This window comes from Pseudomonas sp. SJZ074, assembly GCF_007828215.1.
In the GTDB taxonomy this organism is placed as follows: Bacteria; Pseudomonadota; Gammaproteobacteria; order Pseudomonadales; family Pseudomonadaceae; genus Aquipseudomonas.
On record NZ_VIUE01000002.1, the window covers coordinates 1 to 115,343 of the forward strand.

92 protein-coding genes, 3 tRNA genes and 3 pseudogenes (1 of these 98 running past the window's edge) are annotated in these 115,343 nt (G+C 60.7%); 38 read left to right on the forward strand and 60 right to left on the reverse strand.

Going from position 1 to position 115,343, the window contains the following annotated elements:
• Positions 1–158, forward strand: a 158-nt coding sequence (locus FBX99_RS02405) for a YbdD/YjiX family protein (RefSeq protein ID WP_145130514.1), incomplete at its 5' end; no start/stop codon positions are given.
• Positions 159–337: 179 nt separating this feature from the next.
• Here the strand turns inward: FBX99_RS02405 and FBX99_RS02410 are convergent.
• Positions 338–2,134: a methyl-accepting chemotaxis protein gene (locus tag FBX99_RS02410; protein WP_144921510.1), complete on the reverse strand. Its 1,797-nt coding sequence runs from the start codon at positions 2,132–2,134 to the stop codon at positions 338–340.
• A 272-nt stretch (positions 2,135–2,406) separates the two neighbouring features.
• Here FBX99_RS02410 and FBX99_RS02420 point away from each other — a divergent pair, with 272 nt between their 5' ends.
• Complete coding sequence (locus FBX99_RS02420) at positions 2,407–4,530, forward strand: TonB-dependent siderophore receptor (RefSeq protein WP_144921513.1); 2,124 nt, start codon at positions 2,407–2,409, stop codon at positions 4,528–4,530.
• Positions 4,531–4,717: 187 nt separating this feature from the next.
• Here the strand turns inward: FBX99_RS02420 and FBX99_RS02425 are convergent, their stop codons facing one another.
• The 7 genes from FBX99_RS02425 to ribBA form a co-directional block, all read right to left on the reverse strand.
• Complete coding sequence (locus tag FBX99_RS02425) at positions 4,718–5,761, reverse strand: LLM class flavin-dependent oxidoreductase (protein WP_144921516.1); 1,044 nt, start codon at positions 5,759–5,761, stop codon at positions 4,718–4,720.
• Positions 5,762–5,791: 30 nt separating this feature from the next.
• On the reverse strand, positions 5,792–6,277 hold the full coding sequence (locus FBX99_RS02430; RefSeq protein WP_144921519.1) for a flavin reductase family protein: 486 nt from the start codon (positions 6,275–6,277) through the stop codon (positions 5,792–5,794).
• A 40-nt stretch (positions 6,278–6,317) separates the two neighbouring features.
• Positions 6,318–7,469, reverse strand: coding sequence for an ABC transporter ATP-binding protein (locus tag FBX99_RS02435; RefSeq protein ID WP_144921522.1), 1,152 nt, complete (start codon positions 7,467–7,469; stop codon positions 6,318–6,320).
• A gap of 17 nt (positions 7,470–7,486) precedes the next feature.
• Positions 7,487–8,296, reverse strand: coding sequence for an ABC transporter permease (locus tag FBX99_RS02440; RefSeq protein ID WP_041022978.1), 810 nt, complete (start codon positions 8,294–8,296; stop codon positions 7,487–7,489).
• 6 nt (positions 8,297–8,302) lie between these two features.
• Positions 8,303–9,229 carry an ABC transporter permease gene (locus FBX99_RS02445; protein WP_144921525.1) on the reverse strand — a complete coding sequence of 309 codons (927 nt, stop codon included), beginning with the start codon at positions 9,227–9,229 and terminating at the stop codon, positions 8,303–8,305.
• A complete protein-coding gene (locus FBX99_RS02450) occupies positions 9,226–10,251 on the reverse strand; it encodes an ABC transporter substrate-binding protein (protein ID WP_144921528.1) in 1,026 nt (341 codons plus the stop codon). Before FBX99_RS02450 ends, FBX99_RS02445 begins: the two co-directional genes overlap by 4 nt.
• A gap of 276 nt (positions 10,252–10,527) precedes the next feature.
• A complete protein-coding gene (gene ribBA / locus FBX99_RS02455; RefSeq protein ID WP_144921531.1) occupies positions 10,528–11,637 on the reverse strand; it encodes a bifunctional 3,4-dihydroxy-2-butanone-4-phosphate synthase/GTP cyclohydrolase II in 1,110 nt (369 codons plus the stop codon).
• 83 nt (positions 11,638–11,720) lie between these two features.
• On the opposite strand from ribBA, the gene FBX99_RS02460 reads away from it, so the two are divergent.
• Positions 11,721–12,017, forward strand: coding sequence for a DUF1330 domain-containing protein (locus tag FBX99_RS02460; RefSeq protein WP_144921534.1), 297 nt, complete (start codon positions 11,721–11,723; stop codon positions 12,015–12,017).
• Between the two features lie 154 nt (positions 12,018–12,171).
• Here FBX99_RS02460 and FBX99_RS02465 read toward each other — a convergent pair whose 3' ends face one another.
• From FBX99_RS02465 to FBX99_RS02500, 8 genes and pseudogenes are all read right to left on the reverse strand, one after another.
• Entirely contained in the window at positions 12,172–12,735 is a 564-nt protein-coding gene (locus tag FBX99_RS02465; protein ID WP_144921538.1) for an NUDIX hydrolase, read from the reverse strand.
• A 1-nt stretch (position 12,736) separates the two neighbouring features.
• Positions 12,737–13,489, reverse strand: a complete 753-nt coding sequence (locus FBX99_RS02470) for a GntR family transcriptional regulator (RefSeq protein ID WP_047698815.1) — start codon at positions 13,487–13,489, stop codon at positions 12,737–12,739.
• Between the two features lie 81 nt (positions 13,490–13,570).
• Positions 13,571–13,960 (reverse strand): carboxymuconolactone decarboxylase family protein, encoded by a 390-nt coding sequence (locus tag FBX99_RS02475; protein ID WP_145130516.1) that lies wholly within the window; start codon positions 13,958–13,960, stop codon positions 13,571–13,573.
• 33 nt (positions 13,961–13,993) lie between these two features.
• Positions 13,994–14,347, reverse strand: a pseudogene (locus tag FBX99_RS02480) (aldehyde dehydrogenase family protein); the annotation flags it as partial.
• Between the two features lie 234 nt (positions 14,348–14,581).
• Positions 14,582–15,067, reverse strand: a complete 486-nt coding sequence (locus FBX99_RS02485) for a flavin reductase family protein (protein ID WP_144921543.1) — start codon at positions 15,065–15,067, stop codon at positions 14,582–14,584.
• A 12-nt stretch (positions 15,068–15,079) separates the two neighbouring features.
• Positions 15,080–16,561: an aldehyde dehydrogenase gene (locus FBX99_RS02490; protein ID WP_144921547.1), complete on the reverse strand. Its 1,482-nt coding sequence runs from the start codon at positions 16,559–16,561 to the stop codon at positions 15,080–15,082.
• Positions 16,558–17,391, reverse strand: a complete 834-nt coding sequence (locus tag FBX99_RS02495) for an alpha/beta fold hydrolase (RefSeq protein ID WP_144921550.1) — start codon at positions 17,389–17,391, stop codon at positions 16,558–16,560. Before FBX99_RS02495 ends, FBX99_RS02490 begins: the two co-directional genes overlap by 4 nt.
• Before the next feature lie 45 nt (positions 17,392–17,436).
• Positions 17,437–18,027 carry an amino acid synthesis family protein gene (locus FBX99_RS02500; RefSeq protein ID WP_144921553.1) on the reverse strand — a complete coding sequence of 197 codons (591 nt, stop codon included), beginning with the start codon at positions 18,025–18,027 and terminating at the stop codon, positions 17,437–17,439.
• Between the two features lie 362 nt (positions 18,028–18,389).
• Between FBX99_RS02500 and FBX99_RS02505 the strand changes: the two genes are divergently transcribed.
• The 8 genes from FBX99_RS02505 to FBX99_RS02540 all read left to right on the forward strand — a co-directional run bounded on the left by FBX99_RS02505 (position 18,390) and on the right by FBX99_RS02540 (position 33,318).
• Positions 18,390–19,250, forward strand: coding sequence for a DMT family transporter (locus FBX99_RS02505; RefSeq protein WP_178111858.1), 861 nt, complete (start codon positions 18,390–18,392; stop codon positions 19,248–19,250).
• Between the two features lie 135 nt (positions 19,251–19,385).
• On the forward strand, positions 19,386–22,412 hold the full coding sequence (locus FBX99_RS02510) for an AMP-binding protein (RefSeq protein WP_178111857.1): 3,027 nt from the start codon (positions 19,386–19,388) through the stop codon (positions 22,410–22,412).
• 43 nt (positions 22,413–22,455) lie between these two features.
• Positions 22,456–27,819 carry a type I polyketide synthase gene (locus FBX99_RS02515; protein ID WP_144921561.1) on the forward strand — a complete coding sequence of 1,788 codons (5,364 nt, stop codon included), beginning with the start codon at positions 22,456–22,458 and terminating at the stop codon, positions 27,817–27,819.
• Between the two features lie 10 nt (positions 27,820–27,829).
• A complete protein-coding gene (locus tag FBX99_RS02520; RefSeq protein WP_144921564.1) occupies positions 27,830–28,861 on the forward strand; it encodes a glycine betaine ABC transporter substrate-binding protein in 1,032 nt (343 codons plus the stop codon).
• 591 nt (positions 28,862–29,452) lie between these two features.
• A complete protein-coding gene (locus FBX99_RS02525) occupies positions 29,453–30,862 on the forward strand; it encodes a circularly permuted type 2 ATP-grasp protein (protein WP_145130519.1) in 1,410 nt (469 codons plus the stop codon).
• 3 nt (positions 30,863–30,865) lie between these two features.
• Positions 30,866–31,816: an alpha-E domain-containing protein gene (locus tag FBX99_RS02530; protein WP_144921570.1), complete on the forward strand. Its 951-nt coding sequence runs from the start codon at positions 30,866–30,868 to the stop codon at positions 31,814–31,816.
• Complete coding sequence (locus tag FBX99_RS02535) at positions 31,813–32,610, forward strand: transglutaminase family protein (protein WP_144921574.1); 798 nt, start codon at positions 31,813–31,815, stop codon at positions 32,608–32,610. The genes FBX99_RS02530 and FBX99_RS02535 overlap by 4 nt, the downstream gene beginning before the upstream one ends.
• 210 nt (positions 32,611–32,820) lie before the next feature.
• The gene (locus FBX99_RS02540; protein ID WP_144921577.1) at positions 32,821–33,318 is read left to right on the forward strand and encodes a GNAT family N-acetyltransferase; all 498 of its coding nucleotides are present in this window, start codon (positions 32,821–32,823) and stop codon (positions 33,316–33,318) included.
• 39 nt (positions 33,319–33,357) lie between these two features.
• Here FBX99_RS02540 and FBX99_RS02545 read toward each other — a convergent pair whose 3' ends face one another.
• From FBX99_RS02545 to FBX99_RS02560, 4 genes are all read right to left on the reverse strand, one after another.
• Positions 33,358–34,050: an aspartate/glutamate racemase family protein gene (locus FBX99_RS02545; RefSeq protein ID WP_145130521.1), complete on the reverse strand. Its 693-nt coding sequence runs from the start codon at positions 34,048–34,050 to the stop codon at positions 33,358–33,360.
• A gap of 212 nt (positions 34,051–34,262) precedes the next feature.
• Complete coding sequence (locus tag FBX99_RS02550; RefSeq protein WP_256662442.1) at positions 34,263–35,222, reverse strand: halovibrin HvnC; 960 nt, start codon at positions 35,220–35,222, stop codon at positions 34,263–34,265.
• Between the two features lie 110 nt (positions 35,223–35,332).
• Positions 35,333–36,256 carry a halovibrin HvnC gene (locus FBX99_RS02555; RefSeq protein ID WP_144921583.1) on the reverse strand — a complete coding sequence of 308 codons (924 nt, stop codon included), beginning with the start codon at positions 36,254–36,256 and terminating at the stop codon, positions 35,333–35,335.
• Positions 36,257–36,326: 70 nt separating this feature from the next.
• Entirely contained in the window at positions 36,327–37,715 is a 1,389-nt protein-coding gene (locus FBX99_RS02560; protein ID WP_145130523.1) for a hypothetical protein, read from the reverse strand.
• Between the two features lie 246 nt (positions 37,716–37,961).
• Here FBX99_RS02560 and FBX99_RS02565 point away from each other — a divergent pair, with 246 nt between their 5' ends.
• From FBX99_RS02565 to nudC, 8 genes are all read left to right on the forward strand, one after another.
• Entirely contained in the window at positions 37,962–38,633 is a 672-nt protein-coding gene (locus FBX99_RS02565; RefSeq protein ID WP_144921587.1) for a DUF3313 domain-containing protein, read from the forward strand.
• A gap of 114 nt (positions 38,634–38,747) precedes the next feature.
• Entirely contained in the window at positions 38,748–39,248 is a 501-nt protein-coding gene (gene tpx, locus FBX99_RS02570; RefSeq protein ID WP_024779993.1) for a thiol peroxidase, read from the forward strand.
• 190 nt (positions 39,249–39,438) lie between these two features.
• Positions 39,439–40,755: an MdtA/MuxA family multidrug efflux RND transporter periplasmic adaptor subunit gene (locus FBX99_RS02575; RefSeq protein ID WP_145130525.1), complete on the forward strand. Its 1,317-nt coding sequence runs from the start codon at positions 39,439–39,441 to the stop codon at positions 40,753–40,755.
• The gene (locus FBX99_RS02580; protein WP_145130527.1) at positions 40,752–43,847 is read left to right on the forward strand and encodes an MdtB/MuxB family multidrug efflux RND transporter permease subunit; all 3,096 of its coding nucleotides are present in this window, start codon (positions 40,752–40,754) and stop codon (positions 43,845–43,847) included. Before FBX99_RS02575 ends, FBX99_RS02580 begins: the two co-directional genes overlap by 4 nt.
• 103 nt (positions 43,848–43,950) lie before the next feature.
• Positions 43,951–47,055, forward strand: coding sequence for an efflux RND transporter permease subunit (locus FBX99_RS02585; protein ID WP_145130529.1), 3,105 nt, complete (start codon positions 43,951–43,953; stop codon positions 47,053–47,055).
• Positions 47,052–48,527: an efflux transporter outer membrane subunit gene (locus tag FBX99_RS02590; RefSeq protein WP_144921599.1), complete on the forward strand. Its 1,476-nt coding sequence runs from the start codon at positions 47,052–47,054 to the stop codon at positions 48,525–48,527. The genes FBX99_RS02585 and FBX99_RS02590 overlap by 4 nt, the downstream gene beginning before the upstream one ends.
• A 192-nt stretch (positions 48,528–48,719) precedes the next feature.
• Positions 48,720–49,532, forward strand: coding sequence for a crotonase/enoyl-CoA hydratase family protein (locus FBX99_RS02595; protein WP_144921602.1), 813 nt, complete (start codon positions 48,720–48,722; stop codon positions 49,530–49,532).
• Positions 49,533–49,538: 6 nt separating this feature from the next.
• Positions 49,539–50,369: an NAD(+) diphosphatase gene (gene nudC / locus FBX99_RS02600; RefSeq protein ID WP_144921605.1), complete on the forward strand. Its 831-nt coding sequence runs from the start codon at positions 49,539–49,541 to the stop codon at positions 50,367–50,369.
• On the opposite strand, the gene FBX99_RS02605 is transcribed toward nudC, so the two are convergent.
• The 3 genes from FBX99_RS02605 to FBX99_RS02615 form a co-directional block, all read right to left on the reverse strand.
• Complete coding sequence (locus FBX99_RS02605; protein WP_047698766.1) at positions 50,337–51,116, reverse strand: TSUP family transporter; 780 nt, start codon at positions 51,114–51,116, stop codon at positions 50,337–50,339. The two genes, nudC and FBX99_RS02605, sit on opposite strands and share 33 nt — an antisense overlap.
• 162 nt (positions 51,117–51,278) lie before the next feature.
• Positions 51,279–52,451, reverse strand: coding sequence for a zinc-dependent alcohol dehydrogenase (locus FBX99_RS02610; RefSeq protein WP_145130531.1), 1,173 nt, complete (start codon positions 52,449–52,451; stop codon positions 51,279–51,281).
• Positions 52,451–53,281, reverse strand: a complete 831-nt coding sequence (locus tag FBX99_RS02615; protein ID WP_178111856.1) for an SRPBCC family protein — start codon at positions 53,279–53,281, stop codon at positions 52,451–52,453. Before FBX99_RS02615 ends, FBX99_RS02610 begins: the two co-directional genes overlap by 1 nt.
• A gap of 329 nt (positions 53,282–53,610) precedes the next feature.
• Between FBX99_RS02615 and FBX99_RS02620 the strand changes: the two genes are divergently transcribed.
• Positions 53,611–53,684 (forward strand) — tRNA-Cys (locus FBX99_RS02620).
• A 195-nt stretch (positions 53,685–53,879) separates the two neighbouring features.
• Positions 53,880–53,966 (forward strand) — tRNA-Leu (locus tag FBX99_RS02625).
• A gap of 81 nt (positions 53,967–54,047) precedes the next feature.
• On the opposite strand, the gene FBX99_RS02630 is transcribed toward FBX99_RS02625, so the two are convergent.
• Positions 54,048–54,410, reverse strand: coding sequence for an NUDIX hydrolase (locus tag FBX99_RS02630; RefSeq protein WP_144921615.1), 363 nt, complete (start codon positions 54,408–54,410; stop codon positions 54,048–54,050).
• Between the two features lie 281 nt (positions 54,411–54,691).
• On the opposite strand from FBX99_RS02630, the gene FBX99_RS02635 reads away from it, so the two are divergent.
• Both FBX99_RS02635 and FBX99_RS02640 read left to right on the forward strand, forming a co-directional pair.
• On the forward strand, positions 54,692–54,877 hold the full coding sequence (locus FBX99_RS02635; protein WP_144921618.1) for a hypothetical protein: 186 nt from the start codon (positions 54,692–54,694) through the stop codon (positions 54,875–54,877).
• A 104-nt stretch (positions 54,878–54,981) separates the two neighbouring features.
• Positions 54,982–55,209, forward strand: coding sequence for a PLD nuclease N-terminal domain-containing protein (locus FBX99_RS02640; protein ID WP_144921621.1), 228 nt, complete (start codon positions 54,982–54,984; stop codon positions 55,207–55,209).
• Here FBX99_RS02640 and FBX99_RS02645 read toward each other — a convergent pair.
• From FBX99_RS02645 to FBX99_RS02655, 3 genes are all read right to left on the reverse strand, one after another.
• Entirely contained in the window at positions 55,206–55,631 is a 426-nt protein-coding gene (locus FBX99_RS02645) for a hypothetical protein (RefSeq protein ID WP_144921624.1), read from the reverse strand. The two genes, FBX99_RS02640 and FBX99_RS02645, sit on opposite strands and share 4 nt — an antisense overlap.
• Positions 55,632–55,748: 117 nt before the next feature.
• Positions 55,749–55,979, reverse strand: coding sequence for a hypothetical protein (locus FBX99_RS02650; protein ID WP_144921627.1), 231 nt, complete (start codon positions 55,977–55,979; stop codon positions 55,749–55,751).
• Between the two features lie 156 nt (positions 55,980–56,135).
• Positions 56,136–56,390: a DUF6555 family protein gene (locus tag FBX99_RS02655; RefSeq protein WP_144921631.1), complete on the reverse strand. Its 255-nt coding sequence runs from the start codon at positions 56,388–56,390 to the stop codon at positions 56,136–56,138.
• Positions 56,391–56,627: 237 nt separating this feature from the next.
• On the opposite strand from FBX99_RS02655, the gene FBX99_RS02660 reads away from it, so the two are divergent.
• Positions 56,628–57,527, forward strand: coding sequence for a polysaccharide deacetylase family protein (locus FBX99_RS02660; RefSeq protein ID WP_145130535.1), 900 nt, complete (start codon positions 56,628–56,630; stop codon positions 57,525–57,527).
• Positions 57,528–57,616: 89 nt separating this feature from the next.
• A complete protein-coding gene (locus tag FBX99_RS02665) occupies positions 57,617–57,808 on the forward strand; it encodes a DUF2188 domain-containing protein (RefSeq protein WP_144921637.1) in 192 nt (63 codons plus the stop codon).
• Positions 57,809–58,028: 220 nt separating this feature from the next.
• Here the strand turns inward: FBX99_RS02665 and FBX99_RS02670 are convergent, their stop codons facing one another.
• The 3 genes from FBX99_RS02670 to FBX99_RS02680 form a co-directional block, all read right to left on the reverse strand.
• A complete protein-coding gene (locus FBX99_RS02670; RefSeq protein WP_144921640.1) occupies positions 58,029–59,822 on the reverse strand; it encodes a DAHL domain-containing protein in 1,794 nt (597 codons plus the stop codon).
• 273 nt (positions 59,823–60,095) lie between these two features.
• Positions 60,096–60,950, reverse strand: coding sequence for a prohibitin family protein (locus FBX99_RS02675; RefSeq protein WP_047698608.1), 855 nt, complete (start codon positions 60,948–60,950; stop codon positions 60,096–60,098).
• A gap of 124 nt (positions 60,951–61,074) precedes the next feature.
• Positions 61,075–61,162 (reverse strand) — tRNA-Ser (locus tag FBX99_RS02680).
• 123 nt (positions 61,163–61,285) lie between these two features.
• Here FBX99_RS02680 and FBX99_RS02685 point away from each other — a divergent pair.
• Together FBX99_RS02685 and FBX99_RS02690 are read left to right on the forward strand one after the other, a co-directional pair.
• The gene (locus tag FBX99_RS02685; RefSeq protein WP_041022045.1) at positions 61,286–61,957 is read left to right on the forward strand and encodes a Bax inhibitor-1/YccA family protein; all 672 of its coding nucleotides are present in this window, start codon (positions 61,286–61,288) and stop codon (positions 61,955–61,957) included.
• A gap of 393 nt (positions 61,958–62,350) precedes the next feature.
• Positions 62,351–63,691, forward strand: coding sequence for a hypothetical protein (locus tag FBX99_RS02690; protein WP_144921643.1), 1,341 nt, complete (start codon positions 62,351–62,353; stop codon positions 63,689–63,691).
• A 41-nt stretch (positions 63,692–63,732) separates the two neighbouring features.
• Here FBX99_RS02690 and FBX99_RS02695 read toward each other — a convergent pair whose 3' ends face one another.
• Entirely contained in the window at positions 63,733–64,170 is a 438-nt protein-coding gene (locus tag FBX99_RS02695) for an Lrp/AsnC family transcriptional regulator (protein WP_144921647.1), read from the reverse strand.
• 133 nt (positions 64,171–64,303) lie between these two features.
• Between FBX99_RS02695 and FBX99_RS02700 the strand changes: the two genes are divergently transcribed.
• Complete coding sequence (locus tag FBX99_RS02700; RefSeq protein WP_055128325.1) at positions 64,304–65,197, forward strand: DMT family transporter; 894 nt, start codon at positions 64,304–64,306, stop codon at positions 65,195–65,197.
• 6 nt (positions 65,198–65,203) lie between these two features.
• Here the strand turns inward: FBX99_RS02700 and FBX99_RS02705 are convergent, their stop codons facing one another.
• From FBX99_RS02705 to FBX99_RS02800, 21 genes and pseudogenes are all read right to left on the reverse strand, one after another.
• Entirely contained in the window at positions 65,204–66,829 is a 1,626-nt protein-coding gene (locus tag FBX99_RS02705; RefSeq protein WP_144921650.1) for an NADP-dependent glyceraldehyde-3-phosphate dehydrogenase, read from the reverse strand.
• Between the two features lie 205 nt (positions 66,830–67,034).
• A complete protein-coding gene (locus tag FBX99_RS02710; protein ID WP_145130536.1) occupies positions 67,035–67,940 on the reverse strand; it encodes an autotransporter outer membrane beta-barrel domain-containing protein in 906 nt (301 codons plus the stop codon).
• A gap of 300 nt (positions 67,941–68,240) precedes the next feature.
• Positions 68,241–70,664, reverse strand: a complete 2,424-nt coding sequence (locus FBX99_RS02715) for an autotransporter outer membrane beta-barrel domain-containing protein (protein ID WP_145130538.1) — start codon at positions 70,662–70,664, stop codon at positions 68,241–68,243.
• Positions 70,665–70,844: 180 nt separating this feature from the next.
• Positions 70,845–71,645, reverse strand: a complete 801-nt coding sequence (locus FBX99_RS02720) for an endonuclease/exonuclease/phosphatase family protein (protein WP_144921660.1) — start codon at positions 71,643–71,645, stop codon at positions 70,845–70,847.
• Positions 71,646–71,918: 273 nt separating this feature from the next.
• A complete protein-coding gene (locus FBX99_RS02725) occupies positions 71,919–72,683 on the reverse strand; it encodes a PIG-L deacetylase family protein (protein ID WP_144921664.1) in 765 nt (254 codons plus the stop codon).
• A 269-nt stretch (positions 72,684–72,952) separates the two neighbouring features.
• Positions 72,953–75,106, reverse strand: a complete 2,154-nt coding sequence (gene glgX, locus FBX99_RS02730) for a glycogen debranching protein GlgX (RefSeq protein ID WP_144921667.1) — start codon at positions 75,104–75,106, stop codon at positions 72,953–72,955.
• A gap of 212 nt (positions 75,107–75,318) precedes the next feature.
• The gene (locus FBX99_RS02735) at positions 75,319–75,660 is read right to left on the reverse strand and encodes a DUF2934 domain-containing protein (protein WP_144921670.1); all 342 of its coding nucleotides are present in this window, start codon (positions 75,658–75,660) and stop codon (positions 75,319–75,321) included.
• 20 nt (positions 75,661–75,680) lie between these two features.
• Positions 75,681–78,467, reverse strand: coding sequence for a malto-oligosyltrehalose synthase (locus tag FBX99_RS02740; RefSeq protein ID WP_144921673.1), 2,787 nt, complete (start codon positions 78,465–78,467; stop codon positions 75,681–75,683).
• Complete coding sequence (gene malQ, locus FBX99_RS02745) at positions 78,464–80,542, reverse strand: 4-alpha-glucanotransferase (protein ID WP_145130540.1); 2,079 nt, start codon at positions 80,540–80,542, stop codon at positions 78,464–78,466. The genes FBX99_RS02740 and malQ overlap by 4 nt, the downstream gene beginning before the upstream one ends.
• The gene (gene treZ / locus FBX99_RS02750; protein ID WP_144921683.1) at positions 80,539–82,341 is read right to left on the reverse strand and encodes a malto-oligosyltrehalose trehalohydrolase; all 1,803 of its coding nucleotides are present in this window, start codon (positions 82,339–82,341) and stop codon (positions 80,539–80,541) included. Before treZ ends, malQ begins: the two co-directional genes overlap by 4 nt.
• Before the next feature lie 8 nt (positions 82,342–82,349).
• Positions 82,350–83,921, reverse strand: coding sequence for a glycogen synthase GlgA (glgA, locus tag FBX99_RS02755; RefSeq protein ID WP_145130542.1), 1,572 nt, complete (start codon positions 83,919–83,921; stop codon positions 82,350–82,352).
• Between the two features lie 549 nt (positions 83,922–84,470).
• Positions 84,471–85,433: a D-2-hydroxyacid dehydrogenase family protein gene (locus tag FBX99_RS02760; protein ID WP_144921690.1), complete on the reverse strand. Its 963-nt coding sequence runs from the start codon at positions 85,431–85,433 to the stop codon at positions 84,471–84,473.
• Positions 85,434–85,444: 11 nt separating this feature from the next.
• On the reverse strand, positions 85,445–86,476 hold the full coding sequence (locus FBX99_RS02765) for an alpha/beta fold hydrolase (protein WP_145130544.1): 1,032 nt from the start codon (positions 86,474–86,476) through the stop codon (positions 85,445–85,447).
• A 135-nt stretch (positions 86,477–86,611) separates the two neighbouring features.
• The gene (locus tag FBX99_RS02770) at positions 86,612–87,058 is read right to left on the reverse strand and encodes a DUF411 domain-containing protein (RefSeq protein ID WP_144921701.1); all 447 of its coding nucleotides are present in this window, start codon (positions 87,056–87,058) and stop codon (positions 86,612–86,614) included.
• 288 nt (positions 87,059–87,346) lie between these two features.
• Positions 87,347–87,874 (reverse strand): annotated as a pseudogene (locus FBX99_RS29460) (methyl-accepting chemotaxis protein); the annotation flags it as partial.
• Positions 87,875–88,207: 333 nt separating this feature from the next.
• Positions 88,208–89,425 (reverse strand): annotated as a pseudogene (locus FBX99_RS29465) (cache domain-containing protein); the annotation flags it as partial.
• A 39-nt stretch (positions 89,426–89,464) separates the two neighbouring features.
• Entirely contained in the window at positions 89,465–90,409 is a 945-nt protein-coding gene (locus FBX99_RS02780; RefSeq protein ID WP_144921709.1) for a GNAT family N-acetyltransferase, read from the reverse strand.
• Complete coding sequence (locus FBX99_RS02785; protein ID WP_144921714.1) at positions 90,406–91,680, reverse strand: phenylacetate--CoA ligase family protein; 1,275 nt, start codon at positions 91,678–91,680, stop codon at positions 90,406–90,408. The genes FBX99_RS02780 and FBX99_RS02785 overlap by 4 nt, the downstream gene beginning before the upstream one ends.
• A 52-nt stretch (positions 91,681–91,732) precedes the next feature.
• A complete protein-coding gene (locus FBX99_RS02790; protein ID WP_145130548.1) occupies positions 91,733–94,141 on the reverse strand; it encodes an aldehyde dehydrogenase family protein in 2,409 nt (802 codons plus the stop codon).
• Between the two features lies 1 nt (position 94,142).
• The gene (locus tag FBX99_RS02795) at positions 94,143–95,270 is read right to left on the reverse strand and encodes an acyl-protein synthase (RefSeq protein WP_145130550.1); all 1,128 of its coding nucleotides are present in this window, start codon (positions 95,268–95,270) and stop codon (positions 94,143–94,145) included.
• 29 nt (positions 95,271–95,299) lie between these two features.
• A complete protein-coding gene (locus FBX99_RS02800; protein WP_144921723.1) occupies positions 95,300–96,526 on the reverse strand; it encodes an MFS transporter in 1,227 nt (408 codons plus the stop codon).
• A 539-nt stretch (positions 96,527–97,065) separates the two neighbouring features.
• On the opposite strand from FBX99_RS02800, the gene FBX99_RS02805 reads away from it, so the two are divergent.
• Positions 97,066–97,254, forward strand: coding sequence for a hypothetical protein (locus FBX99_RS02805; RefSeq protein WP_144921726.1), 189 nt, complete (start codon positions 97,066–97,068; stop codon positions 97,252–97,254).
• A gap of 3 nt (positions 97,255–97,257) precedes the next feature.
• Here FBX99_RS02805 and FBX99_RS02810 read toward each other — a convergent pair whose 3' ends face one another.
• The 3 genes from FBX99_RS02810 to FBX99_RS02815 are packed head-to-tail and all read right to left on the reverse strand — an operon-like array spanning position 97,258 to position 102,609.
• On the reverse strand, positions 97,258–97,638 hold the full coding sequence (locus tag FBX99_RS02810) for a fe2+ zn2+ uptake regulation protein (protein WP_144921729.1): 381 nt from the start codon (positions 97,636–97,638) through the stop codon (positions 97,258–97,260).
• Positions 97,639–97,672: 34 nt separating this feature from the next.
• Complete coding sequence (locus FBX99_RS29090; RefSeq protein ID WP_256664009.1) at positions 97,673–97,798, reverse strand: hypothetical protein; 126 nt, start codon at positions 97,796–97,798, stop codon at positions 97,673–97,675.
• Positions 97,795–102,609 (reverse strand): dermonecrotic toxin domain-containing protein, encoded by a 4,815-nt coding sequence (locus FBX99_RS02815; RefSeq protein ID WP_145130552.1) that lies wholly within the window; start codon positions 102,607–102,609, stop codon positions 97,795–97,797. The genes FBX99_RS29090 and FBX99_RS02815 overlap by 4 nt, the downstream gene beginning before the upstream one ends.
• Positions 102,610–102,853: 244 nt before the next feature.
• Between FBX99_RS02815 and FBX99_RS02820 the strand changes: the two genes are divergently transcribed.
• Positions 102,854–103,885, forward strand: a complete 1,032-nt coding sequence (locus FBX99_RS02820; RefSeq protein WP_144921734.1) for an Ldh family oxidoreductase — start codon at positions 102,854–102,856, stop codon at positions 103,883–103,885.
• A 123-nt stretch (positions 103,886–104,008) separates the two neighbouring features.
• On the opposite strand, the gene FBX99_RS02825 is transcribed toward FBX99_RS02820, so the two are convergent.
• Positions 104,009–104,326, reverse strand: coding sequence for a YqjD family protein (locus tag FBX99_RS02825; RefSeq protein WP_144921737.1), 318 nt, complete (start codon positions 104,324–104,326; stop codon positions 104,009–104,011).
• Between the two features lie 163 nt (positions 104,327–104,489).
• On the opposite strand from FBX99_RS02825, the gene FBX99_RS02830 reads away from it, so the two are divergent.
• Entirely contained in the window at positions 104,490–104,744 is a 255-nt protein-coding gene (locus tag FBX99_RS02830) for a hypothetical protein (protein ID WP_003181187.1), read from the forward strand.
• 3 nt (positions 104,745–104,747) lie between these two features.
• Here FBX99_RS02830 and FBX99_RS02835 read toward each other — a convergent pair whose 3' ends face one another.
• Positions 104,748–105,656 carry a LysR family transcriptional regulator gene (locus FBX99_RS02835; protein ID WP_144921740.1) on the reverse strand — a complete coding sequence of 303 codons (909 nt, stop codon included), beginning with the start codon at positions 105,654–105,656 and terminating at the stop codon, positions 104,748–104,750.
• A gap of 86 nt (positions 105,657–105,742) precedes the next feature.
• Here FBX99_RS02835 and FBX99_RS02840 point away from each other — a divergent pair, with 86 nt between their 5' ends.
• Positions 105,743–106,666: a carbon-nitrogen hydrolase family protein gene (locus tag FBX99_RS02840; protein ID WP_144921743.1), complete on the forward strand. Its 924-nt coding sequence runs from the start codon at positions 105,743–105,745 to the stop codon at positions 106,664–106,666.
• A 1-nt stretch (position 106,667) separates the two neighbouring features.
• Here the strand turns inward: FBX99_RS02840 and FBX99_RS02845 are convergent, their stop codons facing one another.
• A complete protein-coding gene (locus FBX99_RS02845) occupies positions 106,668–107,138 on the reverse strand; it encodes an LEA type 2 family protein (protein WP_144921746.1) in 471 nt (156 codons plus the stop codon).
• 192 nt (positions 107,139–107,330) lie between these two features.
• Between FBX99_RS02845 and FBX99_RS02850 the strand changes: the two genes are divergently transcribed.
• From FBX99_RS02850 to FBX99_RS02865, 4 genes are all read left to right on the forward strand, one after another.
• A complete protein-coding gene (locus tag FBX99_RS02850; protein ID WP_144921749.1) occupies positions 107,331–108,047 on the forward strand; it encodes a YafY family protein in 717 nt (238 codons plus the stop codon).
• A gap of 51 nt (positions 108,048–108,098) precedes the next feature.
• Positions 108,099–108,440: a nuclear transport factor 2 family protein gene (locus tag FBX99_RS02855; RefSeq protein ID WP_144921752.1), complete on the forward strand. Its 342-nt coding sequence runs from the start codon at positions 108,099–108,101 to the stop codon at positions 108,438–108,440.
• Positions 108,441–108,563: 123 nt separating this feature from the next.
• Positions 108,564–109,685 (forward strand): cell division protein ZapE, encoded by a 1,122-nt coding sequence (zapE, locus tag FBX99_RS02860; RefSeq protein WP_144921755.1) that lies wholly within the window; start codon positions 108,564–108,566, stop codon positions 109,683–109,685.
• 67 nt (positions 109,686–109,752) lie between these two features.
• On the forward strand, positions 109,753–110,247 hold the full coding sequence (locus FBX99_RS02865) for a GNAT family N-acetyltransferase (RefSeq protein ID WP_144921758.1): 495 nt from the start codon (positions 109,753–109,755) through the stop codon (positions 110,245–110,247).
• 134 nt (positions 110,248–110,381) lie between these two features.
• On the opposite strand, the gene FBX99_RS02870 is transcribed toward FBX99_RS02865, so the two are convergent.
• Both FBX99_RS02870 and FBX99_RS28825 read right to left on the reverse strand, forming a co-directional pair.
• A complete protein-coding gene (locus tag FBX99_RS02870; RefSeq protein ID WP_144921761.1) occupies positions 110,382–112,121 on the reverse strand; it encodes a phosphoethanolamine transferase CptA in 1,740 nt (579 codons plus the stop codon).
• A 259-nt stretch (positions 112,122–112,380) separates the two neighbouring features.
• Entirely contained in the window at positions 112,381–112,554 is a 174-nt protein-coding gene (locus FBX99_RS28825) for a DUF6026 family protein (RefSeq protein ID WP_178111855.1), read from the reverse strand.
• Positions 112,555–112,854: 300 nt separating this feature from the next.
• On the opposite strand from FBX99_RS28825, the gene gnd reads away from it, so the two are divergent.
• Together gnd and zwf are read left to right on the forward strand one after the other, a co-directional pair.
• Complete coding sequence (gene gnd, locus FBX99_RS02875; protein WP_256662457.1) at positions 112,855–113,859, forward strand: phosphogluconate dehydrogenase (NAD(+)-dependent, decarboxylating); 1,005 nt, start codon at positions 112,855–112,857, stop codon at positions 113,857–113,859.
• Positions 113,856–115,343, forward strand: partial view of a glucose-6-phosphate dehydrogenase gene (zwf, locus tag FBX99_RS02880; RefSeq protein ID WP_144921767.1) — the 5' portion only. Its footprint extends 33 nt past the window's final position; 1,488 of the gene's 1,521 nt are visible here — the first part of the coding sequence; it begins with the start codon at positions 113,856–113,858; the stop codon falls past the right edge of the window. Before gnd ends, zwf begins: the two co-directional genes overlap by 4 nt.

The following is a 115,343-nucleotide window of genomic DNA, read 5'->3' on the forward strand; positions in this document are numbered from 1 at the left end:
AGGCCGCCCGCCTGATGGTCGGCATGCCCGACTACGACAACTACGTCGAGCACATGCAAACCAAGCACCCGGACAAACCGCTGATGGACTACGAGACGTTCTTCCGCGAACGCCAGGAGGCCCGTTACGGTGGCAAGGGTGGGCCGAAGTGCTGCTGAAGGCCTTGTAACACCCCTGTGGGAGCAAGCTTTGCTCCCACAGTTGTTTTTGGGCAGCCTCAGGTTTTGTGTCTACCACCGATTCCCTGTGGGAGCGGGCTTGCCCGCGAAGGCGTCGGGTCAGTGATGAAGATGTCGGCTGACCCACCGCTATCGTCGGATCGCCGCCCGGAGCAGGCTCACTCCGCCAGCAACACCGCCGCGTCGAACCCCACCCGCAGGTTGCCCCAGTGGCGGCCGTCGAAGAAGAACGGTACGTCGATCTCGGTCATGATTTCCCCGGTATCGCGCAGGTAGGTCTGGAGCAGGAAGCGCTGGACGTTGCCCGCCGCGCGCAGGCCGATGGGGTCGTTGAAGATCCGTTTGTTGCGGCATACCGGCAGGTCAACGGCGCGGTCGCCGGTGGGTGGTTTCGACACCCAGCTGTTGTTCACCGGGCAGTAGCCCTTGGTGTCGACGATGAACGAGACCTTGCCGCCCGGTGTGCTGCGGGTGAGGGCGTCGCAGGCTTCCTGGCAGACCTGGGCAAAGCGTTCGGTGTAGCCGGTCATGTACTGCTTGGGATCGGTGCCCGGAACCAACTGGTAATTCTGGTCGAACAGGTTGAGTCCCTCGCGGTGCAATGCCTCCAGGCGTACCTGGAGGGTGTCGCGGCACTGACTGGCACGGGTGATGGCCGCATCCAGCTTGCCGTGGCCGAGCACGAACCGGCCCAGCAGCGCCTGCACCTTTTCAGCGACACCGGACAGATCACGGGTAGCGGTTGCCGAATGCTGCATGCGCTGGTCGATCGACTGGCTGTCGGCATGGATCTGGGTGACCCGTTCGTTGATGCCGGTGTTGGCATCGGCGAACTGCTGGATGTGCCCGGCGATGTCGGCCAGCTTGCCGTTGGTAGATTCGAAGTCGACGATCATGCTCTCGAAATGGCCGGAAGCACGCTCCACGACTTTTTGGGTTTCCCGGGCGCTGTGGCTGATCTGGGTGGTCTGCTCGTGGGTGGAGCCGACTTCCTCGAGCATGGCGTCGATGTTGCGCGAGATATCGTCCGTGGCCCGGCTGACATTCTGCGCCAGGGTCCGCACCTCATCGGCCACCACGGCGAAGCCCCGGCCGCTCTCGCCGGCACGGGCGGCTTCGATGGCGGCGTTGAGGGCCAACAGGTTGGTCTGGGCAGAGATCTGCTGGATCAAGCCAACGATGGACTTGATGCTCGATGAACGCTGATTCAAGGCGCTCACCAGCGTCGCGAACTCATTGAGGCTGCCGGCGATCTCGCCGATGTTGCCGGTCACTTCCAGCAGCTCGGCATAGGAATCCCGGGCCATGCTCAGGTTCTGCGCGGTGGTGCTGGAGATGCCCTGGGTCTGGCGTGAGACCTCTTCGATGCGCTCCACGGCGGAGTTGCTCTGCTCCATGACTTCCTTGGCGAAGCGCGCCTGGTGGGTGGCGCTGTCGCTGGAGTCGCTGATGTTCTTGAGCGAGCGCGCCGACTCCACGGCGATGTGCACGGTGAGTGCCTGGACGTTGCTGATGATTTCCCGTTGCTTGGCCAGGAAACGGTTGCAGGTGCCGGCCAACACGCGGATTTCGTCATGGGTCACCAACGGCAGGTCCCTGGACAGGTCGCCTTCGCCGTTGGCGATCTCCTCCAGTGCACGGGTCATGGCGGTGACGGGGCGCACGATGAGGTGGCGAAAGTACCAGACCATGAAGCTGATCATGCACAGCGTCAAGAGCGCACCGAACAACAGGGCCTGGGTCAGGCTGTCGAGGCGGCCCTCGATCTGCCCCAGCAGGGCGGCGTCGAGCTGCGCGTTGTGCAACTGCGCCACAATGTCGGTACGGGCGCTGAGGGCCACCCAGTACAGCAAGCCGCTGACGGCGACCAGCAGGAAAAGGCTTGAGAGTTTCTTGGTGAGCGTATCGAAAAAGTGCATTTCGATGGACTCGTACAAAGCCTTCAACGTCTGCATGCCATAGCTCCTGGGCAGAAAAATATCTACTTGATGGCTAACAGTCGACCGCAGGGGTGAAAGCTTTAGCCGGATTGGAGCTATTTGATATCACTTTGCACGAGTCGATAGAGCCTTGTGGGAGCGGGCTTGCTCGCGAAGGCGTCCCATCAGTCGATGCAGATGTTGACTGACCCAGCGCATTCGCGGGCAAGCCCGCTCCCACAAGTGTTTACTGGGAATCATTCTCAAAGTATATTCGCTCGCATTAACATCCCCTGTGAGTGCGTGTCTTGAATCGTTTCACCCCTCCTGCGAATCGCAACGTCTTCATCAAGTGTGTATTGCCGACCTTGTCCTGCTGCTTCATCGCCAGCCCGTTGTGGGCCCAGGATGTAATCGAACTGCCCACCACGGACATCCAGGGCAGTCGCGTCACTCAAGATGAGGGCTACACGGCATCGCAAGCCAGCACGGCAAGCAAAAACGATGTACCGATCAAGGAAGAGGCGCAATCAATCAATGTGGTGACCCAGCAGACACTGGACGATTATCAGGTGCGCTCACTTGGCGATGCGATGAAGTTCGTCAGCGGCGTCAGCCAGGGCAATACCCTGGGGGGCTCGCGGGACTCGCTGATCAAGCGTGGTTTTGGCACCAACGACGATGGCTCGATCCTGCGCGACGGCGTGCGTTCGAACCTGGGACACAACTTCAGCGCCACCACCGAGCGGGTCGAAGTGCTCAAGGGTCCGGCCTCGATGTTGTATGGCGCGCTGGAGCCTGGTGGTCTGATCAACGTCATCAGCAAAAAGCCCGAATACACCCAGAGCACCACGCTGAGCGGCTCGGCCTACAGCGAAGGCGGCGGCACCCTGGGCGTGGACACCACCGGGCCGCTAGGGGATACCGGGCTGGCGTATCGGCTGATTGCCGAGCGTGGTCATGAAGATTACTGGCGCAACTATGGCGTGAATGAGAGCACGCTGGTTGCGCCGTCCCTGGCTTGGACGGGTGAGCGGGCCTCGTTGAGCCTGAGTTATGAGTACAACGAATATTCCAACCCGTTCGACCGGGGGACGGTGTTTACCGACGGGCATCCGGCGGATATCGATTATGACAAGCGCCTCGATGAGCGCTGGGCCAAGAGCGTCGGGATTCGTGAGACGGCGACGGCGCGTTTCGAGTATGAGTTGAGCGAGGCGTGGAAGACTCGGGTGACTTATGGCTGGAACAATGATCGGTACAGTCTTTCGATTGCGCAGCCGAGCCTGTCAAATGCCGGTAAGTTTCAGCGTGCCGCCAATGGTGCGCACTACGACGATGAAACGCGTTACGCCAGTTGGGATTTCATGGGTAAGCAGGAGCTGTTCGGTCAGCGTCATGATCTGCTGATCGGTGTCGATAATCAGGTGTCCGATCAATACCGTGGCAAGACCTACCGTGGCACTGCACAAGGAGGGTTTGATATCACCGCGCCGGTTTATGGTGGTCTGGCAGAGCCAGGCAAGATAAATGCTGCGCAAAGCAACTTGAGTAACAAACTGACTTCCAGCTCCGTTTACCTTAAAGACAACTGGCACCTGGACGATCGTTGGATTCTGGTGTTTGGAGGACGCTATCAGCATTACGACCAGTTCAGTGAGACGGGCATGATCAAGCGAGTGCCTGTTCGCGACGATAACGGCGATGCCTTTGTTCCGTTTCTGGGGCTGGTCTACAAAGCGGATGAAACTTTGTCCCTGTACGGGAATTACAGCCGTTCGTTCAAGCCCAACGATACCGTCGATGACAACCTCAGCACTTTCAAGCCGGAGGAAGGGCGCAGTTATGAAATCGGTGCCAAATATGATCCTCTGCCTGGGCTGAATATCAATCTCGCCTTGTTCGATATCGAAAAAAAGAATGTGGTAACCAATGCCGTAGTGGGTGGGAAAACCATTGCAGAAGCCGCCGGCAAAGTCGGCTCCCAAGGCCTGGAGCTCGACGTCACCGGACGTCTGGCCGAACGCTGGGACCTGATCGGCACCTACGCCTACACCCATACGGAAATACTGGATGATCCGAAGAACGAAGGCCATCGCCTGTCGGACGCGCCTAAGCACACCGCCAGCCTGTACCTGTCGCACCACCTCAACGTTCCGGCCGAATTCGGCGCCTGGCATGCCGGTGCCGGCGCACGCTACGTCGGCGAGCGCGCGGCCAACAACGCCAACGATTTCTGGCTGAGCAGCTATACCGTGGCCGACGCCTTCCTGCGTTGGGAGTCGCCGGTGCTGGGGTACAAGACGTCGCTGCAACTGAACGTCGATAACCTGTTCGACAAGCAGTACTACCCGTCCTCCACCGGCAGCCAGTTGCAAGTCGCCGTCGGGGAACCACGTACTGCGCGCCTGAGTGCCAGCGTGACGTTCTGATTCTTGAAAGCAAAAATGCCCGGACCGTTGAGTCCGGGCATTTTTTTGCTTCGTCTTTTGCTTCAGGACGCCTTCGCGAGCAGGCTCGCTCCCACATGAGTTACAGGCGTGCATTTAACCTGTGTTCACCACGGTCCCCCTGTGGGAGCGAGCCTGCTCGCGATAGCGGTCCAACCGTACTGCGCGCTCAGCGAAACGCCGGCACCACATGTTTGATGAACAGCTCAAGGGATTTCTTCTTCTCCGAGTGAGGCAGGCTGTTGTCGCACCAGAAGCTGAACTCGTCGACGCCCAGTTCCTGGTAGTACTTGATGCGCGGGATGATTTCTTCCGGGGTACCGATCATGGCGGTCTTGTGCAGGCTTTCCAGTTCGAACTCCGGGCGACCGGCGAACTTTTCTTCCGGGCTTGGCGCCAGGAAACCGTTGACCGGGGTTTCCTTGTTGCCGAACCAGGCATCGAAGGTGCGGTAGAACTTCGCGATCGCCTTGGCCCCGACTTTCCAGCCTTCGGGGTTATCCGCCGAGTGCACGTGGGTGTGACGCAGCACCATCAATTGCGGGCGTGGTACGTCGGGGTTGTTGTCCAGTGCATTCTGGAACTTGTTCTTCAGGTCGAGGACTTCTTCGTCGCCCTTCATCAACGGCGTCACCATGACGTTACAGCCGTTGGCGACTGCGAAGTTGTGCGAGTCCGGGTCGCGGGCAGCGATCCACATCGGTGGGTTCGGTTTCTGGATCGGCTTGGGCACGCTGGTGGAGGTCGGGAATTTCCAGATGTCGCCGTCGTGGGCATAGTCGCCTTGCCACAATGCCCGTACCGCCGGAACCATTTCACGCAGCGCCTGGCCGCCGGACGCCGCTGGCATGCCACCGGCCATGCGGTCGAATTCGACTTGGTAAGCGCCACGCGCCAGGCCGACTTCCATGCGACCGTTGCTGATCACGTCCAGCAATGCGCATTCACCAGCCGCCCGCAGCGGGTGCCAGAACGGCGCGATGATAGTGCCGGCGCCCAGGTGAATGGTGGTGGTCTTGGCCGCCAGGTAGGCCAGCAGCGGCATCGGGCTTGGCGAGATGGTGTATTCCATGGCGTGGTGTTCACCGATCCAGACCGTGCTGAAACCACCGGCCTCGGCCATCAGGGTCAGCTCGGTCAGGTCTTCGAACAGCTGGCGATGGCTGACGCTTTCGTCCCAGCGCTCCATGTGTACGAACAATGAAAATTTCATGGCGCTATCTCTTGATGATTGACGATCGGTTCAGGCGAGGGCGGGCAGGGCGCCCATCTTTCCATGGCAATAAACCAGTGGGCCTTGGGTGTGTTGCGGCACGATCAGGTTCTTCACGGCGCCGACCATGATGGCGTGGTCGCCGCCTTCGTATTCTCGCCACAGTTCGCATTCGATGATGGCGGTGGCATTGCCCAGCAAGGGGTTGCCCAGCTCACTCAGGGTCCATTCGATGCCGTGGGCCTTGTCCTTGCCTTTGCGGGCGAAGGCATAGGCTTCGTTCTGTTGCCCACCGGAGAGCAGATGGATGGCGAAGCGCTTGTTCCTGATCAGGACCGGGTAGGAATCGGAACTGTAGTTGGGGCAGAACAGCACCAGGGCCGGGTCCATCGACAACGAGCTGAAGGCGCTGGCGGTGAGGCCGACGATCTGGCCGTCGTCATTAAGGGTGGTGATGACCGTCACGCCGGACGGGAACGAACCCATGACTTGTTTGTAAACGTTGGCATCAATCATTTAGTAGTCCTCGCACGCATACGGTAACGACGCCGTGTCATCAATGAGCACCGGCGGCTTTGTTCAGGTCGCTTTCGGCCCATTGGGTGTAGACACAGGCATCGGCGGTGGCCCAGCGCACACGCACCGGATCGCCGGCCTTGAGCGGCATGCCGGCGGCGGAGAGGGCCTTGACGGTCATGGCGGTGCCGCCGGAGGTCACCACGCTGCAGGTCTGGCTTTCGCCGAGGAACAGCACTTCGACGACCTTGGCCGAAACTTCATTCCAGCCCGCCGCCAGGGACTCTTGAGCAGCCTGTTCGGTGCTCAGGGCCAGGGCTTTTTCCGGGCGGACCATCAGCAGCACGTCCTGGTCGGTTTGCAGCCCGGCGGTCAGGCGGATCGACAGCGACTGACCTTCGAAAGTCGCCACCGCGTTGCCCTGGGCCTTGAGCTTGAGGAAGTTCGAGTTGCCGAGGAACGACGCGACAAAGGCATTCGGCGGGTTCTGGTAAAGGTCGTAGCCGGTGCCCAGGCCGACGATCTTGCCGTGGCTGAAAATCGCGATGCGCTGGGACAGGCGCATGGCTTCTTCCTGGTCGTGGGTCACGTAGACGATGGTGATGCCCAGGCGTCGATGCAGTTGGCGCAGTTCATCCTGCAGGTCTTCGCGGAGCTTTTTATCCAGAGCACCGAGGGGTTCGTCCATCAGCAGGATGCGTGGTTCGTAGACCAGCGCCCGGGCAATCGCTACGCGTTGTTGCTGGCCGCCGGAGAGTTGCGAAGGGCGGCGATGGGCGAACTGCTCCAGTTGTACCAGCTTGAGCATGGCATCGACTCGACGGTCGCGCTCGGCCGGCGCCAGTTTGCGGATCGCCAGGGGGAAGGCAATGTTGTCGCGTACCGACAGGTGCGGGAACAGCGAGTAGCGCTGGAACACCATGCCAATGTCGCGCTTGTGCGGCGGGACGTTGACCAGGGATTTGCCGTCCACCAGGATCTCGCCGCTGCTGGGGGTTTCAAAGCCGGCCAGCATCGACAGCGTGGTGCTCTTGCCCGAGCCGCTGGAGCCGAGGAAAGTCAGAAACTCACCGTCCCGGATCTCCAGGGCGATATCGTCGACGGCGGCAAAGTCGCCGTAGTGCTTGTTCAGGTTGCGCAGGCTGACCAGGGTCTTGTTGTTCTGTTGTGCGGGGTCTTTGACGGCACTCATTGTGTTCTCCTAGGCGCTCAGGCGCTGATTTCATTGCGCCGGCGCAGGGCGGCGGCGATCACCATCACCAATACCGAGAGGCCGATCAGCAGCGTCGAAGCGACGGCGATCACAGGCGTCAGGTCCTGGCGCAGGGTGGTCCACATCTTTACAGGCAGGGTTTGCAGGGTCGGGCTGGCCATCATCACGCTCAGCACCACCTCGTCCCACGACACCAGAAACGCGAACAAGGCGCCGGCGATCATCCCCGGGCGGATGGCCGGGAAGGTGACCTTGAACACTGCTTGCAGGCGTGACGCGCCGCAGATCACGGCGGCGTCTTCGATGGACTGGTCGAACAGTTTCAACGAGTTGATGATTGAGATGATGGTGAACGGCAACGCGACAATGACGTGACTGACCACGAACGCGAACATCGTGCCGGTGTAGCCCAGCTTGAGGAACAGCGCATACACCGCCACGGCGATGATCACCAGCGGCACGATCATTGGCAGGGTGAACAGGCCATAGAGCATTTCCCGTCCCGGAAACCGGCCGCGCACCAGGGCAAACGCGGTGGGCAGGCCCAGGGCCACGGCGCAGATCGTGGTCAGTACCGCGACCTTGAGACTGGCCAGCGCGGCGCTCATCCAATCGGGGTTGGAAAAGAACTGGCCGTACCATTTGAACGTCCAGCCCGGTGGGGGGAAGACCAGCCACTGGGACGAGCCGAACGACAGCAGCACGATGAATACGATTGGCAGCAGCAGGAACAGCCCGATCAACCCGGTCGTGAAGTACAGACCGAAGCGCATGCGCCGGCTCATGGCATTGGGAGTCAGGAGCATGACCATTTACCTCGCGTTACTGGCGCCAACCGGGGATTCCGGCTGAAGCTTCAGGTAGAAGTAGAACAGCACCAGCGTGATGACGATCAGCAATGCGGCACCGGCGCTCGCCAGGCCCCAATTGAGGAACGACTGCACCTGCTGGATGATGAACTCGGGCAGCATCATGTTCTGCGCACCGCCGAGCAGTGCCGGAGTGACGTAGTAACCCAGGGACATCACGAACACCATCAGGCCACCGGAAAACAGCCCCGGCCGGCACAGCGGCAGGAACACCCGGAAGAAGTTGGTCCAGGGGCTGGCACCGCAGATGGAGCCGGCCTGCAGGATCATCGGGTCGATGGCCTGCATGGTCGCCTGCAACGGCAGGACGATGAACGGGATCATGATGTAGCTCATGCCGATCACCACGCCGGTGAGGTTGTGCACCATCTCCAGCGGCTGGTCGATGATCCCCAGGGCCATCAGCGTCTTGTTGATCACCCCGGAAGCCTGCAACAGCACCAGCCAGGAGTAGGTCCGGGCCAGCAGGCTGGTCCACATCGACAGCAACACGATGTTGAGGATCCAGCGACCCCAGCCCCGCGGCACCAGGGTGATGGCCCAGGCCAGGGGGAAACCCAGCAGCAGGCTGAACAGCGTCACCAGGCCGGCCACCGAAAAGGTATTGAGCAGCACTCGGGTATAAGCCGAGTTGGCGAACAGTTGCTCGTAGTTACCCAACCCGGGAACCGGTTCCAGCACGCCACGCAGGAGCAGGCCGATCAACGGCGCCAGGAAGAACAGGCCAAGGAACAGCAGGGCGGGAGCCAGGTTGCCGGCCCCGCGCCAGCGCTGGGACAGCGATGGGGTCGTCGCTGCCTTAGCGGTTGCCACACCAGCAGCGCCAGCGGCGCTCCCGGTGTGTCGGGTTGTCGTTGCCGACATTTTCATTTGACCAGCCATTCGTTCCACCGTGTCGCGATGTCCTGACCGTTCTTGGCCCAGTACGCGAAATCAAGCGTGATCTGATCCTTGGCATAGGCGGTCGGCAGGTTGGGGGCGAGCACCGAATCCAGGCGTGCGACGCTATCGACGTTGACCGGGGCATAAGCGGTCAGGTTGGAGAAGTCGGCCTGGCCCTTGGCGCTGCTGGAGTTGGCCAGGAACTTCATGGCGGCGGCCTTGTTCTTCGAGCCCTTCGGTACCACCAGGATGTCGGCCATGACCAGGTTCTGTTTCCAGCTCACGCCCACCGGCGCGCCGTCCTGTTGCAGTGCGTAGATGCGACCGTTCCAGAACTGGCCGAGGCTGGCTTCACCGGACGCGAGCAGTTGCTGGGACTGGGCGCCGCCGCCCCACCAGACGATGTCTTTCTTGATGGTGTCGAGTTTCTTGAAGGCGCGATCCAGGTCCAGGGGATAGAGCTTGTCCTGAGGGACGCCGTCGGCCAGCAGGGCCAGTTCAAGCACGCCGGGGCTCGGCCATTTGTACAGGGCGCGTTTGCCGGGGTAGGTCTTGGTGTCGAACAACGCGGACCAGTCCTGGGGCTTGCCGGCGCCGAGCTTGCCTTCGTTGTAGCCGAGGACGAAGGAGAAGTAGAAGGAGCCTACGCCGTGATCGGAAACGAAGCGTGGATCGATCTTGTCGCGCTGGATGACCGAGAAGTCCAGTGGTTCGAGCAGGCCTTCGGCAGCGGCGCGCAAGGCAAAGTCAGCCTCGACGTCAACCACGTCCCACTGCACGTTGCCACTTTCGACCATGGCCTTGAGCTTGCCGTAGTCAGTGGGGCCATCCTGGACCACGGTGATGCCGGTGCTCTTGCTGAACGGGTCGGCCCAGGCCTGCTTCTGTGCATCCTGGGTCGTACCACCCCAGCTGACGAAGTTGACACTTTCGGCAGCCATCGCCGCTTGGCTGGTAACACCCAGCAAGCCAGCAAAAAGAACGGCAACCGCACTTTTCTTCAACACCATTTTCACGCCCTCATTGTTGTGTTTATTGAGCGGGCTTGTGTGTGCCCGCTTATCGGGAGCTATAGGTCCATCTGGCTTTGCAGGACCGGGCCAAGGGCTGGATGGCTATGCTTTCCCTGCCGGGCGCACTTGGCTGACGCGTTCGGTCTATGGAATATCATATTATGGTATTCCAAACTTTCTGCAAGCATTTTGCCGTACCGGCTATCTGTCCAAGGCAGATTTTTCTCTTATGATTTTTTTCCAGGCGGCCTCCGGCCCTGTGGGATCTCGGAGTTATCCGGTAAACGGAATGCTCTCCACCACCTCCAGGTCGTATCCGGTCAAACCGGCATACTTGAGCGGCGGTCCCAGGTGGCGCAGCTTGCCGACGCCCAGGTCCTGGAGAATCTGCGCCCCGGTACCGACTTCTGAATAGATGCGTGACCGGGAACGGCTGAACTGGCGTGGTGGCTGGGTGAGTTGTGGCACGCGTTCGAGCAGCGCTTGTGAGGATTCGTGGTTGGCCAGGACGACCACCACGCCGCAGCCCTCTTCGGCGACCCGTTGCAAGGCCGCCCAGAGTGTCCAGTTGGACGGGCCATTGTATTCGGCGCCCACCAGGTCCCGTAGCGGGTCGATGGCATGGACTCGTACCAGGGTGGGTTCTTCCCGGCGGATGTTGCCCATGACCATCGCCATGTGCACGCCACCCTCGATGCGGTCTTCAAAGGTGAACAGCCGGAAGGTGCCGTGCACGGTGGGCAGTTCCCGTTCGCCGATGCGTACCACGGTGTGTTCGGTGCTCAAGCGATAGTGGATCAGGTCGGCGATGGTGCCGATCTTGATCCCGTGCTTGCGGGCGAATACTTCCAGGTCCGGGCGGCGGGCCATGGTGCCGTCGTCGTTCATGACTTCGACGATCACCGATGCCGGCGTGAAACCGGCCAGGCGCGCCAGGTCGCAGCCGGCTTCGGTATGCCCGGCCCGGGTCAGGACACCCCCTTCCCGGGCGCGTAGCGGGAAGATATGCCCCGGCTGGACGATATCGGTGGGGCCGGCATCGGCGGCGACCGCCGCGGCCACGGTGCGCGCCCGGTCGGCGGCGGAAATGCCGGTGGTCACGCCGGTGGCGGCCTCGATGGACACGGTGAACGCTGTGCTGAACACGCTGCCATTGCTCGGCACCATCTGTTCGAGCCCCAGGCGCTGGCAGTGTTCGTCGGTCAAGGTCAGGCAGATCAGCCCGCGGGCTTCCCGGGCCATGAAGCTGATGGCCTGGGCGTTGCAGCAATCGGCGGCCAGCAGCAGATCACCTTCGTTTTCCCGGTCTTCATCGTCCACCAGCAACACCATCTTGCCCTGGCGGTAGTCTTCGATGATTTCTTGAATACTGTTAAAGGCCATGTGGGGATCTCTTTGTCAGGATGGGATGCATGAAGGAAACCGCTTGTGGTATACCATAATACAAATCAACCCGAGAGGTCACTATGAAGGCGTACTGGATTGCCCATGTGGATGTCACCGACCCTGATCAATATAGCCAATACACCCAACGGGCTCCGGCGGCGTTTGCCTTGTACGGAGGACGGATGCTGGCCCGGGGCGGGCGTAGCGAGGCAATGGAGGGCAGGGCCACGCCGCAGCGCAGCGTGGTCATCGAATTCGATTCCTACGAGCAGGCGCTGGCCTGTTATCACTCGGAGCAGTACCAGGAGGCCAAGCGCCACCGCAAGGATGTGGCCCGGGCCGAGGTGGTCATCGTCGAGGGGGTGGCGCCCTTGTAGGCGCCGGTGTCGGCTTCACTTTGTGGTGTGGGCAGGGTTTGTGTACGGCATCCAACCCTGTGGGAGCGGGCTTGCCCGCGAAGACGGCGGCACATACAACATCTACATGACAGACACTGCGCTTTCGCGAGCGAGCCCGCTCCCACAAAAGGGGTCAACGGATGAAGTGGATCTTGCCGCTGTCGTCGTTGCCGATGTAGATGCCGTAGACCCCGGCCTGGCGCTCCTCGATATAACGTTCGAGGATCTGGCGGATGGCCGGGTAGTAGATGCTGTCCCAGGGAATGTCTTGCGGTGCGAAGAACTGGCAGGCAAGGGTTTCCGGGCCGAACTGGCCGGTGATTTCCAGCGCGACGGCGCGGAAGATGATGTACACCTCGCTGATCTTCGGCACGCTGAAGATCGAGTAGGGCGAGACGATGTCCGCGCGCACGCCGGTTTCCTCCCAGACTTCCCGCAACGCCGCCTGCTCGGTGGTCTCGTTGCCTTCCATGAAGCCGGCAGGCAGGGTCCAGGTGCCCGGGCGTGGGGGGATGGCGCGCTGGCACAACAGGTATTTGCCGTCCTGCTCGATGATGCAGCCGGCAATGATCTTCGGGTTGACATAGTGGATGTAGCCGCAGCCGCCACACATCAGCCGCTCATGGGTATCGCCCGCCGGCAGGCGTTGACTCAGGTCGCTGCCGCCACACTTTGGACAAAAGCTCGGGCTGAACATGTCAGTGTCCTATACGAGGTTCTTTCAGGGCGATGGGGACCGTGATTTCAGGAATATCGCCGGTCTCTTCCTGCTTGCGCTTGAGGTATTCCAGCGCAACCTTGGCCGCGGCCCGTACGTGGTCCACCGAAGCCTGGTGGGCGGCCAGCGGATCGCCGCTCTTGATGGCCTCGACGATGCGTTCCATTTCCTGGTTGCTGGCGCCGCGGCGGTTTTCCTGGGACACCGATGTGGCTCGCAGGTAGCTGATGCGCGCCTGCAATTGGCGTAACTGGGTGGCGGCCACATGGTTGCCGGAGCCTTCGAGCAGCACATCGTAGAAACCCTGTACCGAATCCAGCACCTGTTGCAGTTCGCCGTCCTTGAGGGCCTCGCGGTTTTCCTTCAGGGCCTTTTCGAGGGCCTTGATGTCCTTGGCGCTGGCGCGCAGGGTGAACAACTGGACGATCAGCCCTTCCAGCACGCAACGCAGCTCATAGATGTCACCGGCATCGTCCAGGGTAATGATCGCGACCCGTGGGCCCTTGGCATCGGCGAATTCCACCAGGCCTTCGGACTCCAGGTGACGCAAGGCTTCGCGCACCGACGTGCGGCTCACGCCCAGGCGATCGCACAGATCGCGCTCGACCAGACGATCTCCCGGCAGGAGCTGGAAGTTCATGATGGCGCTTCGCAGCTTATCCAGCACAATCTCGCGCAGGGTAACGGGGTTGCGATTGACCTTGAAGCTGTCGTCGAGTGGCAGGCGTTTCATGGGCGTTGCTCTTTAGGTGGCTGTCCATGCAAAAAGAGCACGTCGATCATCGTCACGTGCTCTTTGCAAAACCAGCCAAGGTTAACTAGAGGCCTCGGCATCGGCTTCAGCGAAGGCTTCACGGGCGAGCCGGAAACTGTCGACGGCTGCGGGTACACCGCAATAGATACCGACCTGAAGCAGGATTTCGCGTATTTGTTCACGACTCAGGCCATTGCGCAAGGCACCGCGTACATGCAGTTTGAGCTCATGAGGCCGATTGAGGGCCGAAATCATGGCCAAGTTTATCATGCTGCGTTCCTTGAGCGACAAACCCTCGCGGCCCCAGACGTGACCCCAGCAGTATTCGGTGACCATTTCCTGCAATGGCCGGGTGAAGTCGTCGGCGTTTTCGATGGAGCGTTTCACATAGGCTTCGCCCAGCACCTGGGTGCGGATCTTCAAGCCTTTCGCGTATTTGTCGTTGCTCATTTTCCGTGTCTCCCGCGGGGCTCAGAGCCCGTCCATCAGGGTGTATTCCAGCGCCTCGCTCATGCGCCAGGCCCCGCCCAGGTCGCGGGTGTAGCAATAGGCGGCGAGCCCGGAATCGGTGTCGTTGGCCATCTCCACGGCCTGTGCCTCGCTGCCGAAGCGAAAGACCGCTGCCAGCGGCCCGAAGGTTTCTTCCCGGGCGACTTTCATCTGCGTCGTGACGCCGGCCAGTACCGTCGGCTGGAAGAAGCCGTGACCCAAGGCATGGCGTTCGCCGCCGCAGAGCACCCGGGCACCGTGGGCGAGGGCGTCCTGGACATGGTCCTCGACCTTGGCGACGGCCCGTTCGTTGACCAGCGGACCCTGGCTGACGCCCGCCTCGAAGCCGTACAGTTGCGAGGCTGCTGGACTCATGCCGGCTCCTGAAATAAAGATAGAAAAGTCACTTCTGGCCCCTGCGGCGAGGGGATTTATCCCCGCTGGGCTGCGGAGCAGCCCTAAGACCTGCCACCTCGGTGTGTCAGGTTGATTGAGTTGACAGCTTTTGGGGCCGCTTCGCGCCCCAGCGGGGATAAATCCCCTCGCCACAACAGTGTCCGGCTCAGGTTCTCCTTGCGCCGTTCAGCCCAGCGCGGGCAGGGCGCCCAGTTTGCCCTTGTGGTAGATCATCGGCGTAACCGGCTGCTCAGGCAGGATCAGGTGCTTCACCGCGCCGACGATGATCGCGTGGTCGCCGCCGTCGTATTCGCGCCACAGTTCGCACTCGATGATTGCCGTGGCCTTGGCCAGGATCGGGTTGCCGAGGGCGCTCAGGTGCCAGTCGATGCCGTTGGCCTTGTCCTTGCCTTTACCGGCGAAGGCGTAGGCCTCGGCGGTCTGGTCGGCGGACAGCAGGTGAATCGCGAACTGCTTGCTGTCCCGCAGGATCGGGTAGGTGTCGGAGGCGTAATTGGGGCAGAACAGCACCAGCGCCGGGTCGATCGACAACGCGCTGAACGCGCTGGCGGTGATGCCGACAATGTTCCCGTCCGGGTCCAGGGTGGTGACCACTGTGACGCCGGAGGGGAACGAGCCCATGACTTCTTTGTAAATGCCGGGTTCGATCATGGCGGCCGTCTCCTAGCGCATCACGAAGGGGTCAGGCATGGGAGCCTGAGAGAGGTTGATCCACACCGTTTTCAGTTCGGTGTAGGCCAGCACCGAATCGATACCGCTTTCACGTCCGTAGCCGCTGTTCCTGAAGCCGCCGATAGGCGCCATGGCCGAGACGGCACGGTAGGTATTGACCCAGATGATGCCTGAACGCACGTCCCGGGCCAGGCGATGGGCGCGGCCGAGGTCGCGGGTCCAGATGCCGGCGGCGAGGCCGAACTGCGAGTCGTTGGCGATGGCCAGCGCTTCGGCTTCGTCCTTGAAGCGAATCACCGACGCTACCGGGCCGAAGACTTCTTCCTGCATGATCTTCATCGAATTGCGGTCGCATTCGAACAGGGTTGGCTCATAGAACCAGCCTTCACCCAGGTTTTGTGGACGCTTGCCTCCGAGGCGCAGCCGCGCACCCTCGGCGATGGCGTCGGCGACCAGACCTTCGACCACGGCCAATTGCTGAGCGGTGGCCATCGGGCCCATTTCGCTGCTGTCGTCCTGCGGGTTGCCGATGCGGATGCGCTTGGCGCGTTCTTCCAGGCGCGAGACGAACTCATCGTAGATCGCGTCCTGTACCAACAGTCGCGAGCCGGACACGCAGCTCTGGCCCGACGCCGCGTAGATCCCGGCAATCGCACCATTGATGGCGCTGTCGAGGTCGGCGTCGGCGAAAATGATGTTGGGCGACTTGCCCCCCAGCTCCAGGGACAGCTTGGCGAAGTTCTCCGCGCTGCTGCGCACCACATGGCGAGCCGTGGCGGCGCCACCGGTGAAGGCGATCTTGCGAATCAGCGGATGACAAGTGAGGGCGGCGCCGGTACTCGGGCCATAACCGGTCACGACGTTGACCACACCTGCTGGAAATCCGGCTTCCAGGGCCAGGCGAGCCAGCTCCAGGATGGTCGCCGACGCGTGTTCGGACGGCTTGATCACGACGGTGTTGCCGGCCGCCAGTGCCGGAGCGAGCTTGATCGCGGTCAGATACAGCGGGCTGTTCCAGGGAATGATCGCCGCCACCACGCCCATGGCTTCGTGCACGGTGTAGGCGAACATATCCGGCTTGTCGAGGGGCAGGGTGCCGCCTTCGAGTTTGTCGGCCAGGCCTGCGGTGTAGTGGAAAAACTCCGGCAGATAGCCGACCTGGCCCCGGGTTTCACGGATCAGCTTGCCATTGTCGCGGCTTTCCAGCTGGGCCAGTTGCTCCTTGTTTTCGGCGATCAGGTCACCGAGACGGCGCAGCAATTTGCCACGGGCGGTGGCGGTCAGGCCACGCCAGGCAGGGCTGTCGAATGCCGTTTGCGCCGCCTGGACGGCGCGTTCGACATCGGCTTCGTCGGCATCGGGCAGTTCGGCCCAGGCCTGGGCCAGGGCCGGGTTCAGGCTTTGGAAGGTCTTGCCGGACAGGGCATCGACCCATTCACCGCCGATGCACATCTGGAAACGTGCGAGTGTCATGCAACGATCCCCTTAATTGGATGTTGTTGGGAGTACGCCTTGTCGAGGAACTCCAGCAGCATTTGGTTGACCAGTCGCGGCGACTCCACCGGCATCATATGCCGTTGTTCGGCGAGCACGGCAACGGCGGCACCGGGAATACACGCGGCCAGTTGTTCGGCCATCTCCGGGGTCGAGCCCGGGTCCAGCTCGCCGGTGGCGATCAGCGTGGGCGCCTGGATGCTGCCCAGGTCGTCGGCGCGGTACATGTCCTGGGTGGCGAACAGTTCATAGGTGGTCAGGTAACCCTGGGGATCGTTCTTCGCCAGGGTCTGGCGCAGTGCCGCGATCTGTGCCGGGTTGGCCGCCTGGTACTCGCGGCTGAACCAGCGTGACAGCGCGGCTTCGGCGTTGGCGTCCGGGCCATGCTCGGCTGCCTGGGCGGTACGGGCGATGACTCCGGCGCGTTGCTCGGGGCTGCGGTTGAACACGCTGTTAAGCACCACCAGGCTTTGCAGGCGTTGCGGATAATGCAGGGCGAAAGCACGTGCCACCAGGCCGCCCATGGAGAAACCGATCACCGTGGCCTGAGGCAGTTGCAGGTGGTCGAGCAGTTCCAGCAACTGGTCGGCGTAACCGAGCAGACCGGTGCCGTTGGCGGGGCGTGGGCTGGCGCCATGGCCGAGCATGTCGTAGGCAATCACGCGATACTTCGTGGCCAGGCCGACGACCTGACCGCCCCACATTTCTTTGTTCAGGCCCACACCGTGGATCAAGACTACGGGCTGGCCTTGGCCGGTCGCCAGGTAACTGGTGCCGGCCGGGGTGAGTTCAGCGGTGAGCCGAATCATGGAGCGCTCCTGCTTGCCTTTTTTTGTTGTAAGGGCCGGGCTGGTTTATTGCGCCTTCTCGGCGGCCAGTTCTTCCAGATCGATGTAGCGGTTGCCGATGCGTGGATGCAAGCGGCCGCCATCGGCGCAACCCAGTACCACGACGATTTCGTCGGCCCGCGGTGCATCTTCGATCTGCATTTCCAGGGTGATGTAGTGCGACCGCAGGCCTTCGTCGTCCTTGTGCATCATCGGGATCTGGATCGAGGTACCAGGGCCGCCGCGCTTGTTGGTGAAGCTCAGGTAGCTCTTGGCCTTGACCGCTTCGCGGTAGTGGTTGCCGAAACGCAGGGTATGGATCACGGCCGAGGCGTGCTCGATTTCACCGTCGGCGCCGACGACAGCGGCCTTGCCATAGGCTTCGATCTTCTCTGCGCCGCCGATGGTGCCCACCAGGCGCTCGACCATCAGCGCACCAAGATCGGAACAGTTGGCACGGATTTCCGGCTTCAGGTCTTCAACGAAGCCACGGCCCAGCCAAGGGTTTTTCATGACGACCGCCAGCCCGACCATGGTCACCGGCTTATCAGTGGCCTTGCCACCCTCGATGAAGGTTTCTTCGACGTAGCTGACGATCTTGCGAATTTCGAAACTCATGAGCTGCTCCATGGGAGGTTGGGAGAAGTTGATGCGTATGATGGTATACCATAATACTGTAAGCGCAAGTGGTCCGTTGAGTTTGTTCGCTGATGGACGACAGAAGGCTTGCCAGACAGGGCTGCCCATGGTTTGGGCGTGGTCGGGTGGCGGCGGAAACGAAAGAGGTCGAGGGCCCGCGTTTGACGGAATCAGGGGCGTGGCGCTTTTACCGTTGCAATAAAGGCATAAGCTAATCGCAAATTGAACTAGCAGATAAATTTGACAATCCGTTATCCGAATATACGCTTCCACAGCGTTGCCTGATGGGATGCGCAAGACTCGGCCAAGATAGCCGGTCTGGGATAACGGAGTTGTTTTGCATGGATAGCGGAGTGTTTGGCGGGCTGATGGTGATGTTGTGTTGGGGTATCTCGGACTTTATTCAAAGTCTTATGATTCGCCAATTAGGCACCGCGAAAACAATGTTGGTTCGCAACTTGTTCACCTTTGCTGTGGCACTCCTCCTTGGGGTGTATCTGATCACTTCCCATCAGCTCAGGTTCGATACAAACGCTGTGTTGATCATTACCGGCAGTTCTGCCGCGTATGTGGCCGGGTATTACTTCTACATGCGTGGCTGTGAAGTCGGCAATCTATCCCTGGTCTCGCCGATCGCCTCTACTTACAGTCTCGTCACTATCTTCTTTTCCATTATTTTCCTTCGGGAAAGCCTGGCGCCGGTTGCCTGGGTCGCTGTATCGATTATTTTCATCGGTATTGTCATGACCTCCGGCAACATCTTCCAATCGTTGCGCGGTGGCTCGCAAGGCTTTCTTCAAGCCATCCTGGCCATGGTGGGTTTTGGCGTGGCCTTTTTCATCCTGGGCTTTTCCGCAAAGGCGCTCGACGTCACCAACGCCTTCTTTTATTCCGCATTGACCCAGGCTGTTCTTTTCACCGCACTGGCGTTGAGCAGAAACGGTCGGCTGAATCAAGGTGATCTGACCCGGCGTCGTGGAGGGTACTTTCTTGCGCATTCTGTATTGGTTAATGCGGGTTGGGTGTTTTATATCTTTGCCTCCAAAGTGGGTGAACTCTCGCTTGTTACGCCTATCAGTTCGGTGTACTCCGGTGTGACAGTGTTATTGGCCATTGCTATTTACAGGGAAATAACCACCCTGGGGCAAAAGGTCGGAATAGGCACCGTTCTTGTTGGGGTGTTCTTGCTTAGTTATAAGTGATCGTCCTTTAACTATGGCACTCCTCAGGAAGGGGTGACTGATATTGTTGTGCCGAATGCCCCTGCGGGTTATTCGGCACTGCATGCATGCCCATCTTAATTCTGTATGCCGATAACGGTAGAAGGAGTTCTTGGAATGATGCAGCCGAAAACAAGCCCGGTCGACGCTCCACCCATTGCATTGGATCTTGTCACTAGAATCGATGAATGGGCAGATCAGTATCCTGAAAGAACTGCAATAGTGTTTCAAGGTCAGCCAGTCACCTATGCCGAACTTTCAGGTCGAAGAAAGGCACTCGCCAGGCACCTCTTGAGTAAGGGGCTTGGCGTGGGAAGCAAGGTCGGGATCCACTTGCCCAGGGAGCCCGATCTGATCGTCGCCTTGACTGCGGTTCTGTCAATAGGCGCGATCTTTATTCCACTCCCTCCGGATTCACCACCGCAGCGTAATGAACTGATCTCCAGGCTCGCCCATCTCGACGCCGTGATCAAACCTCAGTTGATTGATCTTTCACAGTGGTCCATCGGCACATGCCTGGATATCGAGGCGGTGAACTGGTGTGATTCGACATTGCTGCTCGAACCCCTTGTCGATGATCTCTCGCTGGCCTACATATTGTTCACTTCGGGTTCAACGGGGCTCCCCAAAGGGGTGATGGTTCGCCGACAAAACCTCGCCTATTTCTTATCCGCAATCAATGAGGTGATCGATTTTCCGGCATGGGGAGCGCTCGTTTCCACCACGACCTATGGCTTCGACATTTCCATCCTGGAGTTTTTCCTGCCGCTTGCCCAAGGTGGCACGCTGTACCTGGCCAGTGAGCAACAGAGCCGGGACGGCCAGGCGATCGCGGATTTGCTCGACCACTGCGAAAAGGCTCTGCTTCAAGCCACCCCGGCTACCTGGCGACTGCTGATAGCGGCAGGGTGGCCCCGTACCTGTGCCGTCGGAGCGCTGTGTGGCGGTGAAACGCTGCCCGTTGAATTGGGCGAAAAAATCTTCCGCTCGGCGAGGGCGGCCTGGAACCTCTACGGACCGACAGAAACAACGATCTGGTCTTTCTGCCATCGCCTGCAAGCCAGCGACTTCACCGGTTCAGCGACCAGCGTCCCCATAGGCCAGCCTCTACCCGGTACCCGTTTTCGATTGTCTGCGTCGCAAGACCCCCTGGAGTCCGAACTGCTGATCGCTGGGCCAGGGGTCAGCGCGGGTTATTTCAATCGGGACGATCTGACGGCGGAGAAGTTTCAGGTAGCTGAAACAGGCGATGCTTCAGTGATCTACCACACCGGCGATCGGGTTCGACAACGGCCTGATAACTCGCTGGTTTTCATCGGGCGCAAAGACCGGCAACTCAAACTCAATGGCTATCGTATCGAGCCCGGCGAAATCGAGTCGGCCCTTCACAAGTCCGGTCTGGTCAGTCAATCGGTCGTCACGCTGGTGGAACATGCGCCTGATGACCACAGGTTGGCAGCCTATGTGGTACTGGATGAACAGGCGTCCAGCCAACGCGATGAGCAGGCCGGTGTATGGCTCGATGTGTGGGAAGCCGCTTATCTGTCGGCCGGGAAAAGCGAGGTCGCCAGCGCCGAAAGTGGTTACACCTCAAGTTTCTCAGGCGAGTTGATCCCGGACAGCGATTTGCGCGAATGGGTGCAGGCGACAGCTTCGCGGGTCTTGGAGTTCGCAGGCCACTCGGTACTGGATATCGGCTGTGGCATTGGTATGACGGGGGTGGTACTGCTGGAAAACGGCCTCCATCGTTACGTCGGTTGCGATGCCTGCGAGGCGGCGGTCGAGCGTGCGCGCCTGCGGCTGGAACAGGTCGCCGGTCCCCATGCATCCCGTGCGGTGATGAAGAGGGCGGCCCATGAGCTGGACACGCTGGATGAGGCACCTTTCGACGTTGTTCTGCTGAATTCAGTCATCCAGTACTTCCCGGACACGGCCTACCTTGCCGGTGTCCTTGAGAAAGCTGTCGACCTGTGTCGCGAAGGTGGCGTGATTGTCATCGGTGATGTGCCTTACGCGTCCCTGAAACAGCTCTTGTCCGCCGCCGCGAGCCGCACACGGGAAAAATTGCAGCGTGCACTTCCCGTGGTCGGAGAAGGGGAGTTGTGGCTGGATCCTCTGCAGATCAAGCAACTGGCCTACGCACTGGAGCGAGTCGTCCACGTAGAGACTGAATTGCGCACGGGGCAGGGCAAGGATGAAATGACCCGCTACCGTTACGACGTCATCCTCCGGCTCGACAGGGATGACCGGGCGATTCTGGAGCCGGCTGCACGCTATTCGTATCGGCATGAGCATCCACACGGACAAGACCTGGATCAGTGGCTGGCATCGCTCCCTTCGGCGTTCGTGCTTTCGGGCGTTCCAAACGCCAGGCTCAGCCTGGACCTTCAGCTTGCCGAAGGCGGTTCCGCGATCCACCCGAGCGAGGCCTGCGACCCCGAATACATTCGTCAATGGGCCGCAAGCCGTCAGCGCCAGGCCAAGGTCCGCTGGAGCGATAGCCTTCCCGCCGGAACAATGGATATCTTCGTGGGGCCTCGTGACAGCCTGGATCCTACGTTTGAGCCGCGTCCTGCGTCGGGCGGGATGCAGATTGAAGTTCCTCCTGTCCGGGAAATCGGGGATGCCGCCATGCGGCAGGAGGTCATCGAGCAGCTCAAGGCATCGCTCCGAGCCCACGTGCCTGCCTACATGATTCCCGCTCATTTCATTTTCCTGGAGCGTTTGCCGCTGACGTTCAACGGCAAGTTGGATGTCGCCGCCCTTGAGCGATTTGCACCTGGCGCCCAATCCAGGCGCGGGCCTGCGAACGATCAGTCATTGTCGGTCAAGCAGCGCCTGACGCAGATATGGTCTGACATCCTGTTGATTGCCTCGATACATCCGACCCAGAGTTTTTTTGCCCAGGGAGGATCCTCGCTGCTCATCGTCAAGCTGACCCGTGCGTTGAACGATGCCTTCGGCTTGAAGCTTCAAGTCACCGAACTGTTCGAAGAAAACAGCCTTGACGCACAAGCCCGCCTGATCAACCAAAAGCTGGGATCGGCTGAGGCCTTGTCGATGAAGCCGCCTCCTTCTTCCAGTGTGGACCGCAGGACCGCCGCCATCAGATCAGCGGCTCGTAGACGCCAGAAGCAACTATAGGCGCCCCGCGGCCAAGTCATTTTCACATTCGGGAGAGAAGAGAATGAGCGAAACCCACTATCACGGGAATGAGATTGCCGTCATTTCCATGGCTTGCCGATTTCCGGGTGCCGACACCGTTGAGGCCTTCTGGGACAACCTGGCCTCGGGACGGGAATCCATCGACGCCATTTCGCTGGGGGCCTTGTTGGAGGCCGGTGTCACGGCTGAACAGGCTGGCCGGGAGGACTATGTTGCCAGGGCGGCCCGCCTGGACAATGTCGATCGGTTCGATGCCGGTTTCTTCGAGATGCCGGCCCGCGAAGCGGCGATTACCGATCCCCAGCATCGACTGCTGCTCGAATGCGCCTGGGAGGCGTTGGATGCGGCGGGCTTGAGCAAGGATCGTGAAGCACTGAACATCGGTGTTTTCGCCGGTGCAGGCCATAACGATTATCTTCATAACCAGGTTTTAGGAGAGGGGAGCGACGAAGGCGGTTTCCTGGACAGCAGCGCAGGCTTCATGAATCTGTTGGGCAACGATAAGGATTATCTGTCGACGCGGATCGCCTACAAACTGGGGCTGCGAGGGCCGGCGCTGAACATTCAGACGGCGTGCTCGACCTCGCTGGTCTCGATCCATATGGCGTGCCAAAGCCTGTTGCTGGGCGAGTGTGATGTCGCTTTGGCCGGCGGTGTGACCGTGCTGGTCCCGCATGCCGTGGGTTATGTCTACCAGGAGGGGATGATCCAGTCGCCGGATGGGCATTGCCGGGCGTTCGATGCTGCCGCGCAGGGAACGATCTTTGGCAGCGGCGCCGGGCTGGTCACGCTCAAGCGTCTTGCCGATGCCCTGGCGGCGGGCGATACCATCCAGGCGGTCATCAAGGGATCGGCCATCAATAACGACGGCTCCAACAAGGTCAGCTTTGCTGCTCCCAGCTCCCAGGGACAAGCCCAAGTCATTGAGCAAGCGCTGGCGAATGCCGAGGTGAGCGCTGCGACCCTCGGTTTTGTGGAAACCCACGGGACGGGGACCCCCTTGGGTGATCCAATCGAGTTCAAAGCGTTGAGGGATGTGTTTACGCAGCACGGTGCCGGGGCAAATACCTGTGCATTGGGGGCGGTGAAGACCAACATTGGTCATCTCATCGCCGCGGCAGGCGTGGCAGGCTTTATCAAGACCGTGTTGGCCCTCAAGCACCGGACGATTCCCGCTACGCTGCATTTCACCCAGGCCAATGAAGGCATTCATCTGGACGGCAGTCCTTTTTTCATCAGCGCTCGAACCGTTCCATGGCCGGCCACTGACCTGCCGCGCCGCGCAGGCGTCAGTTCTTTCGGCGTAGGGGGGACGAACGCACATGTCGTACTCGAGGAGGCTCCGCCGCGGCCGGACCGTCAGGAGAAAGAGGCCGACGGTCCTTATCTCCTGGCGCTTTGCGCAAAGGACCGCGGTGCGCTGAAAGCGCAGATCTCCCGGTACCGGGAATGGTTGGAACGTCCCGGAGCACCCTCCCTGGGCGACATCTGCTACAGCGCTCGGGTCGGGCGGGCGGAGTTGCCTTTTCGTTATGCCGCATCGGCCCGCCAGACAGAAACCCTGCTCGCCAGGCTTCAACAAGGCGACCAGGATATTCGCTGGGTCGATCCTGCCAGGGAGCCTGGGCTGGTGTTTGTCTTCACCGGACAAGGGGCTCAGTTTCCGGGCATGGGCAAGGATCTCTACGCGCATAACGAGGTGTTCCGGGCGTCTCTCGATCGCTGCGATACGATTGCACGCAATTGCATAGGCGTCTCCCTGCTCACGATCCTTTTCCCTTCCGCGCAGGATGATGCCGGGCTGATCGATCAGACACGCTACGCACAACCTGCGTTGTTTGCGCTGGAGTATTCCCTTGCCCAGGTGTGGCTGAGCCTTGGCGTTGTCCCCGAGATCCTGCTCGGACATAGCCTGGGTGAGTTTTCGGCGGCCTGCGTGGCAGGCGTATTCAGTCTGGAAGATGGTATGACCCTGGTGGCCGAGCGGGGTCGCCTTATGCAGGCACTGCCGCGCGATGGTGGAATGTCAGCCATCACACTCAAGGGCGAAGTGTTGGAGCAACTGCTGGCGGAACATGCCATCGACCTGAGCATCGCGGCCATCAACGGCCCAGGTAATGTGGTGGTGTCCGGTGCGTTGAATGAATTGGACAGGCTCCACCGTGTGCTCGATGCCCGGCAAACCCAGTTCACGCGCCTGAAGGTTTCTCACGCGTTTCACTCTGCACTGATGGAGCCGATGCTGGCCTCCTTTGCCTCCGTTCTCAAACGTATCAGCCTGTCGCCGCCGCGCTATCCGCTGATCAGCAACGTCAGCGCAAAGATTGCGGCAGAGCGCCTGATGACGCCGGAGTACTGGCTGGAACATGTTCGCCAGCCAGTACGTTTCATGGACTGCATCCAAGCCGCATTCGAAAACGGTGGCCGCACGTTTCTCGAAATCGGGCCGAAGGCGGTGCTGTCAACGATCGGAGCGGCGTGCCTGCAACCTGATGACGCCGACCAGGTCAGCTGGATAACCAGCCTGAGCAGTAAGATCGCCGATCGGGACCAGCTTCTGCAAAGCGCAGGACAGCTGTTCGAGTCCGGGGTCGAGCTGGACTGGAATACGCTTCTGAACGGTTCGACGTCGACACGCGTCACTGTCCCGAACTACCCATTCCAGCGGTCCTGCCACTGGCTAGGGCGTCCTGTTCCAGCCAGGTCGCAATGGCTGACGACGGTGGAGTGGGTGCCGCGCCCCAGTCGTACGCCGGTCGTTGACGATCAGAGTCCTGGCGGGATATGGCTGTTTATCGGTGGCTCCAGTGAGCTGGTCCAGGGTATTGGCAAGGGCCTGCCGAATACTGACGGGCCGGTGGTTCATGCGCTGTTCGCCGATGACTGCCGCCGGGTCAGCGCCCATCTCTGGCACATCAGGACTGGCTTCCCCGAGGATCTCCATGAGTTGTTCCAGTCGCTGCCAGTCTCTACGCAGTGCCCGATCAAAGGCGTGGTTCACCTCGGCGGGACCGACCCGATAGTCTCCCAGGATCGCCTTTCAGGACGGGAAAGCTTCGCTCCCTTGGAGACCGGTCTGTACAGCGTTGTGGCGACCCTGCAAGCACTGGCGAGCGCCTCCCGGTCAGAGATCGCCAGGTTCTGGATCGTGACGCGTGCAGCGGTCAACGTACGTTCGGCTCCTTCGTTGATCAATGTTGCACAAGCGCCGCTTTGGGGATTGGCCAAAGTGATCGCCCAGGAAGAGCCCGCGGCCTGGGGCGGTTTCATCGACTTGCCGCCAGACCTGGAGGACGTCGATCTGTCGCTTGCCGCGCAATTGATGCTTGCGAACGACCAGGAGGATCAATTCGCTATTCGTCAGGGTGGCGTCCATGTACCCAGGCTCGTGGAAGCCTCCCGAGTGAAGTCGACGCACGTGGCGTTAAGTGCGCAAGCGACCTATCTGGTTGTCGGCGGGTTCGGTGGGCTAGGGCGCGAGGTCCTTGCCTGGCTCGTGGAGAAGGGCGCCCGTCATTTGGCGGTGGTTGGGCGTAAGTCGCTGGACGCAACGGGCTCGACCGTACTGGACAACTTCAGGCACCAGGGTGTGAGCATCGATTATCTGCGTCTGGATATCGCCACGGATGAGGCCACCGTTGCCCTGACGTCGTACATCGGCGCTCTGCAATGGCCGCTACGAGGTGTGTTGCAATTGGCGGGGACGGTTGAAGACGCTGTCCTGTCGAAACTGAGTGCGTCGTCCCTCGAACATGTCCTGTTGCCAAAACTGCAGGGTACCCAGGTGCTCGATCGGGTCACCCGTGATCAGCCGCTGGATTTTTTTATTGGATTTTCCTCGATCAGCGCATCGTTGGGATTCAAAGGCCAGGCGAACTATGTCGCGGCCAACAGTGCGATGGACGCCATCATGGAAAATCGCGTCAGCTCGGGATTACCCGGTTTGAGCATCGCCTGGGGACCCTGGTCCTCCGAAGGCATGGCCAGTCGGGTCGACAGTGTCTTCAAGAAGCGCCTGTCGGCATTGGGCATCAACTTCATATCCGCGCAAGTCGGCTTGCAGAGATTGTGGGACAACCTGTTCGCACAAGGTGTCATGGGGATCGCGCCAATCGACTGGAAGCCCTACAAGGCGCATTTGCAATCCAGCGACTGGCCCTACCTGTCGCTGATTGATGCGCAGCAGCCAGCGGGCGAGACGACGGCGCAGGGCGATACGGTTCCGTTCCTGGACACGGTGTCGTCGCTGGAGGGCGAGCAGCGACAGGCGTTCATCCTGGGTCGGTTGAGGGCTGTCGCTGCGCGTGTCGCAGGCGGCTTCGACGCTGATGCAACGCCCATGGATAAGTCCCTCACGATGATGGGGTTCGACTCGCTGATGACCGTTGAATTTCGCAACAGTCTGAAAAAACTCGGCATCGATTTTCCCCTGGGCAGGCTTATCGTCGGTGCCACGCTTAACGATATCGGCGATTTCGTACTGGAACATGTCGAGGCGGCCAGTCCGGGCAATCCGGTCGAGCCGGCAAAGGCTGGCCCGCCCAGGCCGCAAGAGGAGCAGACCTCCGGATGCCTGGTTATTCCAGCCCCTCGACCCCAGGCAACGCTGCGTTTGATCTGCTTTCCCTATGCGGGCGGCGGGCCGGCAGTGTTCAAGGGGTGGGCAGATCGACTACCGGATCATATCGAGCTCTGTCTGTTGCAATTGCCCGGGCGCAATGCGCGCCTGGGGGAAAAGTCGTACACCCGCATGGAAGAGCTGGTGACAAACCTGACGCCGGATCTGCTGCCCTACCTGGACCGGCCGTTCGCATTCCTTGGCCTGTGCCTGGGTGGTGTCCAGGCGTTTGAAGTGGCTCAACGCCTGGTAAAAGAGCACGACCTGTACCCCTCACACCTGATTTTTGCCGGGAGCCGGGCACCGCATTTCTACAACGAGCATCAATTCGCCTCGGATGTCCTGCAGTTCAATTACGAATCGGATGGCGAGTCCGCGCAAAAGGGTGACAGCGAGCTCATCGCCATGCTCAAGGAAATGAATTTTGCCAACAATCAGGCGTTGTTCGATGACGCCGAAATGCGTGACTTGATGCTTCCAATCATCAAGGCGGACTACGAAGTCAATAACACCTACCTATACCGGGCCCATCCGCCGCTGGCGGTGCCCATTACCTCGATTGGCGGACGGATCGATCCCTACGCCACAGGCGTGCACATCACTGGCTGGCGTGAACATACCACCGAAGCGTTCAGGTCGGTGTTCTGTGCCGGGGATCATTACTTTGTGGAAGGCCAGCGAGATCTGATCGCCAGTATCGTGGTGGAAACGCTTGCCGGTTCACCTACCCCAGCGACCCATCGCCCCGCAGAAAACGTTCACCCATAGGAGAGTCCAAATGCCTTCAATGTTCTTGCGTACTGTGCTGTGCTTGATCCTGAGCCTGACGTCCCACTGGGCTCTGGCGACATCTGACCCGCGTCCGATCCGGTTCTACGACGGTGGCTGGGAAAATATCCAGATCGACAATCATATCGCCATGTACATCCTCAAACATGGATACGGTATGAAAGTGGAATCCGTCAGCCTTGATATTGCACAAATGCAGAATGCGATGGAGACCGGTGCCATCGATATCAATATGGAGGTGTTTACCTCGCTGATGCCACAGTGGGTCCAGGATCAGACGGCGAAGAAAGCCATTCTCGATTTCGGCCCCACGTATGAACGTCTTACCCAGGCTTTCTATGTCCCCACCTACATGATCAAGGGCGATGCGGGGCGCGGAATCAAGCCGATGACCCCCGATCTGAAAAGCGTCGCCGATCTCCCCAGGTATGCCGAGGTCTTCAGGCAGGCATCGGGGTCGGGCAAGCCGACCTGGCTGAACTGCATCAGCAGTTGGGCGTGCCGGGAAATCAATCTGATTAAAATGGCCACCTACGGGATCGATAAAACGTTCACGCCTGTGGAGCTCAAGTCCGAGTCGGCACTCAACGCCGCGATCATCTCCGCTTACGAGAAAGGGCAGCCCTTCATGACGTACTACTGGGATCCGAGCCCCCTGATGGGCGAGCTGGCCCTCACGCGTCTGGAAGAGCCCGCCTACAGCGAAGCTTGCTGGGAAGCGATCAAGCAAAGCCTCGCCCAATTCAAGGAAGGCGTTGGGAGCCGACAAGCCTGTGCCTATGCAGATATCCCGCTGAATAAATACACCTCAGCCAAGTTCGCTGAAGAGCATCCGGGCGTCCTTCCTTTCCTGAAGTCGATGTTCGTGGGAACCGACACCATCCGGACGCTGGCAACCCGAATGGTTTCCAACAAGGAGACTCCCGAGCAGACGGCGCGCTATTACTTGCGTAACCACACCGCCGATTGGAAAGGGTGGGTGCCTGAGGATGTGTTCAAGAAAGTCTCCGAGACACTGTAGCGAGACGTTATCCATCGCGTATCCCGCTTCGGTACGCCGGAGTTCAAACCCGTTGGCACGGGGCAGGTTGCGACGGAAAAAGGCATGCCGGGCGAATCGGCATGCCTTTTTTTGCGCCTGAGGTTTAGGCAATACGTGTTTGTGCCTGGGCAGTGAGTAAAAATTTCCCCCTTTCAGGGCATCCGCGCCCCGTTACCGGGCTTTGTGCACCTATTCGACTCGTTCCCGCGCCCTCCAGGGAAAGCTGAAATAAAACGTTTCAGCTATAGAGGCTGTTCTTGTCGCAAAAAAGACATCGAATTTCGCTTGGTCGTAATTTTCCGCCGTTTTCGCCAGCAGTTTCTTGCTGCTCCGTGCTTAGGCATAGCCTTTGCTACGCTTCCAGAGCTCAAGCCAATTAATTATGGGAGCGATTGATCACGCGGATTTAACCAAGGGGGCGCACGTCATCCAGACGCAAAGGCCACAGCAGAGACGGATGTCTATCGAGGTGCCAAGAGAAAACAGGGCTCATTAACACAAGGCAAGGCCGGACCATTGGAATGACGAAGTAATAAGAAATGCCGTGTAGAACGCGGCTGGGAGTTGGCTATGCCCCGAGCTTTTTTTGATGAAATGTATGACGCCAAGGGTGACTGCCGCCCGCATTACCAAGCCTTCGCCCGTTGGCTGGCGGACACGCCGGTCGAACTGCTCGATCAACGCCGACGCGAAGCCGACCTGCTGTTCCATCGAGCCGGAATCACCTTCACCCTGTATGGGGACGAGCAGGGCACCGAGCGGTTGATTCCCTTCGACATCATTCCCCGCAGCATCAAGGCCAGTGAGTGGCAGAAGGTCGAGCAGGGCTGCATCCAGCGGGTCCAGGCCCTGAACATGTTCCTGGCCGACATCTATCACCAACAGCACATCCTCAAGGAAGGCATCATCCCCGCCGAGCAAGTGCTGGCCAACGAGGGTTACCAGATTGCGATGCAGGGCCTGAACCTGCACCGGGGCATCTACGCCCATATCGCCGGTGTCGACCTGGTTCGCGACGGTGATGGCAGTTACTACGTGCTGGAAGACAATCTGCGCACGCCCAGCGGTGTCAGCTACATGCTCGAAGACCGCAAGATGATGATGCGGCTGTTTCCCGAGCTCTTCGCCGCTCAGCGGGTAGCCCCCATCGATCATTACCCGAACCTTTTGCTCGACACTCTCAAGCGTTCGAGCCCGCTGGATAATCCCACCGCCGTGGTCCTGACTCCGGGCCGCTTCAACAGCGCCTACTTCGAACATGCGTTCCTGGCTCGGGAAATGGGCGTGGAACTGGTGGAGGGCGCCGACCTGTTCGTGCGCGACGACCATGTCTACATGCGCACGACCGCCGGTCCCAAGCAGGTGGATGTGATCTACCGGCGTCTCGATGATGCCTATCTCGACCCGCTGTCGTTCAATCCCGAATCGATGCTGGGCGTGCCGGGCCTGATCGCCGTTTACCGGGCCGGTAATGTGGTGCTGGCGAACGCGGTCGGCACCGGCGTTGCCGATGACAAGTCGATCTACCCTTATGTCGACGAGATGATCCGCTTCTATCTCACCGAAGAACCCATTCTGAAGAATGTCCCTACCTGGCAGTGTCGCAAGCCCCAGGAATTGTCCCATGTACTGGCGAACCTGCCCGACCTGGTGGTCAAGGAAACCCAGGGTTCCGGCGGCTACGGCATGCTGGTGGGGCCGGCGGCCACCGCGGCGGAAATCGAAGACTTCCGCGCACGACTCAAGGCCCGTCCCGAAGCCTATATCGCCCAACCGACCCTGAGCCTGTCCACCTGCCCGACCTTTGTCGAGAATGGTATCGCGCCGCGTCATATCGACCTGCGGCCGTTCGTGCTGTCGGGCAAGGAAACCCGCCTCGTGCCGGGTGGCCTGACCCGTGTGGCGCTTCGCGAAGGCTCGCTGGTGGTGAACTCGTCCCAGGGCGGCGGCACCAAGGACACTTGGGTAGTGGAGGATTAAGACATGCTTTCAAGAACCGCTTCGGACCTCTACTGGATGTCCCGCTACCTGGAGCGCGCAGAGAACCTGGCGCGCATGCTCGAAGTCAGTTACTCGCTGTCGCTGATGCCCCAGGCCGGGCGCAGCGACGGTCATGCCGAGCTGGCGATGTCGCTGCTGGCGGCCGGTACGCTGGACGATTACAACGCGCGTTATGGCGAACTCAACAGCGAACACATGCTGCATTTCTTCGCCCTGGACGAAACCAATCCCGGCAGTATCTACAACTGCCTGCGGGCGGCGCGGACCAATGCCCATGCGGTGCGCGGGCGCATCACCGCCGACATGTGGGAAAACATCAACGCTACTTGGCTGGAGATGCGCAACATCGCCAGCAACGGCTTGGGCCGCTATGGCATCAGTCATTTCTGCGAATGGGTCAAGGAGCGCTCGCATCTGTTCCGCGGCGCGACGTCGGGCACCATCATGCGCAACGATGCCTACTGCTTCATTCGCCTGGGGACGTTCATCGAGCGGGCGGACAACACGCTGCGCCTGTTGGATGCACGCTACGAAATGTTTGGCGAGGAATCGGAAGAAGTCAGCGACGACTCGGCGCGCGGCTATTACCAGTGGAGCGCTTTGCTGCGGGCGCTGTCGTCGTTCGAGGCGTTCAACGAGATCTACCGTAATGCGCCGAATGCCGAGCAGGTTTCGGAAATGTTGCTGCTGCGCGCCGATGTTCCGCGCTCATTGCATGCCTGCATCGAGGAACTCGATCAGATCCTCGCCAGCCTGCCCGGCCACAACGGCCGTCCGGCTCAGCGCCTGGCCGCGGAACTGAATGCGCGCCTGCGTTATTCCGGGATTGACGAGATCCTGGCGTCGGGCCTGCACCTTTGGCTGACCGACCTCATCGACCAGATCCGTCATCTGGGCCAGACCGTTCACGAGTCCTATCTGGAGGTCGTATGAAACTGTCCATACGCCACGACACTACCTACCGCTATGCCGATGAAGTCTGCACCAGCATCCAGTTCCTGCGCCTGACCCCGAAGGACAGCCAGCGCCAGCGCGTCCTGCAATGGCATCTGGAACTGCCGCGCCTGGTGCGAAGCCAGCTCGACCCGTATGGCAACATCCTGCATGTCATGACCATGGACGAGCCCCACGGCGCCTTGGTGCTGACCGCTTATGGCGAAGTGGAAATCCATCAGGATGTGGAGATGGAACCAGATTCGCAGTCGCCGCTGCCGTTCCTGCGCACCAGCCGCCTGACTCAGGCGGACGACGCGCTCAGTGCGTTTGCCGTGGCGCAATGTGCGGGACGACGCGATCGTGCAGCCCTGGTCGATCTGATGGAAGGCCTCGTGGCGCGCATGCCTTATAGCCCTGGCGCGACCGCAGTCAGCAGCACCGCCGCCGAGGCGTTTGCCGGCGGTGCGGGCGTCTGCCAGGATCATACCCATGCCTTCCTGGCCTGCGCGCGCAGCCTGGGTATTGCGGCGCGTTATGTCTCCGGTTACTTGTACACCGAAGATGAGGCTCATCTGGCCAGCCATGCCTGGGCCGAAGCCTGGCTGGACGACGGCTGGTACAGCTTCGATGTGACCAACCGCCTGATCCGTCCAGACCGGCACCTGAAGCTGGCGGTCGGCCTGGACTACCTCGACGCCTGCCCGGTACGCGGCATGCGCCGGGGCGGCGGGGCAGAGCAGATGCAAGCGCGGGTGCAGGTGAACTCGATGGTGCAGGTGCAACATCAATAAGCGAGATATTCGCTGACGCTGAAGGCCTCATCGTCGGATCGCCGCCCGGAGCAGACTCGCTCCCACAGGGTCTGAGGGTGTATGCAAAAGCTGCATACAGCCAAGTCCAATGTGGGAGCGGGCTTGCCCGCGAAGGCGTCTGTACATTCGCTACCGGATGATCGTCGGTTTATAGTCGAAGGCCATGTCACGTTTCCAGGAAGGAGTCGTATGTCAGAGCCCACGATCACCATTGCCCGTTTCACTGAAGCCCATCTCGACGCAGTCACCGCGCTTTACAACGACCCGGCGGTGACTCGTCAGGTGCTGCAGATGCCGTTCCAGTCCACCGAGGTGTGGCGCAAGCGCCTGGCGATGGATGATGAGCGCCATGTGAAACTGGTCGCGCTGCATCAGGGCACGGTCATTGGCAATCTGGGGCTGGAGCAGTACTCGCGCATCCGTCGCGCTCACTGTGGCAGCCTTGGCATGGGCGTTGCCGTCGCCTGGCAAGGCAAGGGCGTGGGCTCGATGCTGCTGGCCGCCGCGTTGGAGGTGGCGGACAACTGGATGAACCTGCGTCGGGTGGAGCTGACGGTATACGCCGACAACGAGGCCGCTGTCGGGCTGTATCGTAAATTCGGCTTCGAAACCGAGGGCCTGATGCGTGACTATGCCGTGCGTGACGGGCGCTGGGTCGACACCCTGGCCATGGCGCGGCTCCGTTGAGCAGGTCGTAGCAAGGCTGCGCTCCTCAGGGGCTGTCGATCAGTCTTCCAAGGCAAACGCCACCGCTGCCCGCGCATGCAGATGGGTAGTGTCGAGCAGGGGCAGAGCGCTGTGCTCGGGTTTGATCAGCAGGCCGATTTCCGTGCAGCCCAGGATGATCGCCTGGGAGCCACGGCGGGTCAGAGATTCGATGACCTGCTGGTAGACTTGGCGCGATGCCGGGTTGATCACGCCCACGCAGAGTTCGTCATAAATGATGCGGTGCACCGCCTGGCGCTCTTCAGCGTCGGGTACCAGCACGGTCAGCCCCTGGGCACTCAGCCGCTCCTTGAGAAAATCCTGCTCCATGGTGAACGCCGTGCCCAACAGGCCGACCGTCATGGTACCCCCGTCGAGGGCGGCCTGGCCGGTGGGGTCGGCGATGTGCAGAAAAGGAATCGAGATGGCCGACTGGATCTGCGTCGCCACCTTGTGCATGGTGTTGGTACACAGCACCACGCACTCGGCGCCTCCGGCTTGAAGGCGTCGTGCGGCATCCACCAGAATGGCTGCGGCATCGTCCCAGCGCCCGGCATGCTGAGCCTGTTCCACCGGGCCGAAGTCGACGCTGTGCATCAACAGTTGCGCCGAGCGCAACGGCCCGAGCCGGTCCCGTACCTGCTGATTGATCAAGCGATAGTATTCGGCGCTGGATTCCCAGCTCATGCCGCCGATAAGGCCGATGGTGCGCATTGGATGTCCTCGGGCAATGGCCTGTGTCGAGGGGACAGGCCTGCCTGGAGTCTCCAATTGTTCAAGTGCGGGGGCCAGCGGAAAATCAACTGTAACGCTCATCTTTCAGGTAAGTGTCACGGTGAGATCCGATAGAAAAGGCGAAGAAAGGCAGGTACCTCGATTTCCCGGCAAAGCACTTTCTACAGATTGACGATGCCTGTCAGTGTGCATTATGGCTTCACCACCTGTTCTGCTTCGACATAGGTGAACGAAGCCCTGCCGTTGAGACTGGTGGCGGGTGTCAGGCGAATGATCGGTATCACGAGTTTCGGATGGGTGGAGTTGTAGAAGTCACGTTGGTTGTATTGGGCGTCGGCCAGTCCCTCGCTATACCCTGCGATATAGAAGAATGCCAGGATCGGTAAACTGTTGGGCTGTCCCGGAGTCCAGGTTTTGACAATCATTTCGTTATGGTCGTGAAACACCTGTTGGGCGTAGTTTGGATGAGTCGCTGCTAACAACGCCCTGGCCCGCAATGATTCCCTGAAGGCAGGCCCGGCCAGGGTGTTGCGACCATCGCTGACGTCGAATCCGCACTGTTGAATAGGGTGTTGGGCATTAGGATCAGGATAGGTCCATACGTACACCCATTGCTCGGCGATGGTCACGTTGTGGTATTGGCACAAATTACTGTGATAAGGATAATTTGCATGCGGTCCACACACTTGTAGGCGGCTTTGCGTCCAGGCATCCATCGGGTATGAACACATATATTGCAGATGGATTTTGTCCGCCGGCGCCTCGAGAACGGGATACACGATATAGCCGTTTTGATAGGCCCCACCAAAGTGACTGAAGTTGGTATCTGCCCGCATATAGGAAAAGGATACGCCGCCATTTTCCAACGAAATCGGGCTGGGGTCCCAGACTTTATATCTTTCGGCGGGGTCTTTTATGGTCAGTCGATGAACGACGCCCGAGCAGAGGAAGGCCGGTTGGGATTCTGAATGGTGACAGTTGGCGAAATTACGACCATAGAGTGTCGTCAGATAGGCTGCAGTCTCCGGTCCATTGAGCACCTGGCTGCCATTGATGTTGGTGATTTCAGGCGGCTGTGTCCCGAGTTGCGTGCAACCCACTGCCACAGCAACTAACAACAGACCGATGAACTTCCGCATCAACGTATTCATGGCGTTACCACTGGGTCCGTTGTGGAGTAAGTGGGGGGCATAGTTTGGACTGACAGCCGCTAGCAGGCTTCGGGTGCGCAAGGATCCTCTGAGCGCGGGTCCGGCTAAAGCTAAGGTTTCACCACCTGATCTGCCGCGACGTAGGTGAACGTCGCACTTGCAGTGGCACTGGTGGCAGGAACCAAACGAATGATCGGCACTATGATTTTCGGATTGGTGGAGTTATAGAAGTCGCGTTGGTTGTATTGGGCATCGGCCAACCCCGCGTTGGTGCCCCCAGCGACAAAGAAAAACGCCATGATGGGAAAAGTGTTCGGCCGTCCCGGCGTCCAGGTCTTGATAATGATTTCGTTATGCTCTGCGAATCCCCTTTCTCCTACCAGGGATTTGCTCAGCAATGATTGGTAAAAAGCGGGTCCCGCCAGGTGATTGCGATCATCACTGACATCGAATCCGCATTGGCGCAGGTATTCATTGCCACCCGGCATTGTCCACACGCCCAGCCATTGTTGCGCGGTGGTCACTCCGGCCACGTGGCAGGGGCGGCTTAGCGCAGGATAGTCCGCGGAAGCACCGCAGGGAGGGGTTCGGTACCAGCTCCAGGCATCCATCGGGTATGAGCACAGATAGTCCAGGTCAATCTTGTCAGGCGGCGCGCTGAAGATGGGATAGAGGATATAACCGTCGCCGTTCCCCCATGCCAACCTCCCGAAATTGGCATCTGCCCGCAGATAGGAGAAGGACACTCCGCCACTGGTGATTGACGTTGGGCTTGGGTCCCAGACTTTGTATTTTCCTTCGGGGTCTTTCACCGTCACTCTGAGGGTGACCCCCGAACAGAGAAATGAGGGTTGAGAGTCGGAGTTGTTGCAGTTGGGAAATTTGCGATGGTAAAGCGTGGTCAGGAAACTGGCGGTTTCCGTTCCATCGAGTACCTGGACACCATTGATGCCGACGGCGTCAGGCGGCTCCGTCGCGACCTGTGCGCAACCGACCACTAACGTGATTAACAGCAGCCCCAGTAGTTTACGCATGATACGTTCTCCTGCGATGGACTTGCACTGTCCGGGTGTACCAAAACGGGTGTGACGTTGAAAGCCTGAGTCAGGCGGTCAATCTCAGAAACCATGAAAAGACAATCGGCGTACCCGTACCGGTTTCTCTGAGCGTCCAATTGATCATGATGGGACGTCCCCGGTTTTCGCTGATCCAGGCAGGATCCACCCGCAGGTCGGTTTGGCTGGTGTTCGGTGTAATAGGAATTTCCTGGCCGTATCGGACCGTCACGCCGAACAGCGCCACTCTTGCGGAGTGGGCCGTGGAAAACATGGGGTGATAAGCCCGCAGATTGGTTTTGCTGCTATCGAGCGTGGGTTCCGGCAGCCGGTGTTTTTGCGCGGTAACGGTGAGGTTCAATCGGGCTGAAGGTAGATCCGTAATGGTCCCTGGCAGCCTGACGGTATACATGACGGCTGCTCCGGTGCCGATGCAGTCCACCACTTCGTTCCTGGGAATCTGGAAGGTCAGGGTCTGTCCGGCCTGAGAGACCGTCTGGATTTCACTGCCATAAGTCGAATTGCGCCCAATCCAGTACACCTTGACCTGCTGGTCCCGGGCTGAGCCGGTATAGTTGACTTCGACGGTGGCGAAGTCGGCGTAGTAGAAATCGATTTCGAAGTTCAGCCGTTCGCCGTTGAGCTCCCTGGCTTCCAGTACCTTGGGCCTTATCAGGTCCAGTGCCGGTTGGCGAACATGCACGTCAATGTAGGTCGTACGTGACCATATGGCTTGTGGCCCGCTGGTATTACCGAGCAGATCCATCACCCTGTACTGCAAGGCGAACCTGGGATTGTCCTGCCAGAAGTCCGCGGTCCTCAGGATGATGTCCACGTTGCCGACACTGGCTTCGAAAGCGGTTACGGTGTGCCGTGTTTCCTGACTGTCACGATCAAGGGTAATGACGTCGTCCGCACGCATATAGGGATAACTGATTTTCACTGATACCCCTTGGGCAGCCGTTGCCGCGTCCACGCCGTTGGCGATGACGTCGGCCGGCAGGGTCAGTGTCAGGTTCGGGTTATCACCGGGGCCGGATACTTCACCACCAGGGCGTGGCCGGTGAAGTAATACGGTCAAGGGCACCGATGTCTGAGGTGTCGTCTGATTGATACGCAGCACACTCAAGCGAATCTTATTGATGCCGTGACTCAGCAGATCGCCTTGGAGATACATATTGAAGGGGCTGTCTTTTTCACTATCGTCAATGGTTTTGTTCAAGACGGGGACATCGGAATCACCCAGCAAGATACGGGCGTTATCACCCCCACTCTGTTGCGTCCAGGGATCGACCCGAAGTGTAAGAAGTCCATTGGCGAAGAGGCTGAGGGGAAGCCCGCCGTCCGGGTTCGCTGGATGCACAACCGATATCATGCCCGGGATCTGGACCGGATCGACGGCCTGGATGTCACTGTCTGTGTTCTGGCTGGTGGTCATGCCATATGCTCCTGTGGCCAATCATTGTCGTGTCTATCGAATCGGCACCTGGCTTTATCAAAACCCTTCGCAGGGATGATTGACTACTGTCAGGTCTGACAGGTGATGGGTGTAAAGCCCACCGTTCGTCAAATTCTCTCGGTCGTCCAAAAAACGGTACTCTGATGCCCGAGCAGGCAAAAAGCCGCTCATTGGCTATACCTGTAGTGCCCAGCCCCGTCTCGTGTGGCTTACAGGAGTGGCAGCATGAAGTTCGCATCGTTGATTGGCGCCGTATGCATGACCTCGTCCGCTTTGACCGGGTGCTCCAGCACGACTACCCAGCCGGATGAGTACTCCGGTTTCCTGGGTGATTACAGCCGGCTCAAGGAGGAAAAATCACCGTCGGGTGCCGAGGTCATGCGTTGGCTCGATCCGAAGATTGACCTGGGCAACTACACCCGTCTGTATATCGAACCGACACAGCTCTATCCCAAGCCGCAGCCAACCGTGAAGATCCCCCAGGCGACGCTGTCCGGCATCACGGGCTATTACGATCAGGCGCTCAAGCGCGAGGCGGGAAAGTCATTGCCCTTGGCGACGGGGCCTGGACCGGGTGTGTTGGTGATACGTGCGGCCATCACCGCAGTCAGTAGCAAGACCGAAGGCTTGAAGCCCTATGAGGTGGTGCCGATTGCACTGGTGGCGGCCGCCGTCAGTACCGCCAGCGGTATTCGCGACCAGGAAACCACGCTGGGCACCGAGGCGGTGTTCCTCGATGGAGGTAACAACGCAGTGCTCGCCCAGGTGGTGCGCAAGGGCACGGGCAGGCCATTGTCCAACGAGTCTCAGGTGATGAAACCCGATGACGTCAAGGGCGTCATCGATGGGTGGGCGGCGGATCTGCACCAGTCGTTTCTCAAGCTCAAGGCGAAATAATGCCTTTGTGGGAGCGGGCATCATGACTTTTTATGTCCAGCCATAGGTCGCGGCGGCATTTCATGGTTAACTCCGGCCTCGACCTTTTTCAAACATGTCAGAAGGAATCCGCTCATGGCTCAAGTCACCCTCAAAGGCAACCCGGTTCAAGTCAACGGCCAGTTGCCGCAAGCCGGTTCCAAGGCGCCAGCCTTTTCCCTGGTTGCCGGCAATCTGTCGGACGTTTCCCTTAAGGATTTCGCCGGCAAGCGTAAGGTGCTGAATATTTTCCCAAGCGTCGACACCCCGACCTGCGCCACGTCCGTGCGCAAATTCAATGCCCAGGCCAACGAGCTGAACAACACTGTCGTGCTGTGCATCTCCGCTGACCTGCCGTTCGCCCAGGCGCGTTTCTGCGGCGCCGAAGGCCTGGAGAACGTTCAGAACCTTTCCACCCTGCGCGGTGCCGAGTTCATCCAGAACTACGGCGTGGCCATTGCCGACGGCCCGCTGAAGGGCCTGACCGCACGTGCCGTGGTCGTGCTGGACGAAAACGACACCGTGCTGCACAGCGAACTGGTCAAGGAAATCGCCGAAGAGCCAAACTACGACGCTGCACTCGCTGTCCTGAAATAAGTGCTCTGAATAGCGTATTTATTACAATTGTTAACGGCCTGGCCCTGTCCAGGCCGTTTTCTTTTGTACTTCAAACGCTTAGCCTGCCAAGCGATACGTAAGCCCAAGGTAAATTGCCGGTAAAGGCGCTTTGCTAAATACCCGCCAGTGCTTATCGTTCAGCCTTCCATAAAAGATGCCCACGCGCCCAATGGTTGATCACTCCATGCAATCCTCTGCTCCCCGCAATTCCCGTCGCTGGCTGTTGAGCCTGTTCATCGTGCTGGTCGTCGCGGTGTTGGCCTGGAAATTCTGGCCCTCCGGCGCGGATCACAAATCCACTACCGGGCAGAAGGCTGCCGCTGGGCACATGGGGCGTTCGGGCGGCATGCGGCCCGGGTTTGGCGGTGCGACGGGGCCGATCCCGGTTCGGGTGGCTGCCGCCGTCACCGGGGATTTCCCGTTGTATTACAAGGCATTGGGCACGGTCACGGCGCTCAATACCATCAACGTGCGCAGCCGGGTGGGCGGTGAGCTGGTCAAGATCGCCTTCGAAGAAGGGCAGATGGTGAAGGCCGGGGACCTGCTGGCCGAGATCGATCCGCGTCCCTACCAGAATGCCTTGCTGCAGGCCGAGGGGACATTGCTGCAGAACCAGGCCCAGTTGAAAAACGCCCAGGTCGATCTTGAACGCTATCGCGGCCTGTATGCCGAGGACAGCATCGCCAAGCAAACCCTCGACACCGCTGCCGCGCTGGTGGGGCAGTATCAAGGTACTGTCAAGACCAACCAGGCGGCGGTCAATGACGCCAGGCTCAACCTGGAGTTCACCAAGATACGTGCGCCGATCTCCGGGCGTGTAGGTTTGCGGCAACTGGACATCGGCAACCTGGTTGCGGCCAACGACACCACGGCCCTGGCGGTCATCACCCAGACCCAGCCCATCAACGTCGTGTTCACCCTCCCGGAAAACAACCTCGACACAGTGCTCGCCCGCTACCGCAGCGGCGCGAAGCTGCCCGTCGAAGCCTGGGACCGTGGCGATGTGAAACTCCAGGCCAGCGGCGTGCTGCAGAGCCTGGACAACCAGATCGACATCACCACCGGCACCCTGAAGTTCAAGGCCCGCTACGATAACCGCGAGCAATCGCTGTTCCCCAATCAGTTCGTCAACGTGCGCCTGTTGGCCGACACGCTCAAGGGGGTGGTCCTGGTGCCGACCGCCGCCATTCAGTTCGGTACCAACGGCACCTTCGTCTACGCCTTGGAGGGCGACAAGAAGGTCACCATCAAACCGCTCAAGATCGGCCCCAGTGACGGCGAAAATACCGTGGTCACGGAGGGACTGGCCGCCGGTGACCGGGTGGTGCTCGAAGGCACTGACCGCTTGAAGGAAGGCAGCGAAGTGGAGGTGGTCAACGACAGCCAGGAGGTGCCGACCACGCCGACCGAACACCTGCAAGGCAAGCCTGCGGCAGCCCCGGCTGAACCGGCCGGGGCCGACAAGGCGAAAAAGGGCAGCGCATGAACCTCTCGCGGCTGTTCATCCTGCGTCCGGTGGCCACCACCCTGAGCATGTTGGCCATTGTCCTGGCCGGCCTGATCGCCTATCGGCTGCTGCCGGTGTCGGCATTGCCCCAGGTCGACTATCCGACCATCCGCGTCATGACCCTGTACCCGGGCGCGAGCCCCGACGTGATGACCAGCGCCGTGACCGCGCCCCTGGAGCGGCAGTTCGGGCAGATGCCCGGCCTGACCCAGATGGCCTCCACCAGCTCCGGTGGCGCCTCGGTGATTACCCTGCGCTTCAACCTCGAGATCAACATGGATGTCGCCGAGCAGCAGGTGCAGGCGGCGATCAACGCGGCCACCAATCTGCTGCCGACCGACCTGCCGGCGCCGCCGGTGTACAACAAGGTCAACCCGGCCGACACCCCGGTGCTGACCCTGGCGATCACCTCCAAGACCATGCTGCTACCCAAGCTCAACGATCTGGTCGATACGCGCATGGCGCAGAAGATCGCTCAGATCAGCGGCGTCGGCATGGTCACCATCGCCGGCGGCCAGCGCCAGGCGGTACGGATCAAGGTCAACCCCCAAGCCCTGGCGGCCAACGGCCTCAATCTGGCGGACGTGCGCACCCTGATCGGCGCTTCCAACGTCAATCAGCCCAAGGGTAACTTCGACGGCGAGACCCGGGTATCGATGCTCGATGCCAACGATCAGTTGACCTCGCCCAAGGACTACGCCGAGCTGATCCTGGCCTACGCCAACGGCGCACCGTTGCGGCTCAAGGACGTGGCACAGATTGTCGATGGCGCCGAGAACGAGCGCCTGGCCGCCTGGGCCAACGAGAACCAGGCCGTACTGCTGAACATCCAGCGTCAGCCGGGGGCCAACGTCATTGAAGTGGTGGACCGGATCAAGGCGCTGTTGCCGAGCATCACCGACAACCTGCCGGCCGGCCTGGACGTCACCGTGCTCACCGACCGCACCCAGACCATCCGCGCTTCGGTCACCGACGTGCAGCATGAATTGCTGATCGCCATTGCCCTGGTGGTCATGGTGACGTTCCTGTTCCTGCGCCGTTTCAGCGCCACCATCATCCCGTCGGTGGCCGTGCCGCTGTCGTTGATCGGTACGTTCGGCGTGATGTACCTGGCGGGGTTCTCCATCAACAACCTGACATTGATGGCCCTGACCATTGCCACCGGTTTCGTGGTGGACGATGCCATCGTCATGTTGGAGAACATCGCCCGTTACATCGAGGAGGGCGACAGCCCGTTGCAGGCGGCGCTCAAGGGTGCGAAGCAGATCGGTTTCACGCTGGTTTCCCTGACCCTGTCGCTGATTGCGGTGTTGATCCCGCTGTTGTTCATGGCCGACGTGGTGGGGCGGTTGTTCCGTGAGTTCGCCATCACCCTGGCCGTGGCGATCCTGATTTCCCTGGTGGTGTCCCTGACCCTGACCCCGATGATGTGCGCGCGCTTGCTCAAGCGTGAGCCAAAGGAGGATGAGCAGGGGCGTTTCTACCGCGCCAGCGGGGCGTGGATCGACTGGCTGATCGCCGCCTATGGTCGCAAGCTGCAATGGGTGCTCAGGCATCAGCCGCTGACCCTACTGGTGGCGGTCGGCAGTCTCGTGCTCACGGTGGTGTTGTATCTGGCCGTGCCCAAGGGGTTTTTCCCGGTACAGGACACCGGGGTGATCCAGGGCATTTCCGAGGCGCCGCAGTCGATTTCCTTCGCGGCCATGAGCGAACGCCAGCAAGCACTGGCCAAGGTGATCCTTGCCGATCCGGCGGTGGAGAGTCTGTCTTCGTACATTGGCGTGGACGGCGACAACGCCACCCTCAACAGCGGCCGCCTGCTGATCAATCTCAAGCCCCACAACAAGCGGGACGACAGCGCCAGCGAGATCATTGCCCGCCTGCAGCCGCAACTGGATCGCCTGGTGGGCATCCGCCTGTTCATGCAGCCGGTGCAGGACCTGACCATCGAAGATCGGGTCAGTCGCACTCAGTACCAGTTCAGCCTATCGTCGCCGGACGCCGAATTGCTCACCCTGTGGAGCGGCCGCCTGGTGGAGGCCCTGGCCCGCCAGCCGGAACTGACCGACGTCGCCAGCGACCTGCAGGACAAGGGGCTCCAGGTCTATCTGGTGATCGACCGTGACGCCGCTTCACGGCTGGGCGTGTCGGTGTCGAACATCACCGATGCGCTGTATGACGCTTTTGGCCAACGGCAGATCTCCACCATCTACACCCAGGCCAGCCAGTACCGGGTGGTGCTGCAGGCCCAGTCCGGGGAGAGGATCGGTCCCCAGGCCCTGGATCAGATTTACGTCAAGACCACCGATGGCGGACAGGTGCGGCTGTCGAGCCTGGCCCGGGTCGAGGAGCGTCAGGCCCAGTTGGCGATTGCCCACATCGGCCAGTTCCCGGCGGTGATGATGTCCTTCAACCTTGCGCCGGGCGTGGCCCTCGGGCATGGGGTGGAGGTGATCGAGAAGGTCCAGCACGAAATCGGCATGCCCGTAGGCGTGCAGACCGAATTCCAGGGCGCGGCCCAGGCGTTCCAGGCCTCGCTGTCGAGTACCTTGCTGCTGATCCTGGCGGCGGTGGTGACCATGTACATCGTGCTGGGCGTGCTGTACGAGAGCTACATCCACCCGATCACGATCCTCTCGACCTTGCCCTCGGCCGCCATCGGTGCCTTGCTCGCGTTGATCCTGAGCGGCAACGACCTGGGCATGATCGCGATCATCGGCATCATCCTGCTGATCGGCATCGTCAAGAAGAACGCGATCATGATGATCGACTTCGCCCTCGATGCCGAGCGCAACCAGGGTGTAGATCCGCAGACGGCGATCTACCAGGCGGCGTTGCTGCGCTTCCGCCCGATTCTGATGACCACCCTGGCGGCCTTGTTCGGCGCGGTGCCGCTGATGCTCGCCACCGGGTCCGGCGCGGAACTGCGCCAGCCCTTGGGGCTGGTGATGGTGGGCGGGTTGCTGGTGAGCCAGGTGCTGACGCTGTTTACCACGCCGGTTATCTACCTGGCGTTCGATCGGTTGGGACGGCGGTTTACTCGAACCGACACTAGCGAGGTGTCGGTATGACGGCGCGAGCGGCAAGCGGCAAGCGGCAATCTGCAAGAGAAGAGCAGGGTCGACGTAGGCCTTTAGCTCGCCGCTTGAAGCTTGCGGCTTGGAGCTATCGCCCATGAACCTCTCCGGCCCCTTCATCAAGCGTCCCGTGGCCACCATGCTCCTGAGCTTCGCCATCATGCTGCTCGGCGGTGTGTGCTTCGGCTTGTTGCCGGTTTCGCCGCTGCCGCAGATGGATTTTCCGGTGATCGTGGTCCAGGCCAACTTGCCGGGGGCCAGCCCGGAGGTGATGGCTTCGACGGTGGCGACACCCCTTGAGCGGTCCTTCGGTGCCATCGCCGGGGTCAATACCATGAGCAGCCGCTCCAGCCAGGGCTCGACCCGGGTGATCCTGCAATTCGACCTGGACCGCGACATCAACGGTGCCGCGCGGGAAGTGCAGGCGGCCATCAATGCCTCGCGCAACCTGTTGCCCAGCGGTATGCGCAGCATGCCGACCTACAAGAAGGTCAACCCGTCCCAGGCGCCGATCATGGTGCTGTCGCTGACCTCGGACGTATTGGAGAAAGGCCAGCTCTACGATCTGGCATCCACCATCCTGTCCCAGAGCCTGTCCCAGGTGTCGGGTGTCGGCGAAGTGCAGATCGGCGGCAGTTCGCTGCCGGCGGTGCGCATCGAACTGGAACCGCAGTTGCTCAACCAGTACGGCGTGGCGCTGGATGACGTGCGCAAGGCAATCGCCAACAGCAACGTACGCCGGCCCAAGGGTTCGGTCGAGGACGACCGGCGCATGTGGCAGGTCCAGGCCAACGACCAGTTGGAGAAGGCCAAGGACTACGAAACGCTGATCATCCGTTACCAGGATGGCTCGGTGTTGCGCCTCAAGGACGTGGCGAAAGTCGCCGACAGCGTCGAGGATCGCTACAACAGCGGCTTCTTCAACGACGATGCCGCGGTGCTGCTGGTGATCAACCGCCAGGCCGGCGCCAACATCATCGAGACGGTCAACGAAATCAAGGCGCAACTGCCGGCGTTGCAGGCGGTGCTGCCGGCCAGCGTCAAGCTCAACCTGGCCATGGACCGTTCGCCGGTGATCAAGGCCACCCTGCACGAAGCGGAAATGACCCTGCTGATCGCCGTGGCCCTGGTGGTGCTGGTGGTGTTCCTGTTCCTCGGAAACTTCCGCGCTTCGCTGATCCCGACCCTGGCGGTACCGGTGTCGCTGGTGGGCACGTTCGCGGTGATGTACCTCTACGGTTTTTCCCTGAACAACCTGTCGTTGATGGCGTTGATCCTCGCCACCGGGTTGGTGGTGGATGACGCCATCGTCGTGCTGGAAAATATTTCCCGGCATATCGATGAAGGTGTGCCGCCGATGAAGGCCGCGTACCTCGGCGCCAAGGAGGTGGGTTTCACCCTGTTGTCGATGAACGCTTCGCTGGTGGCGGTGTTCCTGTCGATCCTGTTCATGGGCGGCATCATCGAGAGCCTGTTTCGCGAATTTTCCATCACCCTGGCGGCGGCCATCGTGGTTTCGCTGGTGGTGTCCTTGACGCTCACGCCGATGCTTTGCTCGCGCTGGCTCAAGCCCCATGAGCCAGGCCAGGAAAACCGCCTGCAACGGGAGAGCCGGCGTATCAACGAGTGGATGGTTCGCGGTTATGCCACCAGCCTGGATTGGGTGTTGCGTCATCGTCGCCTGACCTTGCTGAGCCTGTTGGTGACCATCGGAGTCAACGTCGCGTTGTATGTCGTGGTGCCGAAGACTTTCATGCCGCAACAGGACACCGGCCAGTTGATCGGTTTCGTGCGCGGTGACGACGGCCTTTCGTTCAACGTGATGCAGCCGAAGATGGAGATCTTCCGCCGTGCCGTGCTCAAGGACGACGCGGTGCAGAGTGTGGCGGGCTTCATTGGCGGCAACAACGGTACCAACAATGCATTCATGCTGGTGCGCCTCAAGCCCATCAAGGAGCGCAGCATTTCCGCGCAGAAGGTCATCGAGCGCTTGCGCAAGGAAATGCCCAAGGTGCCCGGCGCCCAATTGATGTTGATGGCCGACCAGGACCTGCAATTCGGTGGCGGTCGCGAGCAGACCACCTCGCAATATTCCTACATCCTGCAAAGTGCCGACCTGGCGTCCCTGCGTGAGTGGTATCCCAAGCTTGTGGCGGCGTTCAGGACCTTGCCGGAGCTGACCGCCATCGATGCCCGTGACGGTGGCGGGGCGCAGCAGGTGACGCTGGTGGTGGACCGCGACCAGGCCAAGCGCCTGGGCATCGACATGGACATGGTCACCGCCGTGCTGAACAACGCCTACAGCCAGCGCCAGATCTCGACTATCTATGACAGCCTGAACCAGTATCAGGTGGTGATGGAGGTCAATCCCAGATACGCCCGCGACCCCAATACCCTGGAGCAGGTGCAGGTGATCACCGCGGACGGTGCGCGGGTGCCGCTGTCGGCCATCGCCCATTATGAGAACAGCCTGGAGGACGACCGGGTCAGCCATGAAGGCCAGTTCGCTTCCGAGAGCATCTCCTTCGACATGGCCGAAGGGGTGACGGTGGAGCAGGGCACCGCCGCCATCGAACGGACCATTGCCAGGCTCGGCATGCCCGAGGATGTGATCGTGAAAATGGCCGGCACCGCCGACGCCTTCGCGGCGACCCAGAAGAGCCAGCCGTTCATGATCCTCGGGGCATTGCTGGCGGTGTACCTGGTATTGGGCGTGCTGTATGAAAGCTACATCCATCCGCTGACCATCCTGTCCACCTTGCCGTCGGCCGGGGTCGGCGCGCTGCTGTCGATCTACGTGCTGGGTGGGGAGTTCAGCCTTATTTCCCTGCTGGGGCTGTTCCTGTTGATTGGCGTGGTGAAGAAAAACGCGATCCTGATGATCGACCTGGCCTTGCAACTGGAGCGGGGTGGGCAGGCACCGTTGGAGTCGATCCGCAGTGCCTGCCTGCTGCGCTTGCGGCCGATCCTGATGACCACCCTGGCGGCCATCCTCGGTGCCGTGCCCCTGTTGATCGGCGGCGCCGAAGGTTCGGAGATGCGCCAGCCGCTGGGACTGACCATCATCGGCGGGCTGGTGTTCAGCCAGGTCCTGACGCTTTACACCACACCGGTGGTTTACCTCTATCTCGACAAGCTGCGCCATCGCTTCAACCGCTGGCGCGGCGTGCGCACCGATGCTGCCCTGGAAACTCCGCTATGACCGACCGTTCGTTCTTCAATCTTGTCGCGCCGCTGGCGACCGCCCGTGGCTCGCGGGCGCTGAGCCTGGTGCTGTGTGTGGCGATGCTCAGTGCCTGCGCCATCGGCCCGGATTACCAACGTCCGCAGGCCGCCGCGCCGGCGCAGTACAAAGAAGCCCAGGGCTGGCGCCAGGCCAATCCCAGCGACGCCCTGGTCCGTGGTGCCTGGTGGGAGCTGTACGGCGATGCGCAGCTCAATGGCCTGGTGGAAAAGCTCAACACGTCCAACCAGACCGTGGCCCAGGCCGAAGCCCAGTACCGTCAGGCCCAGGCCTTGGCGCGCAGTGCCCGGGGGGCGTTCTTCCCCTCGGTGGACCTGACCGTCGGCAAGAGCCGCTCCAGCCAGGGCACCGGTAGCAGCAGTTCAAGCCTGAGCAGTTCGGCCAGCGGTATCCGCGACACCTACAGCGCCCAGGCCGGAGTCAGTTGGGAAGCCGACGTCTGGGGCAAACTGCGGCGCACTCTGGAGGCCAATGAGGCCAGTGCCCAGGCCAGTTTCGCCGACCTGGCCGCCATGCGCCTGAGCCAGCAATCAGAGCTGGTGCAGAATTACCTGCAATTGCGGGTGATCGACGAACAGAAACGTCTGCTGCAGGCCACTCTGGAGAACTATCAGCGTTCGCTGAAGATGACCGAAAACCAGTACCGCGCCGGGGTGTCCGGCAAGGACGCGGTGGCCCAGGCGCAAAACCAGCTCAAGACCACCCAGGGCGACCTGATCGATTTGATCTGGCAGCGTGCCCAGTTCGAAAACGCCATCGCGGTGCTGATGGGCTTGCCCCCGGCTGAGTTCAACCTGGCGGAAACCCAGGAAATCCCGTCATTGCCGCAGATCCCGGTGTCGCTGCCGTCGCAGCTGCTCGAACGCCGGCCGGACATCGCCTCGGCGGAGCGCTCGGTGATGGCCGCCAATGCCAATATCGGCGTGGCCAAGGCGGCTTATTACCCGGACCTGACCCTGAGCCTGAGCGGCGGCTACAGCAGCAGTACCTACGACAACTGGATCAGCGTACCGAATCGCTTCTGGTCGGTGGGGCCGCAACTGGCCATGACCTTGTTCGACGGCGGCCAACGTTCGGCGGAAGTCGACCGCAGCGTCGCGGCCTACGACCAGACTGTCGCCACTTATCGCCAGACCGTGCTCGACGGGTTTCGCGAGGTGGAAAACTACATGATCCAGCTCAAGGTACTGGAAGACGAAGCCCGCGTGCGCCAGGAAGCTCTCGACGCCGCGCGCGAATCCTTGCGCCTGACCCAGAACCAGTACAAGGCCGGGCTGATTGCCTACCTCGACGTGGTGACTGTCCAGGCCACTGCCCTGAGCAACGAGCGTAGCGTGCTGAGCCTGCAACAGAGTCGGTTGATTGCCAGTGTGCAGTTGATCGCGGCGCTGGGTGGGGGCTGGGATGGGCAGGTGGCGGCGGGCGAATAAAATCGTTGGGAGGGCTTTTTTGTGGCGAAGGGATTTATCCCCGCCGGGGCCGCTTCGCAGCCCAGCGGGGATAAATCCCCTCGCCACAATCGCAACTTGCGAGTCCTGCTTTTGGCCGATGCACTGCCTACGACCTGTCGCAATCGCTTGTTATAGTTCAAGCCTCTTTTCAGCCGGTAAAGGATCACTGCCATGTCGCAATACCAAGCATTCAACGTTGAACTTGCAGACAACATCGCCCATGTGCAGATCAATCGCCCGGACAAGATCAATGCGATGAATGCCGCGTTCTGGAGCGAGATCGTCGAGATATTCCAGTGGATCGACGACACTGACGAAGTGCGGGTCGTGGTCCTGAGCGGCGCCGGCAAGCATTTTTCCTCTGGCATCGACCTGATGATGCTGGCCGGTGTGGCCAATGAGCTGGGCAAGGACGTCGGCCGCAATGCCCGCCTGCTGCGGCGCAAGATCCTGCAATTGCAAGCGTCGTTCAATGCCGTGGACAACTGCCGCAAGCCGGTACTGGCCGCGATCCAGGGCTATTGCCTGGGCGGTGCCATCGACCTGATCAGCGCCTGCGACATGCGCTACGCCGCCGAAGACGCCCAGTTTTCCATCAAGGAAATCGATATCGGCATGGCCGCCGATGTTGGCACATTGCAACGCTTGCCCCGGATCATCGGGGACGGCATGCTGCGTGAACTCGCTTATACGGGGCGCACATTCGGTGCCGATGAAGCGCGCAGCATCGGCCTGGTCAATCGCGTCTACAGCGACACCGCCAGCCTGCTCGACGGCGTCATGGGAATTGCCCGGGAAATCGCCGCCAAGTCGCCGATCGCGATCGCCGGCACCAAGGAAATGATCAGCTACATGCGCGACCACCGCATCGACGACGGGCTGGAGTACGTCGCTACCTGGAACGCCGCCATGTTGCAATCGGCCGACTTGCGCGTGGCCATGACCGCCCATATGAGCAAACAGAAACCCGAATTTCTGGATTGACTGACCATGACTTCACGCTGGACCACCGCAGTACTCGATACCGATCTTCCAGGCGGCTGGGCCGTGGCCCGCAGCCCGGAAGGCTTCCTGTTCGATGACAACGGCGCGCTGTTTCCCCGCGAATGGCTCAAGCGCCAGGACCTGTCGGTCCTCGCCGAGCATGGCATCGGCCACCTGGATGGCGAGCCGGTCTATCTGCTCGAGTTGCACGCCTCGCAGGACATGCCCGGTTGCAACTGGAAAGGCCTGCGGGCCTTCATGCTCGAGGACGATCACACCCTGTTCAAAGTGCTGGGCTATGCGGCGCAGATCGGCACCTGGGCCCGTGAACACCGGTTTTGCGGCAGTTGCGGCAAGCGCATGGGCCAGATTCCGCTGGAGCGGGCGATGTATTGCGATGTCTGCGACCTGCGGCACTACCCGCGGCTTTCACCGAGCATGATCGTGCTGATCACCCGCGGCGATGAAGTCCTGCTGGCCCGTTCGCCCCGCTTCGTCACCGGGGTCTACAGTACCCTGGCCGGGTTTGCCGAACCGGGCGAGTCGGCCGAGGATTGCCTGGTTCGCGAAGTGCGCGAGGAAGTCAGCATCGAAGTGAAGAACATCCAGTACATGGGCAGCCAGTGCTGGCCGTTCCCCCATTCGATGATGCTGGGCTTCCACGCCGAGTACGCCGACGGCGACATCGTGTGCCAGGAGGATGAAATCGAGGACGCCCAGTGGTTCAGCGTCCACGACTTGCCACCGTTGCCGGCTTCGCGCTCCATCGCGCGCTACCTGATCGACCTTTATGTGGCTCGGCGCTTAGGCCACGTTGAACCAGTGCTGCCAGGCTAGGCGTACGGTCAGGCCCAGCACCACGGTAATGAACACCGGCCGGATGAACTTCGCGCCGCCACTGATGGCGGTGCGGGCACCGAAGAATGCCCCGATCATCACCGAGAGGCCCATGCAAAGGCCGATAATCCAGTCCACTTGCCCCGAGAACATGAACACCACCAGCGCCGCGATGTTGCTGACGAAATTCATGCTGCGGGCCACGCCGCTGGCCTTGACGAGGTCGATGGGGTAGAGCAGCAGGCTGCTGACGGTCCAGAACGCACCCGTGCCGGGGCCGGCCACGCCGTCATAGAAACCCAGGGCGAAACCCTGAGGTGATTGCCAGGTCTTCTTGATCGGCGCATCGCTGTCCAATGGCGCCTTGGGCGTGCCGCCGAACAACAGGTACAGGCCACAGGCGAAGACGATCACCGGCAGCATCTTGTTCAGCCATTCGGCGGGCAGGTAATGGGCGACGATGGCACCGCTCAAGGCACCGACCAGCGTGCCGACCAACGCATGGGTCCACTGCCTCGGATCGAACAGCTTGCGCTTGTAGAAAGTGAAGCTGGCCGTAGCCGAGCCGAAGGTCGCGCTGAGCTTGTTGGTCCCCAGGACCAGGTGAGGCGGCAGGCCGGCGGTCAACAGCGCCGGGGTAGTCAGCAAACCACCGCCACCGGCGATGGCATCGATGAAACCGGCCAGGAATGCGACAACGGTCAGAATGGCGAGGGTAGTGAGGTCAACGCTGAGTTCAAAAGGCATGGGAAAGGCTTATTCGGCAGGTCGCAGAAGGGCTGCGGGGAAGGCCGGTATGTTACCCATAATGGCTCTGGGCTGCGACTCTGGTGTGAGGGCGTCGGGGAGTCCCTGGCGAGGGGGCTTGCTTCTCTTGGGTTGTGCAACTGCCCCCTCGTCATAGTTCAATCACTCTGGCCGAAACACTGCCCGCAAGCAGTTCTCGCGTTTATCCTTGAACATCGCATAACCCTCGACCGACTGTTCCAGCCCCATGGGATGAGTCAGCAGGTAGGACGGATCTAACTGGCCGTTCCGGATGTAGTCGAACAGTCGCCTCACATAGCGCTGCCCCGGTTGCTGGCCCGAGCGCAAGGTCAGCGACTTGTTGACGATGGCGCCCATCGGAAACTTGTCCAGCAGGCCGCCGTACACCCCGACTACCGATACCGTGCCGCCCTTGCGACAGGCTCGGATCGACTGGCGCAGCACCGTCCCGCGCTCGGTGTGAAGGCGCATCATCTGCTTGGTCTTGTCGTAGTAATAATCGACCTCGGTGCCGTGGGCTTCCATGCCCACGCAGTCGATGCAGCGATCCGGACCGCGGCCGCCGGTCAGCTCCAGCAGGGCGGCATGCACGTCGGCGGTTTCGTAGTTGAGGGCAATCGCGCCGGCTTTTTCCTCGGCCAGGCGCAAGCGGTCGGGGAAGCGGTCGATGGCGATCACCCGTTCGGCCCCCAACAGGTAGGCGCTGGAAATCGCCATCAAGCCGACGCCGCCACAGCCCCAGACCGCCACGGTGTCACCGGGTTGGATACTGGCGTTGTCGGCGGCAAAGAAACCGGTAGGCACCGCGTCAGAGACGAATACCGCCTGCTCGTCGCTGACGCCTTCAGGAATGGTGAACAGGTTGACATCGGCGAAGGGCACGCGGATGTAAGTGGCGTGGCTGCCGGCAAAGCCGCCGAAGGCGTGGCTATAGCCGATGATGCCGCACGCCGGCTGGCCGTAGGCGATGTCCGTGGCGCTGGGGTTGGGGTTGGAGTTGTCGCAGCAGGAAAAGTCCGCGCGCTGGCAGTGCTCGCACGCACCGCAACCGAGGATCGACACGGTGACGACCCGGTCGCCTTTCTTGAATTGTGTGATGGCCGAACCGGTTTCCACCACCTCGCCCATGAACTCATGGCCGATGATGTCACCGGCTTGCATGGTCGGCACGTAGCCGCCCAGCAGGTGCAGGTCCGAACCGCATACCGACGACAACTTCACCCGTACGATGGCATCCCGGGGACTGAGAATGGACGGATCATCAACGGTTTCGACTTGCAGTTTATTGGGGCCTTGCCAGGTCAGTGCGCGCATCAGGCAATTCCTCCGTTGAGAGGCGTGGATGACGGATCGGTCGATGCAGGGGTGGCGGCGCTCGGCGGGTGGATGAACAGGAGATCCTTCTCGCCATGGGGGCGGATCCTGTTGGTCATCACTTCGCCGGTTTCCAGTTGTTGTTTGATGCTGCGCAGCAGGTACAGCAAGGCTTTGTCCGAGAACTTGGAAATGGCTGCGGCCAAGGCGTAGCCGGCAGCCCCGAAGGAGGGCTGGCAGGCAACGATGATCTTGATCTGCGTGCCCCGGCCCGTCGGCGCATCGCTGAAATGCATCTGGATATCGTGCTTGAACCGGGTGCCCGGTGCGGCCAACCAGTGCAACTTGCGGCCTTCCTTGGGTTCACTCTGTTCGAGATCACAGTGCAAGGTCTTGTCCCTCGGCCCATGAGCCACCCAACGGTAGGTACGCTCGCCGGTCTGTTCGATGGTATCCACCCAGGGCACCAGGGCCCCCAGGTTGGCCGGGTTGCGGCAAAACGCGAAGACTTCCTCCCTGGGTTTGCCGACCGTTATGCTGCGGGAGATCACCTTGCTTGAATCCCAACCCCGATTCTGCTCGAAAGCCCGCTCGAACGGGCTGTGGGTCAGCGCTTGCTTGACCCTGCACACGCCTGAGTAAGCGCGCCAGGCCGCACAAGCCCCCAGCAGGACTTGCGGCCAACCCCTGAGTCCGCGCTGGCGCAACCCGTTGGCAATTAACAGGGTGCCGGCCAGCAGCGATACCGCACGCTCCGGTGTACCGAGATTGGGACGCGACGGACTCGGCACCGCAGCCCGGCTCGCGACCAGTGGTGGACGTTCAGTCATGATGTTTTTCCTTATCAATCGAAGGCGACATAAGGAATGAGCCGCCGCGCCTGTGGTTGTTCCATCGACATTTCGGGTTTCCGATGAGGAGGTTCTCTGCCGGATGCATGGCCTGCGGGACCGAGAGGGGAAAGGCTCGCCAGCCGGACGATTTTTTTTTGAAATCAAGGGGTTGTCAGCTTTGGTAAATGAGTACATAATTGCGCCCATCGAATGCGTTGGGGCGTAAAAAACTTCAATGTTTTCAAGAAGATAGCGCTGAGTCAGCGGTTTTCTTCCGACCAGGTAAGTACACGGTTGATGTGGTTTGATTGCATCAGGCGTTTTGAGGCCGAATAGCAAAATGGTTATGCAGTGGATTGCAAATCCACCTACGCCGGTTCGATTCCGACTTCGGCCTCCACTATAAAAAAGCTCTGTAGATCGATGATTTACAGAGCTTTTTTCTTTTATGGGCAATGAAGCTTTTGTCTTGAAAAGGACCTGGGCAACCTTGCTTCGTCGGGGCGGGATGTATATATTTCGTCCCTCTGCTGCACCGGCCTCGATGCTGTCGGTTCTTTTGATCCGCTGCTTCTAGAGGCTTGACCGCGCTACCGCCCGAATGGCGAAACTGGTAGACGCATGGGACTTAAAATCCCCCGCTCGTAAGGGCGTGCCGGTTCGATTCCGGCTTCGGGCACCATATAAAAGCAAAGGGTTGCATGAGATATCTCAGGCAACCCTTTTTGTTTGCGCTCAGTTTATCGAGTGGCGTCGAAGGCCCTCATAGTCGCCGCCTGAACGCCTCAAGTATCTCCCGCATGCCTTTCTTCATCTGCAATTGCGCAATGGTGTCCAGCGGGTACCAGAGACAATCGCTGATTTCATTCTGTGGCCTGGCCGCACCAATGTCGCTGACTGAAGCCTCGAATACGTGATGCAGGGTGTCGCCATCGCTGACGCGCATCAGGTAAAGCAGGTTTTCGGCGCCCAGTCCGGTTTCTTCTGCAAGTTCCCTGAGGGCTGCATCGGCATGGCTTTCGCCGCGCTCGATGGTACCGCCTGGCAAGGCCCAGCGGCTGTTGGGTTTGCGTACCAGCAAGATGTGGCGATTTTCCTCACAGATGACGGTCGCTCGAATTTTCATGGGGATGCTCGTTCAGTGACTGTCATTAAAATGAAATATAACTGAAATATTCGCGCCTGGCGTCATCGCCATTCCCAGGCAACGCTCCTCGGCTCATACCTTTTCGACCGCAGCGCTGCGGGAACGACTGCCTTCATTTTGTGCCTTGCTTACTCATCTGGCGGGCAGGCTGGCGCTGGCTGCTTCCATGACCGGCCATCGCCAAAAATGAATCAGATCCAAAAAAAGGTATCCATGTTGGGTGGATGGCCGCCCCCTGGGGCAGCGGGGAGAGAGGAAAGATGACTACTGTTGAAGATTTCAAAGTCAAATCCCATGAGCTCCTGGTGGAGCTCGACTCAGCGACATCGGAAATGATGACGCTTATTTGTGCCCATCAGATGTCCGGGGCGGCTTGGGAAGAGGCTGTGCGCCGCCAGCACGAAGCCTATGAGCAATGGATCGGCTATTTGAACGAGCGTTCATAGACCTGCCGACGACAGATTCTTTGAACGGACCCGAAGTGCCTGTGCCTAATCAACAGTGACCTGTGTAGCTGATTCGCGCAGGCCATTAAAACGAGGATTGGGTCATGTCTGAATTAGCCAGTTATTTCTGGATCGCTGTTGCGGTGCTTCTATTGCTTGTTGATCTGTGGGCGATCGTCAGTGTGTTTCGCAGTGACAAGTCGGCCGGGACCAAGGCAGCGTGGGCTTTGCTGCTGATCATTCTGCCTGTGCTGGGGCTGATCATCTGGGGCGTGGCCGGGCCTCGGGGAATCAAGGAAGGCCCGTCGTCGCCGGAGCACAGCAAGGGCTAACGGTTCTTCCAGCGACCGCCGGTGCTTTCACAGTCTTTTTGCGCTTGCTGCACTTGCTCGACGCCATAGTAGTACCAGGTAATCTGCGCGTGATCGGGAATGTTGACCGATCCACCGCTGCTGTCTTTGCTGGTGGAGCGAGGGTTCGCCAGGGTTTCCTGGGTGAGTCTGGCCTGGCAGGTCGCTACATATCCCTCTGCGCAGCGGTCAACCGGCTTCTTCTGGGTGCTGAGCGCCGTTTGGTTTTCGTTACTGCATGACCAGCCGACGGCTCCGTCCGGCATGCCTTTGTATTCATAGCAGGCATGGGTTTCGACGGCTGGAACCGACGGGCTCTGGGCCCGGGTGATGACGTCGCAGCCCTGAGCCATGACGGTGGCGGGGCTTGCACAGGCAATCAACAACAGGATTCTGGCATTCATGGTGGCTCTCCTTTTCGCGTTTTTCTGCACCTATCAATATCGAGGCGCAAAAGGAGTGCGCGTTCCATCGGCTTTCCAGCCGGTAGAACTCAGGAGCCGCGCGGCTGACGCCAGGCGTTAGCGGAATTTGGGCAACGGCCGTTCTATGGGCTTGAGGGATGACAGCGCATGCTGGATCGACGGAACGTCTTTATCAATGTCGTTCAGGCGATCCCGGATGCGTACGGCGGTCGGATGGCCGCCATTGTGGTCGACCCAGTCGGCAATTTCCTTGCAAGCCGCCGTCAGGCGAGTCTGACGCGATTCCAGCAGGGTAAGCAGGGTGGTGATGGACTCTTTTTCGGACATGTCACACCTCCATTCAGGGTTGATGAGGATGAGGCAGCACGACCCCCCACGGGCGGGTCGTACCGGTCGTTTAAGCGTAGTTGAGTTATTGCGGGTTTGCCGGGCATCCGGCGCTCGACGAGTGGCCGGCGCGCCGAATGAGTGAAGGTCATGGAATCAGCCTGACTCCTTGACCCAACTGGGTGCGACGCTCGCCCGCCAGCGCACGTCGGTGATGCCGTACTTCTCCGCAAGGGGTTTGGTAACCCGCTTGACCTTCTCCCTGCCGAATTTGGGTATGCGCCCGACACCCGCGTCGCAACTGGCCCAATGCCAAGCTTCGGAGTTATTCATCACTTCGGCTCGAATGATGAATGACTTGGGCTCGCCATGGAGCATGTAGTCGATGATGTAAAGCGATGGCCCGCCCATAAATCCTCCCTAATTAGTCCTATACGGATGGATGCGGAGGCGTTCTGAAAATTCAATCGGATTTCCAGACGGTCGAAATAGACACCTCAGCTGCCAGAATCCGGTCTACGACAAGCGAAACGAAGCAATGCTCACCGCCAGGAACCAAACCCGGTTAACCTTCTCCAAGGTGGGCATTCAAACATCATGCGCCAGGGAGCGGAGGCGTAGCAGTGCGGTACTACATAAAGGCAGAACATGAAAAACATCGCCAGGGCGCTGGTCATTGCAGTCCTCGCCAGCGGTTTGTCCGGGTGCATCGGATCACCCATCGAATTGACTGCACAAACCGAGCAACGCTTGCGTGAACAGCCCCCGATCCGTTTCCTGCTGACGTTCGATGATGGACCGAGCGCATCGTCCTTCTGGAATCCGAGTATTGATGTGTTGGATGCCCTTGCGCAGAACCCGGTGCAATCCGGGATCAAGGCCGTGTTCTTTGTCCAGACCCGTGCCTGGCGCGCCGGCGACAGCGATATCGGTCGATCGGTGATGCATCGTGAGCAAAGCGAAGGTCATCTGTTGGGCTTTCATACGGCTACTCATTGGCATACCAATCATCGCTTCCTGAGTCCCGAGGAACTGGAGCAGTCGCTCACTGACGGTGGGGCCGACATAGCCGCCATTACCGGTGCGCCGCCCCTCCTGGTAAGGCCGCCATTCTGGAGTTATGACCGACGCACCTTCGCCGCCTACCAGCGACATGGCATGCATGTGCTGCTCACCGACCTGAGCGCCAACGACGGCAAGATCTGGGGGATCACCGCCAGTCCGCGCCGACGGATCAACCTGACCCGTCAGCTCTCCGAAGTGCGCGAGCGCATCGCTGCCGGGCAATTGCCGGCAGTCGATGGCGTGATTCCGGTGGTGGTAACGTTCCACGATCTCAATCGCTATACCGCACGACACGCCCGGGAATATCTGCAGATCCTGCTCGACAGCGCCAGGGCCACGGGCGTGAGGACCGACGCCAAGCCGTTCTATGACGATCGCCAGGCGTTGGCGCGGGCGGCCATGGCGCGTACGGTCAAGGAAAGCGGCCAGCCGGTGCGCCTGCCCGGCCTGTGGGACTGGTTCTGGGACTCGGATTCTCACTGATGCACGTTGCGACGTTCGGTCGGCACCCTGGCGCAACTGAGTGTAAGGTAGACGCTGTAACCCTTGGTCGATACCGAAGGAGGTTGACGATGAGTACCGCAATGCTGACGAAAATGCACATCAACGGTTATGACGTCCTCAGCGTAAACAGCGGCCCATGGCGGGTCTGTACCCAGGCTGACCGGTTGGGTTCCTTCGCCTCGCGTGAAGAAGCGCTGGCTTACGCGGCGGCGTTACCGGCCAGGAGAAGCCGCGAGGCGCGGGCGGCGAATGCCAAGTAATCACGGCGGACGCTAACCGTCCTGTGGGAGCGGGCTTGCCCGCGAAGGCAGCGTGTCAGTCAACATCCTCGCTACTGAGCCACCGCTTTCGCGAGAAGCCCGCTCCCACAAGGGTTCTGAGTTGATCACAAAATCTGTGGTTGTCAGCAAAACCGGGGGAGCGAGCCTGCTCGCGATGGCGTCGGGATGTTCACAACGCTTTACCCTGTAACCCGCGTTTTCAAGGCTGCGCCAGTTCCAGGGGAATCTCCAGGGTGAAGAGGGCGCCTTGACCAGGTCCATCGCTATGGACGTGGAGGCGGCCATTCATTTCGACCGCTGCCAGGGCGCAGCTGTGCAAGCCGAACCCATGACCATCCTTGCGAGTGGTGAACCCGTGGTTGAAGATGCGGGCCAGATTATCCGGGGCAATGCCTTCGCCCCGGTCCTTGACGCTCAGGCATAACGTTGTGCGGTCGACGATCCGTACACCCAGGGTCATTTCCCGTGGTCCGGGAACATGGGACATCGCGAATTTTGCATTACTGATCAGGTTGATCAACACCAGCAGCAGTCGGTGTTTATCGCCCATGATCCTGGGTGCGTCCTGATAGTCCTTGATGACCGTGACGTGGTGCCGGTTCAGTGCGCCCGAGTTCATGCGCAACGCGTCCTCGAACAAGTCACTGACATTGAGCGGCTCGATCAGCCGGGCCGCTCCGGCATAGGATTGTTGGGTGGTGACGATTTCCTTGATGTGGTCGACGCTTTTGGTCAATTGCGCCAGTTCATCGATCAGCAGTGCCTGCTCGGCGGCGATGGAATCGACCAGCTCATTGAAGTAACGGGGAAGCAATTTACCTTTTTCATCGTGGGTCATGAACTGGCCGAGGTCTTCGGTGTGTTCATTCATCATCTTCACCGCTTTTCCGAGTCCCTGTGTCTTGCTGTTCTTCAACTTACGGGTAACGAGCTCGGCGGAAATGTTCACGCTGTTGAGCACGTTCCCGACGTTGTGTAGTACGTTCGTGGCAATCTCGGCCATGCCCGCCATCCGCGCCGCGTCCACAAGTTCGCGCTCGGCCTCCATCAGTTCGCGGGTGCGCTCCTCGACCCGTTCCTCAAGTCGTTCATTGGACGACTGCAACTCATGGTTGATCAGGTTGATAACGGCGTAGCTGCGCACCAATCGCACCGCCAGGTAGATCATCAGCAACGCCATGAGACTGGCGCATACGGCCAGGTAGATATGGTATTGACGATCCGTTTCGGCGGTCCGGCGCTGTGTTTCATTCAGCAGTTCATTGATGTTGTCCAGCTCCTGGGCCACCGGAATCACGTTGATGCGGTCAAGCAGATCATTGACGATCGGCTGCTCCTCGATAATCGACCGGACATGCTGCGTCAGCGTGACAAAGGGAGGCTGATAGGGGGTGGGCAATTGGCGGATGTAGTTTTCCAGCTCGCTCAATTGACTCTCTACTTCCCTGGCTTTGTCCGAGGTGACATAGGCGGCGTATTCCATGGTCGTCAAGGTCAGTTCAAGGACATTGGAGGCCGCTGTCAGGCGCTCCGTCGCACTGCCCATTTGCAATTCCTTGAGCCGGGTCTGAATGTCATCTTCGGCCGTGGGCAACGCGTCCAGGGCCGTGCGCAAGATCGTATTGTGGCGTTCGAACTCTTCTACCAGCAGGGTCTTGTTCTTGATCGCATCCACATACCCCTGGCGCCTGGAGTTCCAAAGGGCGGCCAGAGGGCCGGTGTTGTTGAGCCGTTCCAGTTGCTCCCATCGACTGCCTGCTTCCGGCGGTGGGACCAGCGACAGGTTGTTATTGACGCCGATCTTTTTCCTCAGAATCTTGACGTTCCAGTTGGCGTCGGACTGCTTGAGTTGCCGGATGAAATCGCGGGACTCGAAATAGGTCGTGGTGTCGTAGGTATAGGACTTGATCAGGAAGAATATCAAGGCTGAGAAAACGGCCAGTGCGACGGCCAGCAAGGCAGGCCACTTATATTTTTGGATAATTGTGGTCACGCTGTTCTCCTGTCCGGGATGTTGATCGACGGAGTCGCTGGGTTTACGAGCCGGGCGAGGGTTTCAGGGAGGGAAACGATGGACTGAGGCTGTATTGAGCGGATTGATCGGCGCGCTGGCCTGCGTTTGCCTGGGTACACGTTGAGCTCCCTGCTGACGGTGAACAGTCACTCAGGCCAGTGTAGCGCTAACGGGAAGGAGCGATGCTGGCTGAGGGAAATGGCTCCAGACGTTGCGAAACAGGCGCGGCCAGGGCAGGCCGCGCCAGCGGGATTACTTGGTGTCGATGAAGGGCAGGGCGCCATTGGGCAGCACGGTGGTCGGCAAGACTCCGTTCCAGCGCTCGGCCTTGGTCAGTTCCACCAGGTTCTGGTTGCTGGCCAGGGCCTGGGCCCGCGCCTTGATCGCCTCGGCTTCGGCCTTGCCACGCAGTTCCGTGGCCAGTGCATCCGCTTTCGCCTGGGCGATCTGCGAGTCGGCTTCGGCCTGGGCCTGGGTCACGCGAATCTGTGCCTGGACCTGCTCGGTGGCGAGTTGTTGCTCGCGGGTCTTGACCTGGACTTCCGCTGCCATGCGCGCTTCGATCGCTTTTTCGTAGGCGTCACTGAAATCGATGTTTTCGACCTGGACGCTGTCGATGATCACCGGGCCGGTGATGGTGGACTTGATGGCGCTGGAAATATCGTTGACCAGCTGGACGCGGTTCTGCACGGCGGCCACGGCATTGAATCTGCCGAACACGTTCTCTACCTGGGTCGGTACCTGCCGGCTGATCATCCGGTCGCGAATACCTTCGATATCCTTGAACTGGCTGTAGACCTTCGCCACGTCCGCCGGCGCAATGTGCCAGGACACCGACACCTTGAGCTGGGCGGATTGCTGATCCTTGCTGTAGGCCTGAAGGTCTTCATAGGAAGTGACCTGGCTTTGTACGCTGATCAGTCGCACGGACTCGATGAAGGGCGTCTTGAACGACAATCCCGGCTCCACGACCCCGACCAGCGCGCCGTTGCGCAGCAGCACGCCGCGTTCGGTTTCGTCGACGGTGTACCAACTGCCAAAGAATACGCAGAGCAGGACGACGCCCACGATTGCTGCAACAAGAGAGCCGATGGTTTTGCTGGTCACTGTTCTTTCCTTTGAGAGTGGACTGGGGTTGCGATGTACCGGATCCGGCACTGAAATCGGTAGCCGTTTTCTGAACGCCAGACACGAAAAAGCCCTGAATGATCAGGGCTTTAACGTATAAATATGGCGGAGGCGATGGGATTCGAACTCATGGACCTGTTACAGTCGACGGTTTTCAAGACCGTTGCCTTAAACCACTCGGCCACACCTCCGTATTGCGTTGCGGGCGCCATAATACCCGAATGAAACACACTGTCAAACTCTCTACGTAGCTTGTTACAGGGCGTCTGTTATGATCCTTGCCACTGAATGTTTCAAACCGGAGGAGTGTCGCCATGCGCGAACAGGATTACGCAGTGAACAACAGCGTGCAGGCCGAGCAGCTAGAGGTTAGCCGTGTCCTGCGCAACACTTATGGCCTGCTGGCACTCACGCTGGCTTTCAGCGGTGTGATGGCCTATGTCGCCCAGCAGATGCATGTCGGCTACCCGAACGTGTTCGTGGTGCTGATCGGTTTCTATGGGCTTTTCTTCCTGACCAACAAGCTTCGTGATTCGGGCTGGGGCCTGGTCTCGGCGTTCGCTCTGACCGGCTTCATGGGTTTCATACTCGGACCGATCCTCAACCTGTACCTCAAGATGCAGGGCGGTGCTGAACTGGTCAGCTCGGCCTTCGCCATGACCGCACTGGTGTTCGGTGGGCTGTCGGCCTATGTGCTGATCACCCGCAAGGACATGAGCTTCCTGGGCGGTTTCCTCACCGCCGGGTTCTTCGTGCTGGTGGGGGCGATGCTGGTCAGCTTCTTCTTCCAGATCAGTGGCCTGCAATTGGCAATCAGCGCCGGTGTCGTACTGTTCTCCGCGCTGATGATCCTGTACCAGACCAGCGCGATCATCCATGGCGGCGAGCGCAACTACATCATGGCGACCATCAGCCTGTATGTATCGATCTACAACCTGTTCGTCAGCCTGCTGCAGCTGTTTGGCCTGATGGGCCGTGACGACTGACTTGCATCCCACGCTCGATGATTGAAAAAGCCCGCTTCGGCGGGTTTTTTTTCGCCCGCGATTTGGTGTGTGGCTAATTGCCTTAAAAGTGCCGCTATGTGATGGCGACTTTGAATAAATGATCTACACCTATGGGCAAGGGAGCGGTATCGCCAGGAAGGCATGGAATGAATCGCTTGCCATGCGAAGTCTCGCATCAACCCCTCAAGCACCTTGTGTTCGTCGACCGAGCCGGGACCCTGATCGTGCCCGGCTGTGAGCCGAAGGAGGTCATTCGCACTTTAGAAAGTGGACCGTGACAGGCTTGGCACCGTGCCGCCTGAAGACAGAAGGAGGTCCTGCGCATCGGCGAGGAAGCCGATGAGAGCGCACCTCCCTATAAGGAGATATTCGATGAACCATCCCCAAGGAAAAGTCGTTGCATTTCTGATTCTGGCGGGCGCGATGTCCGTGACCAGTGCCAAGGCCGGGACCTTCCCTGATTTTGGCTATGCGCCACCAAAAAGTGATTATGCGGGAGAGCTTTTCCAGCTCAGCCAGAACTACCCTACCGTGGCGCCGGGCGCTTCTTCGATGCCGGCGTTCTTCAAGCAGCTCCCCAAGACATTCTCCAACGACTTTGAAACCTGGCGCCCCTATATGAACGAGGCGAAGAAATACTGCCTGGAGGGCAATACCGGGATTGGCTGGAATGTGCAGAAGAACAAGGTTCGCCAGTGGTATCACATGCCTTGGCAGCATTACGGGCTCAACGGTCGCGAGGGTATCCACGGGCTTACCAAGGAGGCGCCGATCCAGCCCCAACAGTTGGCGAGTACGCAAACCGGCAGTGGCCAGACCTACGCGGTGGGCATCTACAACGACATAGGCGCCTACACCATTGGCCAAGTCTGGAAAGACCCACAAAACCCCGATCCGAGCTACACCTCCAAACCCAAGGGTTTCGGCAACGGCACGGTCGTGTGTAAGGCGCTGTTTGCCGATATCGACGTCAGTACGGTGCCGTTCCTGGCCAATCCGTTGCTCTGGAAGGCTTACACCGCCAAGACCTTCACCTCGACAAGCCGTGCCGTGACCAATGTTGCGCTGATCCAGATGGATATCGCAGTGCGCGACACCCGGGTGAGCGATACCGGCTGGCTCTTCGGCACTTTCCAATACAACGGCGCCATCACCGGTAAAGCGAATTGGGACAATCTGGTGCCGGTGGGGATCATGTGGGGTAACGATCCTCAGGATAACGGCCATGCGTTTACCAACCCGACGCCAACAGAAACCAAAATCAACCCGGCGTTGAAGCAGACCGCCATCAATGCCAATACCAAGGAACTGCCGCCGACTCACCTGGGTTGGAACGGGCGTCTCAATGGTCCGGTGGACAATCCCCAGGCGTCCTGTACGAGCTGTCACATGACCGCGGAATACCAGCAGAGGGCGCTGATGAACCCGACGTTCCAGGCCAATCCGCCGCCAGTCGGAGGGGATGTCTGGATGCAATGGTTCCAGAATATTCCGGCCGGACAGCCGTTCACACCGGGTACACAAAGCACGGATTACAGCTTGCAATTGTCCGGTGCCCTGGCCAATTTCTATAACTGGAAATGCAACCTCAGTGGTGTTTATGCGGACAACAGGAATGCCTGCGACAAGGCTCAGCCCCTCACGTTGATGAAAGAGAGCAACGTGCCCCAGGAGCAGGTGCACAAGGTACAACGTAGCCCGGAACCGGAATGACGTGAGCCCGGCCTCGGTCCATCGCCGAGGCCGGATCCGGCTCAGGTCATTGGTGGCAGACGCCGCTTGACCGGGGTCTTCTTGACGATGGCGGTGCTGGTTTCGGCAAGGACGTTGAGTTTGTCCAGCAGGGTGTCCAACTGTTCCATCGAGCGCACGTGCAGCCGGGCGATGAAGCAATCGTCGCCGGTCACCTTGTCACATTCGGTAAATTCGGGGATGGCCTGGATTTGCCGTTCCACCTCATGCAATTGCCCCGGTAGCGGGCGGATGCGGACAATGGCCTGGAGCTGGTAGCCGAAGCACTTAGGGTCCACCTCAACGGTATAGGCCCTGAGCACGCCGCGTTCTTCAAGCCGCCGCAAACGCTCCGCCACGCTGGGCGAGGAGAGGCCGCTCAGGTTTGCCAGGGCCTTGAGCGAGCGCCGGGAATCTTCCATCAGCGCACTGATGAGAATCTGGTCAATATCGTCCGTCATTTCGACTCCGTTAGGCGAATGTCAAAAATTGCCTTGATAAAAAAGGTCGAACCGCAGTTTAGCCTTTTTCGGCCTATGGAGAACCCCTTCGCCGGCTTGTCATACTGTGCCCACTTGCTGAAGGAGCTTGATGATGGACAAGACCTTACGTCGCGGTTCGCTGGAAATGACCGCCGCCATGCTGATTTCCGGAACCATAGGCTGGTTCGTGCTGGTTTCCGGCCTGCCGGTGCTGGATGTGGTGTTCTGGCGCTGTGTGTTCGGCGCGGCCACCTTGTTGTTGATTTGCGCCGGTTTTGGTTTTTTACGCCGGGACATCCTGACCCGCACGACATTTCTGCTGGCGGTGCTCAGTGGGGTGGCGATCGTTGGCAACTGGGTGTTGCTGTTCGCTTCCTACTCACGGGCCTCGATTGCCATTGGCACCGCGGTGTACAACGTCCAGCCGTTCATGCTGGTGGGGTTGGCGGCGTTGTTCCTGGGGGAGAAAATCACCGCGCAAAAGCTGTTCTGGCTGATGGTGTCGTTTCTCGGGATGTTGGCAATTGTCAGCGCCCACGGTGAACAAGGGCAGGGCAGTGGCGAGTACCTGGCGGGCATCGCCCTGGCACTCGGGGCGGCGCTGCTGTATGCCATTGCCGCGCTGATCATCAAGCGCTTGACCGGCACACCGCCGCACTTGATTGCGCTGGTGCAGGTCAGCACCGGAGTATTGCTGCTGGCACCCTGGGCAAACTTCTCGGCCTTGCCGCAACAGCCCGCGGGCTGGGCCAGCCTCGTTACCCTCGGCATGGTCCACACCGGGGTCATGTATGTGTTGCTGTACAGCGCGATCCAGCGCCTGCCGACCGCAATCACTGGCGCACTGTCATTCATCTATCCGATCGCCGCGATCTTCGTCGACTGGTTCGCCTTCGGCCATCGCCTCGAACCGCTGCAATGGCTGGGGGTGGCGGCGATCCTGCTGGCGGCCGCCGGGATGCAGCAAGGCTGGGGCATCAAGGCACGCCGTCCAGCCCTGCTGTAATGCGGGTCAGAAGATGTAGTCGGTGGTCAGGAAGTTCGAGTCCCGCTCGCGGATGATGTCGCTGATCAGCGCTTTGTTGCTCTCCTGGAACTTGGTCGCCACCAGGGTGCGGATCGAAAAGGTACGCAACGCATCGTGCACGGACAAGGTGCCCTCGGCCGAGTTTTTCCGGCCGTTGAACGGGAAGGTATCCGGCCCGCGCTGGCACTGGGCATTGATGTTGATGCGTCCGACCTGGTTGGCGAACGTGTCCACCAGCTTGCCGACTTCGGCCGGGTGAGTGCCGAAGATGCTCAGTTGCTGGCCGAAGTCGGACTCCAGCACGTAGTCGATCACGGTATTGAGGTCGCGATACGGCACGATGGGTACGACCGGACCGAACTGTTCCTCGTGATAGACCCGCATCGCGGTGTTTACCGGATAGAGCACGGCGGGGTAGAAGAATGAGCTGCGGGATTCGCCGCCGTGTGCGTTGGTCACCGCTGCACCCTTGGCCACCGCGTCGTCCACCAGCGAACGCAGGTAATCGATCTTGCCCGCCTCGGGCAGCGGCGTCAGCGCCACACCGTCGTCCCAGGGCATGCCCGGCTTGAGGGTGGCGAGCCTGGCGTTGAATTTCTCGATGAATGCGGGTGCCACGTCCTCATGGACGAAGAGGATCTTCAACGCCGTGCAGCGCTGGCCGTTGAATGACAGCGAGCCGGTCAGCGCTTCGCTGACGGCGTTGTCGAGATCGACGTCCGGCAGCACCAATCCCGGGTTTTTCGCATCCAGCCCCAGGGCGGCACGCAGGCGGTGTGGGCGCGGGTGGAGTTTCTTCAGGTCGCTGGCAGCCTTGTTGGTGCCGATGAAGGCGAAGATGTCGATCTTGCCGCTGGCCATCAAGGCGCTGACGGTTTCCCGGCCGCTGCCGTAAATCACGTTGATCACCCCCGCCGGGAAACTGTCGCGAAAGGCTTCCAGCAGCGGACGCACCAGCAGGACGCCGAGCTTGGCCGGCTTGAACACCACAGTGTTGCCCATGATCAAGGCGGGAATCAGAGTGGTGAAGGTCTCGTTCAGCGGATAGTTATAGGGACCCATGCACAGGGCCACGCCCAGGGGCACGCGACGGATTTGCCCAAGGGTGTCCTGTTCCAGCTCGAAACGGCTGGAGCGTCGGTCGAGTTCCTTGAGGGCATTGATGGTGTCGACGATGTAATCGCAGGTGCGGTCGAACTCCTTCTGGGAGTCCTTGAGGTTCTTGCCGATCTCCCACATCAGCAGCTTGACGACGGTCTCGCGCTGCTCGCGCATGCGGGCCAGGAAAGTTTCCACGTGACGGATACGTTCGGCCACCCGCATCGTCGGCCACAGGCCCTGGCCACGGTCGTAAGCCCGGACGGCGGCGTCGAGGGCGGTGAGGGCGGTTTCGGCATCCAGCAGCGGCGTACTGCCCAGCACTACCTGTTCGTCGCCTTGTTCACCGGCCAGGTACACCGGGCTGCGCACGACAGCCAGCGGTCCCGGCCAGGTCTTCAGCACGCCATCGACCAGGTATTCACGCTGCTCGATCCGCTCTTCGAGGCGATAGGCCTGGGGGATATCGGCGGCACTGGGAAACAGATTGGCGAGAAGGTTGGCTGTGGTCATGTCGTTACTCCATCAAAGAAATGAACCCCGGGACGACTAGCCGTCGTCTTCGCTTCCAGGGTTATACGCCTTAATGGGGGGAGTTTTTAAGTGGCATGGGCCGGCAACTGCGTTTTTGCCGACCCAGATGCGCAATGCTGCTCACTTGAGACTTGCGCAGTTCGTTGTGGCGAGGGGATAAATCCCCTCGCCACAGTTCGGTGTTTTACCAGCGCATCCGTACCCCCAGGCTGGCAATCACGCCATTGAGGTCGTTGTCGTCGACATCGCTGCTGTAATCGGCGCTGACATACAGGCTCACCACGGGCGTGACCCGCGCCACCAGGCCCAGACCCAGTTCGACGGTGGAGGATTTGCGGCTGCTGCTGATCTTGTCGACCTTGTCCAGGGAAAGGGTGTCTGCGTTCTGGACGGTGTGCCACAGGTTGGTCCGCACGTAGGGCTCCACGCCCAGGCCGTTGACTTCGTAAGTACCTTTGAGCCGTGCCCCCACACGCCCGCTCCAGGTACTCAGTGCACTGCTGTTGCCGTCCTCGGCGTTACCGGTATCTAACGTCACACGCTGGTTGACCAGTTGAGCCTGGGGTTCGACCACCCAATTATCACTGATGCCGATGGGAAAGCCGCCTTCGACCGACAGCATGACGGTGTTGCCTTCGGCCGCCTGGCGCTGACCTTGTTCGGTACGGCTGTAGCCGTTGACCCGGCCGCCGCTGGCACTCAGGTCCACGTGCCAGCCGGCGGGACCGGTCAGGCTCCAGTAAGCGCCCAGGTTCGTGCCTTGCAAGCTCAGCGCGTCTTTACCCGGTTCGGCCATGGCCGGGCTGACCAACACGCCGCCGACGTTGGCGATGATCTGGCTCTGGCCACCGATCAGGCCCACGCGCTGGGTATGGCCGTTGTCGTTGCGAATCGTGAACAAGGCGGGGCCTTTGGCGGATACGGGGTCGGCGTTGAAGAGGGTGGCATTCGGGTTGTCGGAGGGCGTTCGGCCATACCAGGATTGTTCGGCTGGCCAGGCCATGACCTCCATGGATGAGCACAGCAACAACGAAGTCGACACAGTGTAAAAAGTGGTCGTGATTTCTTGTGGGCGGGGGGAAGTTCTCATGGGGGTCTGCCTTGCAATCGCATGCGTTTCTCGCTTAGGGCGTCTCTCCTACCCCGAATGAGGGGCGACCGACTGGATTGAGGCAAGTCTCGGGCAGCCCGCCGCAACGGGTTCCGGAGGCCTGCCCCTGACTGTATTTCCGGGGGTAGTACGGTGTAGTCAAGAAGACCGATGCCGTCGCGTCAAGAAACTGTGCGATGAATGGCGATATGAAATCAGGCCCGATAAATAACTGATTATTTTCAGTTATCGATGGGCCTGATTGGCGTCAAATCACCGTCGGAAGAGGTCGCGATGGGGTCACCAACTGACCCGCATACCCAGATTGCCCGCCACGCTGCGTTGCTGGTTGCTGTCCAGGTTGTTGCTGTAATCCGCGCTGGCGTAGACGCTGACCGAGGGGGCCAGGCTCACGATCACGCCGATCCCCAGATCGCCGGTGGACGCACGCTGTTGGGTTTCGACCCGCTCGGTGTTGTCGAATGTCACCGAGTCGGTGCCGGAAAAGGTGTGCCACAGATTCGCCCGCAGATACGGCTCGACGGGCATGCCACTGACTTGATAGCGGCCCTTGAGCCGGGCACCGAGACGGCCGGTCCAGGCACCGTCGGAATCGAATTCGACGCTGGAGACCCCGTCATCCTGGGTGTCCAGGGAGATTTTCTGGTGGATGACCTGGACCTGGGGCTCCAGGACCCAATCAGTGGCCACGGCGAATGGGTAACCGGCCTCTGCAGAGAGAGTCAGCGCGTGTCCACGGTTGTCGATCTTGAGACCGCGGTCGGAGCGGTTGTCACCGTTCAGCCGGGTGCCCATCACGACCGCGTCGACGTAACCGCCGGTGGGATCGGTGAGCGTCCAGTAGAGCCCGTAGCTGTCGCCGTCGAGTTCTATTTTGCCGGCGCGCCGGCCCTGGAAGCCCAGGTTGAAGCCATCGACGTTACCGTTCAGTTCGGTGTGGCCGACGAAGAAACCGATGCGCTGGGTCTGGCCGCCGGACATCGGCGAGCTGTACAGGTCGTTGCCCACCTGGAAGCCTTTGATGGAGCCGTCGAACCGAGGCGAGACCGTGCCGGCCCAGGTCTGGTCCAGATCCTTGCCATAGACTCGCCCCCAACCCGCGCCGAATGCACCGGTTTCGGTGAGCAGGCGCTGATCGCCCTGGCGGTCATGGAAGGTGCCCAGGGCCAGCAGGGTCAGTTGCGCCGCTGCGGGGGGCAACACCGACCAGGTGGGCACTTCCGGACGATACAAGGGAATGGGCGCGGCACCCGGCACCGCTGCGGGCAACGCAGGCAAACTCGGGCTGGGGGCCGCCACCGGTCCGGCGACCACGGTCGAGCGCAGATACCAGTTGTTGTCATTGCCGTTCACGCCGCCCTTGAACAAGCGGTAATCGAAAGCGCCGGCCGACACTGCATTGGCCAGCGAAAACGCGCCGCTGTCGCTGATCGCGCCGCCTTGGGCCTGGATCAGCTCGATACCGTTTTGCGTGGTCAGCGCCCCCGCGCCCCCCACATTCGTGACAGTGATGGCGGTGGTTCCCGTGAGCGTTCCTCCATTGACCACCAGCTTGTCACTGGGCGAGTCATCGGCTCCCAGAACAGATTGCAGGCGTAGCTGACCGTTGGTACCGACGTAGTTACCCTGCACGGTGAGGGTGTCGTTGGTGCGGGTATTGTCCCGGGTGAGGTCCACCGTTCCACCGTTGTTGAGGGTGGCCAACTGGCCGGCGGTGAATGGTGTGAGGCTACCCTGGGTCGAGGTCAACACGCTGTTGCTGTCGAGGGTGAGGGTGCCCGTGGACGTGGCGCTGTCGCCCAGGACCAGGGTGTCATTCAGGTCCAGGCGCGAACCCTGGGTAAGGTTGACGTTCTCCCAGTTGACGTAACGAGCGCCCGTGCTGGAAGTGCTGCCTTCAAGGGTCAGGATGTCCTGGCCCAAACCGCCATTCAGGCTTGGGGTGACGGCGAGCGCGGTTTCATCGAGGCCGCTCAACAGTGCCGTGTCATTGCCGTCACCCATCAGAATGGCAGAGTGGATCAGACCACCGCTCCACTGCAGTTGGTCATTGCCGGCACTGGTACGGACCTCACCGATGATTTCGCCACCGCTGATGGTAATGCTGTCGTTGCCGCCACTGACGCTGACGTTGCCGCCGATGCGTCCCGCAGACAGGATAATGGTGTCCTGGCCGAAGCCGGTCACCAGGTTACCGATGATCTGGCCGCCCGACATGTCGAAAAGGTTGTCGTCGAGCTTCATATCGACCCGGCCGATTGTACCGCCGCTCATGTGCGCGATATCGCCGTCTTCGAACGCGTCGACAATGGTGCCGCCGGACATCGTGAACGTATCGAGGCCATCACCCTGAGACAGCGACAGGATACGGCCGCCGGTCATGAGAAAATCGTCGGCCTCCGAGCCTTGGCTCACGTCACCATCGATCACGCCGTTTGCGTGGATTTCGATGCGATCGACGCCTTCGTCAAACGTGACGTCGCCCTGAATGATGCCACTGCCATTGGCAGGCAGGGTCAGACTGTTGTTGCCGGAAAGGTCCGTCAGCCCGGGGCTGGTGCCGCTGTCGCAGACATAGCTGTCATTACCGGCGGTTGGCGTCAGCGTACAGGCAGCCATGGCGGTGGGAAAGGGTAACAGAAAGGGTGTCGAAACCCACAAGGCGTTGAACAGCCGCTTGAAACCATGATCGTGCAAGCTCATATGCTATCCCTCTGCATCGGCATTCGGGGAACGCCGGTTTCAGCATCGGCTGCACGACAGCTGGCACACAGGGCCTGGCAACGCTCGCTGTATGGGATGGCACCGTAACAATGAACGATATACGTCGCTACTGTCAGAACTTACAGGTGGCACGTTGTCATCAGCGCTCCGTCGCCGGTTTCACAGATGCACTTCCACCGATAGCGGCAGGTGGTCGCTCAGGTGCGTCCAGGGTTTGCTGCCGAGGATTTTCGGGGCATGGCTGGTGGCGTTGCGCAAGTAGATGCGGTCCAGGCGCAGCAGCGGGAAACGAGCCGGGTAGGTCCTGGCCGGGCGGCCGTGGTGATGCTCGAAGGCTTCGTGCAGATATTGTCGCTGGGCGAGGGTGACGTTGCCGCGCAGCTGCCAGTCGTTGAAGTCGCCGGCGATGATCACCGGTGCGTCCTCGGGCAGGGATTCGAGCAATTGGCAGAGTAGTTTGAGTTGCAGTTGGCGATGGCTTTCCAACAGGCTCAGATGCACGCAGATGCCGTGGACTTCGGCATGCCCCGGCACGTCCAGTACGCAATGCAGCAAGCCACGTCGCTCCGGGCCGGTAATTGAAACGTCGAGGTTGCGGAACTGGCGGATCGGGTATTTGGACAGCAGTGCGTTGCCGTGATGGCCGTCGGGGTACACCGCGTTACGGCCATAGGCGAAGTCGCTCCACATGCTGTCGGCAAGGAACTCGTACTGGGACGTCTGCGGCCAGTTGTCGTAGCGCGAGGCATGACGGTCGTGCTCGCCCAGTACTTCCTGCAGGAAAACCAGGTCGGCGCCGGTACTGCGCACCGCTTCACGGAGCTCCGGCAGGATGAAACGGCGGTTGAGGGCGGTGAAGCCCTTATGGGTATTGACCGTCAGCACCCGCAGCCGATGGACCGCCGCGGGCGAGTCCAATGGCACCGATTCGACAGCCCGCCAGTCGGGATCACGAGTCACATTCACTCCTGAATCAAAGGTACCTGTTCATGCGACTGACGGGGGGCATTGGCAGTTCCGGATATTTACTGCGCTTTCGCGGCAGGCTCGTGTTCAACGAGAAAAATGGATACTCACAATATCCCGGACCACGCTGAAACCTGTGGGGGCGGGCTTGCCCGCGAAGGCGTCTGCATATTCAACATCCTTGTGACTGCCATACCGCTTTCGCGAGCAAGCCCTCTCCCACAGGGGATCACTGTTGTTCAGAGCATCGGCTGTGGCGGTCGAGGTTCAGATGAACACGATCTCGTATGGCAATCCCATGCGATCCAGGATGACCCGCGGCACCAGCGGGGCGATGCCGCTGGCGGGTTCGCCATTGAGCTGGCTGGCGTAGGCGTGCATGGCGTGGCGTTTGCGGGCGGTGGTCCAGACGTCCAGGCGCAGTTTTCGCGCACGGTGCCAAGGGATCTTGTTCTGCTCGCGAACCGGCCAGTGCCAGGCCCACACGGGTAATTCGTTGAAAGTCGCGCCCACGCTTTCGGCCGCCAGGGCACCGGCGCGGCCGACTGTTTCATGATCGCTGTCGCCGTCCTTGCGCCAAGTGCCGAACACCACGTCGCCGGGACGCAGGTAATGGCCGATGAAGGCGGTCAGTTGTGCCTCATGTTCGGTCAGGGCTTTTTCCGGGAAGCCGCCGCGTACCCACTCCAAACTGTGAGTCGATACGCCCAGGCGATGCAGGGCATCCACACTTTCCTGGGGGTGGGGCCGATAGATGCGCAAACGCTCATCGGTCCACAACTGCGAAGCAGGGTGGTTGAGGTCACCGTCGGTCACCGAAATCAGCAACATCGGATAATTCAGGTTGCTGAGCAACTGCAGCAAGCCGCCACAGGCCCCGATCTCATCGCCAGGGTGCGGGGAGAGAATGACGGCACGGGCGCCGGCGGGGATGAGTGTCTGGGTGCTGATGATGGGAATGTCGGCCAGCTGGGGGGAGCTGTTCCAGATTTGCGGGTGCTGCCGGCCTTGCAAGCGAGAGGCAAGTTTCATGAGGTACGTCCTTGTTGTATTCAATCTTTCAGCCACGCATCGGGCCGACTGCCCGGATGCCCCGAAAGGGGCTGGCTGCGATCCGCAGTGCTCCGAATCCTGGAATACCGCCTGCGAAGTATTGACCATGACGTTCGATTCGTCGCGTCACTTGTGTATCTGAACTGTAGTTTCTTATTCGAACTGGGCTGTACAAGCCGGTGACACGGCTTCAGGGCCGCGTCCTTGCGGCACCCGATTGTCTGTAACCGTTTGTCACCGCGCCAGTTTTACTCGTCGCGCTGCAACTCGAACAATAGCAAGGAGCGGCCCGTGACGGAGTATTCGGAATCGAAATCGAAACGCTCCTGGCCCCGCACCTTGGGCTGGTTGGTATCTACCATGCAAGTCCAGAAACTGCCTTCAGGCACTTCCGGCAAGCGGAAGTTGACGACGTCATGGTGCGCGTTGACCACCAACAACAACGTCGCGTCACCGCCCTTGCGGCGGATGCCTGTTTCCTGGGCGCGGCCGTCCATCAGCATCCCCAGGCAGCGACCATGGCCGTCCTGCCACTGTTCAATGGTCATCTCGCCACCGTCCGGTGCCAGCCAGGTCACGTCCTTGACGCCGATGTCCTCGTTGTAGTTACCCACCAGGAACCGTCCACGGCGCAGGATCGGATAGGCCAGGCGCAACTTGATCAGGCGCTTGACGAACTCGAGCAATGCCGCGCCGTCTTCGCTCAGATCCCAGTTGACCCAGCCGATTTCGCTGTCCTGGCAATAGGCGTTGTTGTTGCCATGCTGGGTGCGGGCGAACTCGTCCCCGGCGACGATCATCGGCGTGCCCTGGGCCAACAGCAGGGTCGCGAAGAAGTTGCGCATCTGTCGATGGCGCAGGGCGTTGATCTGCGGATCATCCGTTGGGCCTTCGACACCATGGTTCCAGGACAGGTTGTTGTTGCTGCCATCCTGGTTGTTTTCGTCGTTGGCTTCGTTGTGCTTGTCGTTATAGGACACCAGGTCGTGCAGGGTAAAACCGTCGTGGGCGGTGACGAAGTTCACCGAGGCATAGGGGCGGCGCCCGCGCTGATTGAACATCTCGCCCGAGGCGGTCATGCGACTGGCGAAGTCGGCCAGTTGGCCGTCGTCGCCTTTCCAGAAGGCGCGCACGGTGTCGCGGAACTTGTCGTTCCACTCGACCCAGCCTGGCGGGAAGCGTCCTACCTGATAGCCACCGGGGCCGCAGTCCCAGGGCTCGGCAATCATTTTGACCTGGCGCAGCACCGGGTCCTGGCGGCAGGCAACAAGGAAACTGTGGCGCTCATCGAAACCGTCGTGATACCGGCCCAGGATGGTGGCAAGGTCGAAGCGGAACCCGTCGACGTGCATCTCCGTGGCCCAGTAGCGCAGCGAGTCGGTGACCATTTGCAGCACGCATGGATGGCTCAGGTCCAGAGTGTTACCGGTGCCCGAATCGTTGATGTAGTAGCGTTTGTCGTCGGGCATCAGCCGGTAGTAGGAGGCATTGTCGATACCGCGCATCGACAGGGTCGGGCCTTGCTCGTTGCCTTCGGCGGTATGGTTGTAGACCACGTCGAGAATCACTTCCAGGTTGGCATCGTGCAGGTGCGCGACCATTTCCTTGAACTCGGCGATCTTGCCGCTGGCCAGGTAGCGCGGGTCCGGTGCAAAGAACGCGATGCTGTTGTAGCCCCAGTAGTTGGTCATGCCTTTGTGCAACAGATGCTGGTCGTTGACGAACGCATGGATGGGCAAGAGCTCGACCGACGACACACCCAGTTTGCGAATGTGTTCGAGCACGTCGTCGACCATCAGCCCGGCGAAGGTCCCGCGCAGGTTCTCCGGTACGGCGGGGTGGCGCATGCTGATGCCGCGCACATGGGTCTCGTACAGGATGGTCTTGTCCCAAGGCACGCTGACCCGATGGTCATGGCCCCAGGTGTGGGCAGGGTCGATGACTTTGCACTTAGGCACGAACGGGGCGCTGTCGCGCTCATCGAAGCTGAGGTCGCCATCGGGGTGGCCGATGGTATAGCCGAACAGTGCCTCGGACCATTTCAATTGGCCGACCAGTTGTTTGGCGTAGGGATCGATCAGTAGCTTATTGGGATTGAAGCGATGACCGTTCTCCGGATCGTAGGGACCATAAACGCGGTAGCCATAGATCAACCCCGGATGGGCATCAGGCAGATAGCCGTGGTAGATCTCGTCGGTGTACTCCGGCAGTTCGATGCGTTCGAGCTCGATCTCGCCAGTGTCATCGAAAATGCACAGTTCGACCTTGGTGGCGTTGGCTGAGAACAACGCGAAGTTGACCCCCAGGCCATCCCAGGTCGCGCCGAGCGGGAACGGCAGCCCTTCGCGAATCCGCGAGGCCTCGATAACAGGCGGCGGGGTGGTTTTCTTTGGACGGGTCATGGGTTGCTCCTGCAAAAGACAGACAGATACGGCAAAGCGGGTGGTTCAGAAATCATTGGTTCCAGGGTATAGCCCACCTTGGCGGGGAGTTCCTGTGGCGAGGGAGCTTGCTCCCGTTGGGGCGCGAAGCGGCCCTGTTCGGGGCTACTACGTAGCCCAGCGGGAGCAAGCTCCCTCGCCACAAAAAGCGGCCGGCAGGCGCATCGGGTGAGTCAAACCGCCGGAGGCTTGCGGGCCGCTCGTGGTTTTTTGTCGGCCGGCTTGCCAGCCGCTGGCGCTGCCGCAGCGGGTTTAGCCGCAGGCTTGGCCTTGGGCGCCGCGCTTTTTGCCGGCGCCTTGGCCGGGGTGCTCTTGGCTGCCACAGACTTGATGCCATCGGCCTTGCCGGCGGCTGGTTTGGCGGCGGCCTTGGCTGGCTTGCTCGGCGCCAGCGCTTCGGCCTCGGCCAGTTTGCGCGCCATCTCCCAATGACGCTTTTCCTGCCCGGCAGGCTTACCTTCGGATTCCCAGATCTGATAGGCAAATTCACGAATGCGTTTATCGTCGGTACTCATCGCAATGCTCCTGACATGACTCAAGATGGGATAAAGACGTTGACCGGGAAATCCCCCAGTGCGGTGTTGACCATCAACTCCCCTTGGGGTGTGACTGTTGTGTGTGTAAAAAGTCCCTTCAGTTTTCCATCCTCCACGGCGAACGGTAGCGAAACGCGGGTATCGCCCCAGTTCGCAGCGGTCACCCAGGGTTCGGTACCGTTGCCCAGCAGGCCGGCAGCGTGGATCGGTACCACCACGATGGCCCGCTGTTGCTCGTACTCACGCATGAAGGCCAGGACCCGGTCCGCGTGTTCGCCGGCCACTGGTAATGGCTGGTAGCTGCCCTGGCGGAACAACTCCGGGTATTCGGCCCGCAAGGCCAGCGTTCTGGCGATCAGGGCTTGTTTGACCCGGCCATCGCGCCAGTTGTGTATCAGCTCGGCAGGCGGGCTGTCGCTCTGTAGTGCCTGCCGGCGCGCGTCGAAGTCCACCGGGCGACGGTTGTCCGGATCCACCAGGCTGAAATCCCAGAACTCGGCGCCCTGGTACAGGTCCGGTACACCGGGTACTGTCATGCGCAACAGGGTCTGCGCCAGGCTGTTGAGGGCGCCCGCAGGAGCGATGGCCTGGACAGCCTCGGCGATGGCGCTGCGCAGCGGCAGCCCTTCATTGCCCAGCAACAGTCGTTCCAGGAACATCTGGGTCGCCTGTTCATAGGCATCGTTGACGGCCGCCCAGCTGCTTTGCAGCTTGGCTTCACGCAACGCCTTGCGCTGCCACTGCCACAAGCGTTCGTTGTAGTCCGAGAGGGCCTTGTGATCGTTGAGATCGAGGTCCAGCGGCCAGCTCCCGAGCAACGCCTGGTACATGATCAGCTCATCGCCGGCCGAGGGTGCGGCGGGATCGCTGTGCAGCGACGGGGAGAGAATCCGCCATTGTTCGACGCAGGCGGTGTACCAGTCAGCGCGTTCGCTGAGCACCGCCAGCCGCGCCCGGGTGTCTTCGCCACGCTTGTGGTCGTGGGTGGCCGTCGTGAGCAGGTTGTCTGGAAAATGCGCCTGCCGTTCCAGACAAGCCTCATGGAATTCCTGTGGCGCAGCGCTGAAGCGTTCGGTGTTGTAGCCCACGTCATTGCGCGACAGCAGGACCGCCGAGCGATACAGGGCGGTATCCTCCACGGCCTTGGCGGCAGCGGGCGAGGTCAGCTGCTGGAAGCGCACACAGGCATGGCGCAGCCGTTTGCGCTGGCTTCCTCGCGGGCGTTGCCGCCAGGTCATGCCACCGAGCCAGTCGGCCAGGCAGTCAAGTACCGGCCAGTCGGCTTCACTGAGGGTCTGCCTTGCGCCTTCCAGGGCCTGGTGGAAAAATCCCTCGTCTTCCGCGCTACGGCCCAAAGGGCTGATATAGGTGCGGTACACCGGGAAGTGCACGATGAGTTCCTGCAGCGCCCGGCGAATTGCTCCGAGGGTCAGGTCGCGGGTCATCACGTCGTCCCGGGCGACCTGTAGCAGGGCCTGGGCAACACTTTCGAAGTCCCCGGCCAGGGATCCGTTGAGAATCTGCTGGCGGGCCAGGCGGGCTTCTTCGATGAAGTGCGCCGGTCGTTCGCTGTGGCGGCTCCAGAACTCGGCGAGGGGGGCGGCACCGCTCGGATCATGCTGCAGCAGCGAAATCTGATTCATGAATTCGTAGCCGGTGCTGCCATCGATGTTCCAGTCCCGGCGCAGCGTCTCGCCATCGCCGAGGATTTTCTCGACGAAGATCGGCAGGTGTCGCGACGGCGACAGCCCATCGACACGCCTGCGCAATTTGCGACAGTAACCGCGAGGGTCGGCCAGGCCGTCGATGTGATCGATCCGCAAGCCGTCCACCAGCCCTTCTTCGATCAATTCGAAAATCTTCGCGTGGGTCGCTTCGAACACCGCCGGGCGTTCGACCCGCAGGCCACCGAGCTCGTTGACATCGAAAAACCGCCGCCAGTTGATGTCATCCGCCGCCGTGCGCCAACTGGCGAGGCGATAGCTCTGGCGCTCCAGCAGTTGGTGCAGGCGCTCGAAACCTTCAGGTTTCTCGGAATCGTAACCGCCCAGGTTGTCTTCGATGGCGCTCAGGATGTGCGCCTGCGTGGCCAATTCGCTCAACTCCTGCTGGAGAGGGCGGGCGAGGCTATGGGCGTCGGTCTGGTAGTTCAGCGTGGTGAAGCGCTCCGCGAGGGCCTTGAGCGGTTCGGCCTGTTCGGCTGGCAAGGTATCGGCGGGTCTGAGCAGCTCGCCATACTGCATCGGACAGATGGGAAAGTGATGCTCGTAATGCTCGACGTAGAAGCGGCCCAAGGCAGGATCGAAGCGCAGCTTCAGCGTTCCTTCCTGCAACGCCACGCCGTAGTCGCTGCCCAGGAATGGCAGCAGCAATTGGCCTTCCATCAGCGGATCGGGAGAGTGCCACTGGATATCGAAGAACTCGCCATAGGGGCTCAAGCGTCCCCATTCCAGCAGGTCCAGCCACCAGGGGTTATCGTTACCGCCGACCGCCATGTGATTGGAGACGATGTCGAGGATCAGGCCCATCCGATGCTCGCGCAAGGTTGCCACCAGGCGCTTGAGCGCGGTTTCGCCCCCCAGCTCGGGGTTGATCAGGGTCGGGTCGACCACGTCGTAGCCGTGCATCGAGCCGGCCCGGGCCTTGAGCAGGGGCGAGGCATACACGTGGCTGATGCCCAGCGAGGCGAAGTACGGCACCAGCGGTGCTGCGTCATCCAGGGTGAAGCCTTTATGAAACTGCAGGCGCAAGGTTGCCCGCAGAGGTTGGGTCGACGTCTGTTTCATTGGTCACGCTCGTTCGCCTGAAGCCTCGCGCAGGCGAGTATTTCCAGACGCCGGGCGGCGTCCGGGCCATCCAGCAGCGCCTGGCTCTCGTCGGGCAGGCGCCTGCGCCAATTGGGGTGAGTGTCGGTAGTACCAGGCAGGTTGGCCTGCTCGTCGATGCCCAGGGCGTCTTCGAGTGGCAGCAGCACCAGTGGCGCGCGGGTATGGCCAAGGAAGCGCACGCTGGCGTCCAGCACCTGATCAGTCTCGCGATGTTCCTCGCGAAAGTTCTGCGGGTCCTGGTTCAACACGTCCCGCAGGCCCTCGCGCTCACGCTCGCGATGCCGGCGCCAGTCCGTTTCGGTATGGGCGTCGATCAGATCCAGGCGGGCGTTCCAGTCGATGTCATGACCGTGCCACCAACCATTGAGGGTCGGCAGGTCATGGGTGCTGGTGGTCGCCAGGGCATTGTCGGGCCAATCGAGAATGGGCTTGAAGCGGGTGTTGTCCTGTTCGAACAACAGTACCCGCATGCCCAGGATCGAGCGGGCGCTGAGCTTCTCCCGCAGGCCGTCGGGCACGGTGCCGAGGTCTTCGCCGAGCACGATGGCCTGATGACGATGGGATTCGAGGGCCAGCAGGCGCAGCAAGTCGTCTACAGGATAATAGAGATAGGCGCCATCGGAGGGCGGCGCGTCGTTGGGGATCACCCACAGCCGTTGCAGGCCCATGACGTGATCGATGCGCAAGCCGCCGGCATGGGCAAAGTTGGCCCGCAGCATTTCAATGAAGGCACGAAAGCCGTTGCGCACCAGGCCTTGCGGTGAAAACGCCGAGATGCCCCAGCCCTGGCCGGAACGATTGAGGATGTCCGGTGGCGCGCCCACGGTCAGCGAGGCCAGTAATTCATCCTGGCGGCTCCAGGCCTGGCTGCCGGCGCCGTCGGCACCCACCGCCAGGTCGGCGATCAGGCCGATGCCCATGCCGCTGGATCTGGCGGCGCTCTGGGCCCGTTCCAGGCATCGGGCAATCAGCCATTGGCAAAAGGCGTAGTAGCCGATTTCGTCGGCGTTTTCCTCAGCGAAACGTGCCAGTGCCGCATTGCGCGGGTGGCGCCACTCCTCGGGCCACTGGCGCCAATCGAGGCTTTCGCCGCGGGCGGCGCGTTCCGCTTGCAGGGCCTCGAAGCGGCAGTGGTTTTCCAAGGCTTCGCCGCTGGAGTGGCGGAAGCTGCTGAAGTCTTCATGCAACGGGTGCTCGCCCTGGCTGAAGCCATCGTACAGGGCGCGAAGGATTTTCTGCTTGGCCTCGGCCGCCACCGGCCAGTCCACCAAGGGCTGTTCTTCGAGGTGGCGCAGTTGATTGACCAGGCCCGTGGCGTCGATCGCCATGCGCAAGGCCCGCTCCCCCAGGATCGTGCCCGGCGCGGCATACAGGCTGTTGAGGAACAGCCGGCTCGATGGCGAGTAGGGGCTATAACGACTGGTGTCGTTGCTGAACATCGCGTGTATCGGGCTGATGGCCAGGGCGTCGGCACCGCGCTCGCCGGCCACCCGAGCCAGTTCTTCGAGCGCCTGGGTATCGCCGAAGCCGCCATCACCGGGGCGACGCAGCGCATATAGCTGCGCGCTCAAACCCCAGGCCCTGGGCGTCGGGTCGTCCACGGCCTCGGCCACGCTGTAGCAGCGGGCGGGCGCGACGGCCAGGGTAAAATGCTGGTCCTCGATGCGGACCTGCTGGTAGCCCACCGGGACCATTCCCGGCAGCTTCGCATCGGCGTCGAGTTTCAGGTTCAGCGTCGCGCCGTCCTCGAGCCGGATCTCGCAGGGCATCGAGCCTTCGAAATAGCGGCTCAGGTCGACGCTGGCACCGACGTCGGCGGTGATCAAGGGGGGCAGACGATGATTCTGTTGCTCTTCCTGCAATTGCAAAAGACTGGCGTCGATTTCCTGAGCACTGCCGGCCGGATGGCCCAGGCCCGTCAGGACCGAGCGCAATACCGCTGGCGAGACTTTCCGGGCCCGGCCATTCGCGTCGATCCAGTCCACCGCCAGGCCCGCGCGGCCGGCGAGGATTTCCAGTTGCGCATCGCTCATGGGCGCTCTCCAGTAATGTTGGGCAACGTTGCTGCGTGCGTCAGAGTGACCAGCGCGCTGTAGGGTGCAAGAACACCCTGTTCCAACAGACCCATGGCTTGCTGCGGATGTTCGAAAAGAATGCGCGCTTGCTCCGGGGCGCTATGTTCAATCGGCCGCTCGCTGAGGTTCAGGTCGATGCGCAGCACACTGCCGTCCTCCATCCGCCAGCGTGCACTGATCGCGCCGTGGCCGAGCACGTCGGCCCCCAATGCCTGGATCGCGGGCAAGCGCGGAACGATTTCTTCGCGGCGGATTTTCAGCAATTGACGGTATAGCGCCTCGCTGGCTTGTTGCTCCGGCCCACGGGATTCCAGATTCGGTCGCGAGGCGTCGAACGTGGCGGCCGCATTGGGATCGGGAATCCGCTTGCGTTTCTCGGGGTCGGCAAAGGCACTGAAAGCCTTGAACTCGTTGCGCCGCCCCTCGCGGACCAGCTCCGCCAGCTCACCGTGGTGGCTGGTAAAAAACAGGAACGGCTGTTCGGCCAGCACTTCGTCGCCCATGAACAGCAACGGAATCATCGGGCTCAATAGAAGAAGCGCCGTTGCCGCCTGCAGGGCCTGTGGTGGAGTCAATTGGTGCAGGCGCTCGCCCAAGGCCCGGTTGCCGATCTGGTCGTGATTCTGCAGGAACAGTACGAACGCGTTGGCGGGCAAATGACCGCTGGGTTCGCCCCGGGGCTCGCCGTGACGGTTGAGATGGCCCTGGAACACGAAACCCTGGCTGAGGCAGCGTGCCAGTTTTTCCGTGGGCTGTTCGGCGTAGTCGGCGTAATAGGCGTCGGTTTCCCCGGTGAGCAACACGTGCAGGGCGTTATGGCCGTCGTCGTTCCACTGGGCGTCGTAACCCTGCTCGAGCAGGCTGGCCTGGTTGTGTTCGTTCTCCACGGTCAGCCAGACATGCCGCGCCGGGTCGACCTGTTGACGCACCCTGGCGGCCAGCTCCTGGAGAAAATCCGGGTCTTCAATCGCGTGCACGGCATCCAGGCGCAGGCCGTCGAAGCGGTATTCCAGCAACCACATGAGCGCATTGTCGATGAAGAAGTCCCGTACCTCGCGGCGGCGAAAATCGATGGCCGCGCCCCAGGGGGTGTGCTTGTCTTCGCGAAAGAAGCCCTTGGCGTAGCGGTGCAGGTAATTGCCATCGGGGCCGAAGTGGTTGTAGACCACATCCAGGATCACCGCGAGCCCATGACCATGGGCGCTGTCGATCAGGTGCTTGAGCTGTTCCGGCGTGCCATAGGACGCCTGGGGCGCATAGGGCAGGACTCCGTCGTAGCCCCAGTTGCGATCACCGGGGAACTGCGCCAGGGGCATCAGTTCGATGGCGGTGACACCCAGCCCGGCCAGGCGTGCCAGTTGCTGTTCGACGCCTTCGAAGCCACCGAGGGTGCCGACATGCAACTCGTAGATCACTGCTTCATACCAGGGGCGACCGGACCATTGGGTGTGGCGCCATTGATAAGCGTGGGGGTCGACCACCACGCTGGGGCGGTCGATGTCTCCGGCCTGGGCACGGGAAGCGGGGTCGGGGACTTCCAATTCTCCATCGATGTTATAGCGATAGCGGGTGCCGGCGGGGCAGCGGGTCTGGATCATGAACCAGCCGTTGGCTTGGGGCAGCAGCGGTATTGACTCGCCAGTGTCGAATTCGACACTGACGTAAAACGCATCCGGGGCCCACAGGGCGAAGCGAGTGTGCTCGGCATCAAGCAGGGTCGCGCCGTGGGTCCAGGTGTCAGGCGTCCTTGACGGCATCGATCACCTCATTGTCTGGCCGATTTACCCAGGGATTGAGCCACCAGTTGTTCGTAGAGTTCGGCGTAGGGTTCGACTGCCTTGCTCCAGTTGAAAGGTGCCGACATCGCCCGGCAGCGCATGGCGTTAAGCAGTTCGGGGAAGGCGAACACCTTGAAGGCCCGGCTCAGTGCCTGCTTGTAGCTGTCCACGGTGGATTCGGCGAACAGAAAACCGGTGATGCCGTCTTCAATGGTGTCCGCCAGGCCGCCGGTATTGCGCGCCACCGGCAGTGAGCCGAAGCGTTGGGCGTACATCTGGCTCAAGCCGCAGGGTTCATAGCGCGATGGCATCAGCAGGAAGTCACTGCCGGCGAACATCCGCCGTGCATCGGTTTCGTTGAAGCCGATGCGCACGCCGATCCGACCGGGGAAACGCAGCGCCAGTTCGCGCATGGCCTGTTCTTCTTCCGGTTCGCCACGGCCGATAATGGCGATCTGTCCGCCGGACTCGACGATGAATTCCGCCACGGCTTCGGTCAGGTCCAGGCCTTTCTGGTACACCAGGCGCGATACCACGGCGAACAACGGGCCCTTGGACTCATCGAGGCCGAACAGTTGACGCACGTGGTCGGCGTTCACCGCCTTGCCCTCCCAGTCGCCAATGGCGAATTTGCGGAACAGGTGCGTGTCGGTGGCCGAATCCCAGCTTTCGTCGATGCCATTGGGGATCCCGCTGAGCAAGCCTTGTTGGGTCTTGGCCGCGAGGAAACCATCGAGCCCGCAGCCGAACGCCGGCGTGGTGATTTCCTGGGCATAGGTGGCGCTGACCGTGGTGATGTGGCTGGAATAGGCCATGCCTGCCTTGAGGAACGACAACTTGCCGTAGAACTCCATGCCTTCCTGCTGCAGCGCGTGCTCGGGAATGCCCAGTTCAGGGCAGGAGGCCAGGCTGACGACGCCCTGGTACGCCAGGTTATGAATGGTGAACAGAGTCGGGGTGCGTTGTCCGCGCCAGTGCATGTAGGCGGGCGCCAGCCCGGCCGGCCAGTCATGGGCATGGACCAGGTCTGGGCACCAGTGGATCTGCGCCAGGTTGGCGGCGATGTCCGCCGCGGCCAGGCCCAGGCGTGCGAAGCGGATGTGATTGTCCGGCCAGTCGCGGCCATTGTTGGCGCCGTAGGGCGAGCCTTCCCGGGCAAACAGTTCGGGGCAGATCAGTACGTAGATCACCAGGCCGTCAGCCATGTCCATGCGCCCGATCTTGCAGGGTGGCAGCGCTGCATGGCCGCCGAGTTCACCAACGATGTGGATCGGGTTGCCGCTGTTCATCACCTGCGGATAACCGGGGATCAGCACCCGGACATCATGCAAGCCGGCCATCGCCCGAGGCAGGGCGGACGAGACGTCGCCCAGGCCACCGGTTTTTACCAGGTCGGCGATTTCCGAGGTGACGAACAGGACTTTCTTGCGGTTGGGGTTCTGGCGGACGACGGGGAGCAGTGCCTTGCCTCCGGTGGACAGCACCGGTGCCGTCGGCGATTCGGCCGCCGGCGGTAGTTGTGAACGGACTTGCTGGGGTTCCAAGGCAGCACTGATCATAAGTATCTCCTGTATCTCGATCTGTTTCCGGCACGCGCCAGAGCTGTTGTTTCATTGGCCGAATCCTGCGGCCAGGCGCACAAGCGCTAAGCAAGGAGAGCAAAGCGCTGCCCAATGCGGCGAAGCGAATCAGGTAATGGGGCTGTGCAAGGACTGCACCAGCCGCTGTTGCCCTACCTCTAACCTGACCCGTCGCCGTTGCGAAAAGTTTCGACTTTTTTTCGTCGGGATGACCGGTCGGTTTTCCCCTCGGATCGGCAGTCTAGGTCAGAACCTAGAGCGGTGCGGTGCGCTTCGTCGATTTGTCGGACAATCACGTTTTTTGTCGGCAATGTCTTACATAACGACGGGAGATACGCGCCGACGAAGTGCACATGCCTGAAACAAAAGTGCGGTAAGGGGCAGGGGTGGTTTCATCCGCGTGCGCGATCGGGTGACGGGATGCACCATCGGAGTGCGCTGGGAATGGAGGCGTTTTGATGGCTCTGCCGATCAGGGAAGTACAGTCTTTTTGTGGGAGCGAGCCTGCTCGCGATAGCGATCTTTCGACTATGCAGTCGGGGTCAGCAAGCGGATCGGTGCCCCGCCGGCCCACGCTTGCAGGTCCTCGATCATCTGCGAATAGAACTGCCTATAGTTCTGCCGGCTGACATAACCCACATGCGGCGTGGCCAGTACGTTTTCCAGCGTTCGGAACGGGTGATCGACAGGCAAGGGTTCCTGGGCGAATACATCCAGGGCGGCGCCGGCCAGGCGTTTGTGGCGCAGGGCATCGATCAGCGCGTTTTCATCGACGATGGGCCCCCGGGCGGTGTTGACCAGCAGCGCCTCGGGCTTCATCCACCCCAGCGCCTGGGCGTCCACCAGGCCTCGGGTACGCTCACCCAACACCAGATGGATCGAGAGAATGTCCGCCTGCTCGAACAATTGCTGTTTGCTCACGTAGGTCACGCCCACCTCGGCAGCCTGTTCGGCGGTGAGGTTCTGGCTCCAGGCGGTTACCCGCATGCCGAACACCTGGCCGAACTGCGCTACTCGTTTGCCGATGCTGCCCAGGCCGAGGATGGCCAGGGTCTTGCCGTGCAGGTCGCCACCGAGGCCCTGCTGCCATAGTCCCGCACGCAGGGCATTGGCTTCCTGGACAAGGTTGCGGCTCAAGGCCATTACCAGCGCCCAGGTCAGTTCGGGGGCGGCGTGCTTGTAGCTTTCGGTGCCGCACACCTGGATGCCCAGCCCGGCGGCGGTCTGGAGGTCGAGAGCGGCATTGCGCATGCCGCCGGTGAGCAGCAGCTTGAGATTCGGCAGGCGACGCAGCAGGCCTGCGTCGAATGAAGTGCGTTCGCGCATCACGCAAATCACCTCGAAGGGTGCCAGGCGTTCGGCGAGGGTGTCGCGGTCGGCAGGGTAGTCATGCAGGAACGTGACCTGGCCGATGCTGTCCAGGGCCGACCAGTCCACCACGTCTCGCGCCACATCTTGCCAATCGTCGATGACCGCTATTTGCACCGCCATGGAGCACCTCGTCAGGGAATGGGTTTGTTCAGCCAGCTCAGCAACGCTTCGTGGAAACGGTCCGGCTCCTCCATTTGTGGAGCGTGCCCCAGATGAGGGAACTCCACCAGGGTCGAGCGCGGGATGAGTTGGGCGGCCTGTTTGCCCAACACCTCGTATCGGCCGAGCCTGGCTTTCACTGCCGGCGGGGCGATGTCGCTGCCGATGGCCGTGGTATCGGCGGTGCCGATCAGCAACAGGGTCGGCATCTTCAGGTCCTTGAATTCGTAGTAGACCGGCTGGGTGAAGATCATGTCGTAGATCAGCGCCGAGTTCCACGCGACCTGCGTGTGTCCGGGCCCTTTGTTCAAGCCGGCGAGCATGTCCACCCAGCGCTCGAACTCCGGTTTCCAGCGGCCGCCATAGTAGGTCATGCGCTCATAATTGCGAATACCGTCAGCGTTGAGCTTCAGCTCTCGCTCATACCATTGATCGACAGTGCGGTAGGGCACGCCGAGGGCCTTCCAATCCTCCAGGCCGATAGGGTTGACCATCGCCAGGCGCTCTACCTGATCGGGAAACTGCAAGGCATAACGGGTGGCGAGCATACCGCCGGTGGAGTGTCCCAGGATAACGGCTTTCTGGATGCCAAGGGCCTTGAGCAGTGCCTGGGTGTTGTTCGCCAGTTGTTGGAAGCTGTACTGATAGTGGTCCGGTTTGCTGGATGTGCAGAAGCCGATCTGGTCCGCCGCAATTACCCGGTAACCAGCCTGGCTGAGGACCTTGATCGAGTCGCCCCAGGTGGCGGCGCAGAAGTTCTTGCCGTGCATCAGCACGATACTGCGGCCATTGACCTTGCCTTGGGCCGGTACGTCCATGTAGCCCATCTGCAGGGACTTGCCCTGGGACTGGAAGGCGAAGTGCTTGAGGGTGTATGGGTATTCGAAACCTTGGAGTTCCGGCCCGTAGGCCGGCCCTTCCGGGGGAATTTCGGCATGGGCGAGCAGCGGCAGGGCAGCGGTCAGGAACAGGCTGGGTAACCAGCGAAGAGTGGCGCGCGGCATGGTCGATCTCCTTGTGGCAGCCGGACGATCCTGGGGCGGTCCGGTTATGGCGACATTAACCACAGGCAATCAACAGGCCGGAATGTTCAACCCAGCCGGGGGGAAATGCGCCATGACGCAGCCCAGCGATCCCGGTCAGTGAGCCGGGTAATCCGCCACCACGGTTTGCGTCCCGTCTTTTTTCAGGCCGATCACCTGGTAGGCATCGCTCATGCCGTCCATTTCCATGCCGGGCGACCCCATGGGCATACCGGGCGCGGCCACGCCGAGCAAGTCATCACGCTGGCTCAACGCCCGTACCTGATCGGCAGGGACGTGGCCTTCGACGAATTTGCCGTTGATCTCGGCGGTATGGCAGGAACGCATGTTGGGCGCCACGCCCAGGCGTTGCTTGACCGAACTCATATCGGTTTCCACATGATCGTTGACCTTGAAGCCGTTCTCCTGAAGGTGAGCGATCCATTTTTTGCAGCAGCCGCAGTTGGCATCGCGATGCACATCGATGGTGGTTGGTGTGGCCGCTTGGGCCAGGGTGGTGACGAACAGGGCGCTCAGGGCGAGCAGGTGCAGGGGATTGGCCATGGAAGCAGTCTCGTGTGGAGCGGGTTGGCGGGAGGATACCAGAGTAGCGGTTGCCAGCTGACGGGTTGCTGAGGGGTAGATGACAGAATTGTCAGGTGAGGTGGCTGGCACTCGCTCCCACATGGGATCTGTGCCAGACATCAACCCAACTGACACCATGAAACCCTGTGGGAGCGGGCTTGCTCGCGAAAGCGGTGTGTCTGCTTCCGCGATGTTGGATATGCCACCGCCTTCGCGAGCAAGCCCGCTCCCACAGGGGGAGCAGTGCTTGCAGGGTGGCAATCATTCTCAGCGAAGCTTGAACCGCCCCATGATCGCATTCACCCGACTGTTGGCTTCCAGCAATTGTCGGGTGTTGTTTTCACTGGCCAGTCCGCCTTCCACCAGTTCCTCAACCATATGGCGGATCTGCACCATGCTGCGGTTGATTTCTTCGGTCACGGCGCTCTGTTGTTCGGCGGCGGTGGCGATTTGGGTGCTCAGGCTGTTGATCTGCGCGACGGAGCCGGCCATTTCATCCAGGCCGCTGTTGACCCGGGAGGTCGCGTCGGCAGCCGACTGGCAACTGGCCTGGGTATTTTCCATCGCCGAAACCGACGAACTCACGCCTTGGGTCAGGCGGGTCAGCATTTCGTTGATTTCCGAGGTGCTGGCTTGGGTGCGGGCGGCGAGGGCACGTACCTCGTCGGCTACCACTGCAAATCCGCGGCCCTGTTCGCCGGCCCGGGCTGCTTCGATAGCGGCGTTGAGTGCCAGCAGGTTGGTCTGTCCGGCGATGGCGCCGATCACCCCGAGGATTTCGGTGATGCGTTGCGCATCCTGCTGCATGCTCTCGACCTTGCGAGTGGCGCTGGCGACTTCATCGATCAAGGCCACCACGCTATCGGAGGCTTCGCCCACCACGACACGAGAACGATCGGCGTGTTCGTTGGCGCGCTGGGTGAACGCGGCCGTTTCGGCGGCGTTATTGGCCACGCTCTCGGCCGTGGAGCTCATCTGGGTAATGGCGGTCACGGTCTGGTCGGTTTCCGAGGCATGGCGCATCAGGATTTCGCTGGTATGGGCCGAAGTCCGTTGCAGGTTGTCCAGGCTCGATGCCATGGCACCAGTGGCCTGGGTAACTTCACTGATCATGTCTTGAAGGTAAACGATGAAGCGGTTGACCGAATGGCCAATCGCACCCAGTTCATCCTCGGCGCGGATGGTGATGCGTCGGGTCAGGTCGGCATCGCCGGTGGACAGCGCATCGATGTTGCCCTTGAGTACCTTCATGCGGCCGGTCAGTTGGCGGATTGCGTACAACTGCATCAGCACCAGCAGGATGACCATCGGGATCTGCAGCAGGCTGAGGGTGTTCAGCACGTCATCGCGCTGAGCGGTGATCAGGCGGGTTGGCAAGGCGGTGGCGAGAAACCAGGGCGTGCCTTCGATGGGGCGCATGAAGAACGTGCTGGCTTCGCCCTTGTTGTCGAACTCGACCCGTTGCAGTGGCTGGTCGCGCTGAGCCAGGCCTGCCTTGACCTGAGCGGCAAACGGCGAAGTGGCTGCCAGTTCGCTGATGTTCTTCAGCACGATCGGACCGCTGATGCGCGAGCTGTTGCTGATGATCTTGCCGTCGGCTTCGACAATCAGCATTTCGGCGTTCAGGTCGGCTTCCTTGCGCGCCACCAGGTCATTGAAGAAGCCCAGGGTCACGTCGATGGTGGAGACACCATAGGGCACGCCGTTCTTCTGGATGGCCATGGCGCAGTTGGTGCGCGGTTCGGCGCTGGCGTCATCTTTATAGGCGGCGGCCCAGGCGCATTTGCCGGGTGGGGTGGCCATGCCGCCCTTGTGCCAGGGCTGCTCGTAATAGTTCGGCGCGGCGTCGCTGTTCCAGAACGTATTGACCACCAGTTTGCCGGAGCTGTCGCGGTGCCAGAAGGTGCTGAACTTGTTGCGTCCTTCGGCGCGCTGGTTGGGCAACGGCCAGATTCCGCCACCGAAGACCTTCGGTTCGCCATATTGGTCCACCAGGCCCGGGAGTACCTTGTCGATGGCATCGCTGTCGAGCAACGGAATGGTCTGGGTGATGCTGCGTTGCTGGGCCTGCACTTTGTTCAGCTCGCCCTGGATCTGCTCCGCGACTTCGCCGATGCGATTGAGTGCCACCTGCTCCTCGGTCTGGCGCAGCTTGGGCGCGACCAGATAGCTGATGCCCACAACGGTGAGGATCGACAACACCAGGATGAATAAGATGAGGAACAGCGTGTAGCGAGTCTGAATGGTGCGGAATGAGGGCATTGGACAGTTCCTTGCTCGAAGGCATCTTTCGGGACGGTAGACATGTCTATATCGGCTCCTGGTCGTTGCCCTTGAATGTCCCATGCTTGGTGAGGGGTACCGTTCGTCGCCAATGTGGTCCTGTCATGCTGCCGTGTCGGACTGCGTGCCTCTCCAGTTCCGCGTGTGGCTCTGCAGCTCATCGTGCAGTCGTTGCATCGGCGCTGCCTGCAAGTTCAGTTGGCGAGCCAGCGCGCCACGATGAAACAGCGCCTGCCAGTTCAGCTCGCCTTCGGCGGGCACCATGCCGGTAAAAATGAATCCGGCAGCCATCAGCCGTTGGTAATCCTCGGGGAACTGTCGGCGCAGTCCGAGTCGTATCGCGATCGACCAGTGGGCCGGCAAGCGCTGCAGTTGCCTGGCCAGATGCCGGCTCATGTGCCCGGCTACTACGTCGATACGCCCGGGTAACGAAATGATCTGCAGCGGCTGCATCGAGGCGGGTGCGGCGTCGAACGTGGTGCCAAATTGTGCAGTCAAGGGGGCCATCAGCCATTGGCACGGGGCAGGCCATTGCACGTGCGGCAACGGCCGGTGATGGGCACCCATGATCTGGCAGCCGACCACGATGGTCTCGGTCTGGGCCGGGGCGAACGGCGAGGGCACATGGTCGGGCATCAGCCCTGTGTCATGAAAACCGAGCCGTTGTGCCAGCCGCTGGCTGTAGGGGTGGCTGGTGACTTGTTTGATGGACAGCCTGACGAGCCCGAGATCCTCACAGCTGTCCAACAGTTGCCGGCCCAGGCGGGTGGCGATCTGACTGCCTTGCAGCGCCGGATCCACTGCCACCAGCGCCAGTTCGGCATCCTTCCGGTTCGCCGCAGGTCGGCACAACGCGGCGTGGCCAACCACCTGTTCGTCCATCACGGCGACCATGGAAAACCAGTGTCGATGCTGGTGGTGCTGGCAAATCATATGGGGCACGTAGACGTCCGGCGAAACGTAGTGATCGCCATACACCCGGCGAAACAGTTCGCTGATTCCGATGGCATCGGCGGGCCTGAACATCCTGATGACCAAGGCACTCATCCGGCGTGCCTCGTTGCCATCGGGCCATAGCCCCGACGATCGATGATTTGCAGATGTTTGCCGGAGCGTGGGTGACGCTCCAGGTCCTGCGCCTGGCACGCCTGGACATGCAGAACGAGTTGATCGATACCCGGATGCTGCTGGATCAGCGCGAGTTCCAGCGCCTGGGACAGCGACCCGCAGATGCTCGACGGCTTGTCGGGCACCCATTTGAGTACCGCACGATCATTGTTTTCGATGGGCTCGATGATCAGTTGCCATTGAAACTCACCGCCGAGGCTGCGGATGATCTCGTTGATCCGTTGCGGGAACAGCGAAACCACGCCGACCCGTACCCGCTGGCTCTGTGCGCTACGTCCCGCCAGTTCGAACTTGCGTCGTGGAGTGCCGACAGGCTCCCGCCAGCAGGCCCGGTCCCCCACGGGATAGCGCACCATCGGCATCAGGGTCCGGGTGAAGTTGGTCACCACCAGGTTGCCGGGGCGGTCACAGGCCTCGATGACCTCGCCGCTCACTTCATCGACGATCTCCAGCCGCGTCTGTTCGTCGAATACGCGGTGCTCGCCGAGCAGGCAATCAGCGGCGCTGGCCCCCACCAGTCCGGCGTCCACGCTGGCATAACCGATGGACGCGAAGCGTGCCTGGGGAAAGGCTTGTCTCAACATCGGAAGTTGACGCTCGAACAGGTGCTCACCGCCGAACAGCACGGCGGTGATTCCGGGCAGCGTCCGACCCTGCCGGCCCAAATGGCTGGCAATGGCCAGTAGATGGGCCGGTACACCCGCCAGCACATTGACGCGGTGTGCCGTGACGGCATCGGCCAGCACATCGGGATCGATCGAACCGGTGAAGGGAAACTCGGTAATCGGCAGGTCAACCTGGCAAAGGGCACCATGAATGAACAGGAAACTCGCATACAGGTCCCCCGAGAAGAACAGATTGGCAATTCGATCGCCTGTTTCAAGCTGGGCGGACAGGCTGCCTGCGAAGCCATCGAGCATCCGCTGCCATTCCCCATGGGTGTACACCGACAGCTTCCCCTGACTGGTGGTGCCGCCGGTTTTATAGATCAGTGCGTCCGTGACGGGACCGGTCAGCACCTCCCAAGTGTCCAGGTCATGGCTGCCACTCCAGTAATCGTTGGCATCGACGATCGGCAGGTCCTCGAAAGCGCAGCCTTGCTCGGGTAAATGTCTCCAGTGTTTCTGGTAATACTTTGAATGCAGGCGCACATGGGCAAGCCATTGTTCAAATGGGCAGGAAGGGTTCATCAGGGGCTCTCGGGCTATGAAGATCGCTGGGTAGTGCATGGACGAAGGGCTGTCAGCCGGAGCTTCTGCCATCGATCACCAGCGGTACTTTGCCGCTGTGTCTGTTATGTTCGAAACATTCGGGCGTACAGCGCTGGACCTCCAAGATCAGCAGTGCGGCATCGACGGATGCACACAGCGGTTGCAGTGCCAGGACCCTGCGCCGTACCGTTTCGGCGTCGCCGTCGGCGCGGATCAGGATGCGCTCGCAGCCGCTGCTGTGGTGATCGAGGACGATTTGAATGGCCACCTGAGCCAGTTCGGCCAGCTCCTGGCTATTGATGGATTCCGTGGCGACGCGTAGCACGCGGCCATGGCGTTGCCCCAGCTCGAACCTGGGTGATTCCAGGCCACAAGGGCAGGACCCCGGCAACCAGCGTCCGCAATCACCGACATCGTAGCGCTGTAGAGGCTGCGCCTGGCGCTGTCGGGAAGTGAATAGCAAGCGCCCGATGTCCCCCGGCGTGACTGGAACATCGCGATCCAGCTCGACGATCTCCAGATGCTGAAGAGCGTCCATCAAGTGAAACACGCCATCGTCGCTGGCGGCGCAGGCATGGCCGAGAGGGCCTGCATCCACGCTGCCATACAGGGCCGAGCGAATGCGCGTGACGCCGCAAGCCTGGAACAATTGCCGGCTGGTTTGTCCCAGGTGCTCGCCGCCCAAGAGGATTTTGCGCACACCGCCGTAGTCTTGAAGGAGGCTTTTCTGGCTGGAAAACAGACGGTGCAGTGTGCTCGGCATGCCGATCAACGTATTGATGCCATGGGCGACAATCATCCGGGCGATTTCGTCGAATGCATCGTCCGTCGGTGCGCCCATGGGGTAATGCACGACGTTCATCTGTTCGAGTATTTTCGAGAAACTGAAAAAACCGCCGTAGAGGTTGCCGCCATAGAACAGGTTCATCACCCGGTCTTGCGCGGGGTCTAGGCCGGCCGCACGCAGGCCGTCGGCGGCGGCACGCATGTGACGGTCGAAATCGCGATGGCTGTAGCACGACAGCACGGGCGCGCCGCTGCTGCCACCGGAACGGAAGAACAGTTGTGCCTGGGGGGCGATGGGAAGGGCCATGAAATCAGCCTTGTCCATGATCGGCGTTGAAGGACTCATTGTTATTGGCGCTGGAGAGGTGTCCAGGGTGACACGATGACTCGCGATATGGGGTTCAAGGCCGACCGACACCCGCCTGCTCAAGCGTTGCAGCGCGTAGACGCCGTCGTGGGGCTCGCCGGCATAGCCCTCTTGAATCTCACGGGTCGCCGAGACGCGGGAAACGCCGGCAGCCAGCAAGCGACGGGTCAGCCCTGATGCCTGCTCCGGCTCACAAATGAGTGCGCAGCTCTGCAATACGTTTCGCCAGGGCAGCAGCGTCTCGGTCAACCACGCTTGAGGGACGGGCCGCAGCAGCAGCGTGCGGAACAGCGGCGACGGCGACAGGTCACGATGATGTTCCCAGAGGATGCGCCAGTCATCACCGGCCCAGACCTGGCCTGCGTGTCCCGCGAAGCTGTGGTCCAGTCGGGCGAGTGCCGTTCGGGTAGTGATCTCGCAGGCTTCGGCCGTGGTGAGCTTCAGAGCCGGCCAGCGTACGGCCCTTCGCTCGAATGCGGCGGCCAGGGCGCTCCCCACTTGCTCCATCACGACGGGCTGGTCAGTGTCGACCAGCAGCCATTGCGGACTGGAACAGGCTTGCTGGTCGAGACGGCAGATTTCATCTACCAGAGCATCCATTGCCTGGGGGGTGGCGGCGTGAGGCGTGACATAGGCGAAGCTGATGCGATGCCCCCAGTCGATCCAGCGGCACCCGCTCGGGACCTGCTCGCGCAAAGCCTTGAGCGCTGTCTCGCCGCCCCAGGCGCTGACACCTTGTGCCAGGGCGAAAAGACGCTGGCTGTCGTGGTGGGGAACCGGCAGTACCGCCAGGTAACCGCTGAGCCGGCCACTGCTGTCGCAGGCCAGAAAAGCCGCCAACAGGCGCGCCGTCAATGTCCCATCCTGTGTGCTTGGGCGTATCCAGTTGATGTTGCCCGCCAGCAGGCTTTCCAGGGCCGCGCAGAACGCCAGCAATGGTGCATTGCTCGGCGTGACATGCACCACCAGGCCCAAGGGCTGCCAGCTTTCGAAGGGCCCTTCGCTGTAGTCGATGCGCCGCAGCGAGCGAGGATCGGGGCCCAGCTCCCGTGCCAGTTTCAAGCTCAGGTGCTCGCGCCCGCAGAATGCGATCAGTGCCTGGCGTTGGTCCTCGTCGAGGAACGCTTCCCGTCCGGCACGCAGTCCCTGGGCGAATGTCTCGGCGCAGTCGAGCACGCAGTCGTTCGAGGGCGCCGAGGCCAGGAGGGCCGGCAGTTGCGCTTGCAGGCGTTCGAGGGCCTGGTCGAGTGTCAGGCTCGTGTGCAGTTGGCCGTTGATGAGGTACATATCAATGCTCCTTGATCAGTTCAGCGGCCGCCATGGCACAGCTTCGGCTGGCGCTGGTGCCGGCACGGCCATGCAATTCGAACCATTGGGTGCTCGAACCGCATTCACAGGTGGCAGGGTGCAGCGTCGCCAGGTCGCTCATCACCACGGCATGGGCGGGGCTGGAGGAGATATAGGGCGAAACGAACGACAGCAATCCAGCTTCGCCGAACGGCTGCACTTCGAAATTCGAAGGGTGACGGATGAAGACTTTCGAATAGACCGGTACATGAAATCGATGCCGGGCACATTCGATGTAGGGCACGGCATGCTCGACGGCACCATAACCGTCGCGGCAGCGATGGGCTTCGATGCCCAATTGCCGGGTGATGCGCTCATAGACCTGATGGCGGGGCATTTCCTGGGCAGCCTGTTTCTTCCAGCCGCCCCCCAGGAACACCAGGGAGTCAGGCGCCAGCGTCAGGTCCGGGACGCCGCTCTCGCGCATGCGTTCGAGTACGTGCCAGAGCAGCGCCGGAAAGCCGAAGATCCTCACCGGCAAACCTTGTTCGGCGAATGCCTGCAGGGCTCGGATGACGCCGAAAACGTCGAACTCATGATCGTTGCCGGTGTGTCGCAAGGCGTAGGTCAGGCTATTGACCGGGGCGAAACGACACAGGAACTGATCGGTATAGGCTGTACCGAGGCGGTTGTCCGGTTCGGGTTCATGGCTGAGCAACAAATAGTTGCAGGGCGTGTCCGGCGTGGACCAACCGTAATGATCGAAGATGCGCGCCACCATGGCCTGTGCCGCGGCCATGCTGCGCTCGTCATAGCGCATGCGGCTTTTCTGGCCTCCGGTACCGGAGGACGTGAGCTCCAGGGCCTCCTCGCCCGTCGGGCTGACCAGCAAGCGTTGCTTGAAGTAGTTGGCGTAGATGGGGGGCAGGCGCGACCAGTCCGTCAGGTGTTCCAGGTCCTCGACGGCGAGCCCGTTGGCGTTGAGCCAGTCTGCGTAGCCGGGCGTGTGGTGGCTATGGAACAGGCTGATCTCGGCCATGGCCCGATCGAACAGCCCGGAGGGGATCGACTCGGGGCTATAGGGCTGGGGCAATGCACACAGCGCATCGGCGTGGGGAAAATGGATCATCGGATAGCTTTCCTCGGGAGCGGAACAATTCAAACGGGAGCGACCGGTCGCGACCTGAACAGGCACAGCGCAACAGGACAACTGAGTCCGGCGATACCGGCCATCAAGGCAAAGGATTCCAGGCTGTTGCCGGCCCCCAACAACGCCAGGAGCGTACCGGCAGCGCTCATCACGGCGATGGAGATCATCCCGACCATGGCCGAGACCAACCCTTTGCTGTCGTCGCTGGCAAACAACGCCAGTCGATACAGCGCCGCATTACCCAGGCCGAGGCCAAGGGCATACAGCGAAAGACCTCCGACCAGCGCAGGCAGGGAAAGGGCGAATCGACTGGCGATGACCAAGGCGAGCAGACCGGCGCACAGGGGCCAGAGGCTGTAAAGGAGCACGCCGCGTACGCCGATCCGTTCCACCCAGGCATTGAGCAGGAGATTGCCGAGGATCACCGCGGCGAACACCGGGATCTGCCAGAGCCCATACACCAGTGGAGTAACGCCCTGTCCCTGTATCAGCAGCAGAGGCGACAGGCCGATCCAGGCGATCAGTGGCAGGCTCATCAGCCCCAGCGCGACGCTGGCCGCCATGAATCGGGGATCGCTGAGCAAGGCGCCATAGCGTTTGATCAGCGCACGCAGTTCGAAAGGAACGGGGGGTGGCCGCTGGCTGCCTGGCCTCGGGTGGCGCGGCATGAATCCCCAGAGCGCCAGCCAGCTCACTGCGCCAAGGCCGGCCAGCAGCAGAAACAGCTCGCGCCACGACAGCCATTGCAGCAGCAACCCTCCCAGCAAGGGGCCCAGCAAGGGCGACAAGAGGGCCAGGTTGCCCAGCAGCGCCATGATTTTCACGGCATCCGACTCGTTGAACAGGTCCTGGATGGCGGGATAGCTGACAGCGATCACGAAGCCCAGGCCCATGCCCTGGATCAGGCGCAGGCCATTGAACCCCAGCATCTGGGTGACCTGGGTGGCGGCCGCACAGGCCAGTACGAACCCGGCGCAACCGGCAAGCATGAACGGTCGACGTCCATGACTATCCGATAATGGCCCGATCAACCAGGGCAGCAGGATGCCACCCAGCAAATAGAGATTGAACGCGTAGGGAATCTGATCCGAAGCCGCTCCGAGTTCTTCGGTGACGGCGAGCATGGCGGGCATGATCAGATCGCTGGCCATGTACGTTAATAATTCAAAGAGCGCGATAGCCAGGCAGAAACCTGTCAATCGTTTAGGCGAGAAAGTTGTCAGCAAGTTTGGCATTCCCAACGTTTATTTTGAGTAAAGAGGTGAGTGCCTCTTATTCGAGAATACGTGGGGGGCGATAAGGCTTGAAAGACAGAGTTTCCCGGTGTTTACGGAGGAAAAGTGCTTGGCGGACGTAAGAAAAATGTCCACAGAAGCGGACATTTATTCCCCATTAAAGTCAGAAATTTACGGGGTGATAAGGTAGAAGGGGGCGTAGCATCGAGGGCTCGCTACAGACGCCTCAACCAGGACGCCCGGGGAAGGTCCTAGCGGTGCTGGGCGAAACCAGGATCCACCGAATGTTCAGGTCCTTCCTCATGACCGTGGCCAGGAGGAAAAAAGAGACAGCCGCTCAGCGACAACATCGACAACAGCGGCAGCAGCAGTGACATGCGACGAAACATAAATAAAATCCTCATGGCTGAACACCGTGGTTGCGCGACGGCGCTCCTTCGGCTGTACCATGGGACCCTGTTGGCTGCCGCTTGTCCCTGGAACCGGGTAGGCACTTGGCAAGCGAACGGCTACAGAACGGATACATTCAGGAACTGGCAATGACTCATTCGCAACGTTTGAAATACTCGATTCTGATTGTCCTCGTAGTCCTGGCGATCATGCTGGGACTGTCGTGGATGCAGAACAAAGGCATGATCAGCGAACAGCTGTTTCAATACATCGCCATTGCCGTGGCGGTGATCGTGGTGGTGGTCAACGGGGTGATGCGGCGCAAGGTCAAGCCCTGAGCATCATTCCCCTGCCGCGAGCATGGCCATGGCCTTGGGGTGCAGGCTGTAGCTCTTATCGGGATTGAGTGTCACCAGACCCACGCTGCACAGGCGCTTCAATACCTCGCGGACGCTGAGAAAGGACAAGGGAATGTCCGCTTCCAACAGCTGGCTGTGCACGCCCCGTGCGCCCAGGCAGCGGTTCTCCATGGTAGAGGTCCGCAATATGTCGATGATCTTGAGGCGAATCAGGCTGGTCCTGAGCCCGAAGCTCTTGAGCAGACCCCTGATGTGATCGTTGTTACCTCGTTCTGTCGCTTTGGCGAGCACGTTATTCGACGTCGCCATCGGGACGCCGCTCGAAGCCGGCTTATTCTCCATAGGCAGTTGCGCGTTTTGCATGCAAAAGGTCCTTACCAGCCTGATCAGGAAATAGTCATACGTGTTTCTTCAACAGGAACGTCCAATCATGCGGGCCGCGATGTGAAAAAATCGCCGGGATGTCGTTAAAGCCTTGTGATTGTTCAGGCGATTTTTCTGCATCTGGGGTGAGCGCGTTCATGAGGGCGAGTCGAGCTGGCGTCCCAACTCACAGATGAGCAGGGTCAGCGAGTCGGCGTTTCGAAGGATCACGTCGATGCGCTTGTCCGCCGAGCTGGGGTTCAGAAAGACATCACGCGCCTCGTTCAGGGTCCTGGCGCCGGTCACCTTGAGGATTTCCTTGACGGTAGCCTTGTGCTCGGGAAGCAACTCCAGGCTCTTGAACATGCTCGCTGCGGTATCCCATCCCATGAACAACTTTGAACGTGGCGTGGTCAGCGAGAGCCCATTGCGTTGCTGGTCTTGCTGAACCTCATACCGGGCTCGTCCGTCATGGGTGACTTGCGAAATCAGGTCGGTAAATGGCAATAGCGCGTCCAGATATGCGATGTCATGTGTATCGAGCAACTGATGGGTCAGTTCGTGGATGAGGGTCGCTCCCTGGGCGTGCGCATCGACATTGAAGGACTCGGGAACGATGGCTTTGTATGCGTCCAGCCCGACGTCGAAGAAAAATTGCGTGAGATAGATTTTTCCGCGTGCATTGGGTTCGAGCACGAATGCCGTGGCCGTGTCGTTGGCGCTCTTGAGATTGCCGATCACGATGCGTTTCTCGTTTTGCAGTTCCCAGGAGGGATCCGCCAACACCTGGCATATCGGCGCAACAATGGCATGTATGCTTGTGATCAGGTTGGCATCGACCTGTTCGATGCCGAAAAAGGTCTTGAGGTAAGTATCCAGTCGGGAGCCCGGTGAGACCCGCTGCCTGGCTTGATCGAGATTAAGAAGCGCATTGAGGGCGTAATACCTGGCCGTCTCCAGCGCCTGCACAATGACGTTCGCATGGTGGGGGTATTTCCTGCGTATCTCAACCATGCCGCGGGCTTCGATATTCAGTGTATCTGCGGCCTTGTGGTCGCTGTACGCGTTCGCCAGGGTCGACAACACCTTGCCGTAGCGAATGGTCTGTCGTTGTGAGTCGATTGCCCACTCCTGGCTTTCAGGCAGTCTTTTGAGTATCGGTCCCTCTCCCATGTCGTGGACCACGCGCCAGACCTGGTTGACCTTCGCCACCTGAAAGACTTTGCCGACGACGCTGACATAGCGCTTGCCGGAGCCTGCGGCCTTGTAGGTCCCGTCAACGAGGTTCCTTTGCAGATTCTCAAGGCTTACGCCCGTGGCTTCGAAGGCTTGCAGGTGGGTGCGGATCGGGGCTGTAGAATTGACGTCCTTCCAGTGGACCTGGGCCGCGGAGGTGTTCTGCGGGGAAGGGCCGATGGGGTCGAGCAGCCCGAACGTATCCTCGCGATTCAGAAACCCGATTGATACCATTTCCGCGGCCCCGGCAATGAAATCATGCAGGCCGGTTTTCCAGTCGTGCTGCTGCAACGCTTCGGAAGAGGACTTGAAGTCCTGATAGCTGTCCCACAGCGTTTCGAAAAAAGTCAGTTTGCCCGGTAGCTGTCTGCCCACGAACCTGGCGCCGACACTGAGTAGATGCCGCACGGTTTCCCAGTCGAACTGACGTTGCCTGTTTGCTTGAGTGGTCAGCAGGTTCGATACCAGTTGGATATTGTCATTGAACAATGTATCGAGGATGTTCGTCTGGACCGGATTGGAGGCCAAGGTGATTTCCGATAGCTGTCCCGCGGTGGCGACGAACAGGTTTTTGAACGTGCTTCGCTGGTTGGCGGGCAGTCGATTGATCAACAGGTCTTGTAGCGGCCCTGTCTGGTTGAAGGCGGCCACGACACCCGCTTCGTCCTTGAATTCGGTGAAGCACGGGCCCGTATGATAGGGGGCGTACAGAACGTGAGGCGCCTTCGCATCGGTGCTCGATCCGATCAGATATAACCCCAGTGCCTTGATCGCCGCTGCGCCATCGGTTGTGATCAGCTCTAACGGACGAATCAGCGCGCTGGCGCCTTTCACCGCCTGGCGGGCTATGGCGTCCGGCATGTCCAGTACCTGGCGAATCAAATCGAAGGCTGCAGGGGAGAGGTACTGCTGCAGGTACCGTGCGTGAGCGTATTGCAACAGTTGCCAGGGGAGTTGTTGGCGGAATCGTTGTTTTCTCTGTTGAACGTCTTCTGTCGTGCCGGACAGCTTGTCCACCACATGGCGTTTATACGAGGTGGAGATATCCAATGACAGCAGCAGCTGTTTGACCGCCGCCTCGTTCAAGCTGTCAGGCAGCTTGCGCCTGGACGTCGAGGAGACCTTGAATCCGGTTTTTTGAGTGACATCGATATGATTCAGCGCGAACTCGTCCAGGGAACTCGGAGGCCCCGCCAACGCGAGGTTCGGTGTAATCAGAATGCTCGCCGGATCCAGGTCTTTTTCGGTAAAGCGCGCGTCCAGCAGCGCTTTCAGTTTTTTATTCGTATAGGCCTGCAAGGGCTCGATACCGTCCAGGTAGTCTTTGCCGTCGGTCACGCTGTTCCGATATTGCTCAAGCAGCTCGATATGCAGGCGCTGTTCTTCAAGAGAAGCCATGCCGAGCCAGGCAGGCAGCTTCTGTTGCCACCAGCCTGCCTGGGCGATGCGTCTGGCACGGATCAGATTGGTGGGGGCGCCTTTGTTCCGCAACGCTTCAAGGCTTTTCACCAATGCGGTCCCGGTCAATTGCCAGTTCCGGGTTTTCAACGTTTTCAGATAGCCGTACTCGATCTCGAACAACCTGATGAACGAGGTCATCCGATCGAGCAACACGTTGTCTTCGATCAACTCAAAGGCCTCAAGCTGATAACGCCCGTGGGGCTTGCGTTGCTCAGGGGGCAGGTTGGCCAGCAGGCCAAAGCGTTTGCGGGAGTCGAGCAGGTTTCGGTTCAATTGTGTCGTCGCGACATCGACGGAGGGGAAAACCTGCAGGCCGTCGGTGGGCGTCCAGAGGATTCCCAGGCCTGAATAAGGCGTGTCCAGCCCTCCGCGCTCAGTCAGGAAAAAACAATTGGCCAGGGAGAAGGAGGCGGTGCTGCCCTCGTTGGTATACGCAAGCTTCAGTGAATAGGCATCGGGTCGAAAGCCTTTGAGCGCTGCGCGCTGCTCGCGATTCGGATAGTCGGCGTCGTAGGAAAAAACACAGTTGATGAGATCATCCGCGGCGGGCGGCAGGGTCCCGTCGAGTTTTCTAAGCTCGGCTTCGGCACGTATGCCGAGGGAAAAAACATTGCTCAGTTCAGGTAGCAGGCTTTTCAGTTTAGCGTGCAGTGAGATTGCATTGGAGAGTGGCAGCTGGGTGAACAGCGTGTTGAAAGCCTCTTCGACGGTGGTATAGCTCTTGATCTTTCTCGTCAGTTGATCAGCCATGAAGTTGGAAGGCCGCGAGGCGCCATAAAAAGCCGGCAGGGTGCCCCAGTGCCCATCGGTTCCATGCGCCAGCAGGTTTTTGTTGATCAAGGAGCGAATATCCAATGCCTTGTCGACCAGGGCGTGGATGTTCACGGTGCCCTGGCGGGACATCTCCAGTGCGTAGTGAAGGTTGCTGATCTGCTTGCCGATGATTGCATTCGCCAGGGATTCGAATACCGGCAATGTCACGGGGTAACCTGAGACCTGTGGTTCGTCCAGGCGCAGAAAGCGGTTGCGTTCTTCCAGGCTCAGCAGGCTATAGAGTGCCTCCTTGCGTGCAATGCTTGTCGGCGTCGTCAGCAGCGCGTCCTTGAACCCGAGGTAGTTGTCGACTTTCTGCAGGTCATGACTGGGTCTGTAGAGGTAATGATCTTTGCCGCTGATCATCAGCGAGCCGGCAAGCTCCACATAGAGCGGCTCATATTCCCAGAGGCGAACCGTTTCGATGAACAGAGGCGTCTCGTCCTGGCGCGATGGCCCGAACAATCGGAGCAGTTCCTGGCTTTGTGCGTCGGTCAGCTGCCTTTGCTCCCGTTTGCTCAGGACGGTGGCGCGCAGGGCATCGCTGAGGACCCGCGACAGCAGCTCTCGGCGTGAGGTATGAAATGGGCCGGTGGCGTCCCAATAGGCATTGATGCGATCGGTGAGCTTGGGAATCAGGTTCTGGGCGGTGACCCGTAGCAGGCTTTCCCACTGTTGCGAATTATGAGGCGATACCGTGATGTCCGGATGGATGAAATCGACGTCATGCCGGGCGGGCCGGCCCTGATGGTGGAAGTACACCAGGACCGCTTCGGACAGTGACAGGTTGTTGGTTACCTTACCCATGGTCGGGTCACCCAGCCCCGCATCGGCGGTGATTGCGACACGGGTCTGTTGGTGGTCAAGGTTCGCCAGTACTTCTTTCAATATGTGGTCAAGCATTGAGGTCAGCGAGGGCAGTTTGATCAACTCATCGACCATGGTCAGCGCGTTGAGACTTTGGGCGTGCTCAATGGCGTCGATCTGGGCCTTGAAAATATCGCCGTCGATGGTCTGCCGGGACTGTTCGATAAGGGTGCCGGTGTTCAGTTCGTCGCGTTGGGAGATGGACAGGAGCTGGAACAGGTCGTCACGCTCGAAAGGGGTTGCGAGCATTTGGTCGATCCGGGTTTCGAGCGCCTGCGGGCTGGCGAATTTCTCGATTCCACCCTGCGGCGTGTAGAGGAATGCAGGCTTGGGGGAGGATGTGCCGACGTCTGGCAAGGTTGTCAGGGTGAAACAGCCGGCAAGCGGAACAGGGGCGTGTCCCTCGGTCTGGAGCAGAATGCTTTCGGCAGACATCGACGGCGTCTGGGCGGTACGCAGCGTGTGGCTGGGAAGGGCTGCGTGGTGCAGCCACTCGAAGTCGGCTTGCGTCAACCCATGGGTTGCGCTCAATTCGTCCAGGCGTTGGGCGTCCAGGACGTCGGGAAATAACAGGGGCGTGGTTTCACGGGTCATCGTCGCGTCTCGATCAAGGCGCCATGAGGTGGCGCTTGCATGGATGAAGCGGCCAGCCTAGAGAACGATGAAGGGGCGAAGGTGGTACATAGTTACCGCACGCGAAGCTCCAGACCTGTCAGGCTGTGGCGCGCCGGGTGTGCGTGCGGTGAAAAGATTGACAGTCCGCGCCTGAAGCAGTGTTTAATCCGGCTTTGTTCCTTCTTCACTGTGGCTACCTCCAACAATCATTCTGGAGCTTCAGATGTCTGCGCTATCCGATCAAGCCGGTTCCGGCCCTCTCTCTTTAGACGCCTTGGTGGGGCTCCTGGAGAAGATTTTCCTGCGGCACGGCACCTCCGCCGAGGTGGCTCGTACTCTGGCTGAAAACTGCGCCCGCGCCGAACGCGACGGTGCTCACAGCCATGGCGTTTTTCGTATGCCGGGCTATGTCTCGACGCTGAACAGCGGCTGGGTCGACGGCCAGGCAGTGCCGGTGGTCGAAGACGTCGCAACGGGCTTCGTCCGGGTGGACGCCGGCAACGGTTTTGCCCAGCCGGCCCTCGCCGCTGCACGACCGTTATTGGTGGAGAAGGCTCGCAGCGCCGGTATCGCGGTGTTGGCTATCCGCAATTCCCATCACTTCGCCGCCCTTTGGCCGGACGTCGAGCCGTTTGCCTACGAAGGGTTGGTGGCATTGAGCGTGGTCAACAGCATGACCTGCGTGGTACCCCACGGCGCGGACCGTCCGTTGTTCGGGACCAATCCCATTGCCTTCGCCGCGCCACGGGCCGGTGGCGAGCCGATTGTATTTGACCTGGCCACCAGCGCCATCGCCCATGGCGACGTACAGATCGCCGCGCGCAAGGGCGAGTTGTTGCCGCCAGGCATGGGGGTGGACAGCCTCGGCCAACCGACCTGCGACCCAAGGGCGATTCTCGAAGGCGGCGCGCTGCTGCCGTTTGGCGGGCACAAGGGGTCGGCGTTGTCGATGATGGTCGAGCTGCTGGCGGCGGCCCTGACCGGCGGCAATTTCTCGTTCGAGTTCGATTGGAACAAGCATCCGGGAGCCAAGACGCCGTGGACCGGACAATTGCTGATCGTGATCGACCCGAGCAAGGCCGCCGGACAGAACTTTGCCGAGCGCAGCCAGGAGCTGGTCAGGCAAATGCAGGAAGTGGGGTTACGGCGGTTGCCGGGGGATCGTCGGCACCGGGAGCGCAGTCAATCCGATCAGCATGGAATTGCGCTGGATGAGCAGACATTGCAACAGCTGCGGGAATTGGCTGGGATGTGAAAATCAACGTGGGAGCGAGCTTGCTCGCGATAGCGGTGGGTCAGTCGATGAGGATGTTGACTGTGCTGACGCCTTCGCGGGCAAGCCCGCTCCCACATTGTTGCGCTTGTCGGGCAAGCGTTGTCAGCGCCGTCCTAGCAACAAGCCCACCACCAGCCCGAAACCGGCGGAAATCGCCACGGTTTGCCAGGGGTGGCCGCCGATGTAGAGTTCAGTGGCGTCGACCATGGGCCGGGTACGCTCCCGTGCGCTGGCAACCGAGTCCAGGGCCTGCTGCAGTTTCTGGGAGATCTGGCCCCGCAGGTTCTCGGCATCTTCACCGACCAGCGAGTCGCTGCTCTTGAGCAGCTTTTCCGACTCTTCGATCAAGGCCTTCAGTTCACTGAACACTTGATCCTTGATTTGCTCTCCGTTCGCTTGCGCGGTATGCCTACGAGCCATCGAGTTACTCCTTGCTGATGATTACCACTGAACAGTGGAGTGTTGCGCTTGGGCAAAAGTTGCAGAGGGACAGGCCGTGTCAGCATGGCCAAGCCTAAATGATGGTTAAGACGTTTCCCCACAAGGTGTAAGATGTCGCCCATTTACGCAACAGGTAATTCCCATGAGTTTCAATCTGGCTGACAAGCCGCTGGCCGAGCGTGCCGCGCTGGAAGACGAAAAATCCCGACTGTTCGAGTTGTGGCAGAACAACCTGGGCAAGGCCAAGGGCGACGCTGCCCGGTTGTTTGGCGAACGCTCCAAGCGCAAAGGCAAATGGGCCGAATGGGTACGTGCCGAGTTGGACGGCATGTCGCCCCCGGAATACGCCAACATGGTGCGCAGTGAGGTCAATCGGTTGATGGCCGCCAACAAATAAGCCTCACGCAAAGGTCGCGACGATGGCCTCGCGAACCTTGACCACGGCCGGATCCATCTGAGTGTGGGTGCGCCATCCCAGCTCGATGGGATAGCGTGGCAAGACGAGAGGGCAGGGCAACAGCGTCAGGCTGCCGAACGCCGCGATGGCCCTCGCGGCGTGCCCCGGAATGGTCGCCACGGCCCGGCTGCCCTGGAGCAGGAACGGCAACGCGGCAAAATGCGTGGTCGAGGCACACACTTTGCGGCTCAAGCCGAGCCCGGCCAGTCCTTCGTCGGTGATGCCGATGAACCCACCCGACGACACCAGCAGATGTTCGCGACCCACGAACGACTCCAGGCTGAGGGTCTGCTGGTTCTCCTCCAGGCTGTCCGGGTCGACCAGACAGGCATAATCGCCTTCACCCAATACCTGGCGACTGAGCAACCGTTCCGTGAAGCCACCCGCCGTGATCGCCAGGTCGAAATTGCGCTCCATCAAGTTGCGGCCGACGATCTGGCTGTGGGTCTGGCGAAAGATCAGGCGCAACCCCGGCGCCCGTTGCGCGACTTCCTCGATCAGCTTGCGCCCATAGGCCAGCTCGAAGTCGTCGGACAGGCCGACGATGACCGAGCGGCCGTCGTAATGACTGGTCTGCGGGTCGATCATCGCCAGGCTCTGGCGACACTTGTCCAGGGCCTCGCTGATCACCGGCTTGAGTTGATTGGCCCGCAGCGTTGGCGCCAGGCCACGACCGGTGCGCACGAACAGTTGATCGTCATATACATCCCGCAGCCTGCGCAGTGCCGCGCTGATGGCCGACTGGGTCACGCCCAGGCGCAATGCGGCGCGGCTGGCGCTGGATTCGTCGTGCAGGGCTTCGAAGGTCTTGAGCAGGTTGAGATCGAGGTTGGCGATATTCATGATGTTCATATCGTTTAGCAATGTATGGGGCTTTATTCATGATCGGTCGTCGCCTGAGAATCGGCAACACTTGAGACCTAAGGAGTTGAACACCCATGCCGAAATCCATTGTGGCTGCCCTGCAGATCGGTTCCTTGCCGGGCGGCAAGGAGGAGACTCTGGCGCAAATCCTTTCCTACGAAGACGCCATACGCCAGGCCCGCGCCCGCCTCGTGGTCATGCCCGAAGCCCTGCTGGGAGGCTATCCCAAGGGCGAAGGTTTCGGCACCCGACTGGGCTACCGGCTGCCGGAGGGGCGTGAGGCATTCGCCCGCTACTTCGCCAATGCCATCGACGTACCGGGTGTCGAAACCGAAGCGTTGGCCGGGCTTTCGACGCGTACGGGGGCCAGCCTGGTGCTGGGCGTCATCGAGCGGGCTGGCAGTACCCTGTATTGCACGGCCTTGTACTTCGAGCCTGATGCGGGGCTGGTGGCCAAGCATCGCAAGCTGATGCCCACCGGCACCGAGCGGCTGATCTGGGGCAAGGGCGATGGTTCGACGTTGGCGGTGATCGACAGCCAGGTCGGGCGACTCGGTGCGGCGGTGTGCTGGGAAAACATGATGCCGCTGCTGCGCACCGCGATGTATGCCAAGGGAGTGGAGGTCTGGTGTGCGCCGACGGTGGATGAACGGGAGATGTGGCAAGTGACCATGCGTCACATTGCCCATGAGGGACGATGCTTCGTGGTCAGTGCCTGCCAGGTCCAGGCCTCGCCTCAGGCGCTGGGTATTGATGTCGAACACTGGCCGGCGGAGCGTCCATTGATCGCCGGCGGCAGTGTAATCATCGGACCCATGGGGGATGTGCTGGCTGGGCCGCTGAAAGACACCGCGGGTTTATTGACCGCCGAAATCGACACCGATGACCTGGTGCGGGCGCGTTATGACTATGACGTGGTCGGTCATTACGCCAGGCCGGACGTGTTCGAACTGGTGGTGGATGAGCGGGCCCGGCCTGGCGTGCGGTTCACCGCGTGAGTTACCAGGTTGCCGCGGACGCCGGCAAATCGAGGGTTCCGCGGTCGACGAAGCGCATGGTGCCGAACAGTCCCCCGGAGAGTTTGCCCTTGAGCACATAGGGCAGGTTATCCAGACCCTGTGTCTGGCTCAGGCCCAGGGTCTGGCGCAACACCGAAAAGGCCGAAATGCTCACGGGGACGCTCAAGACCGCTTCGGAGTACCGTGCAATGGAGCCGCTCTGGTCGCTGACCCCGGTCGCCAGCGTGCGGTCGTTGACCTCCAGGTCCAGCGCCACGCCGTTGTAGTCGATGGCGGTTTCGTTGGGGTTCTGCAGGCGCAGCTTCACGGCAAAGCGCATCTCCAGGTCCTGGCTGGGCAAGGGTTCGATGCCGACCACGTTGATGTTCAGCGGATCGCGATGCGGGAAGAGGGCGCAGGCGCTGAGGCTGAGCAGGGTCAGCAGGAGGAACAGGCCGGGGATTCTGCGCATGGGCGTATTCTCACTGTGAATTTTTGGTCACGATAACCCACAATCCCAAAGACAAGCGAAGAACCTGTGGCGAGGGGATAAATCCCCTCGCCACAGGTTTCATCTCTATCCAAATAGACGTTTGGGCTCCTGACAGTTTCTGACAACAGCCTCTGCTAATCTGCAGCAACTTTTTCATCCGGATCGACCACCGTGTCCCGTACCACTCGGCTGCTCACTTTGTTGCAAGTCTTGCGTGGCAAGCGCTGCCCGGTCACCGCCGCGACCCTGGCGGCAGAGTTGAAGGTATCCGAGCGCACGCTCTACCGCGACATTGCCGAGCTGACCGCCCTGGGGGCGCCGATCCAGGGCGAGGCAGGCATCGGCTATGTATTGCGCAGCGGCCTGTTCCTGCCGCCACTGATGTTCACCGCCGATGAAATCGAGGCCATTGTACTGGGCTTGCGCTACGTGGATCAGCGCGGCGATGAGGTACTGGGCAAGGCGGCCGCCGACGCCCTGGCGAAAGTCGCCGCGGTGTTGGCTCCCGATGTCCGGGATGCCTTGCGCAACCCCACGGTGTTGCCCGGCCCGCCGGGTTACGGGTATCCGCAAAATACCGTGGAACTGAACGTGTATCGCCAGGCCATCCGCGTCCAGGCGAAGCTGCACATCGATTACGCCGACGTCAACAACACCCCGAGCCAGCGACTGATCTGGCCCCTGGCCCTGGGGTTTTTCAACGAGGCGCGGGTGGTAGTGGCCTGGTGCGAATTGCGTGGCGCCTACCGGACCTTTCGCACCGACCGGATTGCCTCTGCCACCGAGCAGGGCGAGTGCTATCCCGGCAGGCGCAGCGACTTGCTACGAGCCTGGATGAAATCGATGAAACTGGACGAAACCGGGCGTTTCACTCCTGACAGAAACTGACATGAGGGTGTTCTAGCATGGTGCCAGTTCGATAAAACAAGGAGCCTTACCATGTCCAATCCCGTCTCTTCCCTGGCACCGGCCATCGCCGGTTACATCGCGGCCGCCAATGCCCGTGACAGCTCGGCGGTGACGCGTTTCTTTGCCGAGGATGCCAATGTGTTCGATGAAGGACAGCATCGGGCCGGCACCCAGGACATCATCCAATGGATGGAAGACACTTCCCGCCGTTACCAGCCGCGGGTCGAAGTGCTCAACGTGCAACAACGCACGGGCAAGGTGCTGGTGCACAACCTGATCTCGGGGGCTTTCCCTGGCAGCCCGCTGGAGTTGCGGTATACCTTCCGGCTCGATGAGCAGGGCAAGATCAGCCGGCTGGATATCTCGATTTAAAAGGAGTGAGCTCCTGTGGCGAGGGGATAAATCCCCTCGCCACAAATCCCATGCTCGGTTGGCGTGATCGTTCATCGTCCGGCATGGCATACTCAGCCGCTTCCTCTTCCGGACCCGGGCCGCATGACTTTCGACTCCCCCCTGAGTGCCTGGCAGTACGCCATCGAACATCGCGGTTTTGTCCAGGATGAGGCCCAGGAGTTGGCGATCATGACCTTGGAGCAATGCCACAAGGCTTTGCACGAGGGGTGCAAGTCGATCAAGGGGGTGTATCTCTGGGGCCCGGTAGGTCGTGGCAAGACCTGGCTGATGGACCGTTTCCATGAAAGCCTCCGGGTTCCGGCCCGTCGTCAGCATTTCCATCACTTCATGGCCTGGGTGCACCAGCGTTCGTTCCAGCTCACGGGCACGCCGGACCCGTTGCAGGCCTTGGCCAGGGAGCTGAGCCGGGAAGTGCGGGTGCTGTGTTTCGATGAGTTGTTCGTCACCGACATCGGCGATGCCATCATCCTCGGGCGCCTGTTCCAGGTCATGTTCGAGTTGGGCATGGTTGTGGTGAGCACCTCGAACCTGCCTCCCGAGGAACTCTACGCCAACGGCCATAACCGTGAACGGTTCCTGCCGACCATCACGGCGATCAAACAGCACATGCAAGTCGTACCGGTGAACGGCTGGCAGGATCACCGCCAGCACCCCGGCGCGCTACAGCAACGTTATTGGCTACGAGGCGCCGGGCAACCCGAGCCATTGGGCGAGGTCTTCGAACGGTTGAGTGCAGGGCAACAGTCCAGCAGTGATCCGGTGCAAGTCGGCCATCGCTTGCTGGAGCCGGTCAAGGTCAGCGACACGGTGCTCTGGAGCCGTTACCGGGATCTGTGCGAGCAGCCGTTCTCGGCCCTGGATTTCATGGGCCTGTGTGACCGCTACAAGGTTATCCTGCTCAGCGACGTGCCCAGCTTGAGTGCCGAGCAGCGCGAAGGGCGTATCGCCCGTGGTACGGAAGACGGTGTAGAGCGGGTCGAGGCGGGGGATCGCGAGCTGCCGCAACTTTCGGTCCACGATGACGGTGTGCGACGCTTCATTGCCCTGATCGACGAATGCTACGATCGCAAGGTGCCGCTGTACCTGTCGGCCGAAGTGCCTATGGAGCAGCTGTATACCGAGGGCTATCTGCAATTTCCGTTTCGCCGTACCCTCAGTCGCCTCCAGGAAATGCAGATGCAACGTTTCGGTCAGCTCGCCTGACCCGTACCCGCCGACGGCCCCATCCGCCGGTATTACCCGCCGTACCCGCGAAGAGAGATGCAAGGTCATGGAAGAAGCCAAGGATGTTCTCGTACTGCAAGCCAGCTACACCAATCCGGTTCACGCCGAAGCGATCTGCCTCGTACTCAACGGCTATGCGCAGGACCCCATGGGCGGCGGCCGGTCGCTGCCGGCCGAAGTCCTGCTGCATCTGCCGGAAGAGCTGGCCAAGCGTCCCTACGCGTTCAGCGTGCTGGGGTTCGTCAACGGCGAGCCGGCGGGGCTGGTCAATTGTTTCGAAGGTTTTTCGACCTTTGCCTGCCGGCCGCTGGTGAATATCCATGATGTCGTCGTCATGAAGGCGTTTCGCGGACTGGGCCTGAGCCAGAAGATGCTGCAGAAAGTCGAAGACATCGCACGCCAGCGCGGTTGCTGCAAGATCACCCTGGAAGTGCTTGAAGGCAATGCCGTGGCCCAGGCCAGCTATTCGAAGTTCGGCTTCTCCGCCGGCATGTTCGATCCGGCTCACGGCCGCATGCTGTTCTGGACCAAACCCCTGTAAAAAAACTGACTGTGCCGGACCCTGTGGGAGCGGGCTTGCTCGTGAAGGGGCTGTGTCAGTCACCATAATCAGTGGCTGACCCATCGCCTTCGCGAGCAAGCCCGCTCCCACACAAATTGCGCAGGGCTCTGCGGTTACTGCTGCACCACCTTGACCGTCGGCGCCTTGGGCTGCATCAGGCTGAAGTCGATCAGCGCCTTGTGCTGGCGTTGATAGGGGTTGCCGATCAACAGCGGTCGGGCCAGGAAGTCGTTGCTGACCAGGCTCTTGCTGCGGTCCAGCTCATCGAAGCTCAAGCCTGCCAGGTCTGCCCAGGTATGGATCAGCTGAGAACTGCTGTAGGGGCGGGACAGGTCGCCGGCAAAGTTCCAGTCATGGGTTTCGCGCCACTTGGGCGAAGCCCAGGCGATGAATGGAATGGTGTACATCGGCGCGGTGGGCTTGCCTTCGTTGCGGCCAAGGGTGGCGTGACCCACCGAGTCGAACACGTCTTCACCGTGGTCCGACAGATACAGCAGAAAACCGTTGGGATCGCTCTTGGCGTAGTCCTTGATCAGGCTGGAAACCACGAAGTCGTTGTACAGCACTGCGTTGTCGTAGCTGTTGTAGGTAGGCACCTGATCGTCACGCAGACCTGCCGGTACGCCCTGGCGGTCAGTGAACTTGTTGAAGGTCGGTGGGTAACGGTACTGGTAGCTCATGTGAGTACCTAGCAGGTGTACCACGATCAACTTGCGCGGTGCGGTATCGGCCAGGGCCTTGTTGAAGGGAGCAATCACGTCGCCATCGTATTGCGCGGCGTTCTGGTTACGGTTGTTGTTCAGGTAAACCTGCTCGTCGGCCTGCTGAGAGAACGTCGTGAGCATGGTGTTGCGCTTGGTCATGGTTTGCTGGTTGGTGATCCAGAAGGTCTTGTAGCCCGCCTGTTTCATCATGCTGACCAGCGAAGGGGTCGTCAGGTACAGGTCTGGATTCTGCTCGTCGGCGAATGTCAGCACCTGTTGCAGGGCTTCGATGGTGTATGGACGCGGCGTGATCACATTGTCGAAGACCGCTAGCTGGTCCTTGAGTTTGTCCAGCTCCGGGGTGGTTTCCCTTGGGTAGCCATACAGGCTCATGCGCTGGCGGTTGGTGGACTCGCCGATCACCAGCACCAGGGTCGCCGGTTGGTTGGCCATGGTGTCCTTGAGGTTGCGCAATGGCTCGATCTTGCTGGCGCTGTGTAACATGCCTTGCATGCTTGCCAACTGCTCGCCGTAACGACGGTATGCCACCAACATCTGCCAAGGTACGGCTGGTTCGATGCGGTCTTCGAATTTTTCCAGGCCGCCGGCCAGGCTGCCGGCGCGCTGGGTTTGCTTGACGAGCGGGTAACCGACCACGGCGCCCAGGATCACAACCGCCGCGACCAGGGCCTGGCCGCGGGGCAGGTACACCGGACGCAGGCGCGTCCAGAGGAAATAAGCCACTGCGGTATGGGCGAGGAACGCCGGCACCATCCACCAGGCAAAATACTGTGTCATGTACTCGCTGGCTTCAGCCACGTTCGACTCGAACATGATGAAGATGACGCTCTGGGAAAACTCCTGCTGATAGATGAAGAAGTAACCCAGGCTGGCCATGGAACAGGCCCACAGCACTACACCGATCAACGCGGCGAGCAGGCGGGTCCGGGCAGGGAATAGCAGCATGGGCGCCAGCCACAGCGCGCTCATGATGAATGCCTGGCGGAACCCGGAGAAGCCGGAGGTATCGCTCAACAGAATAAGCAGTTGAGTAATGCCCGAGAAATACCAGAAGAACAGGAAAAGCCAGCCGAACCCGGCCCAATCGAAACCTTTCGCAGTCGTTTTGCTGCGTTTGAACAGACTCATCAAGCGCTCCAGCCTTTTATCTACACCGACGAAGCTGTTGCCACCGGATGGTAACCGCAGGCATGCGCCGAGCACCCTAAAGGCCGCAAGTATCCCGAGAGCGTTGTGAAAACTTCGTGAGTTTTTCGGTTATAGATTGGTAGCCTGGGTGCGAACGCACATATGGCAGAGGAGTTGCCGAACAAACCTGTCCAGGGAACTGTGGGAAGCGACACCGGTTTTCCCAATGTCACTTCCTTGCGTTGCGCCTGTGGAGCGGTTATCGAACCAGGGCCTGGCCCTGATGGGAGAGTTGGGCATGCTGCAACTGCATGCGCAGCTGGGTCACTTCATCGAGCAGCAGATCGCGTTCTTCCTTGAGAAGGCGCAATTCGTCGCGACGAATGGTCACGTAAAGGGTTTGAGGAGGACGTGCGGTAACGACTGGGTCCATTGCTCACCTCGCAAATGGCTACATCAACTATAGAGATGTCGCCAGCTTTTTGGTCGACACCACTACTATCGGCGCCGATTCTGATTTCTTTTGCTCGTGAATGGAACTTTTTTATTTTTCATGGTCGCCGTGCCTTCGACCGGGTTTGAAGCGTTATCCCCCTTGTGATCGCACGAATTAACCGGAAACTATGCAGCAAGGCTCTGGACTAACCTCCACTAGTCGCAGCCAAACCGTTTCGAAGCGAGCGGCCTGTACTCGAATTAGCCACACAGGCCACTAAACCTTTGACATACCTTTATTTGTAGTAGGGAGCATCAGCACATGCAACTCGGGATCATTGGACTGGGCCGCATGGGCGGCAATATTGCGCGGCGCCTGATGCTCGATGGGCACACCACGGTGGTCTATGACCGCAACAGCGCATTCGTCGAAAACCTGCGCCAAGAAGGCGCCACGGGCGTGGCGGATCTGCCGGCGCTGGTGGCCGGGCTGGAAAAACCGCGAGCAGTCTGGGTCATGCTGCCAGCCGGCGCGCCTACTGAAGACACCATCAACGCGCTCAGCGAGCTGCTGGAACCAGGTGATGTGATCATCGATGGCGGTAACACGTATTACAAAGACGACATCCGTCGCGCCCAGGCACTGTTGGAAAAGGGCTTGAGCTACATGGATGTGGGCACCTCCGGCGGCGTCTGGGGCCTGGAGCGCGGTTATTGCATGATGATCGGCGGCGATGCCGCCGTGGTCACGCGCCTGGACCCGCTGTTCGCCAGTCTGGCACCGGGCATGGGCGATATTCCCCGCACCCGCGACCGTAAGTCCGACGACGATCGCGCCGAGCGCGGCTATATCCATGCCGGCCCCGCCGGTGCCGGGCATTTCGTGAAGATGATCCATAACGGCATCGAGTACGGCATGATGCAGGCCTTTGCCGAAGGCTTCGACATCCTCAAGACCAAGTCCAGCGAAAGCCTGCCGCCGGAACAGCGTTTCGACTTGAACCTGGCCGATATTGCCGAAGTCTGGCGACGTGGCAGTGTGGTGTCGTCCTGGTTGCTGGATCTGACAGCCGATGCCCTGGCCCGCGATCCGAAACTGGATGGCTTTTCCGGTGAGGTGGCTGACAGCGGCGAAGGACGCTGGACTATCGAGGCGGCCATTGAGCAAGCGGTGCCGGTTCCAGTGCTGTCCAGTTCGCTGTTCGCCCGTTTCCGTTCCCGCCAGCAGAGCACCTACGGTGACAAAATGCTGTCCGCCATGCGCTTCGGCTTCGGCGGCCATGTGGAGACGCCGAAAAAATGACCGCGACCGGCAGGAAATCCAAGGCAGAGCCCGCGCCACCGACCACGCTGTTCCTGTTCGGTGCCCATGGTGATCTGGTCAAGCGCCTGCTGATGCCGGCGCTGTACCACCTCAGCCGTGACGGGTTGCTGGGAGATGGACTGCAGATCATCGGCGTTGATCACAACGCCATCAGCGACGTGGACTTCGCCAGGAAACTCGAGGATTTCATCCGCCACGAAGCGGCGAGCAAGGGCGGCGATGCCGGCCGCGCGCTCGATCCGGTGCTGTGGGCCCGCTTGGCCAAGGGCATCAGCTACGTACAGGGTGACTTCCTCGACGACAGCACCTATGTAGCGTTGGCAGCGAAGATCGCCGCCAGCGGTACTGGTAATGCGGTGTTCTACCTGGCGACCGCGCCGCGCTTTTTCAGTGAGGTGGTCCGCCGTCTGGGGGCGGCCGGGTTGCTTGAGGAACAGGCTGGTGCGTTCCGGCGGGTGGTGATCGAAAAGCCGTTCGGCTCGGATCTGCACACCGCCGAAGCACTCAATGCCTGCTTGCTCAAGGTCATGAGCGAGAAGCAGATCTATCGGATCGACCATTACCTGGGCAAGGAAACCGTACAGAACATCTTGGTCAGCCGTTTCTCCAACAGTTTCTTCGAAGCGTTCTGGAACAATCATTACATCGACCACGTGCAAATCACCGCCGCTGAAACGGTGGGGGTGGAAACCCGTGGCAGTTTTTACGAGCATACCGGCGCCCTGCGGGACATGGTGCCCAACCATCTGTTCCAGTTGCTGGCGATGGTGGCCATGGAACCGCCGGCCGCCTTCGGTGCCGACGCGGTCCGAGGGGAGAAAGCCAAGGTGGTTGGGGCTATCCGCCCCTGGTCGGTGGAACAGGCTCGCGCCAATTCGGTGCGCGGTCAGTACGTCGCTGGCACCATCGACGGCAAGCCGGTGAATGGTTACCGCGAGGAAGCCAACGTGGCGGCCGACAGCGGCACCGAAACCTACGTCGCCCTGAAGGTCATGATCGACAACTGGCGTTGGGTAGGGGTGCCGTTTTATCTGCGTACCGGCAAGCGCATGAGCGTGCGGGACACGGAAATCGTCATCTGCTTCAAGCCGGCGCCCTACGCGCAGTTTCGCGATACCGAAGTCGAGAAGTTGCAACCGACCTACCTGAAGATACAGATCCAGCCCAACGAAGGCATGTGGTTCGATCTGCTGGCCAAGCGGCCGGGACCGACGCTCGACATGGCGAATATAGAACTGGGTTTCGCCTACAAGGATTTCTTCGAAATGCAGCCATCCACGGGTTACGAAACCCTGATCTACGATTGCCTGACCGGCGATCAGACGTTGTTCCAGCGTGCCGACAACATCGAAAATGGCTGGCGTGCCGTGCAGCCGTTTCTCGATGCCTGGCAGCAGGACGCGACCGTCCAGCCCTACAAGGCCGGAGAAGATGGCCCATCCGCCGCCGATGACCTGCTGACA

Bases quoted from the DNA above. Each gene is read 5' to 3' on its own strand.
- FBX99_RS02770 (WP_144921701.1), bottom strand. From the start codon at position 87,058: ATGGCCAATCCCCTGCACCTGCTCGCCCTGAGCGCCCTGTTCGTCACC.
- FBX99_RS02870 (WP_144921761.1), bottom strand. From the start codon at position 112,121: ATGAGTCTGTTCAAACGCAGCAAAACGACTGCGAAAGGTTTCGATTGG.
- FBX99_RS02610 (WP_145130531.1), bottom strand. From the start codon at position 52,451: ATGCGCGCACTGACCTGGCAAGGCCCCAATAAACTGCAAGTCGAAACC.
- FBX99_RS02645 (WP_144921624.1), bottom strand. From the start codon at position 55,631: ATGAATGCCAGAATCCTGTTGTTGATTGCCTGTGCAAGCCCCGCCACC.
- FBX99_RS02715 (WP_145130538.1), bottom strand. From the start codon at position 70,664: ATGAGCTTGCACGATCATGGTTTCAAGCGGCTGTTCAACGCCTTGTGG.
- FBX99_RS29090 (WP_256664009.1), bottom strand. From the start codon at position 97,798: ATGAACGCGCTCACCCCAGATGCAGAAAAATCGCCTGAACAATCACAA.
- FBX99_RS02705 (WP_144921650.1), bottom strand. From the start codon at position 66,829: ATGACCACAGCCAACCTTCTCGCCAATCTGTTTCCCAGTGCCGCCGAT.
- FBX99_RS02445 (WP_144921525.1), bottom strand. From the start codon at position 9,229: ATGAAAATGTCGGCAACGACAACCCGACACACCGGGAGCGCCGCTGGC.
- FBX99_RS02505 (WP_178111858.1), top strand. From the start codon at position 18,390: ATGGATAGCGGAGTGTTTGGCGGGCTGATGGTGATGTTGTGTTGGGGT.
- FBX99_RS02575 (WP_145130525.1), top strand. From the start codon at position 39,439: ATGGTTGATCACTCCATGCAATCCTCTGCTCCCCGCAATTCCCGTCGC.
- FBX99_RS02650 (WP_144921627.1), bottom strand. From the start codon at position 55,979: ATGTCCGAAAAAGAGTCCATCACCACCCTGCTTACCCTGCTGGAATCG.
- FBX99_RS02685 (WP_041022045.1), top strand. From the start codon at position 61,286: ATGCGCGAACAGGATTACGCAGTGAACAACAGCGTGCAGGCCGAGCAG.
- ribBA (WP_144921531.1), bottom strand. From the start codon at position 11,637: ATGGCCTTTAACAGTATTCAAGAAATCATCGAAGACTACCGCCAGGGC.
- FBX99_RS02740 (WP_144921673.1), bottom strand. From the start codon at position 78,467: ATGAAACAGACGTCGACCCAACCTCTGCGGGCAACCTTGCGCCTGCAG.
- FBX99_RS02580 (WP_145130527.1), top strand. From the start codon at position 40,752: ATGAACCTCTCGCGGCTGTTCATCCTGCGTCCGGTGGCCACCACCCTG.
- FBX99_RS02485 (WP_144921543.1), bottom strand. From the start codon at position 15,067: ATGATCGAACCCGGCATTTACAAAGAAGTCATGGGCTCGTTCCCCTCC.
- FBX99_RS02530 (WP_144921570.1), top strand. From the start codon at position 30,866: ATGCTTTCAAGAACCGCTTCGGACCTCTACTGGATGTCCCGCTACCTG.
- FBX99_RS02665 (WP_144921637.1), top strand. From the start codon at position 57,617: ATGAGTACCGCAATGCTGACGAAAATGCACATCAACGGTTATGACGTC.
- FBX99_RS02810 (WP_144921729.1), bottom strand. From the start codon at position 97,638: ATGCAAAACGCGCAACTGCCTATGGAGAATAAGCCGGCTTCGAGCGGC.
- FBX99_RS02585 (WP_145130529.1), top strand. From the start codon at position 43,951: ATGAACCTCTCCGGCCCCTTCATCAAGCGTCCCGTGGCCACCATGCTC.
- malQ (WP_145130540.1), bottom strand. From the start codon at position 80,542: ATGAGCGATGCGCAACTGGAAATCCTCGCCGGCCGCGCGGGCCTGGCG.
- FBX99_RS02510 (WP_178111857.1), top strand. From the start codon at position 19,386: ATGATGCAGCCGAAAACAAGCCCGGTCGACGCTCCACCCATTGCATTG.
- FBX99_RS02820 (WP_144921734.1), top strand. From the start codon at position 102,854: ATGTCTGCGCTATCCGATCAAGCCGGTTCCGGCCCTCTCTCTTTAGAC.
- FBX99_RS02825 (WP_144921737.1), bottom strand. From the start codon at position 104,326: ATGGCTCGTAGGCATACCGCGCAAGCGAACGGAGAGCAAATCAAGGAT.
- FBX99_RS28825 (WP_178111855.1), bottom strand. From the start codon at position 112,554: ATGGACCCAGTCGTTACCGCACGTCCTCCTCAAACCCTTTACGTGACC.
- glgA (WP_145130542.1), bottom strand. From the start codon at position 83,921: ATGATCAGTGCTGCCTTGGAACCCCAGCAAGTCCGTTCACAACTACCG.
- FBX99_RS02700 (WP_055128325.1), top strand. From the start codon at position 64,304: ATGGACAAGACCTTACGTCGCGGTTCGCTGGAAATGACCGCCGCCATG.
- FBX99_RS02735 (WP_144921670.1), bottom strand. From the start codon at position 75,660: ATGAGTACCGACGATAAACGCATTCGTGAATTTGCCTATCAGATCTGG.
- FBX99_RS02565 (WP_144921587.1), top strand. From the start codon at position 37,962: ATGAAGTTCGCATCGTTGATTGGCGCCGTATGCATGACCTCGTCCGCT.
- FBX99_RS02470 (WP_047698815.1), bottom strand. From the start codon at position 13,489: ATGAAACGCCTGCCACTCGACGACAGCTTCAAGGTCAATCGCAACCCC.
- FBX99_RS02845 (WP_144921746.1), bottom strand. From the start codon at position 107,138: ATGCGCAGAATCCCCGGCCTGTTCCTCCTGCTGACCCTGCTCAGCCTC.
- FBX99_RS02660 (WP_145130535.1), top strand. From the start codon at position 56,628: ATGAAAAACATCGCCAGGGCGCTGGTCATTGCAGTCCTCGCCAGCGGT.
- FBX99_RS02695 (WP_144921647.1), bottom strand. From the start codon at position 64,170: ATGACGGACGATATTGACCAGATTCTCATCAGTGCGCTGATGGAAGAT.
- FBX99_RS02690 (WP_144921643.1), top strand. From the start codon at position 62,351: ATGAACCATCCCCAAGGAAAAGTCGTTGCATTTCTGATTCTGGCGGGC.
- FBX99_RS02805 (WP_144921726.1), top strand. From the start codon at position 97,066: ATGACTCATTCGCAACGTTTGAAATACTCGATTCTGATTGTCCTCGTA.
- FBX99_RS02430 (WP_144921519.1), bottom strand. From the start codon at position 6,277: ATGATTGATGCCAACGTTTACAAACAAGTCATGGGTTCGTTCCCGTCC.
- FBX99_RS02800 (WP_144921723.1), bottom strand. From the start codon at position 96,526: ATGCCAAACTTGCTGACAACTTTCTCGCCTAAACGATTGACAGGTTTC.
- FBX99_RS02725 (WP_144921664.1), bottom strand. From the start codon at position 72,683: ATGAAACTTGCCTCTCGCTTGCAAGGCCGGCAGCACCCGCAAATCTGG.
- FBX99_RS02495 (WP_144921550.1), bottom strand. From the start codon at position 17,391: ATGATTCGGCTCACCGCTGAACTCACCCCGGCCGGCACCAGTTACCTG.
- FBX99_RS02520 (WP_144921564.1), top strand. From the start codon at position 27,830: ATGCCTTCAATGTTCTTGCGTACTGTGCTGTGCTTGATCCTGAGCCTG.
- FBX99_RS02640 (WP_144921621.1), top strand. From the start codon at position 54,982: ATGTCTGAATTAGCCAGTTATTTCTGGATCGCTGTTGCGGTGCTTCTA.
- treZ (WP_144921683.1), bottom strand. From the start codon at position 82,341: ATGCCGTCAAGGACGCCTGACACCTGGACCCACGGCGCGACCCTGCTT.
- FBX99_RS02615 (WP_178111856.1), bottom strand. From the start codon at position 53,281: ATGACTGAACGTCCACCACTGGTCGCGAGCCGGGCTGCGGTGCCGAGT.
- FBX99_RS02765 (WP_145130544.1), bottom strand. From the start codon at position 86,476: ATGCCGCGCGCCACTCTTCGCTGGTTACCCAGCCTGTTCCTGACCGCT.
- FBX99_RS02710 (WP_145130536.1), bottom strand. From the start codon at position 67,940: ATGAGAACTTCCCCCCGCCCACAAGAAATCACGACCACTTTTTACACT.
- FBX99_RS02560 (WP_145130523.1), bottom strand. From the start codon at position 37,715: ATGACCACCAGCCAGAACACAGACAGTGACATCCAGGCCGTCGATCCG.
- FBX99_RS02655 (WP_144921631.1), bottom strand. From the start codon at position 56,390: ATGGGCGGGCCATCGCTTTACATCATCGACTACATGCTCCATGGCGAG.
- FBX99_RS02840 (WP_144921743.1), top strand. From the start codon at position 105,743: ATGCCGAAATCCATTGTGGCTGCCCTGCAGATCGGTTCCTTGCCGGGC.
- FBX99_RS02500 (WP_144921553.1), bottom strand. From the start codon at position 18,027: ATGAGTTTCGAAATTCGCAAGATCGTCAGCTACGTCGAAGAAACCTTC.
- FBX99_RS02815 (WP_145130552.1), bottom strand. From the start codon at position 102,609: ATGACCCGTGAAACCACGCCCCTGTTATTTCCCGACGTCCTGGACGCC.
- FBX99_RS02555 (WP_144921583.1), bottom strand. From the start codon at position 36,256: ATGCGTAAACTACTGGGGCTGCTGTTAATCACGTTAGTGGTCGGTTGC.
- FBX99_RS02535 (WP_144921574.1), top strand. From the start codon at position 31,813: ATGAAACTGTCCATACGCCACGACACTACCTACCGCTATGCCGATGAA.
- FBX99_RS02515 (WP_144921561.1), top strand. From the start codon at position 22,456: ATGAGCGAAACCCACTATCACGGGAATGAGATTGCCGTCATTTCCATG.
- FBX99_RS02760 (WP_144921690.1), bottom strand. From the start codon at position 85,433: ATGGCGGTGCAAATAGCGGTCATCGACGATTGGCAAGATGTGGCGCGA.
- FBX99_RS02780 (WP_144921709.1), bottom strand. From the start codon at position 90,409: ATGAGTGCCTTGGTCATCAGGATGTTCAGGCCCGCCGATGCCATCGGA.
- FBX99_RS02790 (WP_145130548.1), bottom strand. From the start codon at position 94,141: ATGTACCTCATCAACGGCCAACTGCACACGAGCCTGACACTCGACCAG.
- FBX99_RS02865 (WP_144921758.1), top strand. From the start codon at position 109,753: ATGGAAGAAGCCAAGGATGTTCTCGTACTGCAAGCCAGCTACACCAAT.
- FBX99_RS02550 (WP_256662442.1), bottom strand. From the start codon at position 35,222: ATGAATACGTTGATGCGGAAGTTCATCGGTCTGTTGTTAGTTGCTGTG.
- FBX99_RS02595 (WP_144921602.1), top strand. From the start codon at position 48,720: ATGTCGCAATACCAAGCATTCAACGTTGAACTTGCAGACAACATCGCC.
- FBX99_RS02465 (WP_144921538.1), bottom strand. From the start codon at position 12,735: ATGTTCAGCCCGAGCTTTTGTCCAAAGTGTGGCGGCAGCGACCTGAGT.
- FBX99_RS02540 (WP_144921577.1), top strand. From the start codon at position 32,821: ATGTCAGAGCCCACGATCACCATTGCCCGTTTCACTGAAGCCCATCTC.
- FBX99_RS02785 (WP_144921714.1), bottom strand. From the start codon at position 91,680: ATGAACCCTTCCTGCCCATTTGAACAATGGCTTGCCCATGTGCGCCTG.
- FBX99_RS02525 (WP_145130519.1), top strand. From the start codon at position 29,453: ATGCCCCGAGCTTTTTTTGATGAAATGTATGACGCCAAGGGTGACTGC.
- FBX99_RS02435 (WP_144921522.1), bottom strand. From the start codon at position 7,469: ATGAGTGCCGTCAAAGACCCCGCACAACAGAACAACAAGACCCTGGTC.
- FBX99_RS02830 (WP_003181187.1), top strand. From the start codon at position 104,490: ATGAGTTTCAATCTGGCTGACAAGCCGCTGGCCGAGCGTGCCGCGCTG.
- zapE (WP_144921755.1), top strand. From the start codon at position 108,564: ATGACTTTCGACTCCCCCCTGAGTGCCTGGCAGTACGCCATCGAACAT.
- FBX99_RS02635 (WP_144921618.1), top strand. From the start codon at position 54,692: ATGACTACTGTTGAAGATTTCAAAGTCAAATCCCATGAGCTCCTGGTG.
- FBX99_RS02605 (WP_047698766.1), bottom strand. From the start codon at position 51,116: ATGCCTTTTGAACTCAGCGTTGACCTCACTACCCTCGCCATTCTGACC.
- glgX (WP_144921667.1), bottom strand. From the start codon at position 75,106: ATGACCCGTCCAAAGAAAACCACCCCGCCGCCTGTTATCGAGGCCTCG.
- FBX99_RS02425 (WP_144921516.1), bottom strand. From the start codon at position 5,761: ATGAAATTTTCATTGTTCGTACACATGGAGCGCTGGGACGAAAGCGTC.
- tpx (WP_024779993.1), top strand. From the start codon at position 38,748: ATGGCTCAAGTCACCCTCAAAGGCAACCCGGTTCAAGTCAACGGCCAG.
- FBX99_RS02835 (WP_144921740.1), bottom strand. From the start codon at position 105,656: ATGAACATCATGAATATCGCCAACCTCGATCTCAACCTGCTCAAGACC.
- FBX99_RS02545 (WP_145130521.1), bottom strand. From the start codon at position 34,050: ATGCGCACCATCGGCCTTATCGGCGGCATGAGCTGGGAATCCAGCGCC.
- FBX99_RS02475 (WP_145130516.1), bottom strand. From the start codon at position 13,960: ATGAGCAACGACAAATACGCGAAAGGCTTGAAGATCCGCACCCAGGTG.
- FBX99_RS02630 (WP_144921615.1), bottom strand. From the start codon at position 54,410: ATGAAAATTCGAGCGACCGTCATCTGTGAGGAAAATCGCCACATCTTG.
- nudC (WP_144921605.1), top strand. From the start codon at position 49,539: ATGACTTCACGCTGGACCACCGCAGTACTCGATACCGATCTTCCAGGC.
- FBX99_RS02410 (WP_144921510.1), bottom strand. From the start codon at position 2,134: ATGCAGACGTTGAAGGCTTTGTACGAGTCCATCGAAATGCACTTTTTC.
- FBX99_RS02450 (WP_144921528.1), bottom strand. From the start codon at position 10,251: ATGGTGTTGAAGAAAAGTGCGGTTGCCGTTCTTTTTGCTGGCTTGCTG.
- FBX99_RS02440 (WP_041022978.1), bottom strand. From the start codon at position 8,296: ATGCTCCTGACTCCCAATGCCATGAGCCGGCGCATGCGCTTCGGTCTG.
- FBX99_RS02795 (WP_145130550.1), bottom strand. From the start codon at position 95,270: ATGATCCATTTTCCCCACGCCGATGCGCTGTGTGCATTGCCCCAGCCC.
- FBX99_RS02590 (WP_144921599.1), top strand. From the start codon at position 47,052: ATGACCGACCGTTCGTTCTTCAATCTTGTCGCGCCGCTGGCGACCGCC.
- FBX99_RS02855 (WP_144921752.1), top strand. From the start codon at position 108,099: ATGTCCAATCCCGTCTCTTCCCTGGCACCGGCCATCGCCGGTTACATC.
- FBX99_RS02490 (WP_144921547.1), bottom strand. From the start codon at position 16,561: ATGACACTCGCACGTTTCCAGATGTGCATCGGCGGTGAATGGGTCGAT.
- FBX99_RS02460 (WP_144921534.1), top strand. From the start codon at position 11,721: ATGAAGGCGTACTGGATTGCCCATGTGGATGTCACCGACCCTGATCAA.